Source organism: Kitasatospora cystarginea (assembly GCF_039533515.1).
Taxonomy (GTDB): Bacteria; Actinomycetota; Actinomycetes; order Streptomycetales; family Streptomycetaceae; genus Kitasatospora; species Kitasatospora cystarginea.
Genome location: NZ_BAAATR010000030.1, coordinates 1 through 102,796, shown reverse-complemented (window position 1 = coordinate 102,796; position 102,796 = coordinate 1). Strand labels below are relative to the sequence as shown.

65 protein-coding genes, 1 tRNA gene and 6 pseudogenes are annotated in these 102,796 nt (G+C 70.4%); 33 read left to right on the top strand and 39 right to left on the bottom strand.

Annotated features, from left to right (window positions below):
- From ABD369_RS27895 to ABD369_RS27880, 4 genes are all read left to right on the top strand, one after another.
- Positions 1 to 3,605: MupA/Atu3671 family FMN-dependent luciferase-like monooxygenase (locus ABD369_RS27895; protein WP_344639314.1), on the top strand; the 3,605-nt coding region annotated here is incomplete at its 5' end.
- Positions 3,602 to 11,599: a condensation domain-containing protein gene (locus ABD369_RS27890; protein WP_344639313.1), complete on the top strand. Its 7,998-nt coding sequence runs from the start codon at positions 3,602 to 3,604 to the stop codon at positions 11,597 to 11,599. The genes ABD369_RS27895 and ABD369_RS27890, both read left to right, overlap by 4 nt.
- 47 nt (positions 11,600 to 11,646) lie before the next feature.
- Positions 11,647 to 20,376 (top strand): amino acid adenylation domain-containing protein, encoded by an 8,730-nt coding sequence (locus ABD369_RS27885; RefSeq protein ID WP_344639312.1) that lies wholly within the window; start codon positions 11,647 to 11,649, stop codon positions 20,374 to 20,376.
- The gene (locus tag ABD369_RS27880) at positions 20,373 to 23,615 is read left to right on the top strand and encodes an amino acid adenylation domain-containing protein (protein WP_344639311.1); all 3,243 of its coding nucleotides are present in this window, start codon (positions 20,373 to 20,375) and stop codon (positions 23,613 to 23,615) included. Before ABD369_RS27885 ends, ABD369_RS27880 begins: the two co-directional genes overlap by 4 nt.
- Here ABD369_RS27880 and ABD369_RS27875 read toward each other — a convergent pair whose 3' ends face one another.
- From ABD369_RS27875 to ABD369_RS27850, 6 genes are all read right to left on the bottom strand, one after another.
- Positions 23,616 to 23,819 (bottom strand): hypothetical protein, encoded by a 204-nt coding sequence (locus ABD369_RS27875; protein WP_344639310.1) that lies wholly within the window; start codon positions 23,817 to 23,819, stop codon positions 23,616 to 23,618. It abuts the gene before it with no gap.
- A gap of 190 nt (positions 23,820 to 24,009) precedes the next feature.
- Complete coding sequence (locus ABD369_RS27870; protein ID WP_344639309.1) at positions 24,010 to 24,210, bottom strand: MbtH family protein; 201 nt, start codon at positions 24,208 to 24,210, stop codon at positions 24,010 to 24,012.
- A 29-nt stretch (positions 24,211 to 24,239) separates the two neighbouring features.
- A complete protein-coding gene (locus ABD369_RS27865; RefSeq protein ID WP_344639308.1) occupies positions 24,240 to 24,614 on the bottom strand; it encodes a hypothetical protein in 375 nt (124 codons plus the stop codon).
- Entirely contained in the window at positions 24,614 to 25,882 is a 1,269-nt protein-coding gene (locus ABD369_RS27860; protein ID WP_344639307.1) for an NAD(P)/FAD-dependent oxidoreductase, read from the bottom strand. Before ABD369_RS27860 ends, ABD369_RS27865 begins: the two co-directional genes overlap by 1 nt.
- Before the next feature lie 25 nt (positions 25,883 to 25,907).
- On the bottom strand, positions 25,908 to 26,831 hold the full coding sequence (locus ABD369_RS27855) for a thioesterase domain-containing protein (protein ID WP_344639306.1): 924 nt from the start codon (positions 26,829 to 26,831) through the stop codon (positions 25,908 to 25,910).
- Positions 26,728 to 27,969, bottom strand: a complete 1,242-nt coding sequence (locus ABD369_RS27850; RefSeq protein ID WP_344639305.1) for an ISL3 family transposase — start codon at positions 27,967 to 27,969, stop codon at positions 26,728 to 26,730. The genes ABD369_RS27855 and ABD369_RS27850 overlap by 104 nt, the downstream gene beginning before the upstream one ends.
- A 624-nt stretch (positions 27,970 to 28,593) precedes the next feature.
- Between ABD369_RS27850 and ABD369_RS27845 the strand changes: the two genes are divergently transcribed.
- From ABD369_RS27845 to ABD369_RS27830, 4 genes are all read left to right on the top strand, one after another.
- Complete coding sequence (locus ABD369_RS27845) at positions 28,594 to 29,931, top strand: condensation domain-containing protein (protein ID WP_344639304.1); 1,338 nt, start codon at positions 28,594 to 28,596, stop codon at positions 29,929 to 29,931.
- Positions 29,932 to 30,720: 789 nt separating this feature from the next.
- Complete coding sequence (locus tag ABD369_RS27840) at positions 30,721 to 33,111, top strand: peptidase domain-containing ABC transporter (protein WP_344639303.1); 2,391 nt, start codon at positions 30,721 to 30,723, stop codon at positions 33,109 to 33,111.
- A 418-nt stretch (positions 33,112 to 33,529) separates the two neighbouring features.
- Entirely contained in the window at positions 33,530 to 35,275 is a 1,746-nt protein-coding gene (locus ABD369_RS27835; protein WP_344639302.1) for an AfsR/SARP family transcriptional regulator, read from the top strand.
- A 528-nt stretch (positions 35,276 to 35,803) separates the two neighbouring features.
- Positions 35,804 to 35,890 (top strand) — tRNA-Pro (locus tag ABD369_RS27830).
- Here ABD369_RS27830 and ABD369_RS27825 read toward each other — a convergent pair.
- The gene (locus tag ABD369_RS27825) at positions 35,856 to 36,824 is read right to left on the bottom strand and encodes a tyrosine-type recombinase/integrase (protein ID WP_344639301.1); all 969 of its coding nucleotides are present in this window, start codon (positions 36,822 to 36,824) and stop codon (positions 35,856 to 35,858) included. The two genes, ABD369_RS27830 and ABD369_RS27825, sit on opposite strands and share 35 nt — an antisense overlap.
- 161 nt (positions 36,825 to 36,985) lie before the next feature.
- Here ABD369_RS27825 and ABD369_RS27820 point away from each other — a divergent pair, with 161 nt between their 5' ends.
- Complete coding sequence (locus ABD369_RS27820; RefSeq protein ID WP_344639300.1) at positions 36,986 to 37,297, top strand: hypothetical protein; 312 nt, start codon at positions 36,986 to 36,988, stop codon at positions 37,295 to 37,297.
- Between the two features lie 208 nt (positions 37,298 to 37,505).
- Here the strand turns inward: ABD369_RS27820 and ABD369_RS27815 are convergent, their stop codons facing one another.
- On the bottom strand, positions 37,506 to 38,648 hold the full coding sequence (locus tag ABD369_RS27815) for a hypothetical protein (protein ID WP_344639299.1): 1,143 nt from the start codon (positions 38,646 to 38,648) through the stop codon (positions 37,506 to 37,508).
- Positions 38,649 to 39,142: 494 nt separating this feature from the next.
- Between ABD369_RS27815 and ABD369_RS27810 the strand changes: the two genes are divergently transcribed.
- From ABD369_RS27810 to ABD369_RS27800, 3 genes are read left to right on the top strand one after another with little or no spacing between them, the layout of a single operon-like run.
- A complete protein-coding gene (locus ABD369_RS27810; protein ID WP_344639298.1) occupies positions 39,143 to 39,535 on the top strand; it encodes a hypothetical protein in 393 nt (130 codons plus the stop codon).
- Positions 39,535 to 40,908, top strand: a complete 1,374-nt coding sequence (locus ABD369_RS27805; RefSeq protein WP_344639297.1) for an ABC transporter substrate-binding protein — start codon at positions 39,535 to 39,537, stop codon at positions 40,906 to 40,908. The genes ABD369_RS27810 and ABD369_RS27805 overlap by 1 nt, the downstream gene beginning before the upstream one ends.
- A complete protein-coding gene (locus ABD369_RS27800) occupies positions 40,905 to 41,249 on the top strand; it encodes a CU044_2847 family protein (RefSeq protein WP_344639296.1) in 345 nt (114 codons plus the stop codon). The genes ABD369_RS27805 and ABD369_RS27800 overlap by 4 nt, the downstream gene beginning before the upstream one ends.
- A gap of 247 nt (positions 41,250 to 41,496) precedes the next feature.
- Here ABD369_RS27800 and ABD369_RS27795 read toward each other — a convergent pair.
- Positions 41,497 to 41,757, bottom strand: a pseudogene (locus tag ABD369_RS27795) (ATP-binding protein); the annotation flags it as partial.
- Positions 41,758 to 41,919: 162 nt separating this feature from the next.
- On the opposite strand from ABD369_RS27795, the gene ABD369_RS27790 reads away from it, so the two are divergent.
- Positions 41,920 to 42,936, top strand: a complete 1,017-nt coding sequence (locus ABD369_RS27790) for a LysR family transcriptional regulator (RefSeq protein ID WP_344639295.1) — start codon at positions 41,920 to 41,922, stop codon at positions 42,934 to 42,936.
- Here the strand turns inward: ABD369_RS27790 and ABD369_RS27785 are convergent.
- A complete protein-coding gene (locus tag ABD369_RS27785) occupies positions 42,867 to 44,318 on the bottom strand; it encodes a CoA transferase (protein WP_344639294.1) in 1,452 nt (483 codons plus the stop codon). The genes ABD369_RS27790 and ABD369_RS27785 overlap by 70 nt on opposite strands.
- A 299-nt stretch (positions 44,319 to 44,617) precedes the next feature.
- On the opposite strand from ABD369_RS27785, the gene ABD369_RS27780 reads away from it, so the two are divergent.
- The 5 genes from ABD369_RS27780 (at position 44,618) to ABD369_RS27760 (ending at position 51,873) form a co-directional block, all read left to right on the top strand.
- Complete coding sequence (locus ABD369_RS27780) at positions 44,618 to 45,811, top strand: CaiB/BaiF CoA transferase family protein (RefSeq protein ID WP_270142956.1); 1,194 nt, start codon at positions 44,618 to 44,620, stop codon at positions 45,809 to 45,811.
- A gap of 56 nt (positions 45,812 to 45,867) precedes the next feature.
- The gene (locus tag ABD369_RS27775; RefSeq protein ID WP_344639293.1) at positions 45,868 to 47,037 is read left to right on the top strand and encodes an acyl-CoA dehydrogenase family protein; all 1,170 of its coding nucleotides are present in this window, start codon (positions 45,868 to 45,870) and stop codon (positions 47,035 to 47,037) included.
- Positions 47,037 to 48,104, top strand: a complete 1,068-nt coding sequence (locus tag ABD369_RS27770; protein ID WP_344639292.1) for an acyl-CoA dehydrogenase family protein — start codon at positions 47,037 to 47,039, stop codon at positions 48,102 to 48,104. The genes ABD369_RS27775 and ABD369_RS27770 overlap by 1 nt, the downstream gene beginning before the upstream one ends.
- 216 nt (positions 48,105 to 48,320) lie before the next feature.
- On the top strand, positions 48,321 to 51,041 hold the full coding sequence (locus tag ABD369_RS27765; protein ID WP_344639291.1) for an AfsR/SARP family transcriptional regulator: 2,721 nt from the start codon (positions 48,321 to 48,323) through the stop codon (positions 51,039 to 51,041).
- A gap of 127 nt (positions 51,042 to 51,168) precedes the next feature.
- Positions 51,169 to 51,873 (top strand): DUF4232 domain-containing protein, encoded by a 705-nt coding sequence (locus tag ABD369_RS27760; protein WP_344639290.1) that lies wholly within the window; start codon positions 51,169 to 51,171, stop codon positions 51,871 to 51,873.
- 168 nt (positions 51,874 to 52,041) lie between these two features.
- Here the strand turns inward: ABD369_RS27760 and ABD369_RS27755 are convergent, their stop codons facing one another.
- Positions 52,042 to 52,254, bottom strand: a complete 213-nt coding sequence (locus ABD369_RS27755) for a tyrosine-type recombinase/integrase (protein WP_270142947.1) — start codon at positions 52,252 to 52,254, stop codon at positions 52,042 to 52,044.
- A 39-nt stretch (positions 52,255 to 52,293) separates the two neighbouring features.
- Positions 52,294 to 52,461 (bottom strand): hypothetical protein, encoded by a 168-nt coding sequence (locus ABD369_RS27750; protein ID WP_270142945.1) that lies wholly within the window; start codon positions 52,459 to 52,461, stop codon positions 52,294 to 52,296.
- 218 nt (positions 52,462 to 52,679) lie between these two features.
- Between ABD369_RS27750 and ABD369_RS27745 the strand changes: the two are divergent.
- Positions 52,680 to 53,174 (top strand): annotated as a pseudogene (locus ABD369_RS27745) (ISAs1 family transposase); the annotation flags it as partial.
- Positions 53,175 to 53,558: 384 nt separating this feature from the next.
- On the opposite strand, the gene ABD369_RS27740 reads toward ABD369_RS27745, so the two are convergent.
- The 4 genes and pseudogenes from ABD369_RS27740 to ABD369_RS27730 form a co-directional block, all read right to left on the bottom strand.
- Positions 53,559 to 54,401 (bottom strand): SDR family NAD(P)-dependent oxidoreductase, encoded by an 843-nt coding sequence (locus tag ABD369_RS27740; protein WP_344639289.1) that lies wholly within the window; start codon positions 54,399 to 54,401, stop codon positions 53,559 to 53,561.
- A 539-nt stretch (positions 54,402 to 54,940) separates the two neighbouring features.
- The gene (locus ABD369_RS27735) at positions 54,941 to 55,948 is read right to left on the bottom strand and encodes a tyrosine-type recombinase/integrase (RefSeq protein ID WP_344639288.1); all 1,008 of its coding nucleotides are present in this window, start codon (positions 55,946 to 55,948) and stop codon (positions 54,941 to 54,943) included.
- 32 nt (positions 55,949 to 55,980) lie between these two features.
- Positions 55,981 to 56,193 (bottom strand): annotated as a pseudogene (locus ABD369_RS41265) (Arm DNA-binding domain-containing protein); the annotation flags it as partial.
- A 1,004-nt stretch (positions 56,194 to 57,197) separates the two neighbouring features.
- Positions 57,198 to 58,466, bottom strand: a complete 1,269-nt coding sequence (locus ABD369_RS27730; RefSeq protein ID WP_344639287.1) for a tyrosine-type recombinase/integrase — start codon at positions 58,464 to 58,466, stop codon at positions 57,198 to 57,200.
- 59 nt (positions 58,467 to 58,525) lie between these two features.
- On the opposite strand from ABD369_RS27730, the gene ABD369_RS27725 reads away from it, so the two are divergent.
- Entirely contained in the window at positions 58,526 to 59,659 is a 1,134-nt protein-coding gene (locus ABD369_RS27725) for a Fic family protein (protein ID WP_344639286.1), read from the top strand.
- 115 nt (positions 59,660 to 59,774) lie between these two features.
- Here ABD369_RS27725 and ABD369_RS27720 read toward each other — a convergent pair whose 3' ends face one another.
- Both ABD369_RS27720 and ABD369_RS27710 read right to left on the bottom strand, forming a co-directional pair.
- Positions 59,775 to 60,080, bottom strand: coding sequence for a hypothetical protein (locus ABD369_RS27720; protein ID WP_344639285.1), 306 nt, complete (start codon positions 60,078 to 60,080; stop codon positions 59,775 to 59,777).
- A gap of 546 nt (positions 60,081 to 60,626) precedes the next feature.
- A protein-coding gene (locus ABD369_RS27710) for an IS5 family transposase (RefSeq protein ID WP_344639284.1) occupies positions 60,627 to 61,435 on the bottom strand; the annotation gives its coding sequence in 2 pieces (ribosomal slippage) (positions 60,627 to 61,102 and positions 61,102 to 61,435; 810 coding nt in all).
- Between the two features lie 114 nt (positions 61,436 to 61,549).
- Between ABD369_RS27710 and ABD369_RS27705 the strand changes: the two genes are divergently transcribed.
- The gene (locus tag ABD369_RS27705) at positions 61,550 to 62,158 is read left to right on the top strand and encodes a hypothetical protein (protein WP_344639283.1); all 609 of its coding nucleotides are present in this window, start codon (positions 61,550 to 61,552) and stop codon (positions 62,156 to 62,158) included.
- On the opposite strand, the gene ABD369_RS27700 is transcribed toward ABD369_RS27705, so the two are convergent.
- The 5 genes from ABD369_RS27700 to ABD369_RS27680 all read right to left on the bottom strand — a co-directional run bounded on the left by ABD369_RS27700 (position 62,140) and on the right by ABD369_RS27680 (position 67,217).
- Positions 62,140 to 63,237, bottom strand: coding sequence for an integrase core domain-containing protein (locus tag ABD369_RS27700; protein ID WP_344639282.1), 1,098 nt, complete (start codon positions 63,235 to 63,237; stop codon positions 62,140 to 62,142). The two genes, ABD369_RS27705 and ABD369_RS27700, sit on opposite strands and share 19 nt — an antisense overlap.
- A 324-nt stretch (positions 63,238 to 63,561) precedes the next feature.
- Positions 63,562 to 64,509: an SUKH-3 domain-containing protein gene (locus ABD369_RS27695; protein WP_344639281.1), complete on the bottom strand. Its 948-nt coding sequence runs from the start codon at positions 64,507 to 64,509 to the stop codon at positions 63,562 to 63,564.
- The gene (locus tag ABD369_RS27690) at positions 64,506 to 65,471 is read right to left on the bottom strand and encodes an SUKH-3 domain-containing protein (protein WP_344639280.1); all 966 of its coding nucleotides are present in this window, start codon (positions 65,469 to 65,471) and stop codon (positions 64,506 to 64,508) included. The genes ABD369_RS27695 and ABD369_RS27690 overlap by 4 nt, the downstream gene beginning before the upstream one ends.
- Before the next feature lie 22 nt (positions 65,472 to 65,493).
- Positions 65,494 to 66,492, bottom strand: a complete 999-nt coding sequence (locus tag ABD369_RS27685) for a YwqJ-related putative deaminase (RefSeq protein ID WP_344639279.1) — start codon at positions 66,490 to 66,492, stop codon at positions 65,494 to 65,496.
- Complete coding sequence (locus ABD369_RS27680; RefSeq protein ID WP_344639278.1) at positions 66,489 to 67,217, bottom strand: WXG100-like domain-containing protein; 729 nt, start codon at positions 67,215 to 67,217, stop codon at positions 66,489 to 66,491. Before ABD369_RS27680 ends, ABD369_RS27685 begins: the two co-directional genes overlap by 4 nt.
- A gap of 456 nt (positions 67,218 to 67,673) precedes the next feature.
- Between ABD369_RS27680 and ABD369_RS27675 the strand changes: the two are divergent.
- A pseudogene (locus ABD369_RS27675) lies at positions 67,674 to 67,834 on the top strand (MmcQ/YjbR family DNA-binding protein); the annotation flags it as partial.
- 432 nt (positions 67,835 to 68,266) lie between these two features.
- Here the strand turns inward: ABD369_RS27675 and ABD369_RS27670 are convergent.
- From ABD369_RS27670 to ABD369_RS27645, 6 genes are all read right to left on the bottom strand, one after another.
- Positions 68,267 to 69,517 (bottom strand): tyrosine-type recombinase/integrase, encoded by a 1,251-nt coding sequence (locus tag ABD369_RS27670; RefSeq protein WP_344639277.1) that lies wholly within the window; start codon positions 69,515 to 69,517, stop codon positions 68,267 to 68,269.
- 497 nt (positions 69,518 to 70,014) lie between these two features.
- Positions 70,015 to 71,148: a hypothetical protein gene (locus ABD369_RS27665; RefSeq protein ID WP_344639276.1), complete on the bottom strand. Its 1,134-nt coding sequence runs from the start codon at positions 71,146 to 71,148 to the stop codon at positions 70,015 to 70,017.
- A gap of 663 nt (positions 71,149 to 71,811) precedes the next feature.
- Positions 71,812 to 72,324: a hypothetical protein gene (locus ABD369_RS27660; protein ID WP_344639275.1), complete on the bottom strand. Its 513-nt coding sequence runs from the start codon at positions 72,322 to 72,324 to the stop codon at positions 71,812 to 71,814.
- A gap of 138 nt (positions 72,325 to 72,462) precedes the next feature.
- Entirely contained in the window at positions 72,463 to 73,767 is a 1,305-nt protein-coding gene (locus ABD369_RS27655; RefSeq protein WP_344639274.1) for a CRISPR-associated endonuclease Cas3'', read from the bottom strand.
- A gap of 558 nt (positions 73,768 to 74,325) precedes the next feature.
- Complete coding sequence (locus ABD369_RS27650; protein WP_344639273.1) at positions 74,326 to 75,843, bottom strand: AfsR/SARP family transcriptional regulator; 1,518 nt, start codon at positions 75,841 to 75,843, stop codon at positions 74,326 to 74,328.
- A 12-nt stretch (positions 75,844 to 75,855) separates the two neighbouring features.
- Positions 75,856 to 76,284, bottom strand: coding sequence for a DUF4258 domain-containing protein (locus ABD369_RS27645; protein ID WP_344639272.1), 429 nt, complete (start codon positions 76,282 to 76,284; stop codon positions 75,856 to 75,858).
- A 296-nt stretch (positions 76,285 to 76,580) separates the two neighbouring features.
- On the opposite strand from ABD369_RS27645, the gene lanKC reads away from it, so the two are divergent.
- A complete protein-coding gene (gene lanKC / locus ABD369_RS27640) occupies positions 76,581 to 79,124 on the top strand; it encodes a class III lanthionine synthetase LanKC (RefSeq protein WP_344639271.1) in 2,544 nt (847 codons plus the stop codon).
- A 632-nt stretch (positions 79,125 to 79,756) separates the two neighbouring features.
- Complete coding sequence (locus tag ABD369_RS27635; protein WP_344639270.1) at positions 79,757 to 82,570, top strand: AfsR/SARP family transcriptional regulator; 2,814 nt, start codon at positions 79,757 to 79,759, stop codon at positions 82,568 to 82,570.
- 30 nt (positions 82,571 to 82,600) lie between these two features.
- Here the strand turns inward: ABD369_RS27635 and ABD369_RS27630 are convergent, their stop codons facing one another.
- The 6 genes and pseudogenes from ABD369_RS27630 to ABD369_RS27605 all read right to left on the bottom strand — a co-directional run.
- Positions 82,601 to 83,044, bottom strand: a complete 444-nt coding sequence (locus ABD369_RS27630) for an oxygenase MpaB family protein (protein ID WP_344639269.1) — start codon at positions 83,042 to 83,044, stop codon at positions 82,601 to 82,603.
- 9 nt (positions 83,045 to 83,053) lie between these two features.
- Positions 83,054 to 84,151 carry an integrase core domain-containing protein gene (locus ABD369_RS27625; RefSeq protein WP_344639268.1) on the bottom strand — a complete coding sequence of 366 codons (1,098 nt, stop codon included), beginning with the start codon at positions 84,149 to 84,151 and terminating at the stop codon, positions 83,054 to 83,056.
- Positions 84,152 to 84,243: 92 nt separating this feature from the next.
- The gene (locus ABD369_RS27620) at positions 84,244 to 85,104 is read right to left on the bottom strand and encodes a site-specific integrase (protein WP_344639267.1); all 861 of its coding nucleotides are present in this window, start codon (positions 85,102 to 85,104) and stop codon (positions 84,244 to 84,246) included.
- Between the two features lie 144 nt (positions 85,105 to 85,248).
- Positions 85,249 to 86,502 (bottom strand): threonine/serine exporter family protein, encoded by a 1,254-nt coding sequence (locus tag ABD369_RS27615; protein ID WP_344639266.1) that lies wholly within the window; start codon positions 86,500 to 86,502, stop codon positions 85,249 to 85,251.
- Positions 86,503 to 86,775: 273 nt separating this feature from the next.
- Positions 86,776 to 87,729, bottom strand: coding sequence for an oxygenase MpaB family protein (locus ABD369_RS27610; RefSeq protein ID WP_344639265.1), 954 nt, complete (start codon positions 87,727 to 87,729; stop codon positions 86,776 to 86,778).
- Between the two features lie 307 nt (positions 87,730 to 88,036).
- Positions 88,037 to 88,315 (bottom strand): annotated as a pseudogene (locus ABD369_RS27605) (COG4315 family predicted lipoprotein); the annotation flags it as partial.
- A 577-nt stretch (positions 88,316 to 88,892) separates the two neighbouring features.
- Between ABD369_RS27605 and ABD369_RS27600 the strand changes: the two are divergent.
- From ABD369_RS27600 to ABD369_RS27590, 3 genes are all read left to right on the top strand, one after another.
- Positions 88,893 to 89,177 carry a DUF3311 domain-containing protein gene (locus ABD369_RS27600; protein ID WP_344639264.1) on the top strand — a complete coding sequence of 95 codons (285 nt, stop codon included), beginning with the start codon at positions 88,893 to 88,895 and terminating at the stop codon, positions 89,175 to 89,177.
- The gene (gene mctP, locus ABD369_RS27595; protein ID WP_344639263.1) at positions 89,177 to 90,802 is read left to right on the top strand and encodes a monocarboxylate uptake permease MctP; all 1,626 of its coding nucleotides are present in this window, start codon (positions 89,177 to 89,179) and stop codon (positions 90,800 to 90,802) included. The genes ABD369_RS27600 and mctP overlap by 1 nt, the downstream gene beginning before the upstream one ends.
- A gap of 147 nt (positions 90,803 to 90,949) precedes the next feature.
- A complete protein-coding gene (locus ABD369_RS27590) occupies positions 90,950 to 92,305 on the top strand; it encodes a cytochrome P450 (protein WP_344639262.1) in 1,356 nt (451 codons plus the stop codon).
- 44 nt (positions 92,306 to 92,349) lie between these two features.
- Here ABD369_RS27590 and ABD369_RS27585 read toward each other — a convergent pair whose 3' ends face one another.
- The gene (locus tag ABD369_RS27585) at positions 92,350 to 92,682 is read right to left on the bottom strand and encodes a DinB family protein (RefSeq protein WP_344639261.1); all 333 of its coding nucleotides are present in this window, start codon (positions 92,680 to 92,682) and stop codon (positions 92,350 to 92,352) included.
- A gap of 117 nt (positions 92,683 to 92,799) precedes the next feature.
- The gene (locus ABD369_RS27580; protein ID WP_344639260.1) at positions 92,800 to 92,997 is read right to left on the bottom strand and encodes a hypothetical protein; all 198 of its coding nucleotides are present in this window, start codon (positions 92,995 to 92,997) and stop codon (positions 92,800 to 92,802) included.
- 25 nt (positions 92,998 to 93,022) lie between these two features.
- On the opposite strand from ABD369_RS27580, the gene ABD369_RS27575 reads away from it, so the two are divergent.
- Both ABD369_RS27575 and ABD369_RS27570 read left to right on the top strand, forming a co-directional pair.
- Positions 93,023 to 93,163, top strand: coding sequence for a hypothetical protein (locus ABD369_RS27575; RefSeq protein ID WP_344639259.1), 141 nt, complete (start codon positions 93,023 to 93,025; stop codon positions 93,161 to 93,163).
- A gap of 151 nt (positions 93,164 to 93,314) precedes the next feature.
- Positions 93,315 to 93,464: pseudogene (locus tag ABD369_RS27570) on the top strand (AraC family transcriptional regulator); the annotation flags it as partial.
- A gap of 267 nt (positions 93,465 to 93,731) precedes the next feature.
- Here the strand turns inward: ABD369_RS27570 and ABD369_RS27565 are convergent.
- Positions 93,732 to 94,439: a hypothetical protein gene (locus ABD369_RS27565; protein ID WP_344639258.1), complete on the bottom strand. Its 708-nt coding sequence runs from the start codon at positions 94,437 to 94,439 to the stop codon at positions 93,732 to 93,734.
- A gap of 944 nt (positions 94,440 to 95,383) precedes the next feature.
- On the opposite strand from ABD369_RS27565, the gene ABD369_RS27560 reads away from it, so the two are divergent.
- A complete protein-coding gene (locus tag ABD369_RS27560) occupies positions 95,384 to 96,523 on the top strand; it encodes a serine hydrolase domain-containing protein (protein ID WP_344639257.1) in 1,140 nt (379 codons plus the stop codon).
- Positions 96,524 to 96,981: 458 nt separating this feature from the next.
- On the top strand, positions 96,982 to 99,783 hold the full coding sequence (locus ABD369_RS27555) for a glycosyl hydrolase family 95 catalytic domain-containing protein (RefSeq protein ID WP_344639256.1): 2,802 nt from the start codon (positions 96,982 to 96,984) through the stop codon (positions 99,781 to 99,783).
- A 200-nt stretch (positions 99,784 to 99,983) separates the two neighbouring features.
- Here ABD369_RS27555 and ABD369_RS27550 read toward each other — a convergent pair whose 3' ends face one another.
- On the bottom strand, positions 99,984 to 101,255 hold the full coding sequence (locus ABD369_RS27550) for an SPFH domain-containing protein (protein WP_344639255.1): 1,272 nt from the start codon (positions 101,253 to 101,255) through the stop codon (positions 99,984 to 99,986).
- Positions 101,256 to 101,822: 567 nt separating this feature from the next.
- On the opposite strand from ABD369_RS27550, the gene ABD369_RS27545 reads away from it, so the two are divergent.
- Together ABD369_RS27545 and ABD369_RS27540 are read left to right on the top strand one after the other, a co-directional pair.
- The gene (locus tag ABD369_RS27545) at positions 101,823 to 102,314 is read left to right on the top strand and encodes a DUF5994 family protein (protein WP_344639254.1); all 492 of its coding nucleotides are present in this window, start codon (positions 101,823 to 101,825) and stop codon (positions 102,312 to 102,314) included.
- A gap of 47 nt (positions 102,315 to 102,361) precedes the next feature.
- The gene (locus ABD369_RS27540; RefSeq protein WP_344639253.1) at positions 102,362 to 102,607 is read left to right on the top strand and encodes a hypothetical protein; all 246 of its coding nucleotides are present in this window, start codon (positions 102,362 to 102,364) and stop codon (positions 102,605 to 102,607) included.
- Positions 102,608 to 102,796 lie beyond the last annotated feature (189 nt).

The following is a 102,796-nucleotide window of genomic DNA, read 5'->3' as shown; positions in this document are numbered from 1 at the left end:
TGGGCCTCGCGCGCGAGCCCGACGCGACGCCGAACATGCTCTTCCTCTCGGCCTTCCAGGTGCTGCTGCAGAAGTACGGAGGGTCGGACGACGTCACCGTGGGCACTCCCGCCGCCAATCGGCGGGTGCCCGAAGTGCGCGACGCGGTCGGCTTCTTCGCCGACCCGGTCGTCGTACGCGCGGACCTGGGCGGCGACCCCGCGTTCACGGCGGTGCTCGACCGGACCCGGACGACCCTGCTCCGGGCACTGGACCACCCGTACCCGTTCCCGCTGCTGGTCGAGCGCCTCAACCCGGCGCGTGATCCCCGGCGCTCACCGTTCTTCCAGGTGATGTACGTCTGGCAGCAGGCACGTCCGGCGCTCAAGCCGCTGCCGCTCGAGCCGCTGGCCGTGTCCGGCCAGCGCGGTGCTCCGTACGATCTGGTGCTCTCGGTCCAGCAGGCCGACGGGCGCTTCGTGTGCTCCTGGACGTACAACCTCGATCTCTTCGAGCGCTCGACAGTGGAGCGGATCGCGGAGGGCTTCCTCGCACTGCTCGGCGAGATCGCCGCCCGGCCGACCGAGCGCATTTCGCTGCTGCCGGCCATGTCCCGGGCTGCCGAGCTCTCTCTCCGCCGCGAGGCGAGCGGCCCGTCGGTGGAGCTCGGCAGGCAGGACTGGCTCGACCAGTTCGACGCGCAGGTGCGGCGAACCCCGCAGGCGGTGGCGCTGGTGTGCGGCGAGGAAGCGGTGACGTACCGCGAACTGTCGGACCGGGTCGGCCGGCTCGCCGCCGCCCTGCGTGCCCGCGGGGTGGCGGAGGAGGTACGCGTCGGCCTGTGCGTCGAGCGGTCGGTCGGCCTCGTGGTGGCCATGCTCGCCATCGCCCGGGCGGGCGGAGCGTATGTACCGCTGGACCCCGACTATCCGGCGGATCGCCTTTCCTACACGGCCGGTGACGCGCGGATTGCGCTGTGCATGGTGGACGAGGCGGGACGGCGAGCGCTCGGCGGTTACGACGGCGAACTGGTCGTCCTGGACACACTCGCCGAGGAGGCCGGGCAGCTGGCGCCGACACCGATCACCAGGGTTCCGGGCGAGGCGCTCGCCTATGTCATCTACACCTCGGGCTCAACCGGCCGACCCAAGGGTGTCATGGTCACCCGGCGCAATGTCGCCAACCTGTTCGTCGGGCTCGACCGCGCCGTCGGCGGCGAGCCGGAGGCCGTGGACGGGCAGCCGGTGTGGCTCGCCGTCACCAGTGTCTGCTTCGACATCTCAGTCCTCGAACTCCTGTGGACGCTCTGCCGGGGCTACCGGGTCGTGGTCGGGACCGGGCGGTGGAACGCGCGCACGCCGGCCGCCACCGCGGGGCGGCGGGCGCCGTCGCGGCCGGTCGACTTCGGCCTCTTCTACTTCGCGGCGGACTCGGGTGAGCGCAGGGGCCGCGAGCTGTACCGGCTGCTCCTTGACGGGGCGCGGTTCGCGGACGCCAACGGGCTGCGCGCGGTGTGGCTCCCCGAGCGGCACTTCCACGCTTTCGGTGGCGCCTTCCCGAATCCTTCGGTGCTGGCGAGCGCCGTCGCCGCGGTGACCGACCGGGTCGAGATCCGGGCCGGCAGCGTCGTCCTCCCGCTGCAGGATCCCCTGCGGGTCGCCGAGGAGTGGGCCGCCGTGGACAACCTGTCGGACGGACGTGTCGGACTGTCCTTCGCCTCCGGCTGGCAGCCGAACGACTTCGTCCTGGCCCCGGACCGGTTCGCCGACCGCAAGGAGCTGATGTGGAGTGGGATCGACACCGTCCGCCGACTCTGGCGGGGCGAGGCCGTCCGCCGTACCAACGGCGTCGGCGCGGAGGTCGAGGTGGCCACGCTCCCTCGCCCGGTGCAGCCCGAGCTCCGCGTATGGGCGACCGCGGCGGGCAGCGACGAGACCTTCCGCCAGGCTGGCGAGCGCGGCGCCAACCTGCTGACCCACCTGCTGGGGCAGAACACCCACGAGCTGGCGCGGAAGATCGGCATCTACCGCGAGGCGCGGGCCGCCGCCGGACACGACGAGGGGGTGGTGACGCTGATGCTGCACACCTTCGTCCACCCCGATCCGGAGCTGGTGCGCGAGGCGGTGCGCGAGCCGTTCAAGAACTACCTCCGCAGCTCGATAGACCTGATGCAGGGGCTGGCCAAGGGGCTCGGACTGGACCCCGTGCTGCACCGTGAGCTGATCGTGGATCACGCTTTCGAGCGGTACTCCAGCACCAGCGCGCTGTTCGGCACGCCCGAGCACTGCGCCGACGTCGTGCGGGACCTGGCGGAGGTCGGGGTCGACGAGATCGCCTGCCTCATCGACTTCGGGGTCGGCGACGAACTGGCGATCGAGGCACTGGAGCACATCGCGACCCTCAGGCGCGCGCTGACGGAGCCTGCCGCCGAGCGCTCCCACTCGCCCGCCGAGTCCCTGTCCCGGCACGGGGTCACCCACCTGCAGTGCACGCCCGCCTTCGCGCGCCTCCTGCTCGAGGAGCAGGAGGGCGGTCACGCCGCGCTGGGCCCGCTTCGCCGGATGCTGGTCGGCGGCGACGCCTCGCCCCCGGAGCTCGCCGGACGGCTGGGCGAAGCAGGGGTGGTGGACGTCTTCAACATGTACGGCCCCACGGAGACCTGCGTCTGGTCCGCCGTCCAGCGGCTCGAAACCGATGCGGCGGGCCGGGTGACCGTCGGCGGACCGCTTGCCAACACCTCGCTGTACGTCCTGGACGCGCACCTTGAGCCGGTGCCGCTCGGCGCGCCCGGCGAGCTGTTCATCGGCGGCACCGGGGTGGCGCGCGGGTACTGGGACAGGCCTGCGCTGACTGCCGAGCGGTTCCTTCCCGACCCGTTCACCGGCTCGCCCGGCGCCCGGATGTACCGGACGGGTGACGTGGTCCGCCCGCTGGGCGGAGGCCGCCTGGAGTTCCTCGGCCGCGCCGACCACCAGGTGAAGGTCCGCGGCTTCCGCATCGAGTTCGGCGAGATCGAGACCGTGCTCGGCGCCCACCCGGCCGTGGCGGACTGCGCGGTGGTCGCCCGGCGCGACCGCGACGGTGACAGCAGCCTGGTGGCCTTCGTGGTCACGGCCGAGGGCGCGCTGTTCGACGAGTCCGCTCTTCGGGTGCACGCCCGCGCCATGCTGCCCGAGTACATGGTGCCGTCGCGCATCGTCGAGCTGCGGCGGCTGCCGCTGACGCTGAACGGGAAGGTGGACCGCAGCGCGCTGATCAGCCGCGCCGATGCGGTCGGTACGGGCGGTCCGGATGCGTACGTGGCCCCGCGGAACGGGATTGAAGGCTCGCTCCAGGAGATCTGGGCCGAGCTGCTGGAGCGCGAGACCGTGGGCGTGCACGAGAACTTCTTCGAGGTCGGCGGCCATTCACTGCTCGCCGCCAGGATGCACACCCGGATCTCCGCCTCCGGTCTCGGCCGGATCGAACTCGCGGATGTCTTCACCTATCCGACGATCGCCGCGCTCGCGGCTCACCTCGGCTCGAACGGGGACGCGGGCGGCGGGGCGCGCGAGAGCGTCGACAGCCGGGCGAGCAAGCGGAAGGCTGCCGTCCGGCGGCAGCAGCGCAGGAGGCAGAGCTCATGACCGAGTCAGTCATCGAGGACGAAGTCCAGCACATCGCGATCATCGGCATGGCCGGCCGCTTCCCCGGGGCCTCGGATCCCGAGGAGTTCTGGCGGAACATCGCGAACGGGGTCGAGTCCATCACCTGGCTCTCGGACCAGGAGCTGCTCAGCGCCGGTGTCGAGGAGAGCCGGTTCCGCGACCCGGCCTACGTCCGGGCGGCCACCCGGCTGGAGGGGATGGAGGAGTTCGACGCCGCCTTCTTCGGGCTGACTCCGATGGAGGCGTCGATCCTCGATCCGCAGCACCGGATGCTGCTGGAGAGCACCCAGACCCTGTTCGACCACGCCGGGTACAACCCGGAGACGCTCAAGGCGTCCACCGGTGTCTACGTCGGCGTCGGCTTTCCCTCGTACCTGGTGAACAACCTGCTCGGCCATCCGGAGCTGGTCGAGCAGGTCGGGATGCAGCGGATCTTCTTCGCCACCGACAAGGGCTTCGCGCCGACCCGGATCTCGCACAAGTTCAACCTGACCGGTCCCAGCATCGGCGTCGACACCGCCTGCTCGACCTCGCTCGTCGCCGTCCACCAGGCGTGCCGCGCGCTGCTGGCCTACGACTGCGATCTCGCCGTCGCCGGAGGCGCGAGCGCGGTGCTGCCCAGCGAGGTCGGCTACCAGTACCACGAGGGCGGCCTCCACTCTCCTGACGGCCACTGCCGAGCGTTCGCCGCCCGGGCCGGGGGGACGCGCTTCGGCAGCGGGGTGGGTCTGGTGCTGCTCAAGCGGCTTGAGGACGCACTCACCGACGGCGACAACGTGCTCGCGGTGATCCGCGGCTCGGCGGTCAACAACGACGGCGCGCTGAAGGCCGGCTTCACCGCCCCCAGCGCCACCGGACAGGCCGCCGTCATCGCGGAGGCGCTGGCCTTCGCCGAGGTCGACCCCGAGACCGTCGGATACGTGGAGGCCCACGGGACGGGCACCGTGATCGGCGATCCGATCGAGATCGCGGGTCTGACCCGGGCGTACCGCGAACGGACCGACAAGAGGCAGTACTGCGCGATCGGTTCGGTCAAGACCAACGTCGGGCATCTCGACGTGGCCGCCGGCGTGGGTGGGCTGATCAAGGCCGTCCAGGCGCTGCGGCACGCCGAGCTCCCGCCGAGCCTCCACTTCGACCAGCCGAATCCGGCCATCGACTTCGCGAGCAGCCCCTTCTACGTCAACACTGAACACCGCGCCTGGACCTCATCGGGCGAAGCACGCCGTCGCGCCGGGGTGAGCTCCTTCGGTATCGGCGGTACCAACGCGCATGTGGTGCTCGAGGAGGCACCGCTCCGGGAGGCCTCGGGGCCGTCGCGGCCCGAGCAGCTGGTCGTCGTCTCCGCGCGCTCGGCCGAGGCGCTGGAGGCGGCGAGCGCCGATCTGGCCGCGGCCTTCCGGAAGGCCGAGGACGCGGAGCTGCCCGACCTGGCCTTCACGCTCAGCAGCGGGCGCAGGGCCTACCCGCACCGCCGCGCCGTCGTCTGCCGCGACCGCGCGGAGGCGATCGCGGCGCTCGACGGATCCCGCCCGTCCGCCCTGCTCTCCGGGGTGGCCGAGCAAGACGCACCCGAGATCGCATTCCTCTTCCCCGGACAGGGCGCACAGCAGCTGCGGATGCTGGCCGGCCTCTACGAAGGGGAGGCGCGCTTCCGCGCGACGGTGGACCGGTGCGCCAGGCACGCGGCCGGACGGCTCGGGCTCGACCTGCGCCAGGCGATCTGGCCGGATGCCGGGAACGACGAGCGGAAGCGGGCCCGGCTCGACGAGACCTGGCTGACCCAGCCCGCCCTCTTCACCGTGTCGCTGGCAACGGCCGAGGTCTGGCTGGAATGGGGCGTGCGGCCCTCCGTCCTGCTCGGGCACAGCCTCGGCGAGTACGTCGCCGCGACGGTGGCCGGCGTCTTCCGTCCCGAGGACGCGCTCGACCTCGTCATCGACCGCGCCCGGCTGATGCACGAGCTGCCCGGCGGGGCGATGCTGGCGGTCTCGCTCGACGAGGCGTCACTCGAACCGGTGCTGGGCGACTGCTCGCTGGCGGCGGTCAACGACCCGCAGCAGTGTGTCGCGTCCGGCCCGTACCCGGCGATCGAGGAGCTGGAGGGGCGGCTCGCGGCGATGGGGGTGGAGCACCGGCGGCTGCGCACCTCGCACGCCTTCCACTCCTCGATGCTGGACGGGATCATGCGGGCCTTCGAGGAACGGGTGGCGCGGGTCGACCGGGGCACGCCGAGCATCGCGGTCGTGTCGTGCATGACCGGCCGGATCCTTGAGCCGGCCGAGATCCGCAGCCCCGAGTACTGGGCCCGCCAGCTGCGCGGCACCGTACGGTTCGCCGACGCGGTCCACACCGTCGCCGAGGACCGGCGGCAGCTGTTCCTGGAGGTGGGCCCGGGCCGGACGCTGGCACCCATGGTGCGGCGGGGTGGCGTGGCGGCGCACCGGATCGTGGCCTCGGCCCGGGGTGGCAACGATTCCCGCAGCGACGGCGAAGCACTGCTGGGCGCCCTCGGTGCCCTCTACTGCGCGGGTGTGCCGGTGGCTTGGGAGGAGTTCTGGGCCGGTGAGCGGCGGCACCGCATGCTGCTGCCGGGCTATCCGTTCGAGCGGCAGCGGCACTGGATAGAGCCGGGCACCGCAGGGGCGACGCCCTGGCGGAGCGCCGGGTCGGACTGGTCCGACGCCGGAGCCGGGACCGGCTGCTTCGAGCGCGGCTGGCGTCCGGCCCCCCTGCCGGGGGACCTTGACCCCACCGGGCTGCCGCAGCCGGAAGGCTGGCTGCTGGCGGTGGACGACGAGCTGGGGCAGGCGCTGGCGGACCGGCTCGACCAGGCGCGGCAGTCGGTCGTACGGGTCCGCCGCGGTGCGGCATTCGCGGCGACGGACGAGGGCTTCACCATCGACTCGGCGAGCCCCGAGGACATAGAGAACCTATTGCAGGCGCTCCAGGACCAGGACCTGATGCCGCGCCACATCGTCCTGGGCTGCGGTCGTGGGCCGGTGGAGGACTTCGAGGAGGCCCAGCGCGACGGCCTGGAGACGGTTGGGGCCTGGGTCCAGGCGCTCCTCGGGCATGCCACCAGCGAGGTCCAACTCGCGGTGGTGTCGGACCGGTTGCACGCGGTCGCGGCCGGGGATGAACCCTCGGTCGCCAAGGCCGCGCTGGCCGGGTTCTGCCGCGCGGTCGCGGAGGACCATCCGGAGCTGCCGATCGCCTGCTTCGACATCGACGACCGGCTCGCGTCGGCGGCGCTCGGGATCGTCGCGGAGCTCGCGGGCGGCCTGCGCGAGACCCAGGTCGCCTACCGCGGGGGTGTGCGCCACCTCGAATCGTACGAAGCCCGGCCGCTGAGGCCTTCGGCTGGCGGTCGCGAGGGGATGAGTTACCTCCTCACCAGCGCTTTCACCGGCGTCTCCGCCGCCCTCGCCCGCCGGCTGGCCGAGGCGCACAAGGCGCGGCTCACCCTGGTGGAGCGGCAGCCGCTGCCCGCCCGCGAGGAGTGGACCCGGTGGCTGGAGGAGTCCACCGGCCGTGAGCTCGCGCTGGCCGAGGCCGCCGGTGCCGCGGCACTGCCCGAGGTGCGGCACGAGGTCGCGGCGCTCACCGCCGCCGAGCGCGAGCTCACCGCGGAGGCGGGCCCCGCATGGGACCGGGCGGCGGTCGGAGCCGTCCTGAACCGGCTCTGCGGCAGCCATGTGTACCGGACCCTGGCCGCGGCGGGTGTCGACCTCGGCGAGGGCCGGGTCCACCGGCGCGCGGAGATCGCCGCCCGGATGCGGCTGCTGCCGGAGTTCGAGAAGTTCCTCGACTTCTTCCTGGAGGTGCTGCACCAGGACGGGATCATCCGGCGTGAGGGCGACCGGATCGAGGTCGTCGTCGGCCCGGAGCGGGTGGAGCTGACCGACTCGGCGGCCGCCAGGGCCCAACTGCCCGGCTTCGAGGCGACCATCTCCTTCCTCGACCACTGCGTGAGCCACTTCCCGGCGGCGCTGAGCGGCGATGTCGACGCCGTCGGTGTGCTCTTCCCCGACGGAGACCCGACGCGGCTTGAGCACGCCTTCCGGACCCTGCTCGACGGGAGCAACTACCGCGTCTACGCGGCGCTGCTGGGGCGGCTGCTGCAGCGGCTGGCCGAGAGGACGCCGGGAAGGCCGCTGCGGATCCTCGAAATCGGCGGTGGCAACGGCCAGTTGACCAGGATCATCGCCCCGTTGCTGCAGGGGCGGGAGGTCGAGTACTGCTTCACCGATCTCGGCAGCTCCTTCGTCCGCCGCGCGCGCCGGTGGGCCGCCGGCTACGGCTTCACCGACCTGCGCTGCCAGGTCTTCGACATCTCGCAGGACCCGGCCGGTCAGGGGCTCGATCCGGGTTCCTTCGACGCCGTCATCGGGTTCGACGTCGTCCACGCGACCCCTCGGATCGACCGCACGGTCGAGAACCTGCGGGGCCTGCTCGCCCCGGGCGGGCTGCTGTGCCTGGTCGAGGCCGTGGTGTCGCTGCGCTGGGTCGAGATGCTCTGGGGGCTCGCGGAGGGCTGGTGGCTCTTCGAGGACGAGGAGGTCAGGACGGGTTCGCCGCTGATCCCGCTGGACACCTGGGACCGGGTGCTGCGGGAGCAGCCGTTCGCCGACGTCGTGTCCTTCCCGCGATCCGGCTCGGCTCGGGCGGCCACGGACTACGGTCTGGTGCTCGCACAGCAGGCCACGGCCGTCGACACCCCGGAGTACGCCGCGCACCTCGCGCGTGGCGCCGAGGCGATCCTGTGCGCCAACCGGTCGCGCATCGAAGCCGTCCGCGAACTCGAGGCACTCGGTGCCGAAGTCCTCGCCGTCAGCGGTGACCCGACGGAGCATCAGCAGGTTGCCAAGGCCATCGGTGCCGCAGCGGCACGGTTCGGCAGGGTGGACGGGATCATCCACGCACCGGAGCTGCCGCTCGGGGACACCCCCTCGGAGTGGACCCCGGCACAGCTGCGGGCCCTGGCCGCCCCGCACGCGAAGGCGGCACTCGCCGTCACCCGCGCGGCCGCCGACGCCGGGATCGGCACCGTCGCGCTCGTCTCGCCGCCGGAGGCCGTCATCGGCGCCAAGGGCGCGCTGAGGCCCGCGGTCGCTGGCGCCTTCTTCGACGCGCTGGCCGACGGCCACCGCACCGCGTCGATCCACTGGGACACCGACGGCGAGGTCCAGGCACTGGAGCGCGCCATCGGCCGGCCCGGGACGGTCGTGGTGTCCCGGCAGGAGCCGGACGCCGCCCTGGCCACCGGCCTCGAACACCGCGATGCCCTGCGCCGGGCCCGTGCCACCGAGGCGGGAGGGGCAGAGGAGGACGTCGAGCGCGAGCTCCTGATCATCTTCCGGCAGCTCTTCGGCACCGACGCCATCGGTGTGCACGACGACTTCCACCGTCTCGGCGGCGATTCACTGCTGGCCTCGCAGGTCATGGCTCGGGTCCGGCGCCGGTTCGAGGTCCCTCTCGCGGTCAGGGCGCTGTTCGACGCGCCGACGGTCGCCGGGCTGGCGGAGAAGGTGCGCGAGGCCCGCCGGGCCGACCCGCACGCGGACACCCCGCTGCGGCGCATCCCCCGGCACGAGCTGCTGCCGCTGTCCTTCGGCCAGCAGTCGCTCTGGCTGGCGGAGCAGTTCCACGGTCCGAGCGCGACGTACAACATCCCCGGTGCGGTGCGCCTGGTGGGAAGGCTGGAGACCGAATCGCTCAGGCGTGCCCTGCGCGAGGTCATCCGGCGGCACGAGGTGCTGCGGACCACCGTCCATGCCGTGGACGGCTCGCCGGTGCAGCGCGTCCACGAGGAGTTCGCGGTCGAGCTGCCGGTCCGCGAGGTCCGGGAGGAGCAGGTCGACGAGCTCGCCCAGGAGCACGCGCGCAGCGTCTTCGATCTGGAGGCAGGGCCGCTGATCCGGGTGGCGCTGCTGCGGATCGGCGCCGAGGACCACGTGCTGCTGGTGAACATCCACCACATCGTCTCCGACGGCTGGTCGCTCGGCGTGCTGGTCGAGGAACTCGTCACGCTGTACTCGGCGTTCGTCCGGGGCGAGCCCTCACCGCTGCCGCCGCTCGTCCACCAGTACGCGGACTTCGCCGACTGGCAGCGGCGTTGGCTCGACGGCGAGGTCTTCGAGCGCCAACTCGACTACTGGCGGAGGAAGCTGGCTGGAGCACCGGCACTGCTCCAGCTCCCGACGGACCGGCCGAGGCCCGCGGCGCAGCGGATCCGCAACGCCGTCCGGCGGTTCGTGGTCCCCGCGGACCTGGCGGCGGAGCTGGTCGCACTCAGCCGGGCCGAGGGCGCAACCCCGTTCATGGTGCTGCTCACCGGCTTCAAGGTGCTGCTCTCGCGCCTGGCCGGGACCACCGACATCAGCGTCGGTACGACCAACGCTAACCGCACCCGAGCCGTGTTCGAGCAGATGATCGGCATGTTCGTCAACAACCTGGTGCTGCGTACGGACCTCGGCGGCAACCCGACCTTCCGGGAACTGCTCGCCCGGGTCCGCGCCACCTCGGTCGACGCCTACGCGCACCAAGACCTGCCGTTCCTGACGCTGGTCGACGAGCTGAGGCAGGAGCGCAGTCCCGCCCACACCCCCCTCTTTCAGGTGCTGTTCCTGCTGCAGAAGCTGAACATCACCCTCGAACTGCCCGGGATCGCCGCGCACACCATCGAAGTCGACGCGCTGCACACCAAGTTCGACCTGACCCTCTTCATGGAGGAGCAGGAGCAGGGGATCACGGGCACCTTCATCTACAACGCCGAGCTCTTCGACGCGACCACGATCGACCGGATGGCGGTGCACCTGGTGCAGCTCCTGAGGAGTGCCGCGACCGCACCGGACACCCGGATCGGGGCGCTGCGCATGGAGACCGACGAAGAGGCGAGATTGCGAGACATGACCGAACAGCACTCCAAGGCGTCCAAGCTCCAGGCGCTGCGCGGCGCCAGGCGGCGCTCGGTGGACATCGCCCGGATCAATCCGGTGAAGACGGGATTCCTGCCCGGCCTGCCGCAGACGCCGCTGGTCCTGGAACCGGCCGCGGCCGACGTCGATCTGCCCGGCTGGCTCGGGGCCAACCGGGAACTCGTCGACGACTACCTGCACCGCCACGGGGCGCTACTGCTGCGCGGCTTCCACGAGGGGTCGGTCGAAAGGTTCGAGGAGGCCGCGTCGGCGATCTGCCCGACGCTGTTCCGAGAGTACGGCGACCTGCCGCGCGAGGGCGAGTCGGTCCGGATCTACAAGTCCACTCCCTACCCGGAGGACCGGTCGATCCTGTTCCACAACGAGAGCTCGCATCTGCACACCTGGCCGATGCGGCAGTTCTTCTCGTGCGTCGTGGCAGCGCAGGAGGGCGGCGAGACGCCCATCGTGGACTGCCGGCAGGTGTACGCCGCGCTCCGGCCCGAGCTGGTCGAACAGTTCGCCCGGCGCAAGCTCCGCTATGTCCGCAACTTCATCGACTCGGTGGACGTGAGCTGGTCCCGGTTCTACGGAACCGACGACCGGTCCGAGGTCGAGCGCAAGTGCCTCGAGGCCGGCGAGGGCTTCGAGTGGGCGCCGGACGGGACGCTGAGGACCTGGCGGGTGGCCGACGCGGTGCTGCCGCACCCGCGGACCGGCGAGATGGTCTTCTTCAACCAGCTTGCTCTGCACCACGTTTCCTGCCTCGACCCGGACACCCGGCAGTCCCTGGAAGCGCTCTACGGCGAGGCCGGGATGCCGCGGAACGTCTACTGGGGCGACGGCGGGGTCATCGAGGACGAGGTGATCGCCGAGGTCCGCGAGGTGATGGACCGTGAGTCGCTGGTGTTCCCCTGGCAGGAGGGCGACGTGCTGGTGATCGACAACATGCTCGTCGCACACGCCCGTCGCCCCTTCGTCGGTCCGCGCAAGATCGTGGTGGCGCTCGGCGACATGCTGCGGGCCGGGGCACCCGCGGCCACCGATCGCTGATTTGGCGCCCGCGCCGGCCTGATAGCTGAACTGGAGAGTCGCAAACGATGAACGACGCCGATCTGGACATGTCGGAGGCCGGGTTCCGCCTTTCCCCTCCGCAACTCCACGCCTGGTCGCACGCGGCCGGACGGCGGGTCCAGGCCCGCATCCTGCTGGAGGGGCCGGTGTCGGGCGAGGAGGTCCGCAGCGCGCTTTTGGCGGTGGTCGCGCGGCACGAGTCCCTGCGCTCGCGCCTGGCCCATGTGCCCGGCCTGGCCGTGCCGTTGCAGCTGGTGGACGAGTCGGCGGAGCCCGAGTGGATCGACGCGGTCCTGCCCGAGGGCGCCTCGGCCGCGGCGGAGGCGCTCGACCGTGCGGCTGAGGAGGACCTGGCCGGCCACTGGACCGGCGTACTGCGGGCCCGTCTGCTGGCGGCCTCCGACCGCGCGGTGCTGCTGCTGACCGCCTCGGGCATGTTCGTCGACCACCGGTCGCTCGCCGTGGTCTACGAGGAGCTCGCGCAACTGCTCGGCGGGGCCGCGCCAAAGGAGGAGCCGCTGCAGTACCTGGATGCGGCGGAGTGGCTGCACGAGCAGGTCGGCACGGACGAGGCGGCGGCCCGGATGGAGGGCTGGAGCGCCCGTGAGCTCGCCGCCGCATGCGAGCTGCGGGTGCCGTCCGAGGCGGGCCCGGCCGGTGGCCCGGCGGAATCGGCGGTCGTGCTCGAAGCCGGGCCGGCCGCGGCGATCGAGCAGGCGGCGTCGAAGGCCGGCTGCTCGATGGGCGCGCTCCTCCTCGGGGCCTGGCAGGTGCTGCTCTGGCGGCTCACCGCTCACGAGGAGATCGTCACGGCGTTCCTCGCGACCTCGCGCGGGCTCGACGAACTGGAAGGCGTCGTAGGGAAGTTCGAGAGTCCGGTACCGGTGCTCACCGCCATGGACCGGTCGCTGCCGTTCGACGCCCTCGCCAAGGAACTCGACCGGTCGCTGGCCGAGGCCCCGGCCGACCAGTTCTCCTTCGACGTGGCACGGGCCGCCGACGCGTTTCCGTTCAGCTTCGCCTTCACCGAGCTGCCTGTCCCGGCGAGCGCACGGGGGCTGCGGCTGAGCCTGACCGGGATCAGTGGCGGGCCGGCGGGTTCGGCCCTGCACCTCGCGGTGGTCCGGACGGGCGGCGGCGAGCTGGTGCTCAGTGTCGTCCGGGACGAGCGGCAGGTTTCGGAGCGGCACGCGGCGCGGATCGCCGAGCAGTACGCCGCCGTCCTCCGTGCGGTCGCGGCCGCGCCCGGGACACCGCTGGACGATCTCGGCCTGGCCGACCGGCACGAGACGGCCCGCGTCCTTGGCCACGGTACCGGCCCGCGCGAGCTGCCGGCCGATCCGCAGCTCGCCCACCGGCGCTTCGAGCTGTACGCGAAGTCGCGGCCCGAGGCGCTCGCGGTGGTCTGCGGCGACCATCGGCTGACGTACCGTCAGATGGAGGTCTGGGCCAATCGGCTCGCGCACGCCCTCCGGTCGCACGGCGTCGGCGCGGACGTCCCGGTCGGGCTGGTGGTGGAACGCTCCGTCGAGTACGTGATCGGACTGCTCGCGGTGCTCAAGGCGGGCGGTGCCTTCGTCCCGATCGATCCCGCCCTGCCAGCCGCACGCATCGAGCAGATGCTGGACGACGTCCGTCCGGCGGTGCTCGTCACCCACCGCGGTCTGTTCGAGGGGGGCCGGGACCGCGCGACGTCGGTCATCGACCTGGACGCCGATGCCGCCGAGCTCGGCGCCCTGCCCGCGACCCCGGTCGGCGCGGACGTGCACCCGGAGAACCTCGCGTACGTCATCTTCACCTCCGGATCGACCGGGCAGCCCAAGGGCGTCGGGGTTCCGCACCGTGCGATCTGCGCCTACGTGGACGGCGTGATGCCGAAGTTCGCGCTGCCCGAGGACGCCGTGCTCTGCACCCTGGCGACGACGGCGGCGGACCTCGGGCACACCGCGGTCTTCGGGGCGCTGTGCACCGGGCGGTCGCTCTTCCTGGCCGCGCCGGAGGAGGTCCTAGCCCCGGACGCGCTCGCCCGCCGGCTCCGCGAGCAGCCGATCGACCTGTTGAAGATCGTCCCCTCGCACCTGGCCGCGCTGCTCGACGCACCGGACGCGGCCGACCTGCTGCCCGCCTCCTGCCTGGTGCTCGGGGGAGAGGAGCTCACCACGCCGCTGGTCGAGCGGGTGCGCGGGCTGCGCCCGGGGCTCCGGGTGATCGACCACTACGGGCCGACCGAGAGCGCGGTCGGGGCCCTGGTCCACACCGAGGCCGGGGACGAGCCCGGCGTGATCCCGATCGGCCACCCGATCGCCAACTACCGCGCCTACGTGCTCGATGCGAAGCTCCGGCCGGTGCTCGAAGGCGCCCCGGGGGAGCTGTACCTCGGCGGGCGCGGGATCGCACGCGGATACCGGGGCAGGCCGGGCGCCACCGCCGAGCGGTTCCTCCCGGACCCGTTCGCCGAGGACGCCGGCGCGCTGATGTACCGGACCGGAGACCTGGTGCGGCAGCGACCGGACGGTGCGGTGGTCTTCCTCGGCCGTACCGACCACCAGGTGAAGATCCGCGGTCACCGGGTGGAGCTGAACGAGATCGAGACCCTGCTGCGCCGCGACGAGAACATCACCGATGCCGTGATCGTCTCCCGTGATGAAGGCGCCGGCGCCTACCTCGCGGCCTATGTCGTCCCCCGGCGCGGAACCCGCCTCGGGACCGACGAACTCGGCGAACAGCTGCGGAGGCGGCTGCCGGAGTACATGGTTCCCGGTGCGATCGTCTGCCTGCCCGCGCTGCCGCTGACCCCGAACGGGAAGGTGGACCGCCGAGCGCTTCCCGCCCCCGAGCTGGCCGCCTCGCGCTCCGCGCGCTACGTCGCGCCCCGGACCGAAACGGAGGCCCTGCTCGCCGTGCTCTGGGAGGAGATCCTCGGCTGCGAACGGATCGGAGTGGACGATGACTTCTTCCGGGCGCTCGGCGGGAACTCGCTCGGCGCCACCCGGGTGGTCGCCCGCGTCCGGGCCATGACGGGTGTGGTGCTGCAGGTCAGCGCGCTCTTCGAGGCCCCTACGGTGGCCGGGCTGGCCGTGCTCGTCGACGCCGGGAAGGCCGGTGCCGCCACCGGGGCCGACACCATCGCACCGATCCAGCGCACCGGGCCGATGCCGCTGTCCTACGCGCAGCGCCGGCTCTGGGTGCTCTCCGAGGTCGACGGCGCGAGCGCCGCGTACAACATCCCTGCGGCGATCCGCATCGACGGCGAGCTGGACGTCGAGGTGCTGGTCCGGGCCCTGCACGAGGTGGTCCGCCGGCACGAGGCGCTGCGCACCGGCATCGTGCGGGCAGGGGGCGTTCCGCTGCAGGTCGTCCGCGGCCCGGCGCCCTTCGAGGTGCCGGTGGCGGACGTCACCGCCGCGGACGTGATCCCGTACGCCCAGGCCTTCGCGGCTCGGCCGTTCGACCTGGAGCTGGACGAGCTGTTCCGCGCGTCGGTCCTGCGGGTGACGCGGCAGGAGCACGTGCTGCTGCTCTGCCTGCACCACATCGTCTCCGACGGCTGGTCGACCGCCCTGCTGTGGCAGGAGGTGACGGCCCTCTACACCGCCTTCCGGGTCGGGCAGGGCTCGCCGCTCGCACCGCTGCCGATCCAGTACGCCGACTTCGCGGCCTGGCAGACCGAGTGGCTCGACGGTGACGGGATCCGCCCGCAGCTGGCGTACTGGACCGAGCAACTGCGCGATCTGCCGGCCCTGTTGGAGCTCCCGACCGACCGGCCCCGGCCCGCCGTCCAAGGGGCTGCGGGAGCGACCCTGCCGATCGACATCGACCCGGCCACGGTCGCCGCGCTGCGTTCGCTCTCCCACGAGCAGCGGTCCACGATGTTCATGGTGCTGCTCGCGGCCTTCAACGTACTGCTCTCGCGCTACACCGGTCAGCGGGACATCGCCGTCGGCACGCCGCTCGCGAACCGCACCCGGGCCGAGGCCGAGCACCTGATCGGATGCTTCTTCAACACCCTGGTGATCCGGACCGACCTGTCCGGCGACCCGGACTTCGCCGAACTGCTCGGCCGGGTCCGCGAGGTGACGCTCGCCGCACAGACCCACCAGGACCTGCCCTTCGAGCGGCTGGTCGAGGCGCTGAACCCGCCGCGCGATCCAGGGCACACGCCGCTGTTCCAGACCCTGTTCGTCTTCCAGCCGGCCCCGGACGCCGGGCTGGGGATGGACGGCCTGCGGATCGAGCCGCTGACGCTTCCCGGCACCGTCGCGAAGTACGACCTCACTTTCGACCTGGTCGAGCACGAGGAGGGCGTGTCCGGCCGGATCGAGTACCGGACCGATCTCTTCGACGCCGGGACGGTGCAGCGGCTCGCCGGGCACTACCTGGAGCTGCTCCGCTCGATCCTGCGCGACCCGGCGGCGAGGATCAGCGAACTGGGGCTGATGACCGAGCCGGAGCGGGAGCTCGTCCTCTCGGAGTGGAACAGCCACTTCCGCGGCCGCGTGGACGAGCCGCTGGTGGCCGATGCCTTCGAGGCCCGGGTGCGCTCGCAGCCCGAGGCCACCGCGGTCGTCCTCGGGAACCGCTCGCTCACCTACGGCGAGCTCGACCGGGCGGCGAACCGGCTGGCGCACGGCCTGCGCGCCAAGGGGGTCGAGGAGAACGTCCTGGTCGGCCTCTGGCTGGACCGCTCCGTCGAGATGGTCGTCGCCATGCTTGCCGTGCTCAAGGCCGGCGGTGCGTACATCCCGCTCGACCCCGACGCCCCCGCCGCGCGCATCGGCTACGTGATCGAGGACGCCCGGCTCGGCTTCGTGGTCGCGCTGGCCGACCGCGCCGCGGAGCTGCCGCCCACCGTCGTACCGATCGACCCCGAGCTGGACGCGGCGACCGACGAGACCACGCCGACCCGCAGGCCCGGCCTCGAGGATCCCGCCTACGTGATCTACACCTCGGGATCGACCGGCCACCCCAAGGGCGTCATGGTCGGCCAGCGGAACCTGGCCGGCTTCTTCTCCGCCATGGACCGCCGGTTCGGTGGCGAGCCGTCGGGCACCTGGCTCGCCCTGACCCACTACACCTTCGACATCTCCGTCCTGGAACTGCTGTGGACGCTCACCCGGGGCTTCAAGGTGGTCCTCACCGGTGCGGAGCTGGTGCTCAGTGCCGGCCGGAAGCCGGGCGGCGACCGGCCGGTCGACTTCAGCCTGTTCTACTTCGCCAGCGACGCCGGCGAGCGCGAGAGCGACAAGTACCGCCTGCTCCTGGAGGGCGCGCGGTGGGCCGACGAGCACGGCTTCGCCGCCGTGTGGACGCCGGAGCGGCACTTCGGCACCTTCGGCGGGCTCTATCCGAACCCGAGCATCACCGCCGCCGCCCTCGCCACCGCGACCAGCCGGATCAAAATCCGCACCGGGAGCCTCGTCCTTCCGCTGCACAACCCGATCCGGGTCGCCGAGGACTGGTCGGTGATCGACAACCTGTCAGGTGGCCGGGTCGGGCTCTCCATCGCCTCCGGCTGGCAGCCGCACGACTTCGCGATCGCGCCGCAGAACTTCGCCGATCGCAAGGAGATCATGTTCCGCGATCTGGAGGTGGTGCGGAGCCTGTGGCGGGGTGAGGCCGTGCGTACCGCCTCCGGAACCGGCGAAGAGATCGAGGTGCGGACGCTTCCGCGCCCGGTCCAGCCCGAGCTTCCGGTCTGGATCACGGCGGCGGGCAATCCGGAGACCTTCCGCAGGGCCGGCACCGTCGGGGCCAACGTGCTCACCCACCTCCTCGGCCAGTCGGTCGAGGAGCTGGCAGGGGCACTGGAGGTCTACCGAGCGGCCTGGCGGGAGGCGGGCCACCCCGGCGATGGCCATGTCACGCTGATGCTCCACACCTTTGTCTCGGACGACGAGGACCGCGTCCGGAAGACCGTGCACGAGCCGTTCAAGAACTACCTCCGCGAGTCGGTCGACCTCGTCCGCCCGATCGCGCGCTCGCGCGGACTCGAACTCGAGGACTTCGACGAGAACGACCTCGACGCGCTCCTCGACCACGCCTTCGACCGGTACTACGAGACCAGCGGCCTGTTCGGCACTCCACAGAGCTGCGCGACGGTCGTCGACCGGCTGAAGACGGCCGGTGTGGACGAGATCGCCTGCCTGGTGGACTTCGGTGTTCCGGCCGACGAGGTGCTGGCGAGCTTCGAGCACCTGGACGAGCTGCGCCGGTCCGTGTCGCCCGCACCGGGCGAGCAGCCACGCGAGGACATCGCCGGGCTGATCGAGCAGCACGCCGTCACCCACCTCCAGTGCACCCCGTCGCTGGCGGCACTGCTGACCGCCGACGAGGAGGCGCGGGCCGCGCTGGGCGCGCTCGACTGGATGCTCGTCGGCGGCGAGGCGCTGCCCCCCGTGCTGGCGGAGAGCCTGTCGCGGACCGTCGGCGGCCAGGTGCTCAACGTCTACGGCCCGACCGAGGCGACCATCTGGTCCACCAGCCACCCGGTGTCGGGGGCGGGCACCTCGATCGGCCGCCCGCTCGCCAACACCCGGGTGTACGTGCTGGACGAGCGGCTGAACCCGGTACCGGTAGGCGTGCCCGGCGAGCTGTGCATCGCGGGTGAGGGCGTCGCGCTCGGCTATCTGCACCGGCCCGAGCTCACCGCCGAGCGCTTCGTCACCGACCCGTTCGAAGCAGACCCGGCGGCGCGGATGTACCGCACCGGCGACGTCGTCCGCTACCGGCCGGACGGCGGGATCGAGTTCATCGGCCGACGGGACCACCAGGTGAAGATCCACGGCTTCCGGGTGGAACTCGGCGAGGTCGAGGCGGTACTGGCCGGCGCGCCCGGCGTGCGTGCCTCCGCCGTCGTGGCGACCGAGGACGGGCGAGGCGGCAGGCGGCTGGTCGCGTACGTCGTCGCCGAAGGGCCGTCGGATGCCACGGCGGTGCGCCGGCACCTGGAGGAGAGGCTGCCGCGGTACATGGTCCCGGCGCACTTCGTCCAGCTGGACGCGATGCCGCTGCTGCCCAGCGGGAAGGTGGACCGTAAGGCCCTCCCCGAGGCCGGGGCGGAGCAGCGGGCGCCGGAGGAGTTCACCGCACCCCGGACACCGGTCGAGCAGAGCCTGGCGAGGATCTGGAGCGAACTGCTGCGGCTGGAGCGGGTCGGCGTCGACGACAACTTCTTCGAGCTGGGCGGCGACTCCATCATCGCCATCCAGATGGTCTCGCGTGCCAAGCACGCCGGAGTCCTGCTCGCCGCACGCGACCTGTTCCGGCACCAGACCCTGGGCGAGTTGGCGGCGGTGGCCCGGGAGGGCGGCGCCGGGTCGCAGGCCCAGCAGGGCCCGGTGGTCGGCGAGTCCGGGCTCGCACCGATCCAGCGCTGGTTCTTCGAACAGGAGTTGGCCGACCCTCAGCACTACAACCAGGCCGTGCTGGTGGACGTCGAGGGCGCCCGGCTCGATCTCGACCTGCTGGCCCGTGCCCGCGACGCCGTGGTACGGCACCATGACGCGCTGCGCAACCGCTTCGTCCGGGACGCCGCGGGATGGAGCCAGTGGACGGACGCGCCCGAGGAGCACGGCGCCCCGGTCGGCCACCTCGATCTGACCGGCGAGCCGCCCTCGTCCTGGCCGGGCGCCATCGCCGCCATGCAGGCCGAGGCCCACCGCTCGCTCGACCTCGGACACGGTCCGCTGATGCGGATGGTCTACATCGGCTTCGGGGGACGCCGGGCGGACCAGATCTTCACCGTCGTCCACCACACGGTCGTCGACGGCATCTCCTGGCGGGTCGTCATGGAGGACCTCCAGGCGGCCTACCAGGCCCTGCGCGACGGGCGCACGCCCGGGCTTCTGCCCAAGACCACCTCCTACCAGGAGTGGATCGCCCGCCTGGAGGCGGAGGCCGCCAGCGACCGGACGCGCGCCGAACTCGACTACTGGGCCGGCCAGATCGAACCCTTCACAGCCGCTCTGCCGCGTGACCGCGACGGGGAGAACACCGAGGCGACCGCCCGGACGATCACCGCGGAGCTCTCGGTGGAGGAGACCACCTCGCTGCTGCGCGAGGTGCAGGCGGCGCACAAGGCCGAGGTGCACGATGTGCTGCTCTGGGCCCTGGCCGAGGCCTGCGCGCCGTGGACCGGCTCGCGGTCACTGCTCGTCGACGTCGAGGGGCACGGGCGCGAGGAGCTCTTCGAGGACGCGGACGTGTCGAGGACCGTCGGCTGGTTCACCGCGATCTACCCGCTCCGCATCGAGCTCCCGGCGGCACCGGGCGATCATCTGGCCGCCGTCAAGGAGCAGGTGCGGCGCATCCCGAGGCGGGGCATCGGGTACGGCCTGCTGCGCCACCTCGCTCCCGAGGAATCGGTGCGTGCCCGCCTGCGCGGCGGGACGCAGCCGGAGATCGTCTTCAACTACCTCGGCCAGGCGGATGCCTCACGGTCCCAGGGTGCACTGCTGACCCTGTCCACCGAACCCGTCGGCGCGCCGCACGGGGCCGCTCAGCAGCGGAAGCACCTGCTCAACATCAACGGCATCGTGGCGGACGGTCGGCTCCGGATGGAGTTCACCTTCAGCGAGGCCGTACACGACGCGGCGACGATCGAGGCGCTCTCGTCGCGGTTCACCGCCTCCCTGTGCCGGAGCATCGACAACGGCCGGGCCGGCCTCGTCCGGCTCGTCCCGTCCGACTTCCCGGACATCGAGCTCACGCAGGAGGCACTGGACGAACTGCTCGGGGAACTCGAGGACCAGGGATGAGCACCGGCATGAACCAGCGGAACGACATCGAGGCGATCTATCCCCTGTCGCCGCTCCAGCACGCGATGCTGCTCAAGTCGCAGCTCGCGCCGGACAGCGGCGTCTACGTCGTACAGCTCTCGTTCGACATCCACGGTCCGCTCGACACCGGAGCGCTCCGGGACGCCTGGAGGGAGGTCACGGCGCGGCACGCCGTCCACCGGACCTGCTTCCTGCGGCTCGACCAGGAGCAGCCGGTGCAGATCGTGCGCCGCACCGTGGAGCTCCCCTGGCGCGAGGAGGACTGGACCGCGCTGACGGACGGCGAACAGGAGGCGCGGTTCACCGACCTCCTGGAGGCGGACCGCACCGAGGACTTCGCGCCCGCCCGCGCTCCGCTGATGCGGTGCCTGCTGGTACGGCTCTCGGCTGCCCGCCACCGCTTCCTCTGGACGCGCCACCACGCGATCTCCGACGGCTGGTCCATGCCCACCGTGCTGGCCGAGGTCATGCGGTACTACCGGGCCCGGCTGGAGAACACGGCAGCCGCGCTCCAGCCGGCCACCCAGTACCGCGAGTACATCGCCTGGCTGCGTCGGCAGGACACCGCGAAAGCGGAGGAGTACTGGCGCCGGTCGCTCGCCGGTGTGCAGGGGCCGACGCCGCTGGGGGTCGACCGGCCGCCGACCGCCGGCGCGCCCGGAGGCGGCCCGGTCGCCAAACGACGCCGTCTGCTCCCACCCGGGACCACCGCCGCCCTGATCGCCGCCGCGCGCCGCGAGCGGATCACCCTCAGCACCTACGTGCACGGGGCCTGGGCGATCCTGCTCCGCCGCTACGGCGGTGAGCGCGACGTGCTGCTCGGGACGATCGCCTCTGGGCGTCCGGCGGCACTCGACGGGGTGGAGTCGGCGGTCGGGTGCTTCCTGAACACGCTTCCGGTGCGCGTCATGGTCGACGACGAGGCCCCCGCGCTCGACTGGCTGCGCGCGCTGCAGACGGCCCAGGTCGAGCGGGAGGAGTACGGCTACGCCCCGATCGCGCAGATCCGCCGCTGGGCCGGGCTGCACGGGGACGTCCCGCTGACGGACTCGCTGGTCGTCTTCGAGAACTTCCCGCTCGGCGCCGCACTGGAGGCGCAGCGCGGACCGCTCCGGGTCGACTCGATCCGGATGTCGGAGCAGACCAGCTTCCCGCTCACCCTGACGGTCGCCCCCGGCGAATGCCTGTCGCTCCAACTCTCCTATGACGAGGACCGGTTCGACGCGGACACGATCGAGCGCATGCTCGGGCACTACGAGACGCTGCTCACCGGCCTGGCCGCCGCGCCCGGCCGGATCCGCGATCTGCCGATCGTCGGCGCGGGCGAACGGGACCGTCTGCTCGCCGACTCCACCGGGCCCCGCGTGGAGCTGCCCGAACAGCGCGGCGTGCACCAGCTGTTCGAGGCGCAGGCGACCACCACCCCGGAGGCGACGGCTCTCATCGCCGGCGAGGAGAACCTGACGTACGCGGAGCTGGACGCGCGGGCGGACCGGCTCGCCCGGCGACTGCGCCGGGCGGGGGTGGCCCCGGGTGCGTTCGTCGGCATTTGCCTGGAGCGCGAGGCCGACCTGCCCGCAGCGCTGCTCGCCACCTGGAAGGCCGGGGCGACGTACGTGCCGCTCGACCCGGCGTACCCGGCCTCGCGCATCGCCCACATTCTGGACGACGCGGCACCCGCCGTCGTCCTGGCCCAGACCTCGACCCGCGGCTCGCTGTCCGGCTCCCGTGCCCGCGTGCTGCTGGTCGATGAGGATGGAACGGCCTCACCGGAGGAGGTGGTTCCGGAACCGGTCGACGAGAGCCCGGAACCGGCTGGAGACGGCTCCGTCGCACTGGTGATCTACACCTCCGGCTCGACGGGTGTGCCGAAGGGCGTTCGGATCACCCATCGCAACGTCCTCGCGCTGCTGGCCTGGGCGAAGGGCGTGTACTCGGCCGAGGAGCTCTCGGGAACGCTCGCGTCGACCTCGATCTGCTTCGACCTCTCGGTCTTCGAGCTCTTCCTGCCGCTCACGACCGGCGCCACCGTCGTCCTCGCCCAGAACGCGCTCCTGCTGCCGTCGCTGCCCGCCCGCGACCGGGTGACGCTGGTCAACACCGTCCCCTCGGCGCTGGACACGCTGCTGCGCCTCGGCGAACTCCCGTCCGGGGTACGTGTGGTGAACCTGGCCGGCGAGCCGCTGCCGCGCGACCTGGTGGACCGGATCCACCGGCAGAAGGGGGTGCGCAAGGTGTACAACCTGTACGGCCCTTCGGAGGACACCGTCTACTCGACCTTCGCCCTCATCCCGCCGGACGGCGGTAAGCCGCTGATCGGGCGGCCCATCGCCAACTCGCAGGCGTACGTCCTGGATTCCCAGCTGCTGCCGGTCCCGGTCGGTGTCGCGGGCGAGCTCTTCCTCGGCGGCGAGGGAGTCTCCCAGGGATACCACCGCCGGGCCGCGCTGACGGCGAGCCGGTACCTCCCGGACCCGTTCGGCGCCCGCCCGGGCGCCCGCCTCTACCGCACCGGAGACCTGGTGCGCCGGCTCGCCGACGGCCAGCTCGAGTACCTCGGCCGCGGCGACCGCCAGGTGAAGCTCCGCGGCTTCCGGATCGAGCTCGGCGAGATCGAGGCTGCGCTCCGGGCGCTGCATCGCGTCCGCGACGCCGTGGCCGTGGTACGAACGGACCAGCCGGGTACCAAGCGCCTGGTCTCCTACGTGGTGTGTGAGGAGGAGCACTCCTTCGACCGTGCCGAAGCGGTCAGGGCACTGCGGGCAGCCCTTCCCGGGTACCTGGTGCCCTCGGCGTTCGTCGAGCTCGACGCCGTGCCGCTGACCCCTAACGGGAAGGTGGACCACGAGGCGCTCCCGTCGCCCGGTCCGGTGCAGACCGGGCGGGCCCACCGGGAGCCGGAGACCGAGACCGAGAAGACCATCGCCGCGATCTGGTCGGCCGTCCTCGGGGTCCCCCGCCTGGGAGCGGACCACGGCTTCTTCGACCTCGGCGGCGATTCACTGCTGCTGGCCCGGGTGTACGGCCAGTTGAAGTTCGTGTATCCCGGCAAGCTGCTCATGACCGACCTGTACAAGTACCCGACGATCTCGGAACTGGCACGGCACATCGCTGGCACGCAGACCCGGCCCGCGTTCGCCGGGGTGCAGAGCCGGCTCGAGCGGCGCAGGGCGGCCATGGACGCGGTCCGGGGCGGCGACGCCGGCACCGGCGCGTGATCAGGCCGGTTTCTGGCCCTCGTCGCCCTGCCGCAGGTCGTAGAGGTACGACTTGCCTGCCTTCCAGCTGCGCCAGGGGCCGAGTGGCGGCGACATCTCCTCGCCCGTCTGGGGGTGGAGCGGCCAAGAGTTGGCGACGCCGTCCGCATCGCAGGTGCACCAGCCGCGGGGCGGCAGCCAGCGGCACCAGAGCGCCAGGTCCACCCTCCGGTAGGACGGCCTGCCGTTGAAGGTGCCGTCCAGCCGGAAGCGGTAGATCAGGCCGTCCAGGCGGCGAACGAACTCGATCGATACAGTGATCCTCCCTACGTGAGAACCCGGGGCGGGTCCGGCACTACGGCCGGACCCGCCCCGGGTTGCTCGGTTCTACGGCGTCGGCCTCGGGGCCGACGGCTCAGTGGGCTCGGCCGCGCACCGACAGCGGCCTCATGTCCGTCCAGTTCTCGTCGACCCAGCGCAGGCACTCCTCGCGCGCACCGTACGCGCCGGCGTCACGCCAGCCCGCCGGGTTGGACCGGTCGGCCGGCCAGATCGAATACTGCTCCTCGTCGTTGACCACGACCTTGTACCGCAGGCCGGACTCGTCATCGCCCATGGTCGGCGCCCTCCACATCGTCGTTCCCGTCAGGACCGGATCTGCGGGCGTTCTCCAAGAACGCCCTTGAACATCTCTTCCAGCGGCTGGTGGCCGTCCCAGTCGGGGTTGAACACCGCCTTGAACCCCGCCTCGTTCCAGGACGCCCCGGAGATCTCGATCAGCCGGCGGACCAGGGTGCGGCAGAAGATCTCGTAGGTCCGCTCGTCCGCCGGGACCTCCAGTGTCCAGTCCCGCCGCTTGTAGACCTTGGCCATCAGGGTCTCGTCCTGGTCGAATGAGCGTGAGTCCAGGAACATGCCCTCGTTGCAGGTATGGAACCTGTCCCGGGCGTCGAGCAGGCCGACGAACTCCTCGGTCAGCCGGTCCGCGGATTTCAGCAGTCGGGAGAGCTTTCCGCCCATCACCTGGTCGTTGCACTGGCAGTCGGTGCCGTGCGTGCGGGCGAAGTGCAGCAGAATCCGGTGGTCCTCCAGCGCGTCCGGGACGATGCGGTTGTAGTAGACCCGGTTGCGCAATGCCAGCCAGGCACTCCAGGCGTCGAAGGAGCCGCGCGAGACGTAGTGGCCGAAGGTGTTGAGCAGCTTCTCGTACCGGCTGCGCATCCGGATGCCGTAGTGGTGCACCATCCCCGGGAGTTCGTGCCCGCGGCCGGTGCGGTCGGACTTGATGAACTCGCCGATAAGCTTGTTGTTCTCCGTGAAGAGCCACTGGCGAACATCGGATCGAGCACGGTGCCGGCGTTGCCGGTCAGGAACCAGCGCTGCTCCGAGAACTGCTGCTTGGCGAAGCGGGCGAGCCGCTCGCGCGTCCCGAAGGCGACGGGCTGCGGATCCGGCCCGAGGATCTCCCCGACGGCCCGGTGCTCCTGGAGGAAGGCCAGCAGTTCCTCGCCCGAACCGACCCGCGGCTGGACATGGCGGCGGTCGAAGACGACGCCGATGCTGTACTGCGATTCGGAGAGCGGCATCAGCCAGATCCAGTACCCGCGGTACATGAAGTACGTCATGGACGACGCACGGCCCCAGTGCGGGACGCGCTGACGCCAGGCCTTGGTACCGAGGTCGTCAAGGGACAGGCAGCCGTCGAAGCGCCCCCAGGCGGCCGCGATCGGATTGCGGTCGTCCTCGGACACCAGGTCGAGCATCCGGGCGATCGGCGACTCCTCTCCGGCCGCGTCGACCAGCCAGCGGCAGCGGATGACGCCCGCGGTGGTGCGGACGAGATGCCCGTTGTCACCGTCGATCGTTATCGCCTTGGCCGGGGACTCGCCCGGGCCGCAGTGCAGCACCTCCGTCCCGAGGAGGACCCGCACACCGCACTCGCGGTTCATCTCGCAGAGCGCCTGCTCCACCACGGGCCGATCGATCAGGTACGTCGGGATCGGGTGAGGACTTCGGCCGCCGATCTCGGACATCCGGTCGAGCGGAAGGTCGCGCCCCGACGAGTCGAAGAAGAAGCGCATGCCCGAGCTCACGTAGTGGTGCTTGCGCAGGTAAGGGCCTATCCGGAGGACCCGGTTCGCGTAGTTCGAGAACTCCTCCCCGGACGCCTCGTCCAGGCCGGGCGGAAAGTGCGTGATCCTGTCGACCACGACGATGTCCAGATCCGGCTGCTCCAGCCGCAGTTGGCGCGCCAGCGAGCCACCGGCGAGACCGGCGCCGATGATCAATACGTCACATGAGATATCCACATCGCTACTCACTGTGCACCTTGCCCATCTGGAGGTTCGTCGTCACAACCCGCGCGATGGTCTCGGCGTTCGCGGGTGCGAACATCGCGAGGTAGTCGCCGGGAAGGGTGTGGGTCATGAGTCCCGCGCGGGCCAGCGGTGTCCAGGCCGAGTCCGGGCGCGCCGGGTCGATTCCGTCCCGGCGCTCCGCGGCGAGGAAGTACAGGACCGGACCGGCGTACGGGGTCGGACGGTAGGCGTGCAGCGCCTCGAGGTTGGCCCGGTAGACGTCGAAGACCTGGCGCGCGTACGCATCGGCCGACTCACCCGGTTCGACGCCCTCTGCGGACATGCGTTCGGCGAGCAGCTCGTCCGCGGCCTCTGCAGAGAGACCCCCGTGCTTGTTGGGCGGCATCTGTCCCGGACCCGGGGTGTCGAACAGCGCCAGCAGCTCCACCGTCTCGCCCTCAGCCCGCAACCGCTGCGCCATCTCCAGCGCGATGAGACCGCCGAACGCCGCTCCGCCGAGCGCGTAGGGGTCGGCCGGCTGCACGCCACGAACCTCCCTGAGGTAGTGAGCGGCCATCTCTTCGACGCTCCGTCGGGGTGCGGCGTCGTCGCGGAGCCCGGCGGCCTGGAAGCCGTAGACCGGCTGCCCGGGCAGGGAGGAGGCGGGCCAGCTCCCGGTAGAAGTAGACGCTTCCGCCGACGGGGTGGAGCAGGAAGAGCGGCGTGCGGCCTTCGTCTCCGCGCTTGAGCACCACCAACGACTGCGCCGACTCCTTCGGCCGTTGCACGGCCTCGACGAAGGCGGCCATTTCAGGCTCTCCTGCCGTATGTGTGGGTCATGCTGTTGGGGGTTGGCGTCCTGGGAGGGTGGGGCGGGGGCCTGCGAGGGTGAGCATGACGAGGGCGATGACGGCGTCTGCGGAGTGGAAGCCGAAGCCACGGCGGATGATCAGGCGGGTCTTGGTGTCGGTGGACTCGATCAGCCCGTTGGACAGGCCGGTGATCAGCGCCGAGCGGATGGCGTCGTAGTGGCGCACGATCTTGCGCTGGAGATCGATGAAGGCGGGGATCCGGCAGCGGCGGGCCCAGCTGATCCAGGCGTCCAGGGCCTTCAAAGCCGCGGTCGGGCGGCGCTTGGACAGGGCGAAGACGGCTCGCAGGGCTTCCTTCAGTCGCCAGGCGCGGTGGAGCCTGGGGTCGGTGGCCGCGATCCAGGTGAGCTCGGCGGCCTGGCGGTCGGTCAGGTCCTCGGCGTTCTTCCACAACGCGAAGCGGGAGTCCTTCAGCGCCCGGGCGGCCTGGCGGTCGCCGAGCTCTCGGCGGGCCCGGTTCCACGAGGCCCGACGCTCGGTGTTCAACGCCTCGGTGGCCCAGGCGACCACGTGGAAGGGGTCCATCACCCGCAGCGCGCGCGGTGCCCGATCGGCGGTGACCTGGGCGATCCAGGCGGCGCCGTCGGCACTGATGTGCGTCAGCCGCGCGGCCCGGACCTCGCCGAGTTCGTCGAAGAACCGGGTGAGGACGTCGGTTCCGTGGCCGTCGGCCATCCACACCACGCGGGCGGTGTCGTGGTCGACCACGACGGTCATGTATCGGTGGCCCTTGCGGTAGGAGATCTCGTCGATCCCGATCCGGCGCAACCCCGCCAGCCGGTCCGCGCCCCGGTCGCGGTCGGCGGTGTAGCGCTCGACGATCCTGCCGACCGTGCGCCAGGTGCAGCGCAACAGTTCGGCCGCCGCGCTCTTGGAGCATTCGGCGGCCATCCATGCGGCCTGCTGGTCGAAGGCCAGGGTGTGGCCGGCGTTGTGCCGGGCCCATGGCACCGCTGCCACGGTCGGGCCGTGCCGGGGGCAGGCGACCCGCGGGGCGTCGGCCTCCAGGAACACCCGCACCGCCCCGTGGTCCAGGTCCCGCCACCGGCGTCGGCCGCGTCCCTGGTCGTACCAAGGGGCCGGGCGTCGGCACAGTCCGCACCGTCCACGCCGCCGCGCGTCAGGCCGTACCGACGCGACTACACATTGTTCTGATTTGTCCCAGTGCACCGTCTCGTGTTTTCGACCATCAGGGTGCGCTTCCATATGCTGAAGGCAGGCACGCCGTCTCTCTGCTTGATCCAATTTGGGCTTCGACACCTCAAGGGTCACAGAGGACGGCGTGTTTCACGTCCAGCCGTAGATCAGCGCACCCACACATACGGCAGGAGAGCCCAAAATGGGATCCTTTTCAGGCATGAAGGTGTCATCCTTCGCGTGACACTACCGACGGCCACTGAAGCCGCCGTGAATTCCCAATGTGTCCCGCTGAAGCCGGACTGCCGAGCGTGTGCCGCGAGCGGCAGCGAACGGTGATTTCGGTGACGCCCGCCATGCCCGGCCGATGATGCCGCGCCCGGTCGGCGTGGACCGTGGGAACAGGACCTCAACTCCCCCTGACCGCGGCGAGCTGAGGGCAGCGACGCACCACCGCGTCCTCGGTCCGATCCCGTCGAGCCTGCCCGGTCCGGGCGGCAGTTCGGACATTCTCCTCGTAGGGGGTGTATGTATGCATCTGGTCCAAGGGGCTCAGTAGCACAGTTCCCCGGGACAGACCTTTGGCTTGATGGAAGTTTTACGTATTGACATGCGCCGTGCCCGCCGGTTGGATCCTGTTCAGCACGGTAAAGTTCGCGTGCTGTTCGAGCCGAAGGTGCGTTGAGGGGGAAGATGCACACATCAGGCAAAGGGTCGCCACAGCGATACCAGTTGACTCTCAGGCAGCATCCGTTGACGCCTGGGCAGCATTCGCACTACCTTCGGTCAAAGCGGAGTCCGGGGATATCCACTGCCCTCCATGCCGCGTACCGGATCGGTGGCGGACTCGATGTAAAGGCTTTCGTCGCGGCTCTAGCGGAAACAGTGCGCCAGCATGACGCGCTGCGTATCGGAATCCTGGATGAATCTGGTCGGGATCCGCTGCAATGGGTGCGCGACGAACCCGATGTCAAGACCCTGGTCGACTGTCGGCAGGTAAAAAGCTCCTCGGAGGAGCAGTTCTCCCGATATGTGGCCATGGTGCTCGGAAAGGATCTTTCCGATCCCTGGGACCTGGCAGTCGGATATCCCTTCAGATTTCGCATCCTGCGTTACTCCCCGACGGTCCATGCCTTTCTGGCATCCTTCTCTCATGTGGCGTTGGACGGGCGAGGTGTGGCACTGGTTCTGCGGAGCTTGTGGCGTAACTACGAGCATCAGGCGGCCGGTGCCCCGGGCTGGCCGGAGCCGACCCCGGACAGCTTCGTCCTGGCAGCCGGGCGACATGGCGGGAGTGAAGCGCCAGGGCGGGCCGAGGCGGCCGAATTCTGGAGCAAACGCCTCGCTGGCAGGGCGCCCGTCGAGGTTCCGCGGGAGGATTTCCAGGAGCGCTCCGAGCCGGGGGAGTGCGTCGTCGCGAATGCCGTCGTGAGGGGGGCTGAGCGGACGGCGCTGCGGTCCCTCTCGAGGCTCTCCGGCTGCACCGAGTTTCAGTTGGCCGTCAGTGCGATCGCGGACGCGGCGTTCGCGGTGACGTCCGCGGACCGGGTCGACGTCTGGATGCCGATGGACGCGCGCACGCCGTCCGAGGAAAAGACCTCAGGCATGTTCACGGTCTCCCTTCCGATATCCGTCGAAAGAGGCAAGGATCCCCGGCAGGTGGTCCGGCAGGTACGGCGTGAGGTCATGGCTGTCGCGGCGTACCGGAATGTCGACAGCGCTACCCTGACCGAGATCCAGGAGCGGATCACCCCCGGTGGGAAAACTCCGGGCCCGAAGCTCGTGGTAAGCTATTTCAATCGCGATCTGAGTCCTGGTGAGAAGACTTACGAAAGCTTCACCGCGCGACCCGGAAGCTACTCAGCCGATTACCGCTACATCTCCAGCGGGATGGAACTCAAGATCATCGGCGGGGTTAATTCCCTAAACCTCACACTGGTGCTCGGCCCGCAGTTCTCCGCTCCTGCGGTGGTGCAGCGCGTGATGAGTGCCTTCAGCAGCAGGCTGGGCGGCATCAGTATTTCCTACTGAGGCTCTGTGATTCGCGGAGCCTCCCACGGTTCTCTATGCCGCGCCGACCGCGCAGCGCCCTGCTGCGCGGTCGGCGCGGCCCGGCCGTGGAATTCCATTCGGTCTCATATCCGAAGGGAGGTGAACAGCATGGAGAACATCGAGTTCGAGAGCGTCGACATCGCCGCCCTGACGGACGAGGAGCTCGCCGACATCGTCGGCGGCGCTGCCCTGCAGGGGACGAACGTCAAGAGCTTCTGACCGCAGTGGTCCGGTCTCCGGACCGGACTGAACGACGAGACCTTCGGAGGAGGTGAACAGCATGGAGAACATCGAGTTCGAGAGCGTCGACATCGCCGCCCTGACGGACGAGGAGCTCGCCGACATCGTCGGCGGCGCTGCCCTGCAGGGGACGAACGTCAAGAGCTTCTGACCGCAGTGGTCCGGTCTCCGGACCGGACTGAACGACGAGACCTTCGGAGGAGGTGAACAGCATGGAGAACATCGAGTTCGAGAGCGTCGACATCGCCGTTCTGGCGGACGAGGAGCTCGCCGACGTGGTCGGTGGCCACGCCATCCCGGCGTTCCCCGTCATGAGCTGAGCGCTCTGACGCTCGGCAGCCGGGGCCTCTTGACAGGGAACAGCTGCCAGGAGGCCCCGGCCCACTGTACGCCCACGGCAATCCACCACCGTTCCACCGCTGCTCACAAGGCACCTCGCTCGGAACACGAGATAGGAATCATGCAGGCAACTCGCCAAAGACGAACGGGCCTTGTCGGTCTGCGCCCGATGCGCGGCGCCCGGTCCTGGTGTGGGCAGCGGGCCAAGGCCTCGGGCTACCCGGACGGAACCCTCCAGTGAGTACTGTCGAGACCCCGGAGAGCGGCGACCGACCCACCTTGCAGCAGGCCACGCGCGGCAGGTTCCGCCGGCAGGCGCTCTCCGCCAGGGGCGCCGTACGGGACTACGGGCCGCAGGTCGAGACTGGGCGGTTGGCGCGGCGGCCGTACCGTCCTGCCGGGACCGGGCTCCAAAGGGTGCGACGGGCGCTCGCCCCTCGGCCGCGAGTGCCGGTTCGCCTGCAGGCGCAGATCAGCGACTGCGGAGCAGCGTCGCTGTCCATGGTGCTGGCCTTCCACGGTGCCGATGTACCCATTCAGGAGTTGCGGCAGGCCACCACAACCGGCCGTGATGGCGTGTCTGCACGTCAGATCCTCGAAGTGGCACGGGAGTACGGCTTCAACGCCCGCGGGGTCCGGGTCAGTCTCGAAGGGCTTCGGGAGCTGCCCCCGGCCACCATCCTGTTCTGGAATTTCGCCCACTTCGTGGTCCTCGAAGGAGTGCAGGGCGACTGGGTGCACATTGTCGATCCGGCGCTCGGACGACGCCGGATCAGTCTCGCGACTGCCGGGGAGTCCTTCACCGGTGTCGCCCTCCAGATCACGCCGGGACTGAAGAACGCCCGTAGTTGGAGCGGCCGCCGCGCCGCGAGCAGCAGGGGCGCCAGTCCCTGGCGCTACCTCTGGCACTTCTTTCCGTCCGGCTACCGCTGGTTGCCCTTCGTCGCCTGCTCCCTGATCCTGCTGCTGTTCAACCTGGGCATGCCGCTGGCCACCAGGTACGTGGTGGATCACGCGATGCCCGGGCAGGCGGCCTCCGGTGCCGGCTACATCTGGCTGGGCATACCCGTGCTGGCCGCGGCCTACTTCGGTCTGCAGTTCCTGCGCTCGCTCTCCTTCCTCGCCATACAGACGGCTGTCGACGAGAACATCACGCTGGGGATCCTCAACCGGATGTTCGCGCTGCCGTACGACTTCTTCACCAGCCGCAGCCCGGGCGACCTGCTGCAGCGGGTGAGGACCAGTGCGACGATCCGTCAGGTATTCTCCGTCGCGGCCTTCGCCAGCGTCTTCGACGGCATCCTCATCCTCGTCTACATGACCCTGCTGGTGCTGGCCGACCCCACGCTGGCGCTGGTGGTCATCGCGGTGGCTCTCCTGCAGGTGGCCCTCCTGGTGGCCACCTGGCGCAGGCAGGAGTACGCGAGCGCCGACGCGCTCGAGGCGCGGTCCCGCGCCGAGTCGGAACTGGTCGAGATCCTCGACGGCATGGCCACGCTCAAGGCGGCGGGCGTCGAGGGGGCGGCTGGGCACCGATGGAGCCACACCCTTGCCGAGGAGCTCAATACCCGACTGCGCAGCCGACGGCTGCTCACGCTCTCCTCGACGCTCAGCACGGCTCTGCAACTGGTTGCGCCGCTAATCATCCTGGCGGTCGGCATGGACCGGCTCTCCGCCGGCAAGCTCACCCTCGGCGATGTGCTCGGCTTCAGCGTGCTTGCCATGGGGCTTCTGGTGCCGCTCGCCAACTGCGTCCAAGTGGGCTTCCAAGTGGCCGGGTTGGGTGCCGACCTGACCAGGCTGGGCGACATCATGGAGGCCGCGCCGGAACGGAGGAGTACAGACCTGGAGATCGACGGCGACGGGATCCGGGGCGTGCTGGAGGTGCGCAACGTCTCCTTCACATACCAGGTGGGGCGGGCCGATGTGGTGAGCGAGGTCTCGTTCACCGTCCCGGACGGCAGCTTCACCACGATCCTCGGCGCCTCGGGCTCGGGCAAGTCCTCCTGCGCGCTGTTGCTCGCAGGCCTGCACCAGCCGACCAGCGGCCAGGTCCTGGTGGACGGCCGCGACCTCGTCTCGGTGGACACCAGCGGGTACCGGCGGTCGATCTCCTTCGTCAACCAGGACTCCCGGCTGTTCTCCGGCACGATCCGGGAAAACATCGGCTGGGGTGGCTCGGAGGTGTCCGAGTCCGAGATCGTCGAAGCCGCGCGGCTGGCCGGCATCCACCAGGACATCTCTGCTATGCCGATGGGATACGACACCCTGCTCGGTCCCGGTGGTGCCGGCGTCTCGGGTGGTCAGCGTCAACGGATCATCCTAGCAAGGGCGTTGGTGCGTCAGCCGCGGCTGCTCATCCTGGACGAGGCGACCAGCGCGCTCGACCCGGTGCTGGAGGCGGAGATCTTCGAGCGGCTGCGTGGTCTGCCCACGACCCTCGTGGTGGTCGCACACCGGCTGACCGCGATCGAATCCGCGGACCAGGTCGTCGTCCTGGAGCACGGCAGGGTGACCCAGTGCGGGCATCCCCGCGAACTCTCCGAGCAGGAAGGCCCATACCGAGCTCTGGTGAGCTGACGATCCCAGGCCCTACCGCCACTGATCCTTCGGCGGCCAGCACCACCGCGGAGCCGTTCGGCTGGATCCCCATGGCCTGAGCTCGGTCGAGCCCGCCGCCCTTCCTCCTGCGACCGTCGAGTAGGAGGTCCCGACGAAGGATGTGAGACAGCTGTTCCCCCCCACCCACGAGATCGCGAAGTCCTTCCGGTTCGAACTCCTGGGCCCGGTCCGGGCCTGGCGCGGTGGCAGGGAGCTCGACCTGGGCTCGGCTCGTCAGCGGGCCGTACTGGCCCGGCTCCTGCTGGCGACGGGTCAGCCGCACGCCATTTCGGAGATCATCGAGGCGGTATGGGGTGAGGACCTGCCCGGGAACCCGCGCAACCTCGTCCACAAGTACGTGGGCGGCCTGCGGCGAGCCCTTGAGCCCGATGTGGGCGTGTCCCGGACCAGCGATCTGCTGCCGCTCATCGACAACGGTTACGTGCTTCTGGTCGACCGCGACCAGGTGGACCTCAACGTCTTCACCCGGACTGCGGCCGAGGGGGTGGCGTTGGTCGACATCGACCTGGCCACCGCCCGCGAGCGGCTGGACACCGCGCTCGGCCTCTGGCGGGGTGACGTCTTCGGCCAACTCGCCACGGAGTTCTTCGAGGCCGAGCGGAGGCGGCTCACCGAGCGCCGCCTGTCCGTGCTGGAAGACCGGATCGGCATCGACATCGCCCTAGGACGGCAGGCCGAGGCGGCGGTCGAGCTTGTCAGCCTGCTGGTCGAGAACCCGCTGCGCGAGCACCTGTCCGTTCTGCTGATGATCGCGCTCTACCGTTCCGGCCGACAGGCCGACGCGCTCCGTGTCTTCCAGGACTGCCGACGGAAGCTGATCAACGAGCTGGGGATCGAACCGGCCCAGGAACTGCAGGATGTCCACCGGCAGATCCTGGCCGGTGAGCCGATCCGGAGGATCGCGCTGTCCTGCGGCAAGACCGTCGAGCCCGGCACGATGAACTCTCCGGTCGCCCGGCCCGGTTCAGGTGCCGACACCCCCGGGCAGACTAGCTGGCCGCCGGCCCTCGCGCCGGAGCGGCGCAGCCATCTCAAGCCCGACCTCAGCGACTTCACCGGCCGGGACCGGGAGCTCACCCGCGTCTGCACGATCCTGGCTGAACCGGCGGACATCCCGCCCACTGTGGTGATCACCGGAATGGCGGGCGTCGGCAAGAGCACTCTCGCCATGCGCGTGGCCAACCTCATGAAAAGCCGCTTCCCGGCCGGCCAGCTCTATCTGGATCTCCACGGTATGAGCACACAGCCGGTCCAGCCGGCCCAGGCCTTCCCCAGGCTGTTGCGAATGCTGGGCACGAAGGGCGTAGAGCAGGAGTACACCGACGACGAGCTGAGCGAGCTCTACCGGTCCGCGGTGAACGGAGGCGTGCTCACTGTCTTTGACGATGTCTCCGACGAGCGGCAGGTGCGCCCGCTGCTGGGCGGAAGCGCCACCTTGATCACCAGCCGTCGCCGACTCGCAGGCCTGGAAGGCGCCCACATCATCGAGCTGGACACAATGGAAGCCCACGACGCGCTCAAGTTGCTGGGCCAGATCATTGGACCAGAGCGACTGTCCACCGATCCCGCGGGCGGCGCACGAATCGGGCAGTTTACCGACGGGCTCCCGCTTGCCCTGCGCATCGCGGGCGCACGGCTCCTGGCACGCCCGCACTGGTCCCTTGGCCAGTTCGCCGAGCGCCTTGCCGATGAAGAGCGACGTCTGGCCGAGCTCACCCACAACGATCTTGAGATCCGGGCCAGCCTCGCTGCGACTTTCCACCAGCTCAGCCTGGAGGCCACGGAGGCCTTCCTTCTCCTCGGCGCCCAGGCCAAGCCCAGCTTCACGGCGGCCAGTGCGTCAACCGCTCTTGGCTTGCCGGAGATGGATGCGGCCGACATTATCGAGGAGCTTGTCGACCTGCGTCTGATCGACGTCTGCCGCGCCGAAGCCTCCGGTCAACTCAGGTACCGCCTGAGGGACTTGGTGCACCTCTTCGCTCGAAGTGAGTCTGCTGACGGTGCTCTCGGCCCGATCACCGCCGGCCGCACCCGACAGGGCAAAGCCCTTGAGATCATCGGCCTCAACCAGCACAGCGCCAAAACCAACACTGCTTTTGTCCGGGTGGCCGGGAGGAAGTGAAGTGCTGGAACGATCCCCCGGACGCTGCGCCATGGGCTCCTCCTTGGAGTGGGTGGTTCTGTGTCCAAGGTTGATGGGGCGGTGGGGTGTCCCGGCAGAGCGTGCAGGGCAGGGCGCGAGGCGCAGTGCGACCGGTCGGGAAGGGAACGCTCAAGACGACACACCGCTTGGAAGATCACGATCCGTAGCTGATGGGTAATCGGCCTTGATCCGCTCCCCACTGGGTGAGGCGGCAGGGTGACCTGCAGCGATCTTGCTGAAGCCCGTTCGGATCGCTGCGAACCATGGTGCCTGAACAGCCGCCAGATTGTAGCTACTGACGGTTATCGGATGGGCCTGATGGGCCTGGGGACCATTTGGGGACCAGGATCGGTGGGCGCCGGTGAGCGCCCATGGACGGAAACGGACACTCGCGAACGAAATGGGCGCCGATGGCACCTCGCGCCGAGTTGCCATCGGATCGTTGCGACGCATGCTCGATGACTCCAACTTGCCGATGCGCGCGAGTAGTTGAGGTAACAAAGAAGCCAGGATCGTCAGATCCTTGCTGGTGACACTACTTGAATCGCTTGACTGGGAGTCAAGGGGTCGCAGGTTCAAATCCTGTCGTCCCGACTTGCATAACTGCAGGTCGTAGGCCGTTTCCGCTTCTGGCGGGAGCGGCCTTTTTGATGTCCCGTCGGCTGGTGGTCGCAGTGTGGTCGCCGGGCCACATCGGCCAGGCGGTGGTCGGTTCGATCTCTTGTGGCGTCTGATGGGCGGCCAGGCGGTGGTGGGGGCGCGGGTTCTGGTGCCATGGGCGCCGGGCGCGGCATGCGGGCCGGCCGAGGTCGGCGCGGTCGGCGGTGTTGAGGGTCCAGGCGATGGCGTCGACGGCCGCCCGCTCCGCGAGGCGGGTGAGTTCGGCGTAGATGTTCGCGGTGGTGGACAGGGTGCGGTGGCGCAGGGTCTTGGAGACGATCGGGAGCGGGACGCCTGCGGCCATGGCGAAGCTGGCGGCGAGGTGGCGCAGGTCGTGCAGGGCGATGCGGGGGACGCCGGCCTTGTCGCAGAGCAGGTGGAAGCGGTCGAGGACCGTCTTGGGGTGCAGGGGGCGGCCGTGGCGGTGGAAGACGTAGCCGCCGACGGGGGTGATGTGGCCGAAGGCGCGTGAGCCGGCGCGGTCGTCCAGGGCGTCGGCGACGCGGTCGGACAGGGCGACCCAGGCGCGGCTGCCCTTGGTCTTGGGGGCGGTGAGCAGGAGCCGAGTGTTGTCGATGACGGAGAGAGTGGCGCGGACGAAGAGGGTGCGCTCGGGCAGGTGGACGTCGTTCCAGCGCAGGCCGAGGACCTCGCCCTTGCGCAGGCCGGTTCCGATCATCAGTTCGGCGATGTCGGCGTAGAGCGGGTCGGTGAGGTGGGTGAAGCGCAGGAAGCGGGCCGCCTCTTCTTCGGTCCACAGGTGCCGTTCGGCTGCGGCGGGCCTGGAGATGAGCGGAGGCTTCGCGGGGTTGCGGGGGAGGCGTTCGCCGGTGACGGCGTCGCTGAGGGCGCTGGAGAGGGTGGACATGATCCGGTGGACGGTGACTCTGCCGCGGTGGTGGCGCAGTTGGTTGGTGACGAATGCGCGCAGGTGCGGGCGGGTGAGGTCGTCGAGGGGGATGGCGCCGAGGGCGGGGATGAGGTCCTGTTCGATGTAGTCGCGGTAGCGGCGATGGTGGTGGGTTTGAGGTGGAGCTCCTTCTCGGCGAGCCAGCCGGTCAGGTAGTCGGCGGTGCTCTGCCTCGGGTCGGTGACGACACCGATGGGCAGGGACTCGTTGAAGCGGCGCAGGGCGATGCGAGCGTCTGTCTCGTCCGGGAAACCGGCACGGCGGATGGTGCGGCGGTGGCCGTCGGCGGAGGGGACGTCGACGGCGAAGGCCCAGCTGCCGTGCCGGGGGTCGGCGGCGAGGTGCGGGCAGCGGGTGCCGAGCTGGCGGCGGTGGTCGTCGCGGCAGCCGCAGCGCCGGTAGACGCGTCCGCGGTCGCCGGTGGTGCGTGAGCTGCGCATGGTGATCGCCTCGAAGGGGTGCGCGGATCGTTCTCTTCCAGTCTGGGCGTCGCAGGCGACCACCATGCGACCACCAGCCCCGAAAAGTGAGGATGAGCTGGGGGTCTCCCGTGAGCGGGCGCCAAGGGAAGAACCCTGAGTGGGTTTGTCGATTCCGCGTGTGACCGTGCCGGTCGGGCTCTCTCGGGTACCGGGCGCCTCAGATCAGCCGGTCGTGGTTGCGTGTGGCGGCTGCGCGTACGAGCTGGGCGAAGCGCGCGCGGCTGTGGTGCTGGTGCGCTTCGGCCTCGCGTTCCTCGTCGTTCTCGGTGTCGTCCTCCTCCTTGTTGTCGAGTTCGTCGTACTCGCTGTGGAGGAGCCAGCAGCCGTGGATGCCGGCGAGGAGGTCTTCGAGAAGATCGCGGGCCGGGCGCTTGGGGTCGAGCGGGGTCAGGCGCAGTGCGACGTCCTCGATGTCCGGTTCGTCGCCGGCGTACTCGGCGAGGGTCTCCTCGAAGTCGTCGAGTTGCTCGCGAAGGGCGGTGGGGTCGGGCAGGAGGCCGTCGGCGACGTGCATGGCGTGGCGGACGAGGGTGGTGACGGCGTCGTTGGGGGAGGCGCCGGAGTCGAGGAGTTCGAGGACGAGGGTGGGTGTCTCGTGGGGGAGGGCCTCGATGTCGTCGGCTTCGAGGAGGACCGCGGTGGGGTTCTGGCCGGAGGCGTCGGCGGCGACCTCGGCCGCGGCGGCCAGCCAGTGTGCGGCGGCGACCGAGGCGGCGGTCGGGTCGACATCGGAGAACAGGGCCGCGGGGCCGAAGGGGTCCTGTTCGAGGAGGTGGTCGGCGGCGGCGACCTGGACGGGGGAGACGTCCTCGCGGCTGAGCAGCACGGCCTGCTGCGCGCGGCCGGTGAGGTTGCCGAGTTCGGCGCTCTCCACGGCGGCGAGTTCGATGGCGGTCTCCGCGAGGACGGCCTTCGTCAGGTCGGGATTGTCGAGGGTGTGCAGGGCGCGGCCGACCTGGTGGGCGGACTCGATCAGGGGGCTGTAGGAGACGATCACCGGGCCGGTCTGTGGCAGGTTCGGCTGGGTGATGGCCTTGGTGACCTCGCTGAAGGCTTGGCGTTCTTGTTCGCGTCGCCAGCCCTCGCTGTTGGGTTCCAGGGAGTCGGCGGCGCTGGCGGGGTGGGTGTAGGTGTGCCAGGCGGCTTCCGACAGTTGCGTCAGAGCGCGGGCCAGACGCAGGGATGCGGCGATGTCCGTGCCACCGGGGAGGACGGCGATACGGGTGGTGAGGTCGCCTTCGCCAGTGCCCCAGGCGGCGGTCAGCTCGTTCCGGTCGGGGTCGACGCAGTAGCGGGTCATGAAGCCCTACTTCCGGGATGTGCTCTGAAGGCGCTCGGCACTCGGCACCCGTCTCGGTCCATTCTGACGCATCGCCATATAGCTGGCGGACGGCCGCGAGGGCCGTCCTGGCGGATGTCTTGGGACCTCAGGGCGCGAGCGCAGGTCGACCAGTGTTCTCATCGGTTCCTCGATGCACGGTGGCGCGGTGTTGGCTCGAACAGCGCGTGCCTGTGATCGTGCGAGTGGTCATTGCGGTCTGTCCAGTAAGACGACTGGTTTGGCGAACGTACCGCTGCGGCTGGTTGCCAAGCGGGTGCAACGTCTCCGCCGACGGTGTCGGTGTACGAGTTCATCTGCAGAGCGAAGTACGGGCTCGAGTGCAGAGTTGAGAGGAAGGCTGCTTGACTGCGGCAGGGCGGTATGCATGTCGCCCGCATGGGTGCCGGGTCGAAGCCGTCGGGCTTCGACCCGGCAGTGATCAGTGAGCATTTGGGGCATGGGGCTGACGGCGCGTGTCCGCACCCCTGCCGATGCCGAGCGCTTGGCCGTGGACCACGCTGGCGCAGCTCGCCCTGGCACAGCAACGGGCGAGCCGGAGCTCCGCCGAGGCCGACGCGGACCTGTCCGCCATCGTCGCAAAGGCCTGCCCGGCCGCCAAGTCCTGCGGGATCCACCTGGCACAGGCGACGTCATCGCTGGCATCCGGCTCCGAGACCGTCGGAACAGGGCAGGCAGGTCACCAACAGGCCCAGGACGAGGCCGTGTTCAGGAGCGGTGTGGCCGACGCGGACGCCTCCTCCACCGAACGCCTGGCGCTGCTCCTGCTGCTGACTGTAACCGGAACTGCCGCAGCCGCTTTCGCGTTGAATCCGCGCATCGACGAGTACCGGTTCGGGAGCCGATGATGCGACACGAGCGCCGGACAGCTCTCCGGCTCCTGCTGGTCCTCACCCTGCTGGCGGCCTCCGCGTCCTGCCTCGGCGGCTCGTCCGACCGACGCGTCCTGACCATCCTGACGCCCTGGACCGGCGACGTCGAGAAGGACTCCTTCCAGGCGGTGCTCACGGCCTTCGAGGCCAAGACCGGCATCACCATCAACGCCTCCCCCACTCGGGCACTCGATCAGGTCCTGCGGACCGACGTGCAGAAGGGCGAGGCACCGGACCTGTCGGTCATGGCGAACCCCGGAACGCTGCGTTCCTACGCGCAGCAGGGCGACCTCGTCCCGCTGGACCGCTTCCAGGACAAGACGCTCGGCAGGAGACTCGTGGATCAGCTGAAGTCCGACTACGGCCCCCAGTGGTACCGCCTCGGTGAGGCCGGCACCAGCGATCCGTACGCCGTCGTGGTCAAAGCCTCCGTCAAGAGCCTCATCTGGTACGGCCCCCAGCGGCTCGGCACCCAGCCACCCGACAGCTGGGCCGGCTTGGTCGGCGCCAGCCAGTCGATAGTCAAGCGGGGCGAGACGCCCTGGTGCCTGGCCGTGGCTGACCCGCCCAACTCGGGCTGGCCGGGAACCGACTGGATCGAGGACATCCTGCTGCACCAGTCGGGTCCCGACGCGTACACGTCCTGGGTCGACGGCAAGCTCAACTGGAGCTCACCGCAGGTCAGCTCGGCCTGGGAGACCTGGGGCCAGACCGTCACCGCACCGGGCGCGGTCCATGGCGACCGGCTGACCGCGCTCCTGACCAACTACGGCGAGGGGGCCCATCCGCTGTTCACCGCACTGCCAGGCTGCTACCTCGAGCACGGCGCCCTCGTCACCGCGGACGCCGCGGCGCCGTCCAAGCCCGTCCCGGGAAAGGACTACGACTTCGCCCCGTTCCCCGATCTCCAGCCGATGCGGACGCCCGCTTGCGAGGTGTCGGGCGACCTCGTCTCGATGTTCCGCGACTCGCCGGAGGCCGAGCAGTTCATGGCCTTCCCGGCGAGCCCGCAGGCCCAGCAGATCTGGCCGGCCCGGCAGTTGGAGTCAGCCTTCTCGGCCAACCGCACCGTCACCACGCAGATGGCGTCCAGCTACGCCACCGACAGCGTCGCCCGCCGGATCGACGAGTTGCTGACCTCGCCCGCCACCCTGTGCTTCGACGCCTCGGACAGCATGCCCAGCACCATGGCGGCCGCGTTCAACCACGCGGTGCTCGACTATCTGAACGACCCGACCCAACTGCCGGCGATTCTCACCGGGCTGGACAAAGTCCAGGCCGACGCCTATCCGCAGCCGACGCAGAGCTCCGTCTGTGCGTCCGGATCCCCAGGCCAGGAGGCCCAGTGACAACACGTACCGAATTCACCCTCGCATCCGGCGGGACACTGGTGGTTGAGACCGAGGGCCCCGGCACAGGAGTCGCGCCCGCCGGCCGGGGAAGTCTCGAGAGAGCGGGCGCCACGGTGCGGGACTCGCTGCATACCGTGGTCAACACCGCATCCGACGTGATCGACGCGTTCCGCGCCCTACCGCGCCGACCCGATGAGATCGAGGTCAAGTTCGGCGTCAAGCTCGACGGGAGCGTCGGCGTCATCCTGGCCGGCGGCTCCGCCGGCGTCCGCTTCGATGTGACGCTCCGCTGGTCTCCCGAGAACGCCGCCGGCAGAGACGGCGACGACGAGGAGTAACCGAGGCCGCCCGGTGCGAGCTGCTCGGCTTGGTCTCCTGCAGCTCGCACCGGGCGAAGCCCACCTCGTCCGAGAACCACGTGCCAAAGCCACCGCGCCCAGCGCGGGTCCCGGTTCTTCTACCCGCCCTCGAAGCGTTCCACGGCTTGCAGCCGGATCCGCTCCCACGCGGCCCTCTCGGCGTCGGTCAACCCGCCGCCCTGTGCGCACTCACGGTCACAGGGGTAGCGGAGCCGCCCGACGGCTGTCAGACGAACAGCTCCGAGATCATGCTTGCAGGTTCAGTAGCGGAGTTGACGCACCTGCCAGGTCGATCAACCAGCGCGGGTAGACACGTTCGGAAGGTCGTCGCGCCAGGGGTGTCGATGACGGCGAGAGTGCCCCCGTGGATGGCGGCGATGTCGCGGGCGATTGGGAGGCCGAGGCCGGCCCCGCCGTCGTCGCGGCTGCGGGCGTCGTCGAGGCGGGCGAACCGTTCGGAGATCCTCTCACGGTCGGCGGGCTCGATCGGGGGCAGCCTGCAGCCCACGTTCCGGGGGGCACCTCCTACGGCTCACCGCGCGTGACCTCCGAACTGCGGGAGGCCGGCGTTCGGGTCAACGAGAAGAAGATCGCCCGCGTGTCCCCTGTCCTTGTTCGGTGTGTGAACCGCGCCCTAGGGTTGACGGTCATGGAGCTCACCCCTCGCCTGCTGGAGCAGTTCGTGGTACTCGCCGAGGAGCAGCATTTCGGGCATGCCGCCCGGCGCTTGTCGATGAGTCAGCCACCACTCAGTCAGGCGATCCAGCGCCTGGAACGCGGCCTTGGAGTGCTGTTGCTCGAGCGCACCAGCAGGGGAGTGCGGCTGACGGTGGCCGGGGCGGCCTTCGCGGCCGACGCCAAGCGGATGCTGGAGGCGCAGGAGGCCGCGGTGGCTCGGGTCCGTCGGATATCCAAGGGCGTCGAGGGCACGGTTCGGCTCGGCTACGTGAGCAGCCTGGGGTACTGGCACCTGCCCCGGTTGCTCGCGGTGGCCGCCCGGGAGTTGCCGGGCGTGCGGTTGGATGTCCGTCAGCGGTCGTCCGCCGAGCTGTGCGAGCAGGTCCGGCAAGGGGTGGCGGACCTGGCGCTGGTCCGGCTGCCGGTCTCCGACCTGGCGGGTCTGGAGGTGCGGGAGGCGGCCGAGGAGAGCACCGTGCTGGCCGTCCCGTGCGACCATCCACTCGCCGGGGCCGGTTCGGTTCCGCTTGCCCGGCTGCGGGACGAGGAGTTCGTGACCGCCGCGCAGCCGGCCATGCCCCGGATCGGTGCGCTGATCGAGGACGCCTGTCGCAAGGCCGGTTTCGAGTTGCGCACCCGTGCCCAGGCCGAGGACCTGACCAGTATGCTCGGCTACACCGCGGCCGGGGTGTGCGTCTGCTTCGTCCCGGAGCGGGTCGCGGCGCTCGGTCACCCGATGATCCGCTTCGTCGCGATCGAGGGCGGCGACCGGTTGGTGACCACGGTCGCGGCGCTGAGCCGTCCGAACGCCGATCCGGCCGTCGCCACCCTGCTGGAGCTGATGGAGCGCCACCGCCCCGAGATCGAGGGCCCCGCAACGGTGCACCCGCGGGGGGACGCCAACGCGCCGGACTGTGGTCACCAGATGAGCTCCGATGCGCCCAGCGGCTCGGCGGTGCGGGACAGGCGCGGTGCCAGCGTGGAGTAGCGCACCTGGGTCGGCAGGTAGCACACTTCTCCGAACGGTCCCCGCACGGTGACCAGTTCGGCCTGGTCGTGCGCCGGGTCGGGGGCGGGCAGCTCGACCACGCCCGCGCGCTGGAGCAGCCCGAGGTCCTGCACCCACATGCAGACCTTCGCCAGGTCGACGTGCACCCGGTAGCTGCCGCCCTCCCGGGCCCGGCGGCGCAGCGCTTCCAGCGCGCCCGCGGCCCCGAGCACTGCGGCTAGGTAGTCGTTCAGCAGGTAGGTCGGGGGCAGCCGGGGAGCGTCGAACGAGCCCTCCTCGGCTGCCAAACCCGTGGCGGCGGAGGCCAGTTGGTCGAAGCCGCCGCGTGCCGCCCACGGCCCTTCGGTTCCCCAGCCGAGGAAGTCCAGCACGACCAGTCCGGGCCGCTGCTCGGCCAGTGCCGCCGGGCCGAAGCCCTTGGCGTCCAGACCCAGGTAGTTGCAGACGTAGAGGTCGGTGCCGGCCAGCACGGACCGGAAGGCGGCGGCCTGGGCCGGGTCGAGCAGGTCGCAGAAGGCGGCCCGCTTGCCGATGCCGGTCTCGACGATCATCCCGGTCGGGTCCGGATGGTCGGGCGAGGACATGTGCAGCACGTCGGCGCCCAGTTCGGCGGCGATCCGCGCGCCGATCGGGCCGGCGATCACATGGGTGTTGTCCAACACCCGCACCCCGGCCAGCGGCAGGTCCCGGTCCGCCGCGCCGGACAGCTTCGGCGGGAACGCCGAGAACGGCTCCGGCGCGCTCTCCCCGATCTTCTCGATCCGGATCAGTGGGCCGTCCTGCAGCAGCCGCCCCTGTGGATGCCGCTGCCATTCCTCCCGGGTGCGCACTGCGATCGCGGTGCCGCCCCGGGTGCAGATGGCCTCCTCCAGTTCCAGCGCGTCCCACTGGGCGATGGCGGCGGCGATCCGCTCGCGGTCCGGCGGGCAGTCCAGTACCCGGCAGGCGGTGTCACGCAGGTGCGGGTAGGAGAGGAGCACGTAGACGAACCGGCCGTCGGCTGCCCGGTAGAAGTCACTGTTGCCGAGCAGGTTGGGGTCCTCCTGCAAGCGATGGACCGGCACGCCCCGCATCCGGGTGAAGAACACCGCCATCAGCTGGCGCACCGCCGCCGTCACCGAGACGGTCACGTCCTGCGCCGCGCCGCCGCGCTCCCGGTGGAGCACGGCGGCCTCGGTGCCCAGGGCGACCAGGGCAGCCGCCGCGGCGTCGCCGATCCGGTGCACCGAAGGCGTCACCGGGTCAGCCCCCTGGATCCTCACGGTGCCGCCCGTGTCCGCCGCCATGATCCCCAACTCGCGGTACAGGCCCTCCAGGGCCCGGTACGCCGCACTGGTCCGCTGCGCCTGATCGATTGCCATGTCCGACTCTCCTTCCGGAGATGACGAGCCGCGTGTGCCGCGGCGGCCGACCCGGTCGGGCGGCCTCCACCAGAACAGCCGGTCCGGCGCCGCACCGTCCAATACGGATTCCCCGAATCACCGATATCCGCGCCCATATGACCCGAGCCGGCGCCGCGTGAATATCCTCCGCCCTATCGATCCGGCGCCCAACTCGTATTGGACGGTGCCGATTCCCCGCGGGTTTCCTGGATTGCGGAACGAGGCAACGCGGCGCCGGCCGCCCGCCCTTCACCCGACATTTCAGGAGGTACCAGCAGATGACCCAGGAGCCCAGCGGTCCGTCCGGGCGAGGACTCCTCGCCGGAGTCCGCGTCGTCGAACTGGCCAGCGTGATCATGGCCCCGTACGCCGCCCAGCAGCTCGGCGACCTGGGCGCGGACGTGATCAAGGTTGAGCCGCCGACCGGTGACATGACCCGCCACTACCCGCCGCTGCGCCACCCCGGTATGGGCGGCGCCGCGCTCAACCTGAACCGCAACAAGCGCAGCGTCGCCATCGACCTCAAGGCCCCGCACGGCCGCGACGCCCTGCTCGCCCTGCTGCGGACCGCCGACGTCTTCATCACCAACCTGCGCCCGCAGGCCCTGACCCGGCTGCGCCTGGACTACGCCGAGGTCGCGGCCGTCAATCCCGGCCTGATCTACGCCAACGCACAGGGCTTCCGCAGCGACAGCAGCCACGGCACCCACGCCGCCTACGACGACATCATCCAGGCGACCAGCGGTCTGGTCTGGCTCAACCACCAGGTCTCCGGCCAGCCGCATTACGTGCCGACCGTGCTGGCCGACAAGATCTGCGGCATGCAGATCGCCCAGTCGGTGCTGGCCGCGCTGCACTACCGGGAACACGGCGGCACCGGTCAGCACATCGAGGTCCCGATGGTCGACACCATGCTCGCCTTCAACCTGGTCGAGCACCTGGGCGCGGCCAGCCTGGAGCCCGACGGCGCGTTCGGCTCGACCCGCTCGCTCAGCCCCGAGCGCCGTGCCCAGCGCACTGCCGACGGCTGGATGTGCATCCTGCCGCAGAGCGACCGCAACTGGCGGGACTTCACCGCCTTCGTCGCCCGTCCCGAACTGGCCGACGACCCTCGCTTCGCGACCGGCCCCGACCGGGCCCACCACGCCGACGACCTCTACCGGCTGATGGCGGAACTGACGCCGAACCACACCAGCGCCCAATGGCAGGAATTCTGCGATCGGGTCGGCATCGCCGCCGCCCCGGTGCTCGACCTGGAGTCCGCCGCCACCACCGCCTACGCCCGAGAGGGGGGCCTGCTCTACGAGGCCGACCACCCCACCGAGGGCCGCTACCGGGTCATCGGTCGCCCGGTCCGCTACTCGGCCGACCCCGAACCGCCGCTGCGGCCCTGCCCGGCCATCGGCCAGCACACCGACGAGGTCCTCGGCCAGGCCGGCTTCGACCCCGCGCTGCTGCACTCCGCCAACTGACCCGATCCACTGGATTTCCCGAGACCGAATCCCCATCGACCATTCCGGAGCGAACCATGCCCACGGCGACAATTTCCCCGCTCGGATTTCCCGAGGCCGTCCTGCCCGAATCGGCCCGGCAGCTGCGCCTCGATGTACGCGACTTCCTCGACGAGGAGCGCGCCCGGGGTACCGTGCTCGGCCGCCCCGACTCCTGGCTGGCCGGCTGGGACCCCGCGTTCACCCGCGGCCTCGCCGAACGCGGCTGGGTCGGCATGGCGCTGCCCACCGAGTACGGCGGTGCCGGGCGCGGTTTCCTGGAGCGCTACGTGGTGATCGAGGAACTCCTGGCCGCCGGCGCCCCGGTCAGCGCGCACTGGGTATCGGACCGGCAGGCCGGCCCGTCCATCCTGCAGCACGGCACCGAGGAGCAGCGCCGCTTCTTCCTGCCCCGGATCGCCGCCGGTAAGTGCTTCTTCTCCATCGGGATGAGCGAGAAGAGCAGCGGCTCCGACCTCGCCTCCGTCCGCACCTGCGCCGAACGCACCGCAGACGGGTGGCGGCTGACCGGCACCAAGATGTGGACCGGCGGCGCCCACGCCAACGACTACGCCATCGTGCTGGCCCGCACCGAGGAAGCCGAGGACAAGCACGCCGGCCTGAGCCAGTTCATCGTGGACCTGCGCGCCCCGGGCGTGCGGATCGAGCCGATCCACCTGATGAGCGGAGAGCACCGCTTCAACGCCTTCCACCTGGAGGGCGTCCACGTCCCGGAGGCCATGCTCCTCGGACAGCAGGGCGACGGCTGGAAGCAGGTCACCGGCGAACTCGCCTTCGAACGCAGCGGGCCGGAGCGCTACCTGTCCACCTTCCCCCTGCTGGTCTCCCTGCTGCGCGAGCTCGACCAGCGCGCCATGACCGCCGAACAGCTCACCCAGGTCGGCATCCTGACCGCCCGCCTGCACAGCATCCGCCAGCTCTCCCTCGGCGTTGCCGCTGCACTGGACGCCGGCGCCTCGCTCGATACCCAGGCCGCCCTGGTCAAGGACCTCGGCACCCGCCTGGAGGGCGCGCTGGTCGATTCCGTCCGCAGCATCCTGCCCACCCCGGCCGACCCGCACGCCACCCCCGGCAGCCACGCCGAACTGCTCGCCTTCGCCCTGCTGCACAGCCCCGGCTACACCCTGCGCGGCGGCACCAACGAAATCCTTCGCGGCATCATCACTCGTGGACTGGAGCAGCACTGATGAACACCCACACCATCGACACCAGCACCCCCGCCATCCCCGCCGACGACTACGACACCACCGCCTTCTTCGCCGACCCGGACGCCATCGCCACCGTCACCAACACCACCGACTCCCAGACCGTGCCCCTCCCCACCCCGGACGCCAGCACCGCCGAACTCCTCGCCGCCGTCCATGAAGCCGGCCGCCGCACCGTCCCCGCCCCGTTCGCCGAGACCGCCCTGGTCGCCCGCCCACTGCTGCGCCGTGCCGGCCTGTCGGTGCCCGAGGGCCCGCTCACCTACGCCATCGCCCCCCAGCTGACGATCCTCCACGCGCACCCGGCCGCCTCGGCCGTCGGCTCGGCCGGCAGCGCGGGCGAGGACGACACCCTGCTGGTCGCCGGGACCCTGCGCCGCGTCCCCTGGGCCCGCACCGCGACCGCCGTGGTGGTGCTCGCCAACGCCCCCTTCGGCCCGGTCCTGTTCACCCTCACCCCGGACCAGGCAGTCCTCGCCCCAGGCGCCAACTTGGCCGAGGAAGCGCGCGACGACCTGCACCTCGCCAGCGTCGAGATCCCCGCCGCGCAGGTCCGCCGGATTCCCCGCGAGCTCCTCGAGGAGGCCGAGTTGCGGGCGGCCCTGGCCCGGGCGGCCCTGATCGCCGGAGCCGGCCAGCGCTGTGTCGAGCTGACGGTCGCGCACACCACCGCGCGCACCCAGTTCGGCCGCCCGCTCAGCCGCTTCCAGGCCGTCAAGCAGGAGGAAGCGAAGCTGATCGAGGAAGCCGCGCTGGTCCGCGCCGCCGTCCAGGCCGCCGCCGCCCCGCTGGACGCTGGCACTGCGGCCGCCCGGTTCGCCATCGCCGGCGCGAAGACCCAGGCATCCGCCTCGGCTGCCGAGATCGCCCGGATCGCCCACCAGTTGCACGGTGCCATCGGCATCACCAAGCTCCACCCGCTCCACCTCGCCACCACCCGCCTGTGGTCCTGGCGCGACGAGGACGGCGACGAGACCACCTGGGCCGCTGGTCTGGCCCGCCCCCTCACCGCCGACACCCTCTGGGCCGCGCTCACCAGCACCCCCTGACCCGATGTCAGCGGCCGTCTATCGCCGCGCCGGCGAGATGGACCGCGCCACCTGGCCCGGTCCGTCAAAGCCACCGCCCTCACCGCCGAGCCCTGCTCCCTCGTCCCATCGCCTCCGCCGCCGACCGGCCCGACCTGGTCGGTGACGGAGCAGCGCGGTATCCGTACGGTTCGACGTCCCGATCCCCAGTAGCCCTCGGAAGATAGGGTTCCGTCCATGGAGTTCCAGGTCCTCGGCCCCGTGTCGGTCAGCGGGAGCGATGGGCCGTTGCCGCTCGGGCCCGCCAAGCGGCGCAGCCTGCTCGCGATGCTGTTGCTGCGGGCCAATGTCGCGGTCTCCGTCGACATACTCACCGAGGCGCTGTGGGACGACGAACCCCCCCTGCACGCCCGTACCGTGATCCAAGGCCATGTCTCGCGCCTGCGGGCACTGTTGGCGGCCGTCGACGCATCGGCGTACGGCGTCGAGCTGAGCACGCGCGGCGCCGCGTACCACCTGGAACTGCCGGAGACGCTGCTCGACGCCCACCGCTTCGAGGGTCTGGTGGCGCTCGCCCGCCGCGCCACCGACCCCGGTGACAGGGCCGCGCTGCTCACCGAGGCGCTCGCCCTGTGGCAGGGCCCCGCGCTGGCCGGCGCCTACCCGTCGCCGCTGCTGCGCTCCGCCGCGCACACCTTGGACGAGGCGCGGCTCGCCGCGGTCGAGCTGCTCGCCGACACGTACGTCCTGGGTGGTGAACACGAGCGCGCTGTCCAGCTGTTGCGGCCGGAGACCGGGGCCCATCCGCTGCGCGAGCCGCTGGCCGCCCGGCTGGTCGAGGCGCTGCACCGCGCGGGGCGTTCCTCGGAGGCCCTGGACGCCTACCACCGCGCCCGCCAGGTTCTCGCCGACGAGCTCGGCGTCCGTCCGGGCGCCGAGCTGACCGCCGCCTTCACCCTCGCCCTCGGCCCCGACAGTGTCCCCGCGGTCCGGGCCGATACACCCCAACCCGCCCCGGACCCGGTGCAGGTCCGGCTCAACCTGCTGCCTCGTACCCCGCGCGGATTCCACGGCCGCACCGCCGAGAGCGCCGCGCTGACCGCGGCCGCGGCCGGACCTGACGGGCCGGTCGTCGTGGTCACCGGGCCCGCCGGGGTCGGCAAGACCGCACTGACCGTGCACTGGGCGGCCGGCCGGCACTCCGACTTCCCCGACGGGACGCTCTACGCCGATCTGCGCGGGTTCAGCGACACCTCGGACCCCGAACCGGCCGAGCTGCTGCGGGAGTTCCTCGTCGCTCTCGACGTTCCACCGCGCCGGATGCCCGAGTCGGCGGACGCCGCCGGTGCCCTGTTCCGCTCGCTCACCGCCGAACTGCGTCTGCTCGTCGTCCTCGACAACGCCCGTACCTCCGCCCAGGTGCGCCCGCTGCTGCCCACGGGACCCGGCTGCGTCACCGTCGTCACCAGCCGTGCCCGCCTCGCCGGTCTCGTCGCCTCCGACGCCGCCCGCGTCCTCGCCCTCGACGTCCTCGCCACCGACGACAGCGTGGCCCTGCTCACCCGTCTCCTCGGCGAGCGCCGCACCGCCGCCGAGCCCCAAGCGGCCCGCCGTACAGCCGAGTTGTGCGGTGGGCTGCCGCTCGCGCTGCGGGTCGCCGCCGCTCGGCTCGTGGAACTCCCCGCCCTCGGCCTCGCCTCCCTCGCCGACCGGCTCGCCGACGAGCGCCAGCGGCTCGCGCTGCTCGCCGTCGAGGACATCGGCGTCGCCTCCGCGCTGCGGCTCACCACCGCCCACCTCCCCGCCGACGCAGCGCAGCTGTTCACCGCGCTCGGCCATCACCCGGGCACACACGTCGACCGGTTCAGCGCCGCCGCGCTCGCCGGCACGACCCCGCCGGATGCGGCCCGCGCCCTCGACTGCCTGGTCGCCGCGCACCTGCTCACCGAGACCGCCCCCGGCTGCTACGTCCTGCACGATCTGGTCCGGCTCTACGCGCGTGGCCAGAGCCATGACCCGGCCGCCCGCACCGCGGCCCGGCTGCGCCTGTACGACCACTGCGTGGCGACCGCGCTGTCCGCGTCCGAGGCCGCGGAACCGGGCGGGGAGCCCGCCTTCATGCAGCCTCATGACTTTCAACAGCCGCCCGCAGTACGGGACTTCACCAGCCGCGAGGAGGCGCTCGGCTGGTTCGCCGCCGAACGCGACGACCTCGCCCTGATCGCCGCTGCGGCCCGCGCCGAGGACCGGCCCGAGCGGGCCTGGCGGATCGCCGTGACCCAGTGGCCGCTCGTGGTCTGGCGGGTCCTCGCCGACTGGGCGCCCACCCTGGAGGCCGCCCTCGCCGACGCCCGCGCCTGCGCCGACCCCTATGCAGAGGCCCGCGTCCTGACCCTGCTCGGCTGGGTGCTCGCCGAGGAGGGCCGCACCGCCGAGGCCGTCCGGCACCTGCGCGTCGCGCCCGAACTCGCGGCCCGCGCAGGCGACGTACTCGGCGAGGCCACCGCCCTGGTCAACCTCGCCGCGGCCCTCCCCGACGACGAACCCGGCGCCGCCGAAACGGCCTGCACCCGAGCCCTCGCCCTCGCCACCGAGGCCGACGACGCGCACACCCGGATGCTCGCGCTCCAGCACCTGGCCCGCATCCACCTCGGCGCGGGCCGCCACCGGCAGGCGTACGAGGCGGCCGAGGTGGCGCTCGGCCTCGGCCCCGAGCACGAGGCGGTCGCCCGGCGCGTGCTCCTGCGTACCTGGCAGGGCGAGGCGCTGGCCGGGCTCGGCGACACCGTGGCCGGGCGGCGCTGCCTCGCGCAGGCCGCGCTTGAGGCCGAGCAGACCGGCTACGACGCGGGCGCCGTCACCGCGCTCGATGCCCTGCTGCGCATCGCCGACCAGGACGAACTGCCCGAACTGCGGCGTCGGCACGCGGCGGCACACGCCAGGATCCGGGAGCGTTAGCCGGGCGTTAGCGCCGCCGCCGCGCTCGTTAGTGATCTGCCAGCGCGCCGCAACACCCTAGTTCGTGTAAGGGGAAACGACCTCGTGCAGGATCGCGACCCACGAACGAGAACCGGGGGAACCAGCCATGCGCACCACCACCCGTCCCGCCCTGCTCGCCGTCGGCGCCGTCGCGACGCTCGCCCTGTCCCTGACCGCCTGCAACGACGGCAGCGGCACGCAGGACAGCGCCGTCGGCACCAGCGCATCATCAGCCGCCCCGTCGGGTGCAACCTCGGCCCCGGCCTCGGCGCCGGCCGCGGGCTCGGCCTCGGCGCCGTCCGGGGGCAGGACGAGCACGAGCGGTGGTGGCAGCTCGTCCTCCGGCACTGGCGGGGGCGGCGTCACCGCGGCCTGCACGACCAAGAACACCTCGGTGACGTTCCTCCAGTCCTCGGGCCACGCCAGTGACGCGCAGCCCGCCGCCGCGACCCTCAAGATCACCAACAGCTCGGGTGCCCCCTGCACCATCGTCGGCCCGACGACCGTGGTCGCCGACGACGACCAGGGCAAGGCGAGCCCGGTCTCGGGGGACAACTCCAAGGACGGCTCGGACGCGGTCGACGTCCCGGCGGGCGCCGCGGTGGTGGCGGACGTGCTGTACAACGACGTGAACAGCAAGGGCACCACGTCGGCCCGTTACACCTGCCCGGTGCAGGCGTCCCACGTCAAGGTCGCGCTGCCCAAGGACGTGGGCACCACGGTGAACGTGATGAAGACGAACGGCTCGCCGGGCGGCGTCTTCAGCGTCTGCGGCACCGACTTCAAGGTCGGAGCGTTCGCGGCACGGTAGTGTCCAGCAGGTGCGCTCTTCGGAGCGGGGCCTGGGCGGGACGGAGCGCTTGGCGGGGTTGTAGCGCAGCCGCCACGAGCGGACAGCAGCGTTCAAGGCATTGCGCAGGGTCGAGACGGCCCGGTATACGGTGACTCGGCCCCGACCGGCCTTCTGCTGGGCGGTGATCTACGCGTCGATGTGCTTGGGACGCAGGTCCAGCAGTAGGTAGCGGCCGAAGGCGGGGATCAGGTCCCGCTCGACGCACGCCTCGTAGCCGGCGTAGGTGTTCGGTGCAAGTTCCAACTTCTTCGCGGCGAGCCATTCGCGCAGGTAGTCGGCAACGGTGGTGCGGCGGTCCTCGTAGACACCGCGCAGCTCGCCGTCCAGAACTCGAGTCATCTCGCGAGCGGCTTCGGCACGGCTGGCGAAGCCACCCCGTCAGCGGGTGCGACGCCGGCCGTCCTCCGGAGCGAGGTCGACGGCATAGGTCCACTTGCCGTGCTTGACGTCCGCAATCAGCTGCGGACGCCACGGGCCGATCTGCTTCCGGTTCTCGTCCTGGCAACCGCACCGATAGACCCGGCCCCTGCTCGTACGCTGCGCCACGGGTGTCTCCTTCTTGGACTTGGTGATTCCGGGTCCAAGATTCGCCGGGTGGTCGGGCGTGTTGGCAGAGCGTGCGGGGCAGTGCGCGAGGCACGGCGAGGCCAGTCGGGCAGGACACGCTCCAGACGACACACCGCCCGGAAGATCACGATCCGTAGCCGATGGGTAAGCGACCGTGATCCGCCCGCACGAGCCAATCCGGCACGCTGGCCTGCGCCGTGGCCACCGGGACTGACGGGCGCTCGCGAAGACCGCCTCTGAATGATCATCAGGTTCCCGTCGCTGGCAGTAACTGGGGAGAGGTGGCGCTGGTGGTCAAGGGAAACCAGCCCGAACTACATCGCAGGCTCCGGACGTTGCCGTGGAAGGAGGTCACCGCGCGCCACTACGACCGCGAGACCGGCCACGGCCGCAAGGAGACCCGCGTGACCAGAGCCCTCACCGTCACCGACCTCGGCCTGGACTTCCCCCACGCCGTCCAGGCCGCACGCATCCTGCGCTACCGCGCCGACCTCAAGACCGGCACCGTCAGCCGCCAGACCATCTACGCGATCACAGACCTGACCTCACACCAGGCCTCGCCCCAGCGACTCGGCCAACTCGCCAGATCGCAGTGGACCATCGAAAACCGGCTGCACTTCGTCCGCGACACCACCTTCGCCGAGGACGCCTCGAAGATCCACACCGGCCACGGCCCCGAGAACATGGCAACCCTCCGCAACTGGCGATCAACACGCTGCGGCAGCGCGGACACCGCAACATTGCCGCCGGCCTCCGGCACGCCTCCTACGAGCCCTTCACCCGCCCGCTCGACCTCCTCGGCATCGCCTGACCAGGCACACTCACAAGATCACCGGACTTTGCAACGGCCCTGCGCGGAGGTACCGCTCGATGGCCAGTCTGTGTTCGGTGCCGGTGAACTTGCATTCAATGATGTTGCGGAAGAACGCGCACTCGGTCTATGTCCTCGACGTAGACGTTGCGTGCCCGATCACCGTGGCCGCGGGGGTATCGGCAGCCCGGCCGAGGCAGATCGTGGTGCCAATGGTGGCGGCTGCGACGGACGATCGGGGCTGGTCGGATGCGCTCCCTCAAGGTCAGGGGGAGAGAAGGTCGCGCATGCGGGTCCGTTCGGCCCGGGAAGCCGCGGCGGGGCGTCCGGCCGTCATACCACCGTCGACTGCGAGATCCTGCCCGGTCACCAGGCGGCTGGCGTCTCCGGCGAGCCACAGTACTGCCGCGGCGATGTCGTCGGTGAGGACGGTGCCGGGGAGCGGTTGGCTGGAGTCCAGCAGTGGCTTGAACGCTTCGGCCACTGACGTGGCCGTGGCGTCAGCAGCCGATGCGTCGGCTCCGGAACCCTTGGCGAAGATGCCCGTCGGCACGAAACCGGGGGACACGCTGTTCACGCGGACCTCGTGCTCACCCAGGTCCACTGCCGCGCACCGGGTGAGGTGGAGTGCCGCGGCCTTGGCGGTCGAATAGTCCAGGCCGGACCAGCCGGCGATCTTTCCTGCCAGGCTCGCCACGTTGATGATGCTTCCCGAGCGCTGGGCCACCATCTGCCGTCCGGCGTGCTTGATGCCGTGCATGACGCCCGCGACATGGACCGCCAGTGTCCGTGTGAAAACGGCCGAGTCGAAGTCGGTCACCGACGCCATGTTCCCTGGCCCGCCCGCGTTGTTGACCATGACGTCGAGCCGCCCGTAGCGCTCGACTGCGTGGCCGACCAGTGCCTCGACATCCGCCTCGACCGACACGTCGCAGCGCACGAAGGTCGCTGACTCGCCCAGTGCCGCGGCCCGCTGGTGTCCTTCCTGCTCGCGGCGGCCGGCGAGGACGACGTGGGCGCCCTCGGCGGCGAACACCTCCGCAATACGGGCTCCGATGCCGCTTGTCGCCCCGGTGACGACGGCGACCTTGCGGTGCAGACTCTTCATAGCGCAACTCCGGTGTCGGGTCCGAGGCACATGCGATAAGGACCGGGTACGGCAAAGGTTGATCATTATCATTGGCCATCAGGGACCCCTGAACAAGTCACGCCGTCCAGCGAACGGGATCGCGCTCGGCTGGGCCAGTGTGGACTGGCGTTCGACGGCAGCGTGATCGCCTGCGACATGATCCAGCGGTGAGATCTCGGTCGCGAGAGAGGGCGGCGTGCGGGCGTTCATCACCTGCGGCTCGCCACTGGGCTGGCTGGTCGTTCGGGATGGGATTGCCGCAGCCGCATCCCCACACAGCGTGCCCGCCGGGACCGTGTGGGACGGATTGCATACTCCCGCCGCGACGTCGTCGCACGCGGTACAGGCCTCGGCCGCATCGCCGCCGGAGTCACGGACGTACGCATCAGCACGGGCAACTACCTCTGCCCCAAGGTATCCGTGAATACTTGACCAAGAGGCCCGTCGCCGACGCCGTCACCGCCGGACCCTGACGGCCCAGCCCACCTCCCACTACCGGCGCCGCGCTCTCACAGGGCCTATGCGGCCAAGCGAACGGTAGAGCCAGCTTCGCGGCTCACGTTGCCCCGGCGAGCGTCCGCTTGATCGAGAGCGGAGGCAAGAGCCTTGACGGCTTCGTCGGCCGAGTCCTTGAGGAGGTGTCCATAGAGGTCAACGGTGATGGCGAGGTTGGCGTGGCGCAGAGTCTTGGAGACGACGGCCAGAGGGATACCGGCAGCGATCATGATGCTGGCCGCGGTGTGGCGCAAGTCGTGCAGACCGATCTTCGGCAGGTCGAGTTCGGCGCTGCGCTTGCGGAGCTGGTCGAGGACCCACTGGGGGCGCAGCGGCTCGCCGTCGGGACGGGTGAAGACGAGGCCTTCCAGGCGCCCGTCTGGGTGTGCCGCCATCTGGAGGTCCGCTTGGCGGTGGAGGGCAGCCATGACCCTGGCGGAGAGGCTGACCCAGGCGCGACTGGCTTCGGTCTTGGGTTCACCGAGGTGGATCTTCCCGTTGTTCACGGCGGTCAGGGTCCAGCGGATGTAGAGCTGGCGGTCCATGAGGTGGACGTCGGACCAGTGGAGGGCGAGGATCTCGCCGCGGCGCATGCCGGTGCCGAGCATGACCTCGAACAGGTCGGTGAGCCGGTCGGCGTAGTGCTCGGCGTTGTGGCGTAGAAACGCCGCGGCTTGGTCGGGGGTCCAGCAGACGCGTACGGCGGCGCGGGGCTTGGCGGGTACGGAGTGCTTGGCCGGGTTGTAGCGCAGCCGCCAGGTCCGTACCGCGTGGTTCAGGGCGTTGCGAAGCATGGCCACCGCGTGGTGGACGGTGGTGGGCCCGCGGCCGGCGGCGAGCTGCGTGCTGACCCAGGCGTCGATGTGCTTGGGACGCAGGTCGATGAGCAGCATGCCGCCGAACGCGGGGACCAGGTCGCGCTCGATGCACGCCCGATAGCCCGCCCAGGTGTTGGGAGCCAGCGCCGCCCGCTTCGCCTCCAGCCACTCATACAGGAACAACCCGACGCGCAGCGTCCGGTCCTCGTACACGCCCGGTACTCGGCATCCAGCACCCGCGCCATCTCCCGGGCCGCCTCCGCCCGACTGGCGAACCCGCCCCGCCGCCGAGTCCGGCGCCGGCCGTCCTCCGGCGCCAGGTCCACCGCATACGTCCACCGGCCATGCGCGGGGTCGGCGGCCAATCGCGGACACCATGAACCCAACTGCTTCCCGCTGTTGCCGCCCTTGCACCCGCACCGCCGGTACACCCTGCCTCGCTTGGGACGCTGCGCCATGGGCTCCTCCTTGAACCAAGTGGTGATGGCGTGTCCAGAGTTGTCGGAGTGGTGGGTGTGGCGGCAGAGCGCGCGGGGCGGGGCGTGGAGCACGGCGAGATCGACTGGCCGGGACACGCGCTGGCGACACGCCGCGAGGGTGATCACGCTGTGCGGATGGCGGGTAGGGCAGCTTGATCGCGCAGAACTGGCCCGCGTAGGCGGTTTGCCGGAAGACCGGCTGCCGACAGGAGTGAACGGTCTGCTGGATGGCCGGGACTGTTGGGCAGGCACGGCTTCGGGTTCCACTCGCCGCCATCGCCCTGGTCATGCTCACCTTCGGAGGCGAACGCCCGACACTGGAGTCGGCTGCCGGCTGCGCCAGGGCAGGGACGGAATGAGGCACTCTGAGGACTACCATGGGCATGTGAGGCAAATCACTCTCGAACTCCCCCTTGCTGGCCGCCTCTCACGCGCCTCTCACGGACTGGGCGTCATGAGGTGTCATCAGGCGTCATGCATGGCGGACGAGGTAGGCCCTGACCTGCGGGATTCGGACTGGTGAACGCCGGCCGGACACCCTTTCGACCGCTGGGGGTCAAGGGGTCGCAGGTTCAAATCCTGTCGTCCCGACAGTGAAGTCGGTTGTGAGAGCGGGCACTTGGGAAACCAAGGGCCCGCTCTTACTGGTTTCCGGGGCCTGTTTTTGGTCCCGGGTGGTCCCAAAATGGTCCCCAGGTTTGGCCGCAGATGCGTCGCCACCCGTTGCTCCAGTGGCTGGTGTGTGGATTGTTCTTCGATCTCAAGGTGAAGTGCGAGATCTCCTGCCGTTTTGCTGGAGCGAGGCGTGGTGGCGCACTTGACCTTCGGTCAAGTGCGCCGACCGCGGGTCAAGTGGGTCAAACTGGTTCATATCGGGGCATTTCTAAGGCCTTTCTGGCGCCTACTGCTTGCCGTGGTGTGACTCGGGCAGCATCGGAGCGGCTTGGGAGCGGCCATTTCGAGGCGATGGCAGTTACGGCGTGTTACCAGCGGCGGGTGATCTGGCCGTCGCGTTGGAGCTTCTCGAGGTGATGAGTGAGGGCTTGGCCGGCCTCCAGGATCCGGAGCACGTCGGGGTGGAAGTAGCGCTGGGTGGTGGTGATGAGCCGGTGGCCTGCGATTTCCTTGAGGATGTGCGGAAGGACGCTGGCGTCGGCCATCCAGGTCAGGCCGGTGTGGCGCAGGTCGTGGCGGCGCAGGTGTTCGTAGCCGAGGTCCCGGGTGACGTCGTCCCAGTGGGTGGCGTCACGCAGGACTGCGGTGCTGATGCGACCGCCGCGCGGGCCGGTGTAGAGGCGGGCGTCCGGGTCGCCTCGCGTCGCTTGGAGCCGCCTGATGATGAGTGGGCGCAACGGTTCGATGATCGGGATGAGGCGGGCGACCCTACCCTTGGTGTGCTTGTCGACCAGGCCGCCGGGAGCGGGGGTGGTCTGTCGGCGGCAGGTTAGGAGCCACTTGTCGGTATCGACGTCGCGGGCCCGGACTCCGGAGACCTCGCCGATCCGTGTGGCGGTGCAGGCGCTGTGGACGACGACATCACCCCATCCGCGATAGCGCTTGTATGAGGCTGCGACCAGGGCATCGGCGAGTTCGGTGAGGGCGCCCCAGTCGCGCAGGGCGAGGGAGCGGGGGTCCCGCAGTTCGTCTTCGACCTGCTGGTACTCGCGCTGCCAGCCGGTGATGTGGGCGGGGTTGCGTTCGAGGATGCCGTCCACGATGGCCTGCTCGAAGATACGAGAGAGCATAGCGAGGGTGTTCTTGATCGTGGAGCGGCTGCAGCCATCGGCGATCCAGCTGAAAACCGCCGCAGTGATGAGAGCTGTGGTGATCAGGCGGAGGGGGAGCCGCCCGAGCTCGGGCTCGATCCGCAGGTGCCAGTCGGCGAGGTATGGGGCGTGCGTGGTGGTTTCCAGGCCGGCCAGGATGGCCGAGAGGCGGAGGTTGACGTAGTCAGCCAGCGGCATGGAGGCCAGGGACGGGAGCACGGGGCTGCCGGTGGCATCGGCCAGGACGGTCAGCCACTGGGTGACCAGCGTCGGGTCGAGCCCATTGTGGACGGCGCCTGAGAGGAAGCTGGCCCAGGCGTGCGTCTGGGCCGGGGCGACCTGGGTGGACGGCAGGCGGTGGCCGGTAAGCGGTGAAGTGTGGTGTTGCGAGCGCCGGGCGCTCGCCGGAGCCGGAAGGCTGGTAGTGGTGATCTCGCTGAACGGATCCAGGGTGGCCGATTCCCAAGGGTTTATTGAGGTATTCATGCACCATGGTTGCGCCAAATTTCCTTGACTGCTTGATGCCGTCATGGTGTCATTACTTCATGCTCTATGGTGTGCCATCGCTGCAGGACATCGACCAGTCCGTCCTCGCGGAGATCGACGAGATTCGGGACCGGTTGCGTATCCATCTGCGTACCTCACGTCGCTGGGAGGGGCAGCTGCGGCGTAATCTCACGGCGCGGGCGATCGCCGGATCGAACACGATCGAGGGCTATGCCGCGAGCGTGTCGGACGTCGAGGACATCATGGTGGGCGAGGCGCCGATCGATGCGAACGACACCGTCACGGCCGAGATCGAGGGCTATCGGCAGGCGATGACATACATCCAGCGCCTCGCCGAAGCGGGCGATGACTTCGCCTACAGCAAGGGCCTGCTCAACTCGCTGCACTTCATGATGCAGGGCCACCACCTGCTCAAGCGGCCCGGCTGGTGGCGTACCGGGCCGGTCTACGTCACGTCCGCCGAGGATCCGACCATCGCTGCCTACACTGCCCCTGATGCCCAACAGCTGGCGGGCCTGACCGGCGAGCTGGTGGAGTGGCTGAACGAGGGAAACCTCGACGCACCGGGTCTGGTGCGCGCATCGATGGCGCACCTGAACCTGGTGTCGATCCACCCGTGGTCGGACGGCAACGGGCGGATGTCGCGTGCCCTGCACACCCTGGTCCTGGCCCGCGAAGGGATCATGGCGCCGGAGTTCTCGAGTATCGAGGAATGGCTCGGCCGGGCCCGCAACACCTACCGCTACTACGACGTCCTCGCCGAGGTCGGCGGCCCGGTCTGGACTCCGGACCGCGACACTCTGCCCTGGGTGCGGTTCTGCCTGCGCGCCCACCACCAGCAGGCCCAGAGCGTCGAGCGCCAGGTGACCAACACCCGCGAGGTCTGGACCGCCCTCGATGAAGCCGTCGAGCAGCGCGGCTGGCCCGACCGCATGCTCTACGCCCTTTACCCAGCGGCCATGGGCAACCGCCTGCGCCGCGCCACCTACCAGGCCGACGCCGAACTCAGCGAGCAGCAGGCCCAACGCGACATCCGCGAGCTCGTCCGCACCGGCTGGCTTGCAGCCAGGGGCGAGGCCCAGGGGCGCTACTACATTGCTGGCCCCGACCTGCCTGAGGCGATCACTCGCGGCGTGCGGGAGCCCCGTCCACTGAGGGACCCGTACGCGTGACCGGCGGCAGCCGATTCCAGCGTGGCGTTCCATGGTCAGTGGGCGACACGGGGGCCTGATGGAGGTTCGTCGTGCTCGGCTCGGTCGTCAGCTCGCCGTTCTGGTGGCCTGTTGATCACGATTGCTGGCGACGGCGATCCCGCTCTGCTTTCTGTCCGATGCCCACGGCGATCTCCTCCAGGATTTTCCTGGGCATCCGGTACACGATCCGTCGATCTGCCAACCACGACGGGTCCCGGCGGAGGAACTCGACGTCCATCTCGAAACCGCCACCGTCATCGACGAGCAAGTTGTGTTCTTGAACGTACCAGCGTCGGCGGTCGCCGGGCTGCGTCACCTCGAACGAGGTCTCGCAGTCCACATCGTCGCCGTGGGGGCAGTTGTTGTAGTCGCTGCAGGTAAGCACGCCGTCATTGGTCATGCAGATATTATGGCGTTCCAACTGTGCATATTCCAGGCATTAGCTGACGATTCATCAGTTTGATCTTCCGGAAACGCCGATTTGACTGCCGGTAGGTTGTCCGCTGCGACTAAAGGGACGTGCGGCCGGTGACCTGGTCGGATCGGATGCCGACCTGGCCGGCGAAAGCCCCGATGATCGTGGAGTGGTCGACCCAATTGAGTTTGTGATCAATATGTGTCACGAGCACCTCGGCGCCCTTGGCCTTCGCCTCCGCCTTCGCGCGGATCGTCGGCCAGATCTCCTCCAGTCAGCCACGCACCGCCTCGGGATCATGCTCGACGGCCCGCTTGTCCGGATGCTGGAACGGCAGCCCCCACCGGCGCAGGTCCCCAGGGTTCGCTCCGGCACCTGTCGCCGGGCCGGCGTACCTCGACGAAGTCGGCTGGCTCACCGGAGCGACCATGCTGCCCACCACAGGCAGCGAGCCTTCACGGACGGTCAACTACAACGAGTGACGTTCAGTCATTATCAAGGCCATTGCCTCGATAAGAACTCGTAACACGATCACTGTGACTGGGTGTTGAGTCGTCGCCAGCAGATGAGTCCGCAGGCGAGTGAGACGAAGGCGTTGTGGAGGTCGAGACGCCGTTCCCAGCGGACGGCGAGACGCTTGAACTGGTGGAGTTGGGCGAAGGTCTGCTCGACGACGTAGCGGAGCTTGCCGAGCCCGATGATGTCGCGCTCCCCCTTGCGGGAGATGACCGGCAGGATGCCTCGTCTGCGCAGCTCACGGCGGTTGGGGTTGCTGTCGTAGCCCTTGTCGCCGAGCAGGGCGTCGGGGCGCTTGCGGGGATGGCCGACCCGGCCGGCGACCGGTGGGACACCGTCGACCAGGGCGAGGGTCTGGGTGACGTCGTTGACGTTGGCCGCGGTGGTGATCACGTGGAATGGGATGCCGCCGCCATCGCTGATCAGGTGGTGTTTGCTGCCGGTCTTGCGGCGGTCGACCGGCGACGGGCCGGTCGCCTCGCCCCCTTTTTCGCGCGCACGTGTGAGGCATCCACACAGGCGCGCGTCCAGTCGATCTGCCCGGCCGCGTTCAACTCGGCCAGGAGTATGCGGTGCAGGGCCTCGAACACCCCGGCCTCCTGCCACCGTCCCAGGCGCCGCCAGCAGGTCTGCCCGGAGCCGAAGCCCAGCTCCATGGGCAGCTGCTGCCAGGTGATCCCGGTGTACAGGACGAACAGGATGCCCTGCAGACAGCACCGGTCGTCCACCGGACGCGGTCCCGGCGACCGCTCCGGCCAGGCCGGCAGCAGCGGCTCGATCCGGGCCCACAGCTCGTCGTCCACAATCCACGGCTTGTTGCTCACACCATCACGAACAGACGAATCGTCACATCGGTCACGCCCCACCAGTAACGACCAGCAAGATCGCGTTACGAGTTCTAAGGTGTTGACGATCTGGTGCACTGACAGGGGTGGAACATGAGCAAGCTGCACGTCAGGTACGTCCGCAAGGCGATCGAGGACCGGTTCACCGACTTCATCGACATGAAGGACAAGGCGAAGGTCGCGGAGAAGGACTACGTCCAGGCGTTCCTCAGCCGCGGGCTGGCCGCACTCGCCGTGCAGATCGAGCACCCCTGCAGTGACCGCGCCGCGGCGATTAGGATCCTCGACGGCGATGACGACCGCGGCCTCGACGCGATCGCCGTCGAGGTGAGGTCCGCGCAGCCAAGGATCTGCCTGGTGCAGGCCAAGTGGAGCGACAACCTGAAGGGCGCCTTCGGAGAGACCGAGGTCGACAGGATGTTCCGCGGGCTGAACAGGATGCTCGACCTTCAGTACTCCAAGTTCAACAGCCGTTTCCAGCAGTTCGTCCCCGAGATCGAGAAGGCCTTCGAGGTCGGCACGCCGAAGATCACGCTGGTTCTCGCACTGATGCGTACCGCTCCGCTCGACCAGAGCACCAAGGAGCTCATCGAGGAGAAGCTTGCGGAGCTGAACCAGGTCGAGGAGATGGTCGACTACAAGGTGCTGGACCTTGCCCTTGCCGAAAACCTCATCCGCCCTGGTCAGGCTGCATGTCGGTAGTCGTGGAGGAGGTCGCCGAGTCGGTCGGTTCGGCGTATGTTGAGGTTGGCGATCTGCTCGTGGTTGCTTATCGGGGCGGGAAGGGGACAGAGAGGCCGAGCGTTTGCAATGCCCTGGTGTGGCCTGTGGTCGTTGTAGAACGTCTCGAACTCGCGAAGGGCGTGCAGGAGGTGGCGCTGGTCCCAGATCAGCGTGCGGTCCAGTAGTTCTCGCCGGCAGGTCTGTACCCACCTTTCCATGATGGAGTTCATCCTCGGAATGCGGACTCCGCTGAGCACGACTTGGATACCCGCGTCCTTGAGGACAGCGTCGAACAGTTCGGGGAACTTCCCGTCTCGGTCCCGGATTATGTAGCGGGCCCGGCAGCCGGCGTCCTCGAGGTCCATGACAAGGTTCTTCGCAGTCTGCGTCACCCAGGAGGCGGTCGGGTGTGCGGTCGCGCCGAGGATCCGGATCCGCCGGTTGGCGTGCTCGATGACAGCGAGCACGTACATGCGGGCCCCGGACAGGGTGACCGTCTCGAAAAAGTCACACGCGAGAAGCACGTTCGCTTGGGAGCGCAGGAAGTCGGCCCAGGTGCTGGAGGCGCGCTCGGGTGACGGTGGGATGCCGGCCTCCTTCAGGATCTCCCAGAACGTGGACGCGGCCACCTTCACGCCGAGGACGAGCAGTTCACCGTGCAGGCGCCGGTAGCCCCACCCCGGATTCTCTGCGGCCAGGCGCAGGACCAGGGCGCGGATGGAGCGCACGGTGCGCGGTCGGCCCCCACGCTTCGGCCAGGACCGGGCGGCGTGACGGCGGGCGAGAAGGTCGCGGTGCCAGCGCAGCACGGTGTCGGGCCGCATCAGCAACCGCATCCGACGCAGCACCTGCGGCGGCAGACCCTGGAGGAGTGCTGCCAGTAAGGCCCGGTCGCTCGCTTCGAACCGCACCCGCTGTCCGTTCAGCTGCCGCTCCAGCACGGTGATCTGATGGCGCAGGGCGAGGATCTCCATGTCCTTGGCGCGGTCGCTCATCGGCAGCAGCCGCAGCATCGCGAACGCGTTCGTCACACCCAGGTACGCCAGTTGTAGCAGCACGGTCGATCATCATGCCGCGGAGCTCGTCAGCTCCGCTAGAGCGCCGACCTGACCGACGAGGTTGGCACCTGTGTACCCCCAAAAAGTTACTCTCACCAGGGCGGATGAGGTTCTCGGCAAGGGCAACGCAGGTACTCGTGGAGGGTTCCGCCGAGTTGGTCTTGTCGGCGGATCTCCAGGCGTCTGATCTGTGCTGGTTCGTTGATCGGTCGAGGGGAGTGGGCGGAGCGGAGCGGCTTGGCTCCAAGCCGACGGACCGTTACGGTTGCCACCAGCGACGATGACTTTCGAGCGGCACAGCATGCTCACCCGCAGACCATCAACTCACCCGCACGGCACGGCGTAAGAGTCGATCGCCGCCGCGAATGCCGCGACGGCTGCCGAGGCGTCAGCGGCCGCGTCCTGCGGGGCGAGGCGGCGCAGCACCACCTCTTGATCGCCGCCTGTGCCCTGCGTGACCAGGCAGTCCCAGCCGCCCGGGCCGGACAGGCGGGCCTGGAACTGCTGGTGTCCGTCAGTCTGCGGCAGCCGGGCGTCGGCAGTGATCTCGGCCGCATGCTGGTCGAGGCTTTGTGCACCCAGCGGATACTCGCGGTCGAGCCGAGGGGGCCTTTCGCCACCGAGCGCGACCAGGCGCAGCATCCGAGGCGTGATCAGCTGGCATCGCCGCAGTTCGTACGCCGTCACCATGGCAGTTCGCAGCAGGGCGCCCAAGGGATCGGGCTCGTCGTGCGAAGATGCGCTCCGGCTGCGCCGGTAGACCTCCTGGGGCAGCGGCGCGAGCGCGAGCCAGCGCCCCTGCGAGCTGACGCGGGCCGGGGCGAAGCCCTCGACCAGCCGCGCCAGCCCCTCAAGCGGGTCGGCGCCCAGGAACCACCAGCCGGCGTGGTTGAGGAGGAAGAGCCGGCCGTGGGCGTCCACCGCCAGTGGGGATCCCTCGGTCGAACCGATAGGGAAGACCGCCGAGTCGACCAGCTGGGCGAGGGACGCGAAGGCTGCACCGGCGTGCCGCGCTTCTCGTGGGTCGATCACGCAGCCGCGGGCCGCGACCTCGGCCCCCGGGCCGATCGGGCGCAGCGTCAAGCCAGCGTATCGGGAGAGAAGGTGCTGCGCCTGCGGGAAGAGCTGCCAGGTGAACGCTGCGGTGGGTTTGGTGGTCGCCATGGTCTCCAGGAGCCAGCGGCGAGCCGTCGGCGTGGCATCGCGATCCTCGGTCCACCCGGCGTTCGCAAGGGCGGTGCGCAGCCCGTTCGGGATGTCGTGACCGCTCATGGCAGCAGGATCTGCACGCCCACTGCTTCGAGCAGGGCGGTGCAGGAACGGCACGGCAGGATCTGCTGACCGTGCTCGGGGTCGCCGGGCTCGCGCACCGCGCGCGAGATGATCGCACTGCCCGCGAAATGCGGCCGGGCCTGCTCGAGTGAGCAGACCGAGCCGTCCGACCGTTCGGCGTCCAGCTGCCACAACTGGTCGGAGACCAGCAGTGATTCGGCGCAGTAGCCGGTGAACGGCTCACGCTGGGAAGGCGGCAGGGAATCGAGGAATGCCTGGACACTCGGGTGGAGGTTCGGCTGCCCGTCGCCCTGCAGGCTGGTCAGGCTGAGGACCTGGTTGGAGACCAGCAGCGAGGAGGCCACAGCCGGAAACGGCCCGAAGACGGGACCGCGTTCGGTCTCGACAGCACGGTCAGACGAAGGACTCGGGGCGGACGAGGGGCTCTGCTGGGACGGCGAGGTCTGTTCGGACGAGGCGTTCGGCGCGACGAAGAAGTCCTCCGCGTCCTGCAGCAGCCCGCCGCCCAGACGGTTCCCCAGTGCCTCCAGGGCGTTCTCCCCGAGGTAGTACCCGCCCGTGTGGTGCAGGTAGAAGAACCTGCCCCGCGGGGTGACCAAGATGATCCCGTTCTCGCCCGTTTCGAAGCCGACCGGGAAGAGCGGTTCGCCGAGCTCCTTGCCCAGCTCGTTGATCTCCTCTGCGTCACCGCGGTAGCCGATGGTCGGTTTCAGGATCAGGGTGACCTGCGGATTGTTGGGATACGTGAGGGTCAGATCGCCGTACGAGTGAATGAAGTCCACAGCGGCCTTCGAGGGCACCAGCGGCGCGCCCTGCTCATCGGCATCCTGGACACGGACGGCCACTAGCTCGTCCGCCAGCGCGCCGACGTCACGGCCGGGGAACCAGCCGTTCGCGGCGAGCCAGTCCTCTGTCTCGCGGCGGGTGGGCAGTGGAGCCATCGAAGTCGTTCCGATCTGTGGGTCAGTCCTGGGCGTTGATGCCGAGGAGTGGTAGCAGGTGGGTACAGGTTCCGCACGGCTCCTTGTAGGCCCCGTGCCCCAGGACGAGGTTGCCGGCCTTGTCCTTCATGTCGTTGATTTGCCTGGAATGCATATTGCCACCCGACAGCGCGGCCTTGGCGTCCTCGACTGTCTTGATCTTGGTCCCGTCCGGGTCCAGCGCGTGCAGCCGGTCGCTGATCAGAGACACTTCCGCGCACTTGCCGTGTCCGATACCGGTCGGGCCGATCTTGCCGTCCTGGGAGTCCTTCAGGATGTCGTCCAGCGCTTGCTTCACGGTTGGATGTGTCTTGGGCAGGGTCTGTCCCGCCCGCTTCGTGGTGCTGGTGGCGGCGGTGATGATGCCGTTGTGTTCGAAGCTGCCGGCGCAGCCGCTCACCAGTTTGTCCTCTCCCGGCACCGGCGGTTTGGGCTTGACCTTGTTCTTCTGGTCCTCGGCCGCCTTCTTCGTGTCAGCCTCGGTCTTCTGCGCGGCGTCGGCCAGCTTCTGGGACTCGTTCTTCAGTACCGAGATCCGGTCCGCGCTGTCGAGGTGGGTGACGTCGACAGCGGGGAGCCGGTGGTGCTTCATCTCTCCAGCGCTCTTGCCGTGCCAGCTGGGCTGCGGGTCCATCGGACGGCCCTGCGGGTGGCTGCCGCCGCCCGCGCCGCCGCCGGGGTGCCCGCCGCCGAAGCCGCCGCCGGGGGGCCCGCCGGGATTTCGGCCGGGGTGCCCGCTGCCCCCCGGGGGCTCGCCGGGCGTGTGCGGCTTGTGAACCGGCTCGTGCTTGCCGTCGCTCAGGATCTTGGTGAGCGCCGACGCATGCTCCGCATCGGTCTTGGCGGTGTTCTCCACCACCTTCTTCGCGCCGTTGGCAGTGTCGTGGTAAAGGCCGCGCACCGCCTTGCCGGCGTCCTCGGTGAGCGCCTTGCCGAGCTTCTTCGCGCCGCCTTCGAGTGCCTGGACGATCGGGTTCGTCATACGAAGGTCACCCCCGCCAACTTGGTGCGCAGCTCGTCGGCGTGGCCGGCGACCGCTTGCGCGTGCTGGGCCATCGTCTCCGCATGCCGCGTCAACACCGCTGGGTCGACCCGAAAGTGGGCGCCAGCGCCGACGCCTCCGACGGGGACGCCGAGCGCGTCGGCGGCCGCCTGGTAGACCAGTCCGCTCACCGCCTTGCCGACCACGTCCACCAGCGGGTCGATCGCCTTCTCGATCACCTCGCCGATGATGTGCTGCACCAGCTGCTGTTCGAGATAGTCCACGGCGGCCTCGGCCGCCTTGATGACCAAGATCTCGGCGGCCTCGGCCGCGCCGAAGGTGACCACGGCGGCCGCCTGGTCCGCAACGAAGGTGGCTGCCAGGACAACCAGTTCGGCAATCGCTGCGGTCTTCATGCCGACGATTACGTCCGCCGCCACATCGAGCGCCGTGGCGACCACGTGGCAGGCGTCGATCAGTTCGGTCATGTGATTGCCGGACATGTGCGTCCAAGCCGCGAGCAACGCCTCGTAGGACTGCCCTTCGTAGGCCTCGGACATCTGCCGCACCGTCGCCGTCGACGCCTGGTGCGTGCCGTCCACGTTGTCGGCGAAGTCCCGGATGTGCGAAGCCAGCTCACGAACGTGGTCCTCGTTGACGTTCGGCCAGTTCACACCGATGAACTGGAGGAACGACACCACCTCGTCGGGCAGCTCGATCGCCATGGCGCCCCCCTATGAATTCCACGACAAAATGACAGTAACAGTCGTTTGGTTGGGAAACGAAAGGGGCCCGCGGGGAGTTGCTCCTGTTGAGGGGAGCTGGCGGAATCCCGTTCAGACGGCAGACGCCGACGGGTGACGGTTGACTCTGCGGGTACCGGTGATCATCCGGCCTGATCGGGCGGCATGTCGGTACTCGTGAAGAGTTCTGGCGAGTCGATCTCGTCGGCAGACCTCCAGGTGTGTGAATCGGTGCTGGTTCGGGTAGTCGGTGGAGCGGGGCAGCTTGGCCCCGGACTCGGTGCGGCCATCCGAGCGGGGCCGTCAGTCGGCGCTTCACCGAACCAGTGCATCGGGTGCGCGGATCCGTGTCCGGTGTCGCGGGGCGCCCAATGGCGTTCGAGGGAAGGCCAAGTGCCCGGATCGTGCGGCGGCGGCTGCGCGTCTAGGGTGGTGACCGTGGTAGCTGCCGATGATGTCCGTCGTATCGCGTTGTCCCTCCCACAGATCGTGGAGAAGGAGGCGTGGAGCATGCCGACGTTCCGGGTCGCCGGAAGATGTTCATTACGGTCCCTGACGATCAGACATCATTCGCCGTTCGGTGTCCCGAGCATGACCGCTGGGGGTCAAGGGGTCGCAGGTTCAAATCCTGTCGTCCCGACCAGCATTTCCGCAGGTCGGAGGCCGTTCCTATCGAAATGATAGGAACGGCCTTTTCCTTTGGTGGTCGCAATGTGGTCGTGAACGCTCGTTCACATCGCCTCGCTGAGCGCGTTTCCGCAGGCCTGGCCCCTCCGACCTGGTCGTGACGGGGCATTTGTTCATTCATCTGGGAATCCGCGTGCCGTCGATCGCGGACTGGTCGCCTCTTCGGCGCTGAAATGGGCCAGGATTCGCGGGAAATAGGCATGCCGACAGAACCTGCGGCGTCATCTGCTTCGACAGGCCGCACGTTTATCGGGTGTCAGCTATGAGCCGGGAATCCCGGTTGCTTGTCGGCCCTGGTGGCCGGAGCGGCCAGGAGCGCCGAGCCGCCTGCAGCGGTGGGGCCGTCAGGCCGCGTGGCTGAACAGCGGGTTCGGCAAGCCGACTTCGTGGGCAGGGGCGTCGGGGCCGGACTGGGTGCGGGCTTCGACGAGGTGGAGCCTTGCCTCGATGGTGTTCACGGCGGCCCGGGCGACGTCCCAGGTCAGGTGGCTGTAGATGTTCGCGGTGGTCGACAGCGTGGAGTGCCGCAGCGTCTTGGAGATGACGGCCATGGAGACGTTGCCCTCCAGGGCGAGGGTGGCGGCGAGGTGGCGCAGGTCGTGGATGGTGACGTGGGGCAGTGCGGCCTGTTCGCGCAGCTCGTGGAAGCGCCGGCGGACGGCGGCCGGGTGGAGGGGCTTGCCGTCGGGGCCCTGGAAGACGTGGCCGTTGACGGTGGCGGTGCTCCGGTCCATGGCGCGCTGGAGGGCGGCGGCGACGCGCTCGGACAGGGGCACCCAGTTGCGGCTCTTCCTGGTCTTCGGCGCGGTCAGGACGAGTTCGTGGTTGTCGACCGCGGACAGGGTGTGGCGGATGTACATGACGCGGTCGTCCAGCCGCACGCACGGGCGCTGGAGGCCGAGCGCCTCGCCCTTGCGCAGGCCGGTGCCGATGATGACCTCGAACAGGTCGGCGAAGGCGGGGTCGACGTTTCGGCAGTGGGAGAGGAAGGCGACGGCCTGCTCCGCGGTCCACGGGACGCGTTCGTCGGGGCGGGGCCTGCGCATGGGCAGGGGCTGGGCGGCGTTGAAGGGAAGGCGGTGGGTGCGCACGGCCGTGCCCAGGGCGCTGGAGAGCGTGGCGAGGCAGTGGTAGACGGCCTGGCGTCCGCGGCCGGCTTCGAGCTGCTCGTGGGCGTAGGCGGAGATATGGTCGTGGGCGAGCTCCTCCAGGCGCAGCTTGCCGAAGACGGGTATCAACTCGCAGAGCACGTAGGTGCGGTAGCGGGCGTAGGTGGTGGGTTTGAGGAGGAACTCCATGCCCTTGAGCCACTTGGCGAGGTAGGCGGCGACCGTCTCGTGCGGGTCTGCGTCGAACCCCAGCTGCCGGCCTTCGAGGAAGCGTCGCAGCGCGCTCTCGGCGGCGAAGTCGTCCTCGAAACCGCCGCGCCGCACGGTGCGCCTGCGGCCGCTGAGGGAGGGAATGTCGACGGCGAAGGTCCACGTGCCGTGCCCCTCCTCGGCCAAACGCGGGCACCCGGCGCCGAGCTGGCGCCGGTCGGCGTCCCGGCACCCGCAGCGGCGGTACACCCGGCCTGGCCGTCCTGACTTGCGCACTTCCTGTTCCTCCTGAGGCGATTGGTGCTCGATCGGCTCGCGGAGGCTAGCGGGGTGACCGCCCATCGGGTCGTCTGCGACCACCATGCGATCACCAACACCGAATTGGGGTTCTGACCTGGGGCTCGCGGTGAGGACCCGGGTGTGCCGCTCACGGGCGGGAGCCTGTGACGCCTGCACGGACGATGCAAACGATCAAAGATCGTCACTTTGCGTAACTGTCTCAACGGCCCAGCCTGGCGGTCGGGTGCGGCTGAAAGGGGGGGTATTGAGTTTAGAAGTTCATATTCGTGATATTCGTGATAAAGGGCACCGGCGGGTGTTCGGTACGGCCGTCGGACGTTTCTCATCCCTTGCTGTGGCTACTCAGTGTCACTGAATGGGGTGAGGTGAGGCCGAGGCGGTGCCGCCGATACTGGGGCGCCCCGCGGGGCCCGACCGGCCCGGGGGATGACAGGACTACGACCGGTCCGCGGATGGGTGGGTGCGGCAGGCGGTCAGATGAGCCGGTCGCGGTGGGCGGATGCGGCGTCGCGGACGAGTTGGGCGAAGTGGCCGTGGCTGCGGTCGCGGGGCTGTCCAACCTGCCCGTCGCCCAAGGCCTCGTCGTCGAATTCGTCCTCGTCTTCGCTGTACTCCTCGTGGAGGAGCCAGCAGCCGTGGATGCCGGCGAGGAGGTCTTCGAGGAGGTCGGGGGCGGGGCGCCGGGGGTCGAGCGGGGTCAGGCGCAGGCCGGTGTCCTCGGGGTCGGTGTCCGGGCCGATGTGTTCGGCGAGGTCGTCGAGATCTTCGAGGTGCTCGCGCAGGCCGGCGGGGTCGGGGAGGAGGCCGTCGGCGACGTGGAGGGCGTGGCGTACGAGGCCGGTGACCGCGTCGTAGGGGGAGATGCCGGCTTCGAGGAGGCCGAGGACGTGGGTGGGGGTCTCGTGGGGGAGGGCTTCGATGTTGTCGGCTTCGAGGAGCACGCTGGTGGGGGAGTGGCCGGTGGCTTCGGCGGTGACCTCGGCTGCGGCCGCGAGCCAGTGGGCGGTGGCGACGGCTGCGGCGGTGGGGTCGATCTCGGAGAACAGCGCGGCGGGGCCGAAGGGGTCCTGTTCGAGGAGGCGGTCGGCGGCGGCGACCTGGACGGGGGAGGCGCCTTCGCGGCTGAGGAGGACGGCCTGGCGGGCGCGGCCGGTGAGGTCGCCGAGCTCGGCGCTCTCCACGGCGGCGAGCTCGATGGCGGTTTCGGCGAGGACGGCGTCCGTGAGCGTCCGGTCGTCCAGGGCGTGCAGGGCGCGGCCGGCGCGGTGGGCGGATTCGACCAGGGGGCTGTAGGAGACGTCGAGCATGCCGTCCTGGGGAAGGTTGGGCCGGGCGATGGCGCCGGGGACCTCGTCGAAGGCCTTGCGTTCCTCCTCCCGGCGCCAGCCCTCGGAGCCGGACTCCTGGGAGGCGGCGGCGCTGGCCGAGTGGGTGTAGGTGCGCCACGCGGCCTCGGACAGCTGCCTGAGCGCGCGGGCAAGGCGCCTCAGCGCGCCAGTGTCCGTGCCGACGGGGAGGCCGGCGATGCGGGTGGCGAGGTCACTGTCACCGGTTCCCCAGGTGACGATCAGCTCGCGCCGGTCGGGGTCGACGCTGTAACGGGTCACGGATTCGTACCTCCGGGACTGACGCGGTGCCACATCGCACCATCGCGCCCCATTCTTGCCGCACGGCAGGGCGCCGGCAGACGCGAGAGAGGGGCGGTTGAAGCCGCTCGGTTGTGGCGGGCGCTGATCGCCGCGGCGCATGAACTCGCTGCAATGGTCACCGCTTTGGCACGGGGAGATCCGGTACGGAGGTGCTCCGGACCGTTGGGGCAGGCGGGGTCGGGTCTGTGCCGGTGCGTCGGTCGGGCAGAGGCTGTTTCTGCTGTCAGGATCCGAGAGCCCCGCCGGGCAACTCCCCCAGGAGCCGGGAGGCGGCCCGCGCACATTTCACCCTGCGGTGTTCGCGTTCAAGGTTGTTTCGCCGTACGGGCGCTGGGCGGGGAAGCCGCGGGGCGTCGGCTTCGCCGCTCGGTCTTGGGATGACTCAACTGTCCAGCAGCTCGAACGCGTTGGCGGGGTGTGCCGGCTTGTCCGGCCCCGTGTCGTGGGAGCGTCTGCGTGATGTGTCCTGGTCACCGCCCGGTCGTCCGTCGACGGAACCCGGACCGCCCACCGGCACCATGCCTCCGCCCCCGCGACCCGCCTGGTACCCTGCCACCTTCAACACCTACGCCGCCGGCCGCATCCCCGAACCGCCGTTCGGCGCCGCGGCCCTGCACCCGGTCACGGACAGCGCCGGCCGATGTCACCGAAGGCTTGGAAGGGCATCCCGGCACGCAGAAGGTCGAAGGAGTCCAGCACACTGCCGCCGGCCGCCGGGTCGGGCCACCGGCCCGGGTCGACCACAGGGACACCGAAGTACGCCTGGCCCCACCCGTCCTGCCACGTCGGGTCGACGACCGTGCCGTCGGCGGCCGCACACCAGGCATGTGCGAGCGGCACCACGCTGGCGCCCCCGAGGCCGGCGGCGGCGAAGCCCTCGACGTAGACCAGACCCGGGTGTCGCCGAGCTGTCGTGGACGCGTTGCCGTAGCAGAGCTTCTCGGTCATGGGGGCGATGCCGGTGGGCAGGTCGGCCGGTTCGAAGAAGCGGCCGTGCTGGAGAAGGAGATGGTACGCGGACCGGTATGCCCAGCTCACGGCGCCAGGGGCGGAGTGCTCGTACAGCTCGGCGTGGGCCCGAAGGTAGCCGAGAAGATCGGCTTCGACTGTCGTAAGTTCCGGTGGCCTGGTCATGCCTGTTCTCCGTCGTCCACAATCCGTGCCGCGGCCCGGGGAAGGACCGGACGTGACGTGCCCGGATCCCAGGTCACGGTGAATCCGAACCGGGGCCACAATTCACCCCACGCCACGACGACCCTGTGCTCCTGGTGCTCATCGGCCGTCCCCACCGCCGGGAGCATCGGCAGAGCGGGTCAGTTCCATTCGAGAGCTGCCCGGCTCCCAGGTGATGGTATAGCCGTAGCCAGGGGCTTTCTCCACCGCCCATCGGAACTGCTCCACCACGTCGGAGTTACCCTCCACGTCACCCCTCATGAGGGTGTAGCCGCCTTCGACCTGGTACTCCACATCGATCCTGTGGGCGGCCTTGACGGACAGGTTGCCCATCCGGCCGCCGACGGCACGGAAGGTGAAGCCGGCCTGGTCGTCGCAGCCGACGGCCAGCCCCATCTCGCGGAACAAGCGCTCGGCCTGAACGAGCGTGATCTTCCGCGGTGATCCTCCGCGCGCCGCTGGCCTTCGGGCGGCGGCACGAGGAGCGGCGGTGGCCGGCAGGAGAGGTGTCGCGGGCTCCGGGCAGAGGAGGGTCCCGCCTGCCTCCCGGATCAGGGCAGCCGGCGTGTCGGCAGGGTACTCGGGGTGGTCGGCCCACTCCTGTGCCTGCTCCACCAGGAATCGGACATGCTCGGCGGCCAGGTCCACCCGCCCGGCGGCGATCGCCGTGTCAACAGCGCCGTGTGCGTAGGCGGCAGAGCGAAGCAGGTCACCAGGGCTTGAGCGCAGGTTCTCGCCCATGACCTGGACCCGGTCGAATGCTCGCTGGTTGATGAAGTCCGCAAGCTGGTTCACTTCTTGCGTAGGGCGGTCGCGGCTTCGTCCGGTCCGAAGCCGTCGGAGGGAGCCGCTATCGGAGTCACGTGACCAGTCCTCAGGAGAAGTCGTGGGCGTAGAAGGCCCGCGGGCCATCGAGATCGTAGCCCTCCAGGATCCGGGCCCGGGATCGCTTCCCCACCACCGGTCCTTGTGAGTTCGCGCCTTCACCGAGTCGATGAGCGTCTGCAGGTCCTGATAGCCGGGAAGGCCGCCGTGATGACTCTGTACGACGGCGGCGATCGGACGCCCGGCCTGCGACGCGGCCAGCCACGCGCCGGCCTCCTTGTGCGGAATGCCGACCTTCCGGCCGCGGGCCTCGGCGGCGTGCAGACCGTGCTGCCAGGAACAGGACCCCTTGCCGACGTCGTGCACCAATGCCAGGTACTCGGCCAGCTCGCCAGCGTCGAAGGCAGTTGCGAACTGCCGTGCCAGCACGGCGGATCCGCGCAGGTGCTCCTCCAGAGTGTGTCGCCGGCCTGATAGGTTCCGGCTGTGCGCCCACAGCGGCGTCACACTGCTGCTTGAGTCCTCCATGCCGATCAGATTCCCCATGGCCGGACCATACGGTCGTCGGCCGACAGGCAACGGACACGGCTCGGAACCCGAAGTGCACACGCGACACGCGCTTCGCACCGAAGCGAAATGCCCGGATCAAGTGCATTCGGGTCCTTGGAGTACCTCATGGCCGTGCGGTGGAGCACCAGTTATCGCTGGTCAGGCGGCGTGGCGGTCGCCCTCCCGGGCGGCCGAGGATCGTAACGAAACCCAAATGACACGCGTGCTCACTGGCGCTGGTGTGGCGGCTGCCTTTCAGGGAGACCGAGAATCGCAACATCATCTCGATGGAGGCGTCGGCCTCCTCATGGGTGATGGCGGTCTTCCTGTGGGGCGGCTGAGGATCGCAACTGTTACGAGGGAGTCGCGGAGACCGCCAACGCCACGCGTGGCGTTGGCGGTCTGGGGCGAAACCTGTTCGACATCAACGTCGCGGGCGAGCGCATCACCGGTAGCGGGTGCCGGGACCTGCCCGCCCTGCGCGCCGAGGTCCCGGCCTCCCGCGCGTACCTGTTCGACACCCCCGCGGCCTGAGCGCCGCCGTCCGCGGCGGCGTGCTCGGCCGCTCGCCGGGTGGCCGCCACCGGGTCAACTGCCCTCCGGCGACGGCGCATCGGGGCAAGCGATGCGGTACATGCGGTAGCCGGGGCTGTCCAGTAGCCCGGCGTCCACCAGGGACTCGGCGATGTGTTCCGCCTCCTCCCGGTCGGTGCCCAGCAGCCTGCCGACCAGCTCGATCGGGAGGGTCGGCGCTCCGCTGCCGGCGAGCGAGTCCAGGGCGAGGGCGAGGCGGGGCGGCAGCTGCCGGCGGCGATCGGTCGCCGGCCCGGGCCGTGCCGGGAGTGCCAGCTGGGTGGCGCCGGGCAGGACGAAGGCCCGGCTGCGGGCCGTGACCACGGCGGCGCAGCCGGGCGAGCCGGGCAGCAAGGGGGCGACCTGCGCCGCGTCCGCGGCGTCGTCCAGGATGATCAGGATGCGCCGTCCGCCGAGCATGGACCGGTACAGGGCGGCCCGTTGCTCCGTCTCGGCGGGGACGTCCTCGGGCGGGACCCCGAGGGAGCGGAGGAGTCGGGCGAGGACGTCGCCCTCGGGGAGCCGTGTGGGGTGCGACCCGCGAAGGTCGACGGACAGCCGTCCGTCGGGGAAGTCGGCGGCGACCCGGTGCGCCACCCGCGTCGCCAGCGTCGTCTTGCCGGTTCCGCCGGCTCCGGTGATCACGGCGACCGGCACCCGGTGGCGCCGGGGGTCGGTGAGCGTCCGTTCCAGCTCGACCGTCGCCCCCTCCCGGCCGGTGGGCCCTCCGCCCGCGGCCGGTGACCGGGGCGTGGCGGGCGGGCCGGAACGGGCCGCTCGCCCGCCGGTGGCCAACCCGTCGCGGATGCGGGTGAGTTCGCGCCCGGGCGGGACGCCGAGTTCCGCGGCGAGCAGCCGGCGGGTGTCGCCGTACACCTTCAGGGCCTCGGCCTGCCGCCCGCAGCTGTCGAGGGCGCGCATCAGCAGACCCTGGAGGTGCTCGTCGAGCGGGTGCTCCCGGGCGAGCGCGGACAGCTCCGGCAGGACCCGGCCGTGCATGCCCAGGTCGAGGGCGCAATCGAAGTACTGCTCCTGGGCCTCCAACCGCAGGCGGACGAGCCTGGTCCGCTCGCGCTCGGCGTGGGGGCCGGGCACGCCGGTGAACGGCTCTCCGCCCCACAGGGCGAGGGCCTCGCCCAGGGAGCGGTGGGCCGAGGCGAGGTCGCCGTGGGCGCGGGCTTCGCGGGCGACGCCCAGCAGCCGTTCGAAGACCGTGACGTCCAGCGCATCGTCCGGCACCCGGAGTGCGTAGCCGTCCCCGTCCGAGCGCAGGAGGGTGCTCGGCTCCCGCGGCGCACGGTCCGGCTCCAGCAGTGCGCGCAGCGCCCAGGCGTAGGTGCGTACGGAGCGCAGCGCACGGGCCGGGGCGTCCTGCCCCCAGACGCCGGCGACCAGTTCGCGCGCGGTGACGGTCCGTCCGCCGCGCAGCAGCAGCACGGCGAGCAGTGCCTGTTGCTGCGGCGGGCCCGGGCGTACCGGCTGGTCCCCCAGCCGTACGCCCGTGGCCCCCAGCAGCCGGAATCCGGGCTTCATCGCTCCCCGTCGCTAGATGTTCGGCTCACCCTTCCAGAAGACGGTGACGACGACCCACTGTCCCCTGTTGGCGCCGATGATGACCTCCAGTTGACCACCGGCCATGCCGAGCGAGTAGTGCCAGTTGCCGTTTGACTGGCACCAGGCGTCCTTGGCATTGATGCGGACGGCGTTCCGGAGCTCGTCCTCGCTCACGCCGCGCTCGTTCATCCGCTGCTCGGCGTGCTGGCTGATCCGGTCGAACGAGCCGGGAGCGTGGTCGGAGCCGCAGTCGGCGAAGGTGGGCTCGTGCCCGCCCCGGGTGGGCGGGTTCACGAGCGCGACCTGCCCGGTGGGCTGAGCCGCGAACGCCGGTACGGCCAGTGCCGGCCCGGCGACCGCCGCAACAGCGGCGGTGACGGCGCTGACGGCCATGAGGCGAAGACGCTTCGAACTGTTCACGATGACTCCACTGTCCGTTCGGTGCATGCACGGCCCATCGGCCGCCGTGATCAAGGTGACCGGTGCCGGTCCACGGGCGATCAGCGGGCGGTTAACGGGGTCCGCGGCCGACGCTAACCGGGCGCTCATCGGCGATGGATCGGGCCGTCGCAAGGTGGTGTCCGAGCCCGGCACTCCGGTGGTCCTCGTCCGGGGACCGCCGACGGCGGCCCTACGCACTCCAGGCCGGACCGCGCTCCAGGCCCGGCCGCACCTGCGGCCGAACCGCACTCCCGGGGAGGGGGAAGACGATGAACATGGAAGAGATACACGCCTACTGCCTCGCCGACCCGGTGTTCTTCGAGGCACCGCAGCGCCTCCGGGACGGGGGCTCCCGCTGGACACCGCCGCCGGTCGGCGGTGGCACCCGCCGGGAGACTGACGAGGACGTGTGGACGCGGGTCTCCTTCGGCCGGCCGTTGCCCTTACAGGGGTGGAAGATTCACGTGTCGGCCGCGGTGCCCGCCGCCCAGGAGGTCCTGGACGCGGCCGCCGCCGTCTGCACCGCCCGCCGCGCCGCCTTCAAGTACCTGCGCAGCGCCCAGTTGCTGTCGGCGTTCAATTCCAAGTACTCCCACCGGGGTTCCTCGGGGAAGTTCATCACCGTCTACCCCGCGGACGACGGCGAGTTGAAGGCCCTGCTGGACGAGCTCACGGCCGCGCTGGACGGACAGCAGGGCCCCTACATCCTGTCCGACCTGCGGTGGAGCGAGCGCAGCCCGGTGTTCGTGCGCTACGGGGCCTTCGCCGCGCAGTGGGCCCCCGTCGGGGGCGACGCCCCGGTACCGGCCATCGCCCGGCCGGACGGCACGCCGGTGCACGATCCGCGCACCGCCGCGTTCACCCCGCCCGACTGGGCACCGGTGCCCGACTTCGTCCGGGAACGCATCGACCGGTTCGCCGAGATCAGCCACGTGGACCTGCCGTACGAGATCGTCCGGCCGCTGCACTTCTCCAACGGAGGTGGGGTCTACCTGGCCAAGGACCGGGCCGGCGGGGACCTGGTCGTCCTGAAGGAGGCCCGGCCGCTGGCTGGACTCGACGCGGAGGGGCTCGACGCGGTGGCCCGGCTCCAGCGGGAACACCGGATGCTCACCGCGCTGGCCGGCACCGGCCTCGTACCGCGCGTGCTGGGCTACCGGACCTACTGGGAGCACCACTTCCTGATCCAGGAGTACATCGACGGCGAGCCGCTGGCGAAGGCCGGGGTGCTGCGCCAGCCGCTGGTGCGTCCGGACGCCGATCCGGCCGCGTACGAGGAGTACACCCGCTGGGCGCTGGACGTCCTCGACAGGGTCGCCGCGGCGACGGCCGTCGTCCACCGGGCCGGGATCGTCTTCGGCGACCTCCACCCCAACAACGTCATCGTGCGCCCGGACGGCTCCGTCACCTTCATCGACCTGGAGGCCGCCCACCGGGTGGGCGAGCCGCGCACGGGCCTGCTGGGCGCACCGGGGTTCGCCGCACCCGCCCATGTCACCGGCACCGACATCGACGCCTACGGACTGGCCGCCCTGCGGTTGGGGCAGTTCATCCCGCTGGGAGCGCTGGCAGGCCTCGATCCGGCCAAGCCCGCCCAGCTCGCGCGGTGGGCGCACGAACGCTTCCCGTTGCCCGTCGGCCACGCCCGGGACGCCGCGGCGGCCATGGCGGCCATCGCCGGGACCACCGTACCAGCAGCGGTCCGCGCGGCCGGTCCCGCCGACGCGGACGGGGAGGACAACCGGGCACGGCTCGTCGCGGCGCTCGTCGCCTCGGCCACCCCGGAGCGGACCGACCGGCTCTTCCCCAACGCCCCCGAGGGGTCGCAGGAGGGCGGCGGCACCAGCCTGTCCCACGGAGCCGCGGGCGTCCTGTACGCCCTCCACGCGACGGGCCACGCCGTCGACCCGGCCTGGACCGACTGGCTCACGGCCGCGACCCTGCGCAACCTCGCCACCGCACCGGTCGGCCTGTTCAACGGCTCCTGTGGGGCGGCCACCGTCCTGGACCTCCTCGGACGGCGCGACGAAGCCGCGGACATCATGGGCCGGATCCTCGGCCGCACCATCGAGCCGACCGGCCTCGGCCTGCTGACCGGCCTGCCCGGCACCGGCCTGACCGTCCTCGGGTTCCACCGCCGCAGCGGTGACGGCGGCCACCTCGACCACGCCGCCCGGATCGCCGACCGGATCGAAGCCGCCCTCGCCCGCCCGAGCGGCGCCCGCCCGGGCGCGGGCCTCACGACCGGGGCGGCCGGATCCGCTCTGTTCCTCGTCCGCCTGCACGAACGCACCGGCGAACCGGGCTACCTCGACCTGGCCGAGAAGGCGCTGCGCCTGGACCTCGCGCAGTGCGAGGACGTCGGCGGCTCCCTCCAGGTCAACGACGGCTGGCGGTCCGTCATCTACCTCGGCACCGGCACCACCGGCATCGGGCTCGCCCTCTCCGCCTACCTCGAGCACCGCGCCGATCCCGGCTTCACCGACGCCCTCCGGGCGATCCGCAAGGCGGCGCACTGCGGGTTCACCGTCTTCCCCGGCCTCCTCAACGGCCGTGCCGGCCTGCTGTACTTCCTGGCGGCCGCCGGGCAGGACGGCGCGGACGACACCGCGCTCCAGGGCCACCTGCGCGAGCTGTGGCGCCACTCCGTCCCCCACGGCGAAGGCCTCGGCTTCCCCGGGGACCACCTGGTCCGGCTGTCGATGGACCTCGCCACCGGGTCGGCCGGCGTGCTCCTGGCGATGGATGCCGCCCACCGCCGCACCGACCTTCTTCTCCCCCTGCTCGGCGGAACGGCCCCGGCCACCGCCGCCTCCTGAGCCCGCTGCGCCTCGACCGGCGCGGCGCAACCCCCACCCACCCGAAGGAGGTGACCACCATGTCCATCCTCAACCTCCAGCAGCTCCAGGGTTCCGAGGACAACGAGCCGTTCCTGGCCAGCGCCCTCAGCTGGGCGTGCCACGGCACCACCATCTGAGCGGGTGACCTGCGCACCCCTCGGCGGCGGTCCGACACCGCGGACCGTCGGCCCCCAGGAGTCCGCCGGCCTCACCAGGCCCGGCGAAATCCCCGACCAACAGAAGGAGTTGTACCCATGTCGATCCTCAGCCTCCAGCAGCTCGACGCCCACGAGGACAACGAGGTGCTGCTCGCGAGCACCGCCAGCTTCCAGTGCCACAACACCAGCTTCGTGGGCTGACGCACCGTACTCACCGGAGACGGTGAGATCGGTCACGAAGTACGACAGGCCGCGGGGTCCAGCCCCGCGGTCTGTCTTCCCATTCCGGCCGCCGGCAGGCCGACTTGGGGCGCCGCACGCTCCCTCCGGAATCCCGACTTTCCGTCAGCTCCCGATCGCACACGGTCCCGATCCGGAACGGCGACTTGTTAAGGTTTCCGTCCCGGCCGTCCGCCATCGCCGGGTACCGGGGGAACGAGGGAGTCGACACCGATGACCGGCATGCCGTCCGGGCCGTGCTACACCGTGCTGGGAACGGTCGAGGTGCTGCGGGGTGAGGACCCGCTTCCCGTCGGCCCTCCCCAACAGCGTGCGCTGCTGGCCATGTTGCTGCTGCGGCGCAACACGACGGTGGGGCTCGACGAACTGATCGACGGCCTGTGGGGCGAGGAGCCGCCCCGCGCCGCGGCAGGCACGGTACGGCTCTACGTCCACCGGCTGCGCCACGCGCTCGGGCCCGTGATCGCCACCCATGGAAAGTCCTACGCCTTGCGCGTCGCACCCGGCGCCCTGGACCTCGACGCGTTCGAGGAGCAGGTGGCCCGGGCCCGCGCCCGGCTCACCACCGACGGGCCGGGCGCCGCGGCAGAGTTGCTGGCGCGCGCGCTGACCTGGTGGCGGGGCGTCCCCCTGGCGGGGCTGCCGGGCCCGCACGCCCGCATCCACCGCGAGCGCCTATCCGAGCTGCGCCTGGCCGTTCTGCTGGAGCGGATCGAACTCGACCTGCAACTGGGGCACCATGCCCGGCTGATCCCCGAGCTGACCGCGCTGTGCGAGGAACACCCCGGCGACGGCCGGCTGGACCTGCTGCTCAACACCGCGCGAGCGCACAGCGGCCGGAACGGAACCGTACGGACCGCGGCCGACTCCCCGCCTTCGCGGCGAGCACCAGAGAAGGCTGACGCGCTCGCTGCGGCTCTGCCACCTCCGGCGCAACTTCCCTACGTGCCAGGTGACTTCACCGGACGCGACGAGGAGATGCGGACGCTGGTGGAGGCGCTGACGCCGACCAGCGCCGAGGGCCTGATGATCGCTGCCGTCAGCGGCATGGGAGGCGTCGGAAAAACCACGCTCGCCGTCCACGCGGCCCAGCGGCTGCGCGGGCACTTTCCCGACGGACAGCTCTACGCCAACCTCCGGGGCATGCGGGAGGACCCGGCCGACCCTGCCGTCGTCCTGGCCGGCTTCCTTCGGGCGCTCGGTGTGGCGGACTCAGCGATCCCCGACGACCAGGAGGGGCGTGCGGCGCTCTATCGGACCAGGCTGGCGGGGCGCCGGATCCTGCTGGTGCTCGACGACGCCCGGAACTACCTCCAGATCGAGGCGCTGCTGCCGGGCTCACCGGACTGTGCGGTGCTGGTGACCAGCCGCACCACGATCCCGGAACTGCCGGCCGCACCGCAGCTGCGGCTCGACGTGCTGCCCACCAACAAGGCGCTGGCCCTGTTCCGCCGGATCGCCGGACTCGAACGTGTCGCAGCGGAGCCGGAAGCGGCCGCGGCACTGGCCACCCGGTGCGGAGGGCTGCCGCTGGCGCTGCGGCTCGCCGGATCCCGCCTGGTGGCCCGGCCCGCGTGGTCGCTGTCCGACATGGTCCGCCTGCTCGACGGGTCCCGCTGGGCCATGGACGCGCCCGCCGGCGGCGCGGACGGGCTGGCCACCTGCTTCCGGCACAGCTACGACCTGCTCGGCGACGAGGAGGCCCGGCTGTTCCGGCTCATGGCGATACCGCGGCAGCCGACCACTGACACCGAAGGCGCGGCAGCGCTCGCCGGGCTGCCTCCGGCCGAGACCGGGCGATGTCTGGAGCGGCTGGCCGACCTCGGACTGCTCGAAACACCGGTCCCCGACACCTACCGCTTCCACGACCTGCTCCGGGAATTCGCGGCGGCGCGGTCGGAGGAGCAGGACCGGCCCGAGGAACGGGCGGCGGCCCTCACCCGGCTGCTGGACCACTTCCTGACCCTGGCCTGCGCCGCCTACGCTCGGCACCGTCCGGGCCATCCGCTCGCTGGCCTGCTGCTGCCCGCCGCGCCGCCCGGCCCGTCGCACACCGCCCCCGACGACGGACCGCCCCGGGGCCTGCCCGAGCCCTCGACCCTGCTCGCCGTCGCCGAACAGGTGCTGGAAGCCGCGCCCGCGGCAATCGGTCCGGTCGCCAATCTGGTGCTCGCCCTCGAACCGCTCCTGGACCGCTCGTTCCGGTGGGACTGCCTGGTCTCCCCGGCCCGCAGGATCCTGGACGTCGCCGAGGAGCAGGGGCACCTGCGGGCGGCGGGACGCATCGGGCACGCGCTCGGAAGCGCCCTGACCATGGTGGGCCGCTTCGACGAGGCCGAGAAGACGCTCCACCAGGCGGAACAGGCGATGCTCATGGTCGGGGACGAGGCCGTGCGCACCGAGGCGCTCACCCGGCAGGCCCTGGTGTGGCAGTGCCGGGGTGACTGGGAACGGGCCGAGGCCGGATTCCGCCGGGCGATCGCCGTCGGCGAGGACTGCGGCAACACCTGGGGAGTCGGCAACTCGATGCTGAACAGCGTCAGTTCGCTGCTGCGGCTGGGCCGGCTGGACGACGCGGCGACGACCTGTCGGGCCGCCCTGGAGAGCGTCCGGGCGTCGAAGGACCACTTCGGGCACGCCCACGCCCTGTACCAGCTGGGAGTGGTGACCCGGCACCTCGGGGAGTTCGAGGAGGCCGTCGCCCGGCACCGGCAGAGTGCGGAACTCGGGGCCCGCAACGGGTACCCCGCGTTCGAGGTCCTGAACGGGGTGTCGGAGACCGCCGCCCTCCTGGCCGCGAACCGGGCCTCGGACGCCGCGGAGTGCGGCGAGCGGGCCGTGGCCGCTGCCCGCCGGCTCGGCTGGCGGGCAGCGGAGGCCCGTGCGCTCCGCCTGGTGGGCACCGCGTTCGAGGCGGCCGGTGAACGGGACCTGGCGCGGCAACGGCTGACGGAGGCGGTGGAACTCCTGGCCTCGATCGGCCTGCCGGAGTCCGCCCAGGCCAAGGAGATCCTGGCCGGACTGTGACGGCGCGGCCGCGCGGGCCCCGGGGGTGCGTCAGGTCCCCGCCGCCCGGGGCGCGGCGGCGGCCCGGGCGTGGGTGGCGCCGCGGATCGGTGAGGGACCGCAGGCCCAGACCATGACCCGGCCGCCGGCCCGCGCCAGCGGGTGGTCCCAGACCGTACGGACCAACGAGGGCCGCCGGACAGCGAGTTCGGCCCGGGCCCAGGGTGGCAGCAGACCGATCGACGCGTTCGTCAGCACCCGGACGGCAGCGCGCTCGCGGCGGCTGCGGCCGAAGCCGCGCAGCAGGCGGAGCACTTCCAGCGCGGGCGGCGTGACCCGCAACTCCGGCCGGATCCCGGCGAGATAGGCCGCGACCTCGGCCCGGGACCGGGGCACCTCCCGGGCGCCCAGCCGTTCGGCGACGCACGCGGCCTCGGCCACGTAGCGGTCGCACTCGGCGGGGGGCAGCGGGGTTGCCCTTGCCGAAAACCTCATCCGCCCTGCTCAGGCTGCATGTTGGTACTCGTGGAGGAGTCTGCCAAGTCGGTCGGTTCGGCGTATATCGAGGCGAGCGATTTGCTCCGGGTTGTTGATTGGCTTGGGAAGGGCGCAGAGGGGTCGGGCGTTCGCGATGCCCTGGTGCGGCCGGTGCTCGTTGTAGAACTTCTCGAACTCGCGCAGGGCGTGGAGTAGATGCCGCTGGTTCCAGATCAGAGTGCGGTCCAGTAGCTCTCGGCGGCAGGTCTGTATCCATCGTTCCATGAGGGAGTTCATGCGCGGCATACGGATGCCGCTGAGCACGACCTTGATGCCCGCGTCCTGCAGGACGGCATCGAACAGTTCGGGGAACTTCCCGTCCCGGTCCCGGATCAGGAACTGTGCCCGGCAGCCAACGTCCTCGAGGTCCATGACGAGGTTCTTCGCCGCCTGCGCCACCCAGGATGTGGTCGGATGCGCGGTCGCGCCCAGGATCCGGACCCGGCGGCTGGCGTGCTCGATCACCGCGAGCACGTACAGTCGGGCCCCGGACAGGGTGACCGTCTCGAAGAAGTCGCACGCCAGAAGTGCGGCCGCTTGCGAGCGCAGGAAGTCGGCCCAGGTGCTGGACGTGCGCTCGGGTGCCGGCGGGATACCGGCCTCCTTCAGGATCTCCCAGACTGTGGACGCGGCCACCTTCACGCCGAGGACGAGCAGCTCGCCGTGCAGGCGCCGGTAGCCCCATCCCGGGTTCTCGGCGGCCAGGCGCAGGACCAGGGCGCGGATGGAGCACACGGTGCGCGGTCGGCCCCCACGCTTCGGCCGGGACCGGGCGGCGCGACGGCGGGCGACCAGGTCGCGGTGCCAGCGCAGCACGGTGTCGGGCCGCACCAGCAAGCGCATCCGACGCAGCACCTGCGTCGGCAAACCCTGCAGGAGTGCTGCCAGGAATGCCCGGTCGTTTGGTTCGAAGCGGACCCGCTGTCCGTTCAGCTGCCGCTCCAGCACGGTGATCTGATGGCGCAGGGCAAGGATCTCCACGTCCTTGGCACGGTCGCTCATCGGCAGTAGTCGCAGCATTGCGAACGCGTTCGTCACACCCAGGTACGCCAGTCGTAGCAGCACGGTCGGTCATCATGCCGCGGAGCTCGTCGGCTCTGCCAGAGCGCAGACCCGACCGACGAGGTCGACACTTGTGCACCCTCACACGGTGCTTCTCACCAGGGCGGATGAGGTTCTCGGCAAGGGCAGCCGAGCGCGTCATCCATCCGGTCAGCAGCCTCGCGCAGCGTGGTCTCCATGATGTGCGCGTAGGTGTTGAGGGTCATGCTGATGGTGCTGTGTCCGAGGGTCTCCATGATGGTCCGGACGGCGACCCCCTCGGCGAGCATGAGCGAGGCGCACGTGTGCCGGAGGTCGTGGACCCGGATCGGCCGCAGCTTCGCCTTCGCGCAGAGCGCGGCGAGGCTGCGGTTCAGGTTCCGGGGGTCGAGTGCGGTTCCGGTCAGCGTGGTGAATACCAACCCGTCGGGCTGGATGTCGAGCGGCTGCCAGTCCATCCCGGCCTCCGCCCGTTCCTGAACCTGCTGTTCCCGGCGTTCCCGGAGGCGAGCGACGCAGGACGCCAGCAGGGCGATGGTCCGCAGCAAGCGCGCTGTCTTCGGAGTGCCGAACACCAGACGGCCCTTGACCCGCTGGAGGTTTCGACGCACGCGAAGCTGCCGGGAGTTCAGATCGACGTCCGACCACGTGAGCCCGAGCGCCTCACCACGGCGCAACCCAGTCGACACCAGCAGCAGCCACAGGGCGAGCACCGATTCGCAGCCGGCCTGCCCGGCGGCGGCGTGCAGCAGCGCGGCGCGCTCGGCGTCGGCACCCTTGAGCCGCTCCCAGCTCAGGCCTCGCTGGGTGTACTCGTGGTCGAGCAGATACACCAGCCGGTGCGGCGGGTCGAGGCCCCGTGTCGCGTAGCGCTGCCTGGCGGGCGTGCTGAAGTGCCGGCCCAGGCAGTGCGCCAGCTCGGTCAGCGGACCGGTATCCTGCGCCGAAGTCCCGGGCTTGGCAACCGTGCTGCACATGCACTGCAACCGGATCTTCGCCTCCGATCCCCGGCGGCTCGAGTTCCTGACCCATGAACCGTGCGAGCGGTTGGGTGGCGGGCCGCGGCGTTCGCCGACTGCGCCACTCGTGTGAAGCCGGTGGCATCGCGGCTGTCTGCGTGGTCAGGGCCGCGGCCGCGGCGGAGCGGCTGTGGGCTGGGGAATCCGGCTGATAACCGAGCCGATCAGCGTGCCGATGGAAACCCCGAACATGGCGGACACAGCTGCGAGCACGGCGTGTGCCCCGTTGCCGACCTCAATCTGTGCGGTGTTGAGCAGGCCGAAGGAGCCGGGTACCACGACCCAGAACGCGGGAAGGTACAGCACCTGCCAGGATGAGCCGCCCCATAGCCAATGCGCGACGGTGGCCGCAGCCGCGGCGGCGACCGCGCCGGCCAGGCCGCCCACTGCCGCGCCGTTGGCGGAGCCCACCGTCACCTGGACGGCGGCCGCCACCGCGATCACCGCGACGATCCACGGGATGGCCGGCGGCGGCGTGTTGACGTTGATCACGAGCCCGGCCACGGCGAGCGCCAGTCCCAGGCTGATCACCCACCAACTGGGTGTGGCCACCTGGGTGTCGGCCAGCGCGGAGACGGGAACGCCGGTGACGGTGGCGGCGGCCACCACGCCGGTGAGGAAGAGCGCCAGTTGCACGGAGCCGGACACCAACCTGGCCGTTCCGGCGCTGGCCGCACCCGCAGCGATCTCCGACAGTCCGGTCACCAGAAGAGCGCCCGGCAGCAGGACCGCCAGGGTGGCGACGATCGTGCGCAGCGGACCGTCCAGCAGTGAGACCCGGGCTGCTCCCAGTACGAGAACGGAGACGAGGAAGCCGGCGGTGACCGGCAGCAGTGGCCGCAGCAGCGGCAGCCGGCGAGCCGTCATGGTGAGGCCCGCCACGAGCAGCGAGCCGATCGCGGCGGCGAGGACGTTCGACGCCACTGGTTGCAGGTAGAGACAGAGCCCCACCCCGACCGGCACCATCCCGAGGTCCGCGACCCAGGCGGGCCAGCGCGCCGGTGCCCGGCGGATCGCGTCCAGGTCGCGCAGCGCACGGTGCCCTTCGAGTCCGCCCGCGCGCAGCCGGTGCACCACGTCGAGGAGGTCGGCCGTCTGATCGAACCGCAGTGCGGGGCCGACGGGCTCGAACGCGGTTGCGTCGTCCGCGCTCAGCGCGACGAACAGCCCGGTGGTCAGGGCGGCGACCCGCACATCGGGCGCTCCCAGCGTCCGTCCGAGCCTGCGCAACTCCTCCTCCACATCGTGGACGGGCAGGCCGCCGCTCAACAGGCCTGCACCGAGTTCGAGCAGGAGGCGGCGCCGCGGGTCGGCCGGGGAGTCGGGACCCCGGTCTGGCGGAACTGTGCTGAACATGGCGCGTACGGTCGCGTGCAACCTTTTTCCGTTTTCTACGTGTACGGGGCCGCCGTGGTGGCGATGCGGCGGCTGTGAAGCATGCGCATCGGTCACAACTGGCCGATGCGCGACCGGTACGCCCGGGGCAGGGCCACCGGCACCGGTGACTGACCACCAAGACAGGGCGAGAGCCCGACTGCTGTCAGAAGTCCGTCATGAAGATCTCCTCGTGATCCGGGACGCGCTGTGTGTGTCGCTCAGCCTGGATGACGGCCCCGGCCAGGCCGATGTTCAGAGGGAAGCCGCGACGAAGATCACTGCGCCGACGCTGAACCGGGCCTCACTGGCTGCGATCAGTCGCCGTAGGCGTGGTGCGCCCACGCAGTCGGCGGCGGGAGGGCAGGGCCGTCCGTCCCAGTCGTTCGACGGCCTGGTGCAGATCGCGGGTGGGGAAGCCGAGCCGGGTGCGCCACGGGACCAGCAGAGCCGCGGCCCGAGCGGCGCGCAGCATCCCGGTCGCCACCGTTGCGGGCCGACCGGGCCGGCCGTAGAGGTCGTGGGCCCACGAGGGCATGAGCGAGTAGCCGAGGCGGGAGGCCGCGCTCCAGATGGGCGCAGCGCACGGTGCGGCCCGTGCAGCGGTGGGCGGGAGACGAAGCGGTGGATGTCCAGTGCCTCGGCGGAGGCGGTCAGCACGGGCCGCATGCCCGCCAGGTAGTCCTCCAGGTCGGCGACCGACCCGGGGGCATCGCCGGGGGCGAGCCCTACCAGTGCCGCGATGCGCCGCTGTTCGCGGACGTAGTCGTCCGCTTGCCGGGCACGCAGCGGCAGGCCGCCTCGTTGGACGGCGTGCAGGTTGGACCTGACCAGCGCGCAGTGGACCCACAGCAGGAGGTCCGGGTCGTCAAGCCGGTGCAGCGCGCCGCTGCGCGGATCGTGGATGCGCAGCCGCTCGTGCACGGCCCGCACCCGGGCGCCGGCCTGTTCCGCCCGGGCACAGGTGCCCCAGGTGGTGGCGACGATGAAGGAGCCGGTGCCGAAGAGCCGGCCGAAGGGGTCCGTCTCGAACGAGGAGTTCTGGACGATGCCGAGCGCCGCGAGGGGATGCAGCGCCTGCAGGTGGAGTGCGCTGATCCCACCGGCCCACATCGCGGGATCGGCGTGCAGGTGCCAGGTCACCGAGGACGGGCCGAAGAGCGCACAGTCGGCGGTGTCCCGGCTGGTTGGGGTGGCAAGGGTCTTCACGGCCGGCCTTTACTGCTCTGCCCGGCGTGAAGCCCGCGCCGTCGTGCACGATCGGGCTGAGCCCGCCGGCCGAACCGGCCGTCAGCTGCACCCACTTCATCGCCTCGGGGCTGTTGCGCGGCCCGTTGTACATGTCACCGGTGTTCGGCGGCGCGTCGTGCCGCTTGGCGGTGCCGTTCTGGTAGTCCAGCTGGGTGTTGGTGTCCGTACCCTGCGGGGACTGGCCGGCCTTGCCGCCCTCCGGCGTCACGGCGAACCAAGTGCCGCCCACGCCTTGGCCGTTGGCCTGGCCGGGTGCGGTGTCGTTCTTGAAGCGGTACACCGGCCAGCCGCCGATCGTGATCTGGAGGGCGCCGTCGTCCCGCTTGACGACGCCGATGTCCGCCCGGGACACGCCGTCCAGGAAGATCCGCGAGCCCGGCTGGACGAGGACCGGCGGCCAGGTGGTGGCGCAGGCGTCGTTGCAGTTGGACTTGGACGGCTTCGTGGTGTCCTTGTCGAACCGGTAGAGCGTGAAGCCGGCGGCGTTGTGGACGACCGGGTTGAGCACGCCCGCCGCCCCGGCGCTGAGCTGCACCCACTTCATCGCGGCCGGCGAGTTCGCGGGGCCGTCGGCGAAGTCGCCAGTGCCGGCGGGGGCGTTGTTCTCCTGCGCCGTACCCGGCACGTAGTTGACGGGGCTGGACGCCGTCGCGCTGTCGGCCGGCTGGGGCTTCGCGGCCGTTCCGCTCGGAGTCCGTCACTGCCGCCGCGCCCACTGCCAGGGCTGCCGCGAGTACCGCTGCGCGTGCTCGGATCATGTCGTTCCCTCGGTAGTCCGTCGGCCGCCTGTTGCCGTGGCAGCCGTCCGGCGACTTGACGGAACCGGTCCGCGAATTCCTCAACCGCGCCCCAACTCCGGCATGTGAGGTAGGTCACCCGGGGGTTCGGCCAACTGTGGTGGGCAGGAACGCCGTTGGGGCGCGGTCTCCCTCGGGGTGAGCCTGCTGGTCGCCGGCCTCGCCGTGGTCGTCCCGCGCGGTTGGCGGCCCGGACGGCTCTCCGGGCAATGAGCCCCTCCACTGCTTGAACCCGAGCCGGTGCACCGCCGTAAGGGTGGGCATGCGCCAGCCGGGAGAGCCCGACCGAGCGGATGCTGGATCAGAAACACGGAGGCTGCACAGATGTCAACGGAAGTCCGTCGAACCAGCGGGGAAGAGGTGTCGCGCAGCCTGCCGCCGGTGGCACCGGAACGGGTGCTCGCCGGGCTGGCCCTGGCCGTGCCGGTGGTCACGATGCTGTGGGTCTCCTCCTACGCCAAGCTGACGCCGGCGTTCGGCGGGATGCCGTTCTTCTACTGGTACCAGATCACCTGGATCCCGGTGTCGGCCGTGTTCACCGGTGCGGCGTACCTGCTGCTCGGGCGGGACGAGAAGCAGCGCAAGGCTGTCCGGGGCGGTGATGTGTGATGAGCAATCACGTCAATGTGCCGGCGCTCGTGGTGTTCGTGCTGTTCTTCCTGCTGGTGACGGTGCTCGGCTTCCTGGCCGCGCGCTGGCGCAAGGCGGACAACGCGCTGCACCTGCACGAGTGGGGCCTGGGCGGGCGTTCCTTCGGGACGTGGGTCACCTGGTTCCTGCTCGGCGGTGACCTGTACACCGCGTACACCTTCATAGCCGTGCCGGCGGCGATCTACGGCACGGGTGCGGCGGGCTTCTTCGCGGTGCCGTACACGATCATCGCGTACCCGCTCGTGTTCCTGTTCCTGCCCCGGCTGTGGTCGGTGGCCCGGGTGCACGGCTATGTGACCCCGGCGGACTTCGTGCGCGGGCGGTACGGCTCCAAGGCGCTGTCGCTGGCGGTGGCGGTGACCGGCATCCTGGCGACCATGCCGTACATCGCGCTCCAACTGGTCGGCATCCAGGCGGTGCTGGACGTGCTCGGGGTCGGCGGCAGCGGGAACTGGTTCATGAAGGACCTGCCGCTGTTCCTCGCCTTCGCCGTCCTCGCCGCGTACACCTACTCCTCGGGTCTGCGGGCGCCGGCGCTGATCGCCTTCGTCAAGGACACCCTGGTGTACATCGTGATCACCGTCGCGGTGGTCTACCTCCCGATGAAGCTGGGCGGCTACGGGCACATCTTCGACGCGGCGGCGACCAAGTTCAGCACGGTCAGCCCCATCACCCACAAGCCGACCGGCTCGATGGTGACCGGCCCGAACGCCCAGTGGGCGTATGCCACGCTGGCGCTCGGCTCCGCGATGGCGCTGTTCATGTACCCGCACACCGTCACCGGCGTGCTGGCCGCCAAGTCGCGCAAGACCGTGCGCCGGAACATGGCGCTCCTGCCCGCCTACTCGCTGATGCTCGGCTTGCTGGCGCTGCTCGGCTTCATGGCGATCGCGGCCGGCGTGGGCAAGGACGTCAAGGGCTACAACGCCCAGCTCGCGGTGCCGCAGCTGTTCGACCAACTGTTCCCGGGCTGGTTCACCGGCGTGGCCTTCGCGGCGATCGGCATCGGCGCGCTGGTCCCCGCGGCGATCATGTCGATCGCCGCGGCCAACCTGTTCACCCGGAACATCTACAAGGAGTTCCTGAAGCCGAACGCCACGCCCGAGCAGGAGACCAAGGTCGCCAAGATCGCCTCGCTGCTGGTCAAGGTCGGCGCGCTGGCCTTTGTGCTCGGCATGGACAAGCAGTTCGCGATCAACCTCCAGCTGCTGGGCGGCCTGTGGATCCTGCAGACCCTGCCGGCCGTCGCCGTGGGCCTGTTCACCCGGTGGTTCCACCACTGGGCGCTGCTGGCCGGCTGGGCGGTCGGCATGGCCTACGGCACCTGGCAGGCGTACGGGATCGCCACGCCCGCCACCAAGCACTTCGGCGGCAGCACCACGCTGATCCCACTGATCGGCCAGAACGGCTACATCGGCCTGACCGCCTTCGTGCTCAACCTCCTGGTCGCCGCCGTGCTCACCGTCCTGTTCCGCCTCGCGCGGACTCCGCAGGGCACCGACGAGACCAGCCCGGAGGACTACCGGGCCGAAGCGGAGACTCCCGAGTCGACGCCGGGTCCGGTCCCGGCCATGGCCGACTGACCCGCTGCGGCGGGCCGGGTGCGGTGCCCGCACGGCTCCACTCCCCGGCCCGCCGGACTCGGCAGAACCCGGTCCGGACGCGATTGAACTTCCGTGCCACCGCACCCGTCATGCGGGTCGGCGACACCCCGAAAGCGAAGAGAGACCATGTCCGCGACCCCGGCCCAGCGCGCCGTGCCCACCGAGAAGTGCCCCCACCGCTCCGGCGCGGCCGATGGGCCGCAGCTCACCGACCTGCTCGAGAACCCGCGCGGCTTCGTGGCCGCCGTCCGCTCCGCCGAGGAGGTCGTCGCGATCCGCCTCGGGTCTCGGAAGCTGCACCTCGTGACCTCCCCGGACCTGGTCGAACAGATCCTGGTGGACGAGGCCACGAAGTTCGACGCCGGGTCGGCTCCTGACGGACCGGGCCCGGCTTTCGGCCACGGGCTCGCGGCGTGCCCCGGATCCGTCCGCGCGGCCCGCCGCCGGGTGATCGAGCCGGCCTTCCACTGGTCCCGGCTCGCCGACCATGCGCGGATCGCCGCCGATACAGCGGCGGAGGCGGCGGGCTCCTGGACCGACCGGACCGAGCTGGACATCCCGCGCGAGATGACGCACCTCTCGCTGGCCACCATCACCCGGTCGCTCGTCGCCGGGCCGGCTGGGCTCGAACTGACCCGGGCACTGCGCGAAACACTCCCGGCCATGCTCGACGACCTCCCCGGGCTCGCCTCCGCCGAGCCGCCGCTCCGGCCGACGCCCGACGCGGTCCGCACGGCCCTCGCCGAAGCACTCGACCACCGCCGCAGCTCTCCTGAGCACCACACCGACGCACTGTCCCTGCTGCTCGCCGCTCAGGGCGAGGCCGGCGGCTCAGCCCTGACGGACGACGAGATCGCCGAGGAACTGACCGGCCTTGTCCTGGCCGGCACGGAGGCGCCGGCCGCCGTGCTGTCCTGGGTGCTCCACGAGGTGTCGCGCCGGCCGGACATCGAGGAACGGATCCTTGCCGAGATCGCCGAGGTGCTGGGCGACCGGCCGCCCACCGCCGCCGACTTCACAGCCCTGCTGTACACCAGGCAGGTGGTCGGCGAGGCACTGCGCTGCTACGCGCGGCCGTTCCTGCTCCGCCGCGCGTCCGAACCGGTGCTGCTCGGCGATCGGCGACTGGCGCCCGGCGACGAGATCCTCATCAGCCCGTACGCACTGCACCACGACCCGGGCCTGTTCCCCGAGCCGGACTGCTTCGACCCGTACCGGTACAACGGCCCCGCCGCACGGCGCATGTTGATCCCGTTCGGCTCGGACGACCACGGGTGCGTCGGCGCGGGGTCCGCCTGGCAGGGGACGACCATCGCACTGGTCGCCCTGCTCTCCCGCTGGCGCTTCCTGCCGGTGTCGGACCAGCCGGTACAGCCGGTGCTCGGCCGCACCGTCCGCCCGAACCGGCTCGTACTGGCCGTCAGCTGCAGGCCCGGCCCGCCCTCTTCCGGCGCCGGTGCGGTGGTGAACGCCCCGCAGTAGGCCCGCCGCATCCATGCCCGGTGTCTCGGAGGGAGGATCCCTTCTCAGCCTTGAGCCGGGCTTCGACCGGCCACTGGCCGGCGGCCGGACAATGTCAGTGCGCGGTCGAACGTGGACGCGTCGGCGGCGACCGGGACGGGCTCCGCGAAGCCGCCGTACTGGCGGAATGCGTCGGCCCACTGCTCGACCTGGCCGAGCACGGCAGCAGCCGTCGTCTCGTCAAGCTGGTAGACCTGGCCGGAGCCCTGTGCGGCCTCCCGGCCGTGCAGGGCGTAGTCGAGCAGGATCATCCCGGCAATCGCCGTCGCCGGGGCTGCCGAGTCGCCCAGCGGCATGTCCCGCCGCCAGACCGCCGGTTCGGACCACGCGCCAAGCACCTTGTCGACCTGCTCGGCATGGGCAGCGGTCCAGTCGGGCTCGGCGGTGAAGTCACGTTCGTACCACTCGGCCGGAACCGCGCCGCCCTCGGCGCGCAGCGCGAAGTTGTGGGCGGTTCACAGGATCACGTGGTTCACGACCGTGCGCAGGTCCCACCCGGCCGAGGGGGTCGGGGCGCCAAGCATGGCCGGGGCGTCCTCGATGCCTTGGACGACGCGAACGGTCTCGGCGGCGGCGTTGCACAGCGAGGTGTACAGGTCGGGCAGCTCGGGCCTGGCGCAGACAGGTCCGCAGGCCGGCGGCGGGGTCTGCACCCGCCGCCTGGTCGGGGCGGGCCAGGTGCACGGGGTCAAGTTCCTCCCGGGCGGCTTCCGCGCCTTCGCCGCAGGTTCGGTCCAGGATCTCACCGACCAGGTCCTGTCCGCCGACCGTACCTTCGGTCCGGAGGCTGCGGAGCTCTGGCCGCGCGTCCTCGTCTGAGCGGAGACGGACGCGATGGTCGCCCTCGTCGAGTCCTTCCTGCGGACCCGTGTCTCTGCCCGGCCGGACCTGCAGCCGGTACAAGTAGCCGTGATGGTCCGGAAGATGACGGACGACCACAGCCTGCTCCGGGTCGACCAGGCCACCGCCCGCTTCAAGCTTGCGCCGCGCCCGTCTGCACGAGGTGGCGCAGCGCACCAACAGCGGTGAGGTCGACCGGGCGGAGCTCGCCGCCGATCTCGGATACGCCGACCAGTCCCGCCTCACCCGGGACTTCACCGCTGTGGTCGGCGTGCCGCCCTCACGCTACTGCCGCGGCGAGAGGGGATCCGCCCGTGGCGCATCGCCCAGCCATCTGCGCTCGCGCCTGGGAGGCCGGTGGGCGCGCGGTGCGACCGTCCATCACCTTGACGACGCCCTTGGTGCTGACGGGAGGCCGGTGGGCGCGCGGTGCGACCCGGGGGTTGACGAGGTAGTCGCTCCATATGTGGGCGGCAGTGCGGAAGGACGCCGCGGTCCAGGCTTTGTCGAGCGCGACCTCGGCCGTGAGAAACGGCCATCGGGGGCTTCACGCGAATATCCGAACCGCTATCGACGCGGACCCGCCGAGCGCGTACACGAGGGCGCAGTAGGTGGTGAACGGGAACTTCCGGTACTGCCGACGGACCTTCAGGAAGAACGCGCTTGCGATCAAAAACATCCCGGCGGAGTACACCAGGCCGACGGGGGCCCGGTCGAACCCGGCGTACGCCAGGATGGTCACCGCGTACACCGCCGCGTTGACCACGAGGGCTGCCTGGGAGCTCCTGGCAGACGACTCGTCCGGGTTCCTGCTCTCGGTGATCAGCAGGCTCGTGTTCATCAGCAGGGCGCCGACGAAGAACATCGCGTTGCCGGTGTAGAAGTCGTTGAAGAACAGGCCGCCGCAGAGATCGCCGGTGAAGGCGTTGGGATCGCAGTACTCGCTGAAGGCGGCCGAGGCGACTTCGTGCAGGCCGTTTCCGGTGGCATAGAAGTACACGCCGGTGACGAAGAGGAGGAAGAGCCATTTCCCCTCCCTCGACCGCAGGGCCGAGAAGTCGCGGGAGACCTCCCTGAAGATCAGCGCCGGAACGATCACCGTGACGAGGATCAATGTGGTCATCTGCAGCAGCTCGTGCAGGCGCAGGAATCCGTATGGCTGCAGTATGACTTTGGTGGTGAAGGAGAAGCGCTCGACGGCGACGAGTACGACGGACAGGGAGGTGAGCGTGAACAGCAGATTCATCCTGCTCATGGCGCGCACGGCATCGAGACCTTCCGGGCTGGGGAGGCGACTTCGGGGTTCGCGCAGGCTTACGCACCGCTGAGGCCTCCCGTTCAGTCACCCGCCGACGCGACCTGCGGACCGTTACCGGGCCTGTCCAGTTGACGGCTCTGTCCCGCTACAAATCAGGTCGTGAGGGCACAGCCGATGCGGCTCTCGTACACCGCCTCTCACGCGCCTCTCACGGACGTCTTGCCCCCCAGTCCTCCTGGTCACTGTCGACGCAGACCGCATCACGGCTCTGCGTCTGGCCCAGGCAAGCGAGAGCGGTGGCGATGTACTGCTCATGCGGTACGGCTACACCGACGGCCACCTCGCCAGCGTCTACAACTCCTCCGGCAAGCCGATGCGCTTCGCCAACGACTCCACCGGCCGAATCCTGTCCTGGACCGACCGCAACAACTCCCAATACCTGTACACCTACGATCAGTTCGACCGCGTCATCGACGAGGGCGGCGCCGACGGCACCCTGCGCTTCCACTTCACCTACGGCGACCCCGACCCGGCAACCGGCCTCAAGACCCACACCGAGACCAACGTCCACGGCCACACCACCACCTACACCGTCAACGGCCACGCCCAGATCACCGCCATCACCGATCCTCACCACTCACTTCGAACGTGGAAGTCGCCCCCGGCCAGCGTCCGGCCTCCAGGGGCCCACCGTGCGGGGCGAGACGCTCCCGCATGCCGATCCGCCCGTACCCCGGCCGGGTGCCGTGTCCGCTGCCGGGTACGTCGCCCCACGGGTCCTGGGCCCCGACGCTGGTCCCGTTCCGGGAGCACGGTCCTGATCGGCAGCCTTTCTGGTCCTCCGCTCCCAGGTCCGTTCTCGTTCCCCGCTCCGACGATTCGCGCCGGGCGCGCTGATGAGCTGGACATCAGACAGCTCAGCCGCCGAAGGGAGTTCTTTCATGTTCCGGGTTTCCCACCCGAGGCTCCGGACCACCAGTGGATACGCGACGGTCCTGGCCGCACTCACCGTGAGCGTCGCCACCTTGAGCACCCCCGCGGCGCCGGCCGCCGCCCTTGACCCCGTCCAGCAGGGCGTGAACGCGCTGGTGCGCACCAACGCGCCCGCCGCGTTGGCGAGTGTCACGGACCGCGACGGCCGCACCCGTACCTACACCGCGGGAGTCGGCGACCTGGCCACCGGCGCGAAGGTGCCCAAGGACGGTCAGGTGCGGATCGGCAGCAACACCAAGACGTTCACCGCGGTGGTCGTGCTGCAACTCGTCGGCGAAGGGAAGATCGGCCTCGACGCCTCTGTCGACACCTATCTGCCGGGCCTCGTCCGCGGGGACGGGATCGACGGACGCCGCATCACCGTCCGTCAGCTCCTGCAGCACACCAGCGGACTTCCCAACTACCTCAAGTACATCGACTTCGCCGCCGATCAGCACCGCTACTTCGACGCCCGCGACCTCCTTGATATCGCCCTCCAGTACAAGGCCGACTTCTCCCCAGGGACGAAATGGGAGTACAGCAACACGAACTACATTCTGGCCGGCCTGATCGTCCAGAAGGTCACCGGCCGACCCCTCGCCGAGGAGATAGACCAGCGCATCATCAAGAGCATCGGGCTGCGCCACACCTACTTCCCCGCCCCGGGTGACACGGCCATCCGAGAACCCCATCCCGAGGGCTACTTCAGGGCTTCGGCCGGCGCGCCGTTGCGCGACGTCACGGATTTGGACCCCTCCATGGGCTGGTCGGCAGGTCAGATGATCTCCACCGACTCCGACCTCAACCGGTTCTTCACCGCGCTCCTGGCCGGCCGCCTCCTCCCGGCGGCCCAGCTCGCCGAGATGCGCACCACCCTCCCCGCTGAATCCCTGGGCCCCGGCGCCCGCTACGGACTGGGCATTGTGAGCAGGCCACTGTCGTGCGGCGGGGTCTACTGGGGTCACGGAGGTGACATCCCGGGATACGAGACCCGGGTCGGAGCCACCGACGACGGTCGCACCGCCAGCGTCGCGGTGACCAGCATGTCGCCCGACCGGGCGGCCTCGATGCGCGTGGAGAGTGTCGTGGACAACGCCCTGTGCCACTGAACCAGGCGGTCGGGCAAACCTGAGGTGCGGCCCGAGCAGGACGATGGAAGTCGTAGCCGCCGTCTACCAGGTGCTCGGCGGGCAGCAGGCGGCGCCGTTCTGCCTCTCACGGATTGGGCATCATGAGGTGGCATCAGGCGTCATGCGGGCCTGGGGTCAAGGGATCGCAGGTTCGAATCCGGCCCCCGGCCGTGTCCGTGACCGCGTTCATTCCGCCGCCTACGTCGTGCTCCTGCTGCTCGTACTGATCGTGATGGTGGCCATGGGAGTCCGACGCCACGGCCATGCAGCCGGTTCCGGGCCCCGGGCAGCAATGCGCGCGATTCTGTTCAGAGTTGTTGACTGTTGCTCATTCTGGCTCCATGTTTGACATGTCCGAACATGTCTCCCCGTCAACTCGTACTGGACGCACAGCCGTGGGTCGTGAGCGCCTGCTCGATCTCTTGTTGGAGGCTCTGGTGTCGGAAGCCCATTCCTCGCGCAGATCACTGCTGCGCGGCGCAGCCGCCCTCGGGGCACTGCTGGCGGTGCCGGCACTGCCGACGTTCACTCCACGTGCCGCAGCGGCAACCCCGTCCACCGCGAGGGCGGCGGGTCTGGTGCCGGCCGACCAGGCGACAGCGCTCTGGTACGCCTCGCCGGGCACCGAGTCCGCTCTGACGGCGACGGGCCTGCCGGTCGGCAACGGTCGGATCGGCGCCCTCCTCACCGGCGATCCCGGGTACGAGGCCTACCACGTGACCGACGTGACCTTCTGGGAGGGCACGGCCAACGCATCCCTCGACTCCGGCGGGCAGTTCCCCTACACCGCCGCCGACTTCGGCACGCAGCAGCTGCTCGCCAAGGCGTACTTGAGCATTCCCGCCCACTCGGGCTCCGCAGTCAGCGGCTACCGGCGGCAGCTGGACCTGAGCAACGGCCTTGCATCGGTGTCCTACCAGGCCGGCGGTGTCAGCTACCGCCGTGACGTCTGGGCGAGCCATCCGGACGACGTGATCGTCATCCACCTGAGCCAGAGTGGCGGCGGCAGCTACACCGGTACCCTCAGCCTGAACGGAACCCACGCCGAACGCACCACCGTGAACCCCGGATCGGCCAGGGCGTCGTTCACCGGCACGCTCGCCAACGGCCTGGCCTACGCGGCACTGGTCCAGGCGACCGGCACCGCCGGCGCGACCAGCGCCTCGGGGACGGCGGTGACCTTCACCAACTGCACCGACGTCCTGCTCGTCATCAGCGGCGGCACGGACTACTCCCCGACAGCAGCGGGGTTCATGGACCCGACCATCGCGCCGGCGAAGGTGGCAGCGAACCAGGCATCCCGAGCCGTCGGCCTCGGCGCGTCCGCACTGCTCGGAAACCACCTGGCCGACTACCAGCGGCTGCAGCAGGCGATGACGCTCGACCTCGGCCGCTCGACCGCCGCGCAGCGAGCTCTGCCGACCGACCAGCGGCTGACCGCAGCGTACGCCTCCGGCGCGGCACCGGACCCGGAACTGCACGCCGCCTACGTGCAGTTCGGCCGGTACCTGATGATCAGCGGCTCCCGCACCAGCCTGCCGATCAACCTCCAGGGACCGTGGCAGCTGGACAACTCGCCCGACTGGATGAGCGACTACCACACCGACATCAACGTCCAGATGGTCTACTGGCTCCCGGACCGGGCCGGTCTGCCGTCCTGCTACCAGGCCTTCGCCGACTACTGCGTCAACCAGCTACCGCAGTGGGAGGAGCACACTCGGGCACTGTTCAACTCCTCCGCCAACGGGTTCCGCAACTCCTCGGGCCTGACCGAGGGTTGGACCGTCGCGATCTCCGCCAACATCTACGGCGGCCTCGGCTGGTGGTGGCACCCGGCGGGCAACGCCTGGCTGTGCAACGAGCTGTACGCCCACTACGAGTACTCGCAGGACTCCGCGTACCTCGCGAAGATCTACCCGTTGCTCAAGGGTGCGTGCCAGTTCTGGGAGGCGCGGCTGACCACCACCAGCTACACGGATGCGGCCGGAGTGAGCCACACCGTGCTGGTCGACGACGCGGACTGGTCACCCGAGCACGGCCCGACGAACGCGATCGGCATCACCTATGCGCAGGAGCTGGTCTGGCAGCTGTTCCGGAACTACCAGGCCGCGGCCGCCACCCTCGGCCAGGACGCGGCCTATGCCGCGACCATCGGCGGGCTGCGGAGTCGGCTCTACCTGCCGCAGGTCAGCAACCTGACCGGGTGGCTGGAGGAGTGGATGACACCGCAGGACCTGGACACCTCCGACATCACCCACCGCCACCTGTCGCCGCTGGCCGGGCTGTTCCCGGGGGATCGGATCACCGCCGACCAGAGCCCGGCGGAGCTGCTCACCGGTGTCACGGACCTCCTGACCGCGCGCGGCATGACCAGCTACGGCTGGGGTGTTGCCTGGCGCTCGATCTGCTGGTCACGGCTGAAGAACCCGGCGAACGCCTACCAGTGCTTCGTCAACGGCCTCACTCCCTCGGTGAACGGCTCGACCGGGACCGCAGGGAACTTCTTCGACATCTACGGCGGGCAGGTCTTCCAGATCGACGCAAACATGGGCCTGCCCGCCGCCGTGATCGAGATGCTGGTCTACTGTCGGCCCGGCCTGCTTCAGTTGCTCCCGGCGCTGCCGTCGGCCTGGTCGGCTTCCGGCGGTGTCAGCGGAGTCGGCGTCCGCGGCGGATTCACCGTCGACCTCGCCTGGAGTGCGGGGCAGGTGACCTCGTTCACCCTGCACAACATCGGCCCGGCCAGTGCCACCACCACGGTGGCATCGGGCGCGTGGAGCAGGCAGGTGACCCTCCCGCCCGGACAGTCGGCGACGTTCGACAGGTTCGTACTGGTCAACCGCGGCAGCGGCAAGGCCATCGACGACCCCGCGGCCTCGGGCGCCGCCGGGACAGGGCTGATCCAGTACTCGCCCGATGGCGGGTCCAACCAGTCGTGGACGCTGCAACCCGCCGGGCCGGGTGTCTTCACCCTCGTCAACGGAGCCTCCGGCCTGGCGATGGACGTGTTCGGCGGCTCGACGTCGGACGGCGCCGCGATCATCCAGTGGACCCCGACCGGGGCGACCAACCAGCAGTGGACGCTGAAGGACGTCGGCGACGGATACGTCAACCTGGTGAGCGCCCGAAGCCAGAAACCGGTCGGCGTCGTCGGTTCCTCGACGGCCGACCTCGCCGGCCTTGAGCAGGAAACCAGCACCGGTGCCGCCAACCAGCAGTGGCAACTGATCCTCGCCTGAGCCCGACCGGGCCCGGGACCTGGTGGCCTGAGCGCCGCTCGTCCAGTGGCAGGCGACCGCCCCCGACCACCGCCGCTGCTGTCCGATCCCGATCGCCACGCGGAGGACCCGCGCCGGACGTCCCCGTTCTGCATGCGATCTCCACCTCCACGGGGCACCGAGCTGCTGTTGCAGTTCCTCAATGGAGTCGATCACGGCGGTCAGCTGTCTTCGGAGGCCGTGTCGACGGTTGCCCTCGCGGGCCTCTGCTGCCCTCGACCCGGGGTGTTGGGCGACGGCTTCAGCGTGTCGAGAATCGCCAGGCCCTGTCCGACGATTCCTGCCACGATCTGGCTGACCCCCTCGGTTCCGTTGACGACGGTCAGGTTCGCTCCGGCGAGGCCGCGGGCGGCCGAGTCGGCCAGTGCGGGCAGGGATTCGATGACCCGGTTGGCGGCGATGAGCTCCTGGTTACCGCCCTTGAGTGAGGCGGCGCGCGCGTTGTTGGCATCGGCCTGTGCCTGTGCCGTGGTCCGTTCGGCATAGGCGCTCGCGTCGGCCTGGACCTTGACCGCCTCCCCCTCCGCGGTGGCGAGGGTGGTCCGCCGGTAGGCCTCGCCCTCCGCCTGGAACTTGGCCTGGTCGCGCTGGGCTTCGGCGAGGGTGCGCTGCCGGTACGCCTCCGCGTCGGCCGGGCGCCGCACCTCGGCCTCCAGTCGTTGGGCAGCCAGGTCGGCCTGCCGCTGGGCCAGTGCGGTCTGCTCCTCGATGACCTCCTGCGAGGCCCGGGCCTCGGCCAGCGGTCCGGCCTGGGCCGCCCGAGCGTTGGCCTGTTCGATCTCGGCCTGGAAACCGGCGCGCTTGATCGCTGTGTCCCGCTCGTACTCAGCCCGCAGAGCGGCTGCCTGCTGCTCGCGCTCGGTGGCCTCCTGATCGGCCTTGGCTTGGGCGATGCGGGCCAGGCTGGCGACGACGGCGGCGTGTGGGGCGGCGAGATTGGTGATGTAGCCGGAGGCGTCCTCGATCTCCTGGATCTGCAGCGCGTCCACGACGATACCCAGCTTCTCCATCTCGCTGTGGCTGCCTTCCTTGACCTCCTGGGCCACCCGGTCCCTCTCGCGGATGATCTGCTCCACCGTCAGCCCGCCGATGATGGACCGCAGGTGGCCCGCGAAGATCCGGCCGACGAGTTCCTCCATCCGATTCTGCTCGGACAGGAACCGGCGGGCCGCATTGGCGATCGACGCGAAGTCGTCGCCGACCTTGAACACGGCGACGGCCCGGACGTTGAGTCGGATGCCCTGCTGGGTTACGCAGTCCTCCGTGATCTCGGCCTCCCGGAGCGCCAGGGAGAGGATGCGAGCCTTCTGCTTGACCGGCAGGACGAAGCTGCCGTGCCCGGTGACGATCCGGAACTGGGTGTCCTGTGCCTGCCGTTTGGAGCCGGAGATCAGCAGTGCCTCGTTCGGTGCGGGAACATGCCAGAACAACATGTGCGGACTCCTGCCATGTCGGATTACGGGGATGCGAAAGGGACGACGACAACGGAACGCGCGGACGTCCACTCCACGACGATGACGCGCGTGTGCCGGGCGATCGGTTCGTCGGCCCAGGCCGCGTACGCCTCGCTTCCGCCGCGTACCGGCAGCAGGACCTCACCCGGACCACCGAGAGGGATGGAAACGGTCACTCGTCCGATGGCTCCGATCGGGTTCTGGTCCGTGTCATCAGACGCGCCCATCCGGTGTTCCTGCCCTCTACTGCAGCGCAACCCCCCAAATTCAATATAGCGATCAAGATGCGGCTTTCCGGCCAGGCATCAGCGACACCGCAGCCAGGCGTGGGACTCCCGCTCTTCTCCGGCGATGATCATCGCGGATGCCGTACTCCTTCCGGACCGGTTCTACGACCGCTGCCAGGTGCGTCGCGGACCGTAGGCAGGCCGAGACCACTGAGCGGAGTACGGTGGGGATACCGGGGGTGGTCTGGATGTCCGCGACCGGCGCGTCCCCCTCGGCGATCAGCGGGCTCCTTCGGGACCTGTGGATGGGCGGCGGGCCATGGCGGTTGACTCCGACACCTCGTTCCCGGGGTTCCTGCCGGACAGGTTCCGTCAGTCGGCGAAGCCGGGTTCGGTATTGCTGCGGCTGGAGACGACGCGCTCGCGCGAGGGAGCGCTCGACGGCGCGTGGTGGCCGCGCTCCCGTGACATCGGCGCCGAGCTGCCCGGCCTGGTCACCGCGCTGACCGAGCACCTGGGGCCCATCGCGAGCGTCGGTCTGGACGCGGACGCGTGGGACGACGTCCCGGCCCGGCTGGTCATCGACGGCCGGTCCGTCCACATCGACCGGTACCCGGTCGGTGATGACACAGTGATCATCACGCGAGGTGATCGCGATCATTTCAGCCTGCTCGTCATCCCTCCGCAGGCGAGCCTGGAGGCGGCACATGCGGCGATGGCGCAGGCGGTTCAAGCCGGTGGCACCGACTCGGCACGGCAGATCCTCATCGCCACCGGCATCAGCTCCGAGCCTCCCGGCGAACCGTCCTGACCAGTGGGCCCCACGAGCTGCACGCCACCGGGAAGGGCGGTAACGACATGTCCGTCTACGTGAAACTCTCGACCGAGGCCCGGTCACCGGCGGAGCCGTCCACGGGGCCGCTGGACATGCAGTACCAGGACAAACCCGGCGGCACCACGTACGAGTACGACCTGCACCCGAGCGGAGCGCTGCGGATCGTGCGCGTCTTCCAGGACACTCCGCACGTGGTCGAGGCGTACTTCGGCCCCACCGCGTGGCTCCAGGTCGTGGGCACCTACCGGCGAAGCGGTTCCGAGTACTGATCCGCAGGCCGCACCGGTGCACCCGCCGCGCCGTATGGCGGGTGCGTCGGATGCGTCAGCGGGTGGGGCGTCGGCCTCCGCGCCGGAACCGGACTGCGGAGACGGCCAGCGCGAGGATCAGCACGGCGACGCCGATGAACAGCAGGTAGAGCAGGCCCTTGGCGACGGCGCCGATGATGCCGAGCACGA

Coding starts and splice junctions, on each gene's coding strand:
- ABD369_RS27890 (WP_344639313.1), top strand. CDS start 3,602: ATGACCGAGTCAGTCATCGAGGACGAAGTCCAGCACATCGCGATCATC.
- ABD369_RS27885 (WP_344639312.1), top strand. CDS start 11,647: ATGAACGACGCCGATCTGGACATGTCGGAGGCCGGGTTCCGCCTTTCC.
- ABD369_RS27880 (WP_344639311.1), top strand. CDS start 20,373: ATGAGCACCGGCATGAACCAGCGGAACGACATCGAGGCGATCTATCCC.
- ABD369_RS27870 (WP_344639309.1), bottom strand. CDS start 24,210: ATGGGCGATGACGAGTCCGGCCTGCGGTACAAGGTCGTGGTCAACGAC.
- ABD369_RS27865 (WP_344639308.1), bottom strand. CDS start 24,614: ATGGGCGGAAAGCTCTCCCGACTGCTGAAATCCGCGGACCGGCTGACC.
- ABD369_RS27850 (WP_344639305.1), bottom strand. CDS start 27,969: ATGGAAGCGCACCCTGATGGTCGAAAACACGAGACGGTGCACTGGGAC.
- ABD369_RS27845 (WP_344639304.1), top strand. CDS start 28,594: ATGCACACATCAGGCAAAGGGTCGCCACAGCGATACCAGTTGACTCTC.
- ABD369_RS27825 (WP_344639301.1), bottom strand. CDS start 36,824: ATGTCCACCCTCTCCAGCGCCCTCAGCGACGCCGTCACCGGCGAACGC.
- ABD369_RS27815 (WP_344639299.1), bottom strand. CDS start 38,648: ATGACCCGCTACTGCGTCGACCCCGACCGGAACGAGCTGACCGCCGCC.
- ABD369_RS27805 (WP_344639297.1), top strand. CDS start 39,535: ATGCGACACGAGCGCCGGACAGCTCTCCGGCTCCTGCTGGTCCTCACC.
- ABD369_RS27790 (WP_344639295.1), top strand. CDS start 41,920: ATGGAGCTCACCCCTCGCCTGCTGGAGCAGTTCGTGGTACTCGCCGAG.
- ABD369_RS27785 (WP_344639294.1), bottom strand. CDS start 44,318: ATGGCAATCGATCAGGCGCAGCGGACCAGTGCGGCGTACCGGGCCCTG.
- ABD369_RS27780 (WP_270142956.1), top strand. CDS start 44,618: ATGACCCAGGAGCCCAGCGGTCCGTCCGGGCGAGGACTCCTCGCCGGA.
- ABD369_RS27775 (WP_344639293.1), top strand. CDS start 45,868: ATGCCCACGGCGACAATTTCCCCGCTCGGATTTCCCGAGGCCGTCCTG.
- ABD369_RS27770 (WP_344639292.1), top strand. CDS start 47,037: ATGAACACCCACACCATCGACACCAGCACCCCCGCCATCCCCGCCGAC.
- ABD369_RS27765 (WP_344639291.1), top strand. CDS start 48,321: ATGGAGTTCCAGGTCCTCGGCCCCGTGTCGGTCAGCGGGAGCGATGGG.
- ABD369_RS27760 (WP_344639290.1), top strand. CDS start 51,169: ATGCGCACCACCACCCGTCCCGCCCTGCTCGCCGTCGGCGCCGTCGCG.
- ABD369_RS27755 (WP_270142947.1), bottom strand. CDS start 52,254: ATGACTCGAGTTCTGGACGGCGAGCTGCGCGGTGTCTACGAGGACCGC.
- ABD369_RS27740 (WP_344639289.1), bottom strand. CDS start 54,401: ATGAAGAGTCTGCACCGCAAGGTCGCCGTCGTCACCGGGGCGACAAGC.
- ABD369_RS27730 (WP_344639287.1), bottom strand. CDS start 58,466: ATGAATACCTCAATAAACCCTTGGGAATCGGCCACCCTGGATCCGTTC.
- ABD369_RS27725 (WP_344639286.1), top strand. CDS start 58,526: ATGCTCTATGGTGTGCCATCGCTGCAGGACATCGACCAGTCCGTCCTC.
- ABD369_RS27720 (WP_344639285.1), bottom strand. CDS start 60,080: ATGACCAATGACGGCGTGCTTACCTGCAGCGACTACAACAACTGCCCC.
- ABD369_RS27705 (WP_344639283.1), top strand. CDS start 61,550: ATGAGCAAGCTGCACGTCAGGTACGTCCGCAAGGCGATCGAGGACCGG.
- ABD369_RS27695 (WP_344639281.1), bottom strand. CDS start 64,509: ATGAGCGGTCACGACATCCCGAACGGGCTGCGCACCGCCCTTGCGAAC.
- ABD369_RS27690 (WP_344639280.1), bottom strand. CDS start 65,471: ATGGCTCCACTGCCCACCCGCCGCGAGACAGAGGACTGGCTCGCCGCG.
- ABD369_RS27685 (WP_344639279.1), bottom strand. CDS start 66,492: ATGACGAACCCGATCGTCCAGGCACTCGAAGGCGGCGCGAAGAAGCTC.
- ABD369_RS27680 (WP_344639278.1), bottom strand. CDS start 67,217: ATGGCGATCGAGCTGCCCGACGAGGTGGTGTCGTTCCTCCAGTTCATC.
- ABD369_RS27660 (WP_344639275.1), bottom strand. CDS start 72,324: ATGACCAGGCCACCGGAACTTACGACAGTCGAAGCCGATCTTCTCGGC.
- ABD369_RS27650 (WP_344639273.1), bottom strand. CDS start 75,843: ATGAAGCCCGGATTCCGGCTGCTGGGGGCCACGGGCGTACGGCTGGGG.
- lanKC (WP_344639271.1), top strand. CDS start 76,581: ATGGAAGAGATACACGCCTACTGCCTCGCCGACCCGGTGTTCTTCGAG.
- ABD369_RS27635 (WP_344639270.1), top strand. CDS start 79,757: ATGACCGGCATGCCGTCCGGGCCGTGCTACACCGTGCTGGGAACGGTC.
- ABD369_RS27630 (WP_344639269.1), bottom strand. CDS start 83,044: ATGAGGTTTTCGGCAAGGGCAACCCCGCTGCCCCCCGCCGAGTGCGAC.
- ABD369_RS27620 (WP_344639267.1), bottom strand. CDS start 85,104: ATGTGCAGCACGGTTGCCAAGCCCGGGACTTCGGCGCAGGATACCGGT.
- ABD369_RS27615 (WP_344639266.1), bottom strand. CDS start 86,502: ATGTTCAGCACAGTTCCGCCAGACCGGGGTCCCGACTCCCCGGCCGAC.
- ABD369_RS27600 (WP_344639264.1), top strand. CDS start 88,893: ATGTCAACGGAAGTCCGTCGAACCAGCGGGGAAGAGGTGTCGCGCAGC.
- mctP (WP_344639263.1), top strand. CDS start 89,177: ATGAGCAATCACGTCAATGTGCCGGCGCTCGTGGTGTTCGTGCTGTTC.
- ABD369_RS27590 (WP_344639262.1), top strand. CDS start 90,950: ATGTCCGCGACCCCGGCCCAGCGCGCCGTGCCCACCGAGAAGTGCCCC.
- ABD369_RS27565 (WP_344639258.1), bottom strand. CDS start 94,439: ATGAGCAGGATGAATCTGCTGTTCACGCTCACCTCCCTGTCCGTCGTA.
- ABD369_RS27560 (WP_344639257.1), top strand. CDS start 95,384: ATGTTCCGGGTTTCCCACCCGAGGCTCCGGACCACCAGTGGATACGCG.
- ABD369_RS27550 (WP_344639255.1), bottom strand. CDS start 101,255: ATGTTGTTCTGGCATGTTCCCGCACCGAACGAGGCACTGCTGATCTCC.
- ABD369_RS27545 (WP_344639254.1), top strand. CDS start 101,823: ATGGCGGTTGACTCCGACACCTCGTTCCCGGGGTTCCTGCCGGACAGG.
- ABD369_RS27540 (WP_344639253.1), top strand. CDS start 102,362: ATGTCCGTCTACGTGAAACTCTCGACCGAGGCCCGGTCACCGGCGGAG.